This is a genomic window from Pseudomonas sp. A34-9 (assembly GCF_029543085.1).
GTDB lineage: Bacteria > Pseudomonadota > Gammaproteobacteria > Pseudomonadales > Pseudomonadaceae > Aquipseudomonas.
Genome location: NZ_CP119967.1, coordinates 1,004,881 through 1,119,000 on the forward strand (window position 1 = coordinate 1,004,881; position 114,120 = coordinate 1,119,000).

General features: G+C 59.3%; 107 protein-coding genes and 3 pseudogenes (1 of these 110 only partly in view). 65 read left to right on the forward strand and 45 right to left on the reverse strand.

From position 1 onward, the window contains the following. From P3G59_RS04230 to P3G59_RS04245, 4 genes are all read left to right on the forward strand, one after another. Positions 1-715 carry the 3' portion of an ATP-binding protein gene (locus P3G59_RS04230; RefSeq protein WP_277760573.1) on the forward strand. It extends 548 nt beyond the left edge of the window, so only the last 715 of its 1,263 coding nucleotides appear in the window; its start codon lies beyond the left edge, outside the window; the stop codon is at positions 713-715. Further along, entirely contained in the window at positions 708-1,268 is a 561-nt protein-coding gene (locus P3G59_RS04235; RefSeq protein WP_003221630.1) for a response regulator transcription factor, read from the forward strand. The genes P3G59_RS04230 and P3G59_RS04235 overlap by 8 nt, the downstream gene beginning before the upstream one ends. A gap of 96 nt (positions 1,269-1,364) precedes the next feature. After that, positions 1,365-3,092, forward strand: a complete 1,728-nt coding sequence (locus P3G59_RS04240) for an ABC transporter ATP-binding protein/permease (protein WP_277760574.1) — start codon at positions 1,365-1,367, stop codon at positions 3,090-3,092. A gap of 175 nt (positions 3,093-3,267) precedes the next feature. Then, positions 3,268-4,017, forward strand: a complete 750-nt coding sequence (locus tag P3G59_RS04245; protein ID WP_277760575.1) for a FadR/GntR family transcriptional regulator — start codon at positions 3,268-3,270, stop codon at positions 4,015-4,017. A gap of 4 nt (positions 4,018-4,021) precedes the next feature. Here the strand turns inward: P3G59_RS04245 and P3G59_RS04250 are convergent, their stop codons facing one another. Then, the gene (locus P3G59_RS04250; protein WP_277760576.1) at positions 4,022-4,402 is read right to left on the reverse strand and encodes a hypothetical protein; all 381 of its coding nucleotides are present in this window, start codon (positions 4,400-4,402) and stop codon (positions 4,022-4,024) included. Between the two features lie 295 nt (positions 4,403-4,697). Here P3G59_RS04250 and kdgD point away from each other — a divergent pair, with 295 nt between their 5' ends. The 5 genes and pseudogenes from kdgD (at position 4,698) to P3G59_RS04275 (ending at position 11,503) form a co-directional block, all read left to right on the forward strand. Next, positions 4,698-5,609, forward strand: coding sequence for a 5-dehydro-4-deoxyglucarate dehydratase (kdgD, locus tag P3G59_RS04255; protein ID WP_093435890.1), 912 nt, complete (start codon positions 4,698-4,700; stop codon positions 5,607-5,609). A gap of 75 nt (positions 5,610-5,684) precedes the next feature. Further along, positions 5,685-7,130 carry an aldehyde dehydrogenase family protein gene (locus tag P3G59_RS04260; RefSeq protein WP_277760577.1) on the forward strand — a complete coding sequence of 482 codons (1,446 nt, stop codon included), beginning with the start codon at positions 5,685-5,687 and terminating at the stop codon, positions 7,128-7,130. A 79-nt stretch (positions 7,131-7,209) separates the two neighbouring features. Then, a pseudogene (locus tag P3G59_RS04265) lies at positions 7,210-8,604 on the forward strand (MFS transporter); the annotation flags it as partial. An 11-nt stretch (positions 8,605-8,615) separates the two neighbouring features. Continuing rightward, positions 8,616-10,169: a galactarate dehydratase gene (garD, locus tag P3G59_RS04270; protein WP_277760578.1), complete on the forward strand. Its 1,554-nt coding sequence runs from the start codon at positions 8,616-8,618 to the stop codon at positions 10,167-10,169. A 392-nt stretch (positions 10,170-10,561) separates the two neighbouring features. Further along, positions 10,562-11,503 carry an AEC family transporter gene (locus P3G59_RS04275; protein ID WP_277760579.1) on the forward strand — a complete coding sequence of 314 codons (942 nt, stop codon included), beginning with the start codon at positions 10,562-10,564 and terminating at the stop codon, positions 11,501-11,503. 83 nt (positions 11,504-11,586) lie between these two features. Here the strand turns inward: P3G59_RS04275 and P3G59_RS04280 are convergent, their stop codons facing one another. From P3G59_RS04280 to gatC, 6 genes are all read right to left on the reverse strand, one after another. After that, complete coding sequence (locus P3G59_RS04280; RefSeq protein WP_277760580.1) at positions 11,587-11,964, reverse strand: carboxymuconolactone decarboxylase family protein; 378 nt, start codon at positions 11,962-11,964, stop codon at positions 11,587-11,589. Then, positions 11,961-13,022: a calcium/sodium antiporter gene (locus P3G59_RS04285; protein ID WP_277760581.1), complete on the reverse strand. Its 1,062-nt coding sequence runs from the start codon at positions 13,020-13,022 to the stop codon at positions 11,961-11,963. The genes P3G59_RS04280 and P3G59_RS04285 overlap by 4 nt, the downstream gene beginning before the upstream one ends. Positions 13,023-13,068: 46 nt before the next feature. Beyond that, on the reverse strand, positions 13,069-13,443 hold the full coding sequence (locus tag P3G59_RS04290; RefSeq protein WP_277760582.1) for a septal ring lytic transglycosylase RlpA family protein: 375 nt from the start codon (positions 13,441-13,443) through the stop codon (positions 13,069-13,071). Positions 13,444-13,587: 144 nt separating this feature from the next. Continuing rightward, positions 13,588-15,033 (reverse strand): Asp-tRNA(Asn)/Glu-tRNA(Gln) amidotransferase subunit GatB, encoded by a 1,446-nt coding sequence (gene gatB / locus P3G59_RS04295; protein ID WP_095125392.1) that lies wholly within the window; start codon positions 15,031-15,033, stop codon positions 13,588-13,590. A gap of 10 nt (positions 15,034-15,043) precedes the next feature. Further along, positions 15,044-16,495, reverse strand: coding sequence for an Asp-tRNA(Asn)/Glu-tRNA(Gln) amidotransferase subunit GatA (gatA, locus tag P3G59_RS04300; RefSeq protein ID WP_277760583.1), 1,452 nt, complete (start codon positions 16,493-16,495; stop codon positions 15,044-15,046). A 16-nt stretch (positions 16,496-16,511) separates the two neighbouring features. Beyond that, a complete protein-coding gene (gene gatC / locus P3G59_RS04305; RefSeq protein ID WP_007976465.1) occupies positions 16,512-16,799 on the reverse strand; it encodes an Asp-tRNA(Asn)/Glu-tRNA(Gln) amidotransferase subunit GatC in 288 nt (95 codons plus the stop codon). Between the two features lie 211 nt (positions 16,800-17,010). On the opposite strand from gatC, the gene mreB reads away from it, so the two are divergent. From mreB to tldD, 8 genes are all read left to right on the forward strand, one after another. Beyond that, positions 17,011-18,048, forward strand: coding sequence for a rod shape-determining protein MreB (gene mreB, locus P3G59_RS04310; protein ID WP_002555108.1), 1,038 nt, complete (start codon positions 17,011-17,013; stop codon positions 18,046-18,048). A gap of 141 nt (positions 18,049-18,189) precedes the next feature. Continuing rightward, positions 18,190-19,335 carry a rod shape-determining protein MreC gene (gene mreC, locus P3G59_RS04315; RefSeq protein ID WP_277762113.1) on the forward strand — a complete coding sequence of 382 codons (1,146 nt, stop codon included), beginning with the start codon at positions 18,190-18,192 and terminating at the stop codon, positions 19,333-19,335. Then, entirely contained in the window at positions 19,335-19,826 is a 492-nt protein-coding gene (mreD, locus tag P3G59_RS04320; protein ID WP_077571118.1) for a rod shape-determining protein MreD, read from the forward strand. Before mreC ends, mreD begins: the two co-directional genes overlap by 1 nt. Positions 19,827-19,863: 37 nt before the next feature. Beyond that, positions 19,864-20,460 (forward strand): Maf family protein, encoded by a 597-nt coding sequence (locus tag P3G59_RS04325; RefSeq protein ID WP_277760584.1) that lies wholly within the window; start codon positions 19,864-19,866, stop codon positions 20,458-20,460. 58 nt (positions 20,461-20,518) lie between these two features. After that, complete coding sequence (gene rng, locus P3G59_RS04330; protein ID WP_007915369.1) at positions 20,519-21,976, forward strand: ribonuclease G; 1,458 nt, start codon at positions 20,519-20,521, stop codon at positions 21,974-21,976. 75 nt (positions 21,977-22,051) lie between these two features. Beyond that, positions 22,052-25,858: a YhdP family protein gene (locus P3G59_RS04335; protein WP_277760585.1), complete on the forward strand. Its 3,807-nt coding sequence runs from the start codon at positions 22,052-22,054 to the stop codon at positions 25,856-25,858. 132 nt (positions 25,859-25,990) lie between these two features. After that, entirely contained in the window at positions 25,991-26,851 is an 861-nt protein-coding gene (locus P3G59_RS04340; protein ID WP_277760586.1) for a carbon-nitrogen hydrolase family protein, read from the forward strand. 4 nt (positions 26,852-26,855) lie between these two features. After that, entirely contained in the window at positions 26,856-28,298 is a 1,443-nt protein-coding gene (gene tldD / locus P3G59_RS04345) for a metalloprotease TldD (protein ID WP_007915374.1), read from the forward strand. A 102-nt stretch (positions 28,299-28,400) separates the two neighbouring features. Here the strand turns inward: tldD and yjgA are convergent, their stop codons facing one another. Beyond that, entirely contained in the window at positions 28,401-28,925 is a 525-nt protein-coding gene (gene yjgA, locus P3G59_RS04350; RefSeq protein WP_007915377.1) for a ribosome biogenesis factor YjgA, read from the reverse strand. Positions 28,926-29,027: 102 nt separating this feature from the next. Between yjgA and pmbA the strand changes: the two genes are divergently transcribed. From pmbA to P3G59_RS04380, 6 genes are all read left to right on the forward strand, one after another. Further along, entirely contained in the window at positions 29,028-30,380 is a 1,353-nt protein-coding gene (gene pmbA / locus P3G59_RS04355) for a metalloprotease PmbA (RefSeq protein ID WP_174244432.1), read from the forward strand. 219 nt (positions 30,381-30,599) lie between these two features. Next, the gene (locus P3G59_RS04360) at positions 30,600-31,007 is read left to right on the forward strand and encodes a FagA protein (RefSeq protein WP_277760587.1); all 408 of its coding nucleotides are present in this window, start codon (positions 30,600-30,602) and stop codon (positions 31,005-31,007) included. Next, on the forward strand, positions 30,988-32,364 hold the full coding sequence (locus tag P3G59_RS04365; RefSeq protein ID WP_277760588.1) for a class II fumarate hydratase: 1,377 nt from the start codon (positions 30,988-30,990) through the stop codon (positions 32,362-32,364). Before P3G59_RS04360 ends, P3G59_RS04365 begins: the two co-directional genes overlap by 20 nt. Before the next feature lie 27 nt (positions 32,365-32,391). Next, positions 32,392-32,832: a hypothetical protein gene (locus tag P3G59_RS04370; RefSeq protein WP_277760589.1), complete on the forward strand. Its 441-nt coding sequence runs from the start codon at positions 32,392-32,394 to the stop codon at positions 32,830-32,832. A gap of 1 nt (position 32,833) precedes the next feature. Next, a complete protein-coding gene (locus tag P3G59_RS04375; protein ID WP_277762114.1) occupies positions 32,834-33,445 on the forward strand; it encodes a superoxide dismutase in 612 nt (203 codons plus the stop codon). Between the two features lie 30 nt (positions 33,446-33,475). Beyond that, positions 33,476-34,369: a ZIP family metal transporter gene (locus P3G59_RS04380; RefSeq protein WP_277760590.1), complete on the forward strand. Its 894-nt coding sequence runs from the start codon at positions 33,476-33,478 to the stop codon at positions 34,367-34,369. Between the two features lie 106 nt (positions 34,370-34,475). On the opposite strand, the gene P3G59_RS04385 is transcribed toward P3G59_RS04380, so the two are convergent. The 10 genes from P3G59_RS04385 to P3G59_RS04430 form a co-directional block, all read right to left on the reverse strand. Continuing rightward, positions 34,476-34,751 (reverse strand): HPr family phosphocarrier protein, encoded by a 276-nt coding sequence (locus tag P3G59_RS04385; RefSeq protein WP_008085079.1) that lies wholly within the window; start codon positions 34,749-34,751, stop codon positions 34,476-34,478. A gap of 15 nt (positions 34,752-34,766) precedes the next feature. Next, positions 34,767-35,624, reverse strand: coding sequence for an RNase adapter RapZ (gene rapZ / locus P3G59_RS04390; RefSeq protein ID WP_242205280.1), 858 nt, complete (start codon positions 35,622-35,624; stop codon positions 34,767-34,769). A gap of 2 nt (positions 35,625-35,626) precedes the next feature. After that, entirely contained in the window at positions 35,627-36,091 is a 465-nt protein-coding gene (ptsN, locus tag P3G59_RS04395; RefSeq protein WP_122597938.1) for a PTS IIA-like nitrogen regulatory protein PtsN, read from the reverse strand. 12 nt (positions 36,092-36,103) lie between these two features. Next, entirely contained in the window at positions 36,104-36,412 is a 309-nt protein-coding gene (gene raiA / locus P3G59_RS04400; protein ID WP_007912419.1) for a ribosome-associated translation inhibitor RaiA, read from the reverse strand. Between the two features lie 73 nt (positions 36,413-36,485). After that, positions 36,486-37,979: an RNA polymerase factor sigma-54 gene (locus P3G59_RS04405; RefSeq protein WP_277760592.1), complete on the reverse strand. Its 1,494-nt coding sequence runs from the start codon at positions 37,977-37,979 to the stop codon at positions 36,486-36,488. Positions 37,980-38,166: 187 nt separating this feature from the next. Next, positions 38,167-38,892 carry an LPS export ABC transporter ATP-binding protein gene (gene lptB, locus P3G59_RS04410; RefSeq protein WP_201227965.1) on the reverse strand — a complete coding sequence of 242 codons (726 nt, stop codon included), beginning with the start codon at positions 38,890-38,892 and terminating at the stop codon, positions 38,167-38,169. Further along, positions 38,892-39,437, reverse strand: coding sequence for a lipopolysaccharide transport periplasmic protein LptA (gene lptA, locus P3G59_RS04415; protein ID WP_034154485.1), 546 nt, complete (start codon positions 39,435-39,437; stop codon positions 38,892-38,894). Before lptA ends, lptB begins: the two co-directional genes overlap by 1 nt. After that, positions 39,424-39,996 carry an LPS export ABC transporter periplasmic protein LptC gene (lptC, locus tag P3G59_RS04420; RefSeq protein ID WP_103303116.1) on the reverse strand — a complete coding sequence of 191 codons (573 nt, stop codon included), beginning with the start codon at positions 39,994-39,996 and terminating at the stop codon, positions 39,424-39,426. Before lptC ends, lptA begins: the two co-directional genes overlap by 14 nt. Positions 39,997-40,004: 8 nt before the next feature. Beyond that, complete coding sequence (locus P3G59_RS04425) at positions 40,005-40,529, reverse strand: HAD family hydrolase (protein WP_007912407.1); 525 nt, start codon at positions 40,527-40,529, stop codon at positions 40,005-40,007. Next, on the reverse strand, positions 40,529-41,503 hold the full coding sequence (locus P3G59_RS04430) for a KpsF/GutQ family sugar-phosphate isomerase (RefSeq protein WP_277760593.1): 975 nt from the start codon (positions 41,501-41,503) through the stop codon (positions 40,529-40,531). Before P3G59_RS04430 ends, P3G59_RS04425 begins: the two co-directional genes overlap by 1 nt. A 275-nt stretch (positions 41,504-41,778) precedes the next feature. On the opposite strand from P3G59_RS04430, the gene P3G59_RS04435 reads away from it, so the two are divergent. The 10 genes from P3G59_RS04435 to hisC all read left to right on the forward strand — a co-directional run bounded on the left by P3G59_RS04435 (position 41,779) and on the right by hisC (position 49,759). Next, entirely contained in the window at positions 41,779-42,588 is an 810-nt protein-coding gene (locus tag P3G59_RS04435) for an ATP-binding cassette domain-containing protein (RefSeq protein WP_277760594.1), read from the forward strand. Beyond that, positions 42,588-43,385 carry a lipid asymmetry maintenance ABC transporter permease subunit MlaE gene (mlaE, locus tag P3G59_RS04440; RefSeq protein ID WP_007912402.1) on the forward strand — a complete coding sequence of 266 codons (798 nt, stop codon included), beginning with the start codon at positions 42,588-42,590 and terminating at the stop codon, positions 43,383-43,385. Before P3G59_RS04435 ends, mlaE begins: the two co-directional genes overlap by 1 nt. Continuing rightward, entirely contained in the window at positions 43,385-43,852 is a 468-nt protein-coding gene (gene mlaD / locus P3G59_RS04445) for an outer membrane lipid asymmetry maintenance protein MlaD (protein WP_007912400.1), read from the forward strand. The genes mlaE and mlaD overlap by 1 nt, the downstream gene beginning before the upstream one ends. An 11-nt stretch (positions 43,853-43,863) precedes the next feature. Beyond that, positions 43,864-44,517 (forward strand): ABC transporter substrate-binding protein, encoded by a 654-nt coding sequence (locus tag P3G59_RS04450; RefSeq protein ID WP_277760595.1) that lies wholly within the window; start codon positions 43,864-43,866, stop codon positions 44,515-44,517. After that, a complete protein-coding gene (locus P3G59_RS04455; RefSeq protein WP_277760596.1) occupies positions 44,514-44,819 on the forward strand; it encodes an STAS domain-containing protein in 306 nt (101 codons plus the stop codon). The genes P3G59_RS04450 and P3G59_RS04455 overlap by 4 nt, the downstream gene beginning before the upstream one ends. Before the next feature lie 116 nt (positions 44,820-44,935). Next, the gene (locus P3G59_RS04460) at positions 44,936-45,175 is read left to right on the forward strand and encodes a BolA family protein (protein ID WP_007912386.1); all 240 of its coding nucleotides are present in this window, start codon (positions 44,936-44,938) and stop codon (positions 45,173-45,175) included. Between the two features lie 22 nt (positions 45,176-45,197). Beyond that, complete coding sequence (gene murA / locus P3G59_RS04465; protein WP_277760597.1) at positions 45,198-46,463, forward strand: UDP-N-acetylglucosamine 1-carboxyvinyltransferase; 1,266 nt, start codon at positions 45,198-45,200, stop codon at positions 46,461-46,463. A gap of 141 nt (positions 46,464-46,604) precedes the next feature. Beyond that, positions 46,605-47,240, forward strand: a complete 636-nt coding sequence (hisG, locus tag P3G59_RS04470; RefSeq protein WP_007912384.1) for an ATP phosphoribosyltransferase — start codon at positions 46,605-46,607, stop codon at positions 47,238-47,240. Positions 47,241-47,365: 125 nt separating this feature from the next. Beyond that, positions 47,366-48,703 (forward strand): histidinol dehydrogenase, encoded by a 1,338-nt coding sequence (gene hisD, locus P3G59_RS04475; RefSeq protein WP_277760598.1) that lies wholly within the window; start codon positions 47,366-47,368, stop codon positions 48,701-48,703. A 3-nt stretch (positions 48,704-48,706) separates the two neighbouring features. Then, positions 48,707-49,759, forward strand: coding sequence for a histidinol-phosphate transaminase (hisC, locus tag P3G59_RS04480; RefSeq protein ID WP_277760599.1), 1,053 nt, complete (start codon positions 48,707-48,709; stop codon positions 49,757-49,759). Between the two features lie 123 nt (positions 49,760-49,882). Here hisC and algW read toward each other — a convergent pair whose 3' ends face one another. After that, positions 49,883-51,040, reverse strand: coding sequence for a Do family serine endopeptidase AlgW (gene algW / locus P3G59_RS04485; RefSeq protein ID WP_277760600.1), 1,158 nt, complete (start codon positions 51,038-51,040; stop codon positions 49,883-49,885). A gap of 103 nt (positions 51,041-51,143) precedes the next feature. Here algW and P3G59_RS04490 point away from each other — a divergent pair, with 103 nt between their 5' ends. The 3 genes from P3G59_RS04490 (at position 51,144) to cysN (ending at position 54,974) form a co-directional block, all read left to right on the forward strand. Further along, on the forward strand, positions 51,144-51,902 hold the full coding sequence (locus tag P3G59_RS04490) for a Nif3-like dinuclear metal center hexameric protein (RefSeq protein ID WP_277760601.1): 759 nt from the start codon (positions 51,144-51,146) through the stop codon (positions 51,900-51,902). A gap of 246 nt (positions 51,903-52,148) precedes the next feature. Further along, positions 52,149-53,066, forward strand: a complete 918-nt coding sequence (cysD, locus tag P3G59_RS04495) for a sulfate adenylyltransferase subunit CysD (protein ID WP_007912374.1) — start codon at positions 52,149-52,151, stop codon at positions 53,064-53,066. Between the two features lie 9 nt (positions 53,067-53,075). Further along, positions 53,076-54,974, forward strand: a complete 1,899-nt coding sequence (cysN, locus tag P3G59_RS04500; RefSeq protein ID WP_277760602.1) for a sulfate adenylyltransferase subunit CysN — start codon at positions 53,076-53,078, stop codon at positions 54,972-54,974. A 250-nt stretch (positions 54,975-55,224) separates the two neighbouring features. Here cysN and P3G59_RS04505 read toward each other — a convergent pair whose 3' ends face one another. From P3G59_RS04505 to P3G59_RS04515, 3 genes are read right to left on the reverse strand one after another with little or no spacing between them, the layout of a single operon-like run. After that, positions 55,225-56,127 (reverse strand): acyltransferase, encoded by a 903-nt coding sequence (locus P3G59_RS04505; protein WP_277760603.1) that lies wholly within the window; start codon positions 56,125-56,127, stop codon positions 55,225-55,227. After that, positions 56,128-58,227, reverse strand: coding sequence for a phosphate acetyltransferase (gene pta, locus P3G59_RS04510; protein WP_277760604.1), 2,100 nt, complete (start codon positions 58,225-58,227; stop codon positions 56,128-56,130). 60 nt (positions 58,228-58,287) lie between these two features. Beyond that, entirely contained in the window at positions 58,288-58,614 is a 327-nt protein-coding gene (locus tag P3G59_RS04515; protein ID WP_277760605.1) for a DUF3565 domain-containing protein, read from the reverse strand. On the opposite strand from P3G59_RS04515, the gene P3G59_RS04520 reads away from it, so the two are divergent. From P3G59_RS04520 to P3G59_RS04530, 3 genes are all read left to right on the forward strand, one after another. Then, positions 58,583-59,068, forward strand: a complete 486-nt coding sequence (locus P3G59_RS04520; RefSeq protein WP_007912368.1) for a peptidylprolyl isomerase — start codon at positions 58,583-58,585, stop codon at positions 59,066-59,068. The genes P3G59_RS04515 and P3G59_RS04520 overlap by 32 nt on opposite strands. Before the next feature lie 123 nt (positions 59,069-59,191). Beyond that, positions 59,192-59,674 carry a glutathione peroxidase gene (locus P3G59_RS04525; RefSeq protein ID WP_277760606.1) on the forward strand — a complete coding sequence of 161 codons (483 nt, stop codon included), beginning with the start codon at positions 59,192-59,194 and terminating at the stop codon, positions 59,672-59,674. Between the two features lie 165 nt (positions 59,675-59,839). After that, positions 59,840-60,943, forward strand: a complete 1,104-nt coding sequence (locus P3G59_RS04530; RefSeq protein ID WP_277760607.1) for an NADH:flavin oxidoreductase — start codon at positions 59,840-59,842, stop codon at positions 60,941-60,943. Positions 60,944-61,070: 127 nt separating this feature from the next. On the opposite strand, the gene P3G59_RS04535 is transcribed toward P3G59_RS04530, so the two are convergent. Together P3G59_RS04535 and cysZ are read right to left on the reverse strand one after the other, a co-directional pair. Then, the gene (locus P3G59_RS04535; RefSeq protein WP_277760608.1) at positions 61,071-62,270 is read right to left on the reverse strand and encodes a glycosyltransferase family 1 protein; all 1,200 of its coding nucleotides are present in this window, start codon (positions 62,268-62,270) and stop codon (positions 61,071-61,073) included. A 40-nt stretch (positions 62,271-62,310) separates the two neighbouring features. Further along, the gene (cysZ, locus tag P3G59_RS04540) at positions 62,311-63,063 is read right to left on the reverse strand and encodes a sulfate transporter CysZ (RefSeq protein ID WP_277760609.1); all 753 of its coding nucleotides are present in this window, start codon (positions 63,061-63,063) and stop codon (positions 62,311-62,313) included. 311 nt (positions 63,064-63,374) lie between these two features. On the opposite strand from cysZ, the gene trxB reads away from it, so the two are divergent. Then, positions 63,375-64,337: a thioredoxin-disulfide reductase gene (gene trxB / locus P3G59_RS04545; protein ID WP_007912350.1), complete on the forward strand. Its 963-nt coding sequence runs from the start codon at positions 63,375-63,377 to the stop codon at positions 64,335-64,337. Positions 64,338-64,463: 126 nt separating this feature from the next. Here trxB and P3G59_RS04550 read toward each other — a convergent pair whose 3' ends face one another. From P3G59_RS04550 to P3G59_RS04575, 6 genes are all read right to left on the reverse strand, one after another. Beyond that, a complete protein-coding gene (locus P3G59_RS04550; RefSeq protein ID WP_277760610.1) occupies positions 64,464-64,802 on the reverse strand; it encodes a HopJ type III effector protein in 339 nt (112 codons plus the stop codon). Continuing rightward, positions 64,795-65,091: a DUF1244 domain-containing protein gene (locus P3G59_RS04555; RefSeq protein WP_016987026.1), complete on the reverse strand. Its 297-nt coding sequence runs from the start codon at positions 65,089-65,091 to the stop codon at positions 64,795-64,797. Before P3G59_RS04555 ends, P3G59_RS04550 begins: the two co-directional genes overlap by 8 nt. Before the next feature lie 127 nt (positions 65,092-65,218). After that, positions 65,219-65,590 carry a dihydroneopterin triphosphate 2'-epimerase gene (folX, locus tag P3G59_RS04560; protein ID WP_007914273.1) on the reverse strand — a complete coding sequence of 124 codons (372 nt, stop codon included), beginning with the start codon at positions 65,588-65,590 and terminating at the stop codon, positions 65,219-65,221. After that, on the reverse strand, positions 65,591-66,151 hold the full coding sequence (folE, locus tag P3G59_RS04565; RefSeq protein ID WP_277760611.1) for a GTP cyclohydrolase I FolE: 561 nt from the start codon (positions 66,149-66,151) through the stop codon (positions 65,591-65,593). A gap of 21 nt (positions 66,152-66,172) precedes the next feature. Continuing rightward, positions 66,173-66,883 (reverse strand): dihydromonapterin reductase, encoded by a 711-nt coding sequence (gene folM, locus P3G59_RS04570; RefSeq protein ID WP_277760612.1) that lies wholly within the window; start codon positions 66,881-66,883, stop codon positions 66,173-66,175. Positions 66,884-67,002: 119 nt separating this feature from the next. Then, entirely contained in the window at positions 67,003-67,569 is a 567-nt protein-coding gene (locus P3G59_RS04575) for an antibiotic biosynthesis monooxygenase (protein WP_277760613.1), read from the reverse strand. A gap of 213 nt (positions 67,570-67,782) precedes the next feature. On the opposite strand from P3G59_RS04575, the gene P3G59_RS04580 reads away from it, so the two are divergent. Next, positions 67,783-68,742, forward strand: coding sequence for a MerR family transcriptional regulator (locus P3G59_RS04580; RefSeq protein WP_277760614.1), 960 nt, complete (start codon positions 67,783-67,785; stop codon positions 68,740-68,742). A 3-nt stretch (positions 68,743-68,745) separates the two neighbouring features. Here the strand turns inward: P3G59_RS04580 and P3G59_RS04585 are convergent, their stop codons facing one another. Both P3G59_RS04585 and P3G59_RS04590 read right to left on the reverse strand, forming a co-directional pair. After that, entirely contained in the window at positions 68,746-69,351 is a 606-nt protein-coding gene (locus P3G59_RS04585) for a hypothetical protein (protein ID WP_277760615.1), read from the reverse strand. A 54-nt stretch (positions 69,352-69,405) separates the two neighbouring features. Further along, positions 69,406-69,882, reverse strand: coding sequence for a PAS domain-containing protein (locus tag P3G59_RS04590; protein ID WP_277760616.1), 477 nt, complete (start codon positions 69,880-69,882; stop codon positions 69,406-69,408). Positions 69,883-70,035: 153 nt separating this feature from the next. Here P3G59_RS04590 and P3G59_RS04595 point away from each other — a divergent pair, with 153 nt between their 5' ends. After that, positions 70,036-70,491, forward strand: coding sequence for a flavodoxin (locus tag P3G59_RS04595; protein WP_277760617.1), 456 nt, complete (start codon positions 70,036-70,038; stop codon positions 70,489-70,491). On the opposite strand, the gene P3G59_RS04600 is transcribed toward P3G59_RS04595, so the two are convergent. Then, positions 70,481-71,368, reverse strand: coding sequence for a LysR family transcriptional regulator (locus tag P3G59_RS04600; RefSeq protein ID WP_277760618.1), 888 nt, complete (start codon positions 71,366-71,368; stop codon positions 70,481-70,483). The two genes, P3G59_RS04595 and P3G59_RS04600, sit on opposite strands and share 11 nt — an antisense overlap. A 95-nt stretch (positions 71,369-71,463) precedes the next feature. Here P3G59_RS04600 and P3G59_RS04605 point away from each other — a divergent pair, with 95 nt between their 5' ends. From P3G59_RS04605 to P3G59_RS04625, 5 genes and pseudogenes are all read left to right on the forward strand, one after another. Next, a complete protein-coding gene (locus P3G59_RS04605) occupies positions 71,464-71,850 on the forward strand; it encodes a CidA/LrgA family protein (protein WP_277760619.1) in 387 nt (128 codons plus the stop codon). Continuing rightward, a pseudogene (locus tag P3G59_RS04610) lies at positions 71,840-72,491 on the forward strand (LrgB family protein). Before P3G59_RS04605 ends, P3G59_RS04610 begins: the two are co-directional and overlap by 11 nt. Positions 72,492-72,622: 131 nt before the next feature. Further along, entirely contained in the window at positions 72,623-73,405 is a 783-nt protein-coding gene (locus tag P3G59_RS04615) for a class II aldolase/adducin family protein (RefSeq protein WP_277760620.1), read from the forward strand. Continuing rightward, positions 73,405-74,307 carry an alpha/beta hydrolase gene (locus P3G59_RS04620; RefSeq protein ID WP_277760621.1) on the forward strand — a complete coding sequence of 301 codons (903 nt, stop codon included), beginning with the start codon at positions 73,405-73,407 and terminating at the stop codon, positions 74,305-74,307. The genes P3G59_RS04615 and P3G59_RS04620 overlap by 1 nt, the downstream gene beginning before the upstream one ends. Positions 74,308-74,508: 201 nt before the next feature. Continuing rightward, positions 74,509-75,420: an SDR family oxidoreductase gene (locus P3G59_RS04625; RefSeq protein WP_277760622.1), complete on the forward strand. Its 912-nt coding sequence runs from the start codon at positions 74,509-74,511 to the stop codon at positions 75,418-75,420. Between the two features lie 44 nt (positions 75,421-75,464). On the opposite strand, the gene P3G59_RS04630 is transcribed toward P3G59_RS04625, so the two are convergent. Both P3G59_RS04630 and P3G59_RS04635 read right to left on the reverse strand, forming a co-directional pair. Beyond that, positions 75,465-75,728, reverse strand: a complete 264-nt coding sequence (locus P3G59_RS04630; protein WP_277760623.1) for a bacteriocin immunity protein — start codon at positions 75,726-75,728, stop codon at positions 75,465-75,467. Between the two features lies 1 nt (position 75,729). Next, positions 75,730-77,895, reverse strand: coding sequence for an S-type pyocin domain-containing protein (locus tag P3G59_RS04635; RefSeq protein WP_277760624.1), 2,166 nt, complete (start codon positions 77,893-77,895; stop codon positions 75,730-75,732). Positions 77,896-78,616: 721 nt separating this feature from the next. Here P3G59_RS04635 and P3G59_RS04640 point away from each other — a divergent pair. From P3G59_RS04640 to P3G59_RS04655, 4 genes are all read left to right on the forward strand, one after another. Next, positions 78,617-80,410, forward strand: coding sequence for a DUF1302 domain-containing protein (locus P3G59_RS04640; RefSeq protein ID WP_277760625.1), 1,794 nt, complete (start codon positions 78,617-78,619; stop codon positions 80,408-80,410). 23 nt (positions 80,411-80,433) lie between these two features. After that, entirely contained in the window at positions 80,434-81,801 is a 1,368-nt protein-coding gene (locus tag P3G59_RS04645) for a DUF1329 domain-containing protein (RefSeq protein WP_277760626.1), read from the forward strand. A 140-nt stretch (positions 81,802-81,941) separates the two neighbouring features. Beyond that, on the forward strand, positions 81,942-84,485 hold the full coding sequence (locus P3G59_RS04650; RefSeq protein ID WP_277760627.1) for a LuxR C-terminal-related transcriptional regulator: 2,544 nt from the start codon (positions 81,942-81,944) through the stop codon (positions 84,483-84,485). A 174-nt stretch (positions 84,486-84,659) separates the two neighbouring features. After that, positions 84,660-88,094, forward strand: coding sequence for a DUF6543 domain-containing protein (locus P3G59_RS04655; protein ID WP_277760628.1), 3,435 nt, complete (start codon positions 84,660-84,662; stop codon positions 88,092-88,094). A 30-nt stretch (positions 88,095-88,124) separates the two neighbouring features. Here the strand turns inward: P3G59_RS04655 and P3G59_RS04660 are convergent, their stop codons facing one another. Then, a complete protein-coding gene (locus tag P3G59_RS04660) occupies positions 88,125-88,910 on the reverse strand; it encodes an IclR family transcriptional regulator (protein ID WP_277760629.1) in 786 nt (261 codons plus the stop codon). 164 nt (positions 88,911-89,074) lie between these two features. Here P3G59_RS04660 and hmgA point away from each other — a divergent pair, with 164 nt between their 5' ends. The 4 genes from hmgA (at position 89,075) to P3G59_RS04680 (ending at position 93,840) form a co-directional block, all read left to right on the forward strand. After that, entirely contained in the window at positions 89,075-90,379 is a 1,305-nt protein-coding gene (gene hmgA, locus P3G59_RS04665) for a homogentisate 1,2-dioxygenase (protein ID WP_277760630.1), read from the forward strand. 3 nt (positions 90,380-90,382) lie between these two features. Beyond that, positions 90,383-91,687, forward strand: a complete 1,305-nt coding sequence (gene fahA, locus P3G59_RS04670) for a fumarylacetoacetase (RefSeq protein ID WP_277760631.1) — start codon at positions 90,383-90,385, stop codon at positions 91,685-91,687. A gap of 12 nt (positions 91,688-91,699) precedes the next feature. Beyond that, positions 91,700-92,335, forward strand: coding sequence for a maleylacetoacetate isomerase (gene maiA / locus P3G59_RS04675; RefSeq protein ID WP_277760632.1), 636 nt, complete (start codon positions 91,700-91,702; stop codon positions 92,333-92,335). Between the two features lie 149 nt (positions 92,336-92,484). Beyond that, positions 92,485-93,840 carry an aromatic acid/H+ symport family MFS transporter gene (locus P3G59_RS04680; protein WP_277760633.1) on the forward strand — a complete coding sequence of 452 codons (1,356 nt, stop codon included), beginning with the start codon at positions 92,485-92,487 and terminating at the stop codon, positions 93,838-93,840. A gap of 29 nt (positions 93,841-93,869) precedes the next feature. Here the strand turns inward: P3G59_RS04680 and P3G59_RS04685 are convergent, their stop codons facing one another. Continuing rightward, on the reverse strand, positions 93,870-94,673 hold the full coding sequence (locus P3G59_RS04685; protein ID WP_277760634.1) for a transglutaminase family protein: 804 nt from the start codon (positions 94,671-94,673) through the stop codon (positions 93,870-93,872). Between the two features lie 185 nt (positions 94,674-94,858). Here P3G59_RS04685 and P3G59_RS04690 point away from each other — a divergent pair, with 185 nt between their 5' ends. Next, on the forward strand, positions 94,859-95,878 hold the full coding sequence (locus P3G59_RS04690; protein ID WP_277760635.1) for a Glu/Leu/Phe/Val dehydrogenase dimerization domain-containing protein: 1,020 nt from the start codon (positions 94,859-94,861) through the stop codon (positions 95,876-95,878). Between the two features lie 206 nt (positions 95,879-96,084). On the opposite strand, the pseudogene P3G59_RS04695 reads toward P3G59_RS04690, so the two are convergent. Continuing rightward, positions 96,085-96,324 (reverse strand): annotated as a pseudogene (locus P3G59_RS04695) (YebG family protein); the annotation flags it as partial. 339 nt (positions 96,325-96,663) lie between these two features. On the opposite strand from P3G59_RS04695, the gene P3G59_RS04700 reads away from it, so the two are divergent. Then, entirely contained in the window at positions 96,664-97,164 is a 501-nt protein-coding gene (locus P3G59_RS04700; protein ID WP_026000737.1) for a phosphate-starvation-inducible PsiE family protein, read from the forward strand. Here the strand turns inward: P3G59_RS04700 and P3G59_RS04705 are convergent. The 3 genes from P3G59_RS04705 to P3G59_RS04715 all read right to left on the reverse strand — a co-directional run bounded on the left by P3G59_RS04705 (position 97,161) and on the right by P3G59_RS04715 (position 100,547). Beyond that, on the reverse strand, positions 97,161-97,478 hold the full coding sequence (locus tag P3G59_RS04705; protein ID WP_277760636.1) for a DUF3509 domain-containing protein: 318 nt from the start codon (positions 97,476-97,478) through the stop codon (positions 97,161-97,163). The genes P3G59_RS04700 and P3G59_RS04705 overlap by 4 nt on opposite strands. 304 nt (positions 97,479-97,782) lie before the next feature. Further along, complete coding sequence (locus P3G59_RS04710) at positions 97,783-99,084, reverse strand: serine/threonine transporter (RefSeq protein WP_277760637.1); 1,302 nt, start codon at positions 99,082-99,084, stop codon at positions 97,783-97,785. 86 nt (positions 99,085-99,170) lie between these two features. Continuing rightward, entirely contained in the window at positions 99,171-100,547 is a 1,377-nt protein-coding gene (locus P3G59_RS04715) for an L-serine ammonia-lyase (protein ID WP_277760639.1), read from the reverse strand. Between the two features lie 135 nt (positions 100,548-100,682). Here P3G59_RS04715 and P3G59_RS04720 point away from each other — a divergent pair, with 135 nt between their 5' ends. Beyond that, on the forward strand, positions 100,683-101,630 hold the full coding sequence (locus tag P3G59_RS04720) for a LysR substrate-binding domain-containing protein (protein WP_122605967.1): 948 nt from the start codon (positions 100,683-100,685) through the stop codon (positions 101,628-101,630). A 200-nt stretch (positions 101,631-101,830) separates the two neighbouring features. Next, positions 101,831-102,235: an HPF/RaiA family ribosome-associated protein gene (locus P3G59_RS04725; protein ID WP_034154535.1), complete on the forward strand. Its 405-nt coding sequence runs from the start codon at positions 101,831-101,833 to the stop codon at positions 102,233-102,235. A 391-nt stretch (positions 102,236-102,626) separates the two neighbouring features. On the opposite strand, the gene P3G59_RS04730 is transcribed toward P3G59_RS04725, so the two are convergent. The 4 genes from P3G59_RS04730 to P3G59_RS04745 all read right to left on the reverse strand — a co-directional run bounded on the left by P3G59_RS04730 (position 102,627) and on the right by P3G59_RS04745 (position 107,341). Beyond that, positions 102,627-102,995 (reverse strand): endonuclease domain-containing protein, encoded by a 369-nt coding sequence (locus tag P3G59_RS04730; RefSeq protein WP_277760640.1) that lies wholly within the window; start codon positions 102,993-102,995, stop codon positions 102,627-102,629. 390 nt (positions 102,996-103,385) lie between these two features. Next, entirely contained in the window at positions 103,386-105,719 is a 2,334-nt protein-coding gene (gene fecA, locus P3G59_RS04735; RefSeq protein WP_277760641.1) for a TonB-dependent Fe(3+) dicitrate receptor FecA, read from the reverse strand. A gap of 204 nt (positions 105,720-105,923) precedes the next feature. Beyond that, positions 105,924-106,856 (reverse strand): DUF4880 domain-containing protein, encoded by a 933-nt coding sequence (locus tag P3G59_RS04740; RefSeq protein WP_277760642.1) that lies wholly within the window; start codon positions 106,854-106,856, stop codon positions 105,924-105,926. Continuing rightward, positions 106,853-107,341, reverse strand: a complete 489-nt coding sequence (locus P3G59_RS04745; RefSeq protein ID WP_277760643.1) for a sigma-70 family RNA polymerase sigma factor — start codon at positions 107,339-107,341, stop codon at positions 106,853-106,855. Before P3G59_RS04745 ends, P3G59_RS04740 begins: the two co-directional genes overlap by 4 nt. Before the next feature lie 190 nt (positions 107,342-107,531). On the opposite strand from P3G59_RS04745, the gene P3G59_RS04750 reads away from it, so the two are divergent. The 6 genes from P3G59_RS04750 (at position 107,532) to P3G59_RS04775 (ending at position 113,929) form a co-directional block, all read left to right on the forward strand. Next, complete coding sequence (locus P3G59_RS04750) at positions 107,532-107,837, forward strand: DUF3649 domain-containing protein (protein WP_016986986.1); 306 nt, start codon at positions 107,532-107,534, stop codon at positions 107,835-107,837. After that, the gene (locus tag P3G59_RS04755) at positions 107,834-109,420 is read left to right on the forward strand and encodes a PepSY-associated TM helix domain-containing protein (protein WP_277760644.1); all 1,587 of its coding nucleotides are present in this window, start codon (positions 107,834-107,836) and stop codon (positions 109,418-109,420) included. The genes P3G59_RS04750 and P3G59_RS04755 overlap by 4 nt, the downstream gene beginning before the upstream one ends. Beyond that, complete coding sequence (locus tag P3G59_RS04760; RefSeq protein ID WP_277760645.1) at positions 109,420-109,746, forward strand: DUF3325 domain-containing protein; 327 nt, start codon at positions 109,420-109,422, stop codon at positions 109,744-109,746. Before P3G59_RS04755 ends, P3G59_RS04760 begins: the two co-directional genes overlap by 1 nt. A 1-nt stretch (position 109,747) precedes the next feature. Then, entirely contained in the window at positions 109,748-110,314 is a 567-nt protein-coding gene (locus tag P3G59_RS04765) for an RNA polymerase sigma factor (RefSeq protein ID WP_277760646.1), read from the forward strand. Continuing rightward, positions 110,311-111,300, forward strand: coding sequence for a FecR family protein (locus tag P3G59_RS04770; RefSeq protein WP_277760647.1), 990 nt, complete (start codon positions 110,311-110,313; stop codon positions 111,298-111,300). The genes P3G59_RS04765 and P3G59_RS04770 overlap by 4 nt, the downstream gene beginning before the upstream one ends. A 199-nt stretch (positions 111,301-111,499) precedes the next feature. Then, on the forward strand, positions 111,500-113,929 hold the full coding sequence (locus P3G59_RS04775; RefSeq protein WP_277760648.1) for a TonB-dependent receptor: 2,430 nt from the start codon (positions 111,500-111,502) through the stop codon (positions 113,927-113,929). The last annotated feature ends 191 nt before the right edge of the window (positions 113,930-114,120 follow it).

Below are 114,120 nucleotides of genomic sequence, written 5' to 3' on the forward strand. Positions count from 1 at the left end.
CCAGGAAGAATTGCGCGCGATCCGTCGTGAGGAAGGCCTGCGCGATCAGCAATTGCTCGCCGTCGCCACCCAAGCCGCTGGCGCCGCTCATGAACTCGGCACGCCGCTGGCGACCATGAGTGTATTGCTCAAGGAAATGCAGCAGGATCATCCCGACCCGATGCTGCAGGACGATCTGAAAGTGCTGCAGGATCAGGTCAAACTGTGCAAAGAAACCTTGCAACAACTGGTTCGCGCCGCTGAAGCCAACCGGCGTCTGGCGGTCGAGATGCAGGACGTCACCGACTGGCTCGACGAAGCGCTGAACCGCTGGCACCTGATGCGTCCGGAAGCCAGTTATCGCTTCCACCGCCTCGGCCAAGGCGCCGTGCCGCGCATGGCGCCGCCACCGGATTTGACTCAGGCGCTGCTGAATCTGCTCAACAACGCCGCCGACGCCTGCCCGGAAAATCTCAAGGTGACGCTGGACTGGGACGCAGAAACCGTGACCATCAGCATTCGTGACCACGGCGCCGGTGTGCCGCTGGCCATCGCCGAGCAGATCGGCAAACCGTTTTTTACTACCAAGGGCAAAGGTTTCGGCCTGGGCCTGTTTTTGAGCAAGGCCAGCGTGACACGCGCCGGCGGCTCAGTGAAACTCTATAGTCATGAGGAAGGCGGCACGCTCACCGAGCTGCGCCTGCCCCACGGCGCCCGAGGAGACCAACATGAGTGACGAAATCCAAGTCGAAGGCGAAGAACTGCCGCATTTGCTGCTGGTCGACGACGACGCAACCTTCACCCGCGTCATGGCCCGTGCCATGGCTCGCCGTGGTTTTCGCGTCAGCACTGCAGGTTCCGCTGAAGAAGGCCTGACCATTGCCCAGGCCGATCTGCCTGATTACGCCGCGCTCGACCTGAAAATGGACGGCGACTCCGGTCTGGTGTTGCTGCCCAAACTGCTGGAGCTGGACCCGGAAATGCGCGTGGTGATCCTCACCGGTTATTCGAGCATTGCCACCGCGGTCGAGGCGATCAAACGCGGCGCCTGCAACTACCTGTGCAAACCGGCCGACGCCGACGATGTGCTGGCCGCGTTGCTGTCCGAGCACGCCGACCTCGACAGTCTGGTGCCGGAAAACCCGATGTCGGTGGACCGCTTGCAGTGGGAGCACATCCAGCGCGTGCTCACCGAGCACGAAGGCAACATCTCCGCCACTGCCCGCGCCCTGGGCATGCACCGCCGCACCCTGCAGCGCAAACTGCAGAAGCGCCCGGTTCGTCGCTGAACCTGCGCTGAACGACTATCGCCAGCCCTCGCGATAAAACGCACCGATCTACTATGATCGGTGCGTGTCTGTTCTTTTCTATATCGAGCCTTATCCATGAATCAGAACGCTGAATATTCCGCGGTCAACGATGCTGTGCGCGGGCAGTTTTTTCGTAAAGTGTGGGCGATGACCACGCCTTACTGGCGCAGCGAAGAGAAGGGCAAGGCCTGGACATTGCTGATTGCCGTGATCGCGCTGTCGCTGTTCAGCGTGGCGATTTCGGTGTGGATCAACAGTTGGTACAAGGATTTCTACAACGCCCTGCAAAAGAAGGACGAAGCGGCGTTCTGGCAGTTGATCCTGTATTTCTGCGGGATCGCCACGGTGGCGATTCTTGGCGCGGTGTATCGCCTGTACCTGACGCAGATGCTGACCATCCGCTGGCGGGCGTGGTTGACCGAAAACCACTTCAAGCGCTGGCTCGGTCACAAAAACTACTATCAGCTGGAGCAGGGCGGTTACACCGATAACCCCGACCAGCGGATTTCCGAAGACCTCAACACCTTTACTGCCAACACCCTGAGCCTGGGCCTCGGGCTGATTCGCACGGTGGTCAGTCTGGTGTCGTTCTCGATCATTTTGTGGGGCGTTTCGGGCAGCATCGAAGTGTTCGGCATCGAGATTCCCGGCTACATGTTCTGGTGTGCACTGATTTATGCCGCCGTCGGCAGTTGGCTGACGCACCTGATCGGTCGACGCTTGATCGGCCTGAACAACCAACAACAACGTTTCGAAGCTGATTTGCGTTTTTCCATGGTGCGCGTGCGCGAGAACGCCGAAAGCATCGCCTTGTACAACGGCGAGCCAAACGAAAATCGTCGTTTGAGCAGCCGTTTCGGGCTGGTCTGGCACAACTTCTGGGACATCATGCGCGTGTCCAAGCGCCTGACGTTCTTCACTTCCGGGTATGGCCAGATCGCAATCATCTTCCCGTTCATCGTGGCTGCCCCGCGTTACCTGGCGGGCAAGATCGAGCTGGGCGAACTGATGCAAATCAACTCGGCGTTCGGCAACGTGCAGGAGAATTTCAGCTGGTTCATCAGTGCGTATTCGGATCTGGCCGCGTGGCGCGCAACGTGTGATCGTCTGCTGAGTTTCCGCCAGGCCATGACCGACAACGAAGAACGCACCCCGGCCATCGATGTGCAGAATCAGGGCAGCGAATTGAAGGTGCACAACCTCGGTCTGGACCTGGCCGACGGTCGTCATCTGCTGACCAATGCCGACATGACCGTCGAACCGGGGGAGCGGGTGATGGTCAGCGGGCGTTCCGGCAGCGGCAAGTCGACGCTGCTGCGGGCGATGGGGCATTTGTGGCCGGCGGGCCACGGCAACATTCGCTTGCCGGCGGCGCGTTATCTGTTCCTGCCGCAGAAACCCTATCTGCCTATCGGCACCCTGCGCGAAGCGTTGAGTTATCCACAACCGGGCGACACCTACGCGCCGGAGCGTTATGCACAAGTGCTGGAAACCTGCCGCTTGCCGCATCTGGTCGCGCGGCTGGACGAGGCCAATCACTGGCAACGCATGCTTTCTCCGGGCGAACAACAACGTTTGGCTTTCGCCCGCGCAATGCTTTACGCGCCGCAATGGCTGTACATGGACGAAGCCACTTCGGCGATGGACGAGGAAGACGAAGCGACGCTGTATCAGGCGCTGATCGATCAATTGCCGGGGCTGAGCATTGTCAGCGTCGGCCATCGCAGCAGCTTGAAACGCTTCCATCCACGCCATGTGCGGATCGACAGCGGCCATTTGGTTGAACAAACCGTGACTGCCTGACTCCACCGATTCCTTGTAGGAGCTGCCGAAGGCTGCGATCTTTTGATCTTGATCTTTGAAATTAAAAGATCGCAGCCTTCGGCAGCTCCTACAGGGAGGTCGTGTTGACAGTGATCGTACAACCCGCTTGAGCTATGATGCCCACAAGCCGAATTTTCGAGACAAGATGCACACCATGGAAAACCTGATCGACACCCCGCGCCTCCCACGCAAGCGCCGCAGCCTGGCCCAGGAACTGGTGACGGTGCTGAGCGAGCAGATCCGCGATGGCCTGCTCAAACGCGGTGACAAATTGCCTACCGAGTCGGCGATCATGGAAGCTCATGGCGTCAGCCGCACCGTCGTGCGTGAGGCGATTTCCCGCTTGCAGGCTGCAGGGCAAGTGGAAACCCGCCACGGCATCGGTACCTTCGTGCTCGACACGCCGAGCCCGAGTGGTTTCCGTATCGATCCGGCCACCGTCGTCACCCTGCGTGATGTGCTGGCCATCCTCGAATTGCGCATCAGCCTCGAAGTGGAGTCTGCCGGCCTTGCCGCGCAACGCCGCAGCGCCGAGCAACTGGCGACCATGCGCGCGGCCCTCGATGCACTCAACGAGAGTGCCGCCCATGCCAGTGATGCGGTTGCGTCGGACTTTGCTTTCCACCTGGAAATCGCCCTGTCCACCGGCAACCGCTACTTCACCGACATCATGACCCACCTGGGCACCAGCATCATTCCGCGTACGCGGCTGAACTCAGCGCGACTGGCTCACGATGATCATCAGCATTACATGAGCCGCCTGAGTCGTGAACACGAAGAAATCTACGACGCGATTGCCCGTCAGGATTCCGATGCAGCGCGTGCGGCGATGCGTCTGCACCTGACCAACAGCCGCGAAAGACTGCGCCAGGCCCATGAAGAGGCACAGGCGCAGCGGGGTTAAGTCGTCAGGCCTCGATCCGCAACGTCAACGCCTGCGAAGACGGCTCCATGCTCGACTCATCGACAAACTTGTAACGCAACTCGACTTCTGTATCCAGGTACGGACGCAGTGCTTCCTTGGGGATCTGCAACTCGATCCCCGTCAGTTTTTCCATCTCGTCTTCGGCATCGTCCCAGGTGCCAGTGTCCACTTCTTCGCCTGCCCATTCCGGCTCTTCAGGGTCGTCTCCGAGAATCGGATAAACACTCCAGTTCGCTGGAAAATCACTTGAGTCCGGGACCTGTACGATCAATACATCGGGTAGCGCGGATAGCTGAAGGGTGAGGGTGTCAGGGGCGGAAGAGGCGATTTGCGCGAGGGTCGGTGCAGCATAATTCACGAACATTTCAGTTTCCTTCGAAGGTCCGCCACGATCCTTCGTGGCAGTCGTCGCACCTTACCCGGCGTTTCTCCAGCGCTCAGTAAACGAATCTTGACCAGACATTTCTACGATAAGACCCAGTAAACACGGGCCTCTTCAACGAAAACGCCGGCTGCATAAACAATCTTGTCCGACAAAAAAACACCCACAACGATGAAATGCAGTTGACGGTTATCTTTTAAGTTGTACGATGACCTACAACTTCGGCGAAGGCTGAACGATCCACTCACAAAAACGTTGCTACCAGGGTGTTCGAATAATGAATCCACAAGAACTGAAGTCCATCCTCTCTGCCGGCCTGCTGTCTTTCCCGGTGACCGATTTCAACGCGCAGGGCGATTTCAACCGCGCGGGCTATATCAAACGCCTGGAATGGCTGGCTCCGTATGGCGCTTCAGCCTTGTTCGCCGCGGGTGGCACTGGTGAGTTCTTCTCCCTCGCCGCCAGCGAATACTCGGAAATCATCAAGACTGCCGTCGACACCTGTGAAACCAGCGTGCCGATCCTCGCCGGTGTCGGTGGTTCGACCCGCCAGGCCATCGAATACGCTCAAGAAGCCGAGCGTCTGGGCGCCAAAGGTCTGTTGCTGCTGCCGCACTACCTGACCGAAGCGAGCCAGGACGGTGTCGCCGCTCATGTTGAAGCCGTGTGTAAATCGGTCAACATCGGCGTGGTTGTTTACAACCGCAACGTTTGCCGCCTCAACGCACCGCTGCTGGAACGTCTGGCCGAGCGCTGCCCGAACCTCATTGGTTACAAGGACGGTCTGGGTGATATCGAGTTGATGGTGTCGATCCGTCGCCGCCTCGGTGATCGCTTCAGCTACCTGGGTGGCCTGCCGACCGCCGAAGTCTACGCCGCGGCCTACAAGGCGCTGGGCGTGCCGGTTTACTCGTCGGCGGTCTTCAACTTCATCCCGAAAACCGCGATGGACTTCTACCACGCGATCGCTCGTGAAGATCACGCCACCGTTGGCAAGATCATCGACGACTTCTTCCTGCCGTACCTGGACATCCGCAACCGCAAGGCCGGTTACGCCGTGAGCATCGTCAAGGCAGGCGCAAAAATCGCCGGCTATGACGCAGGCCCGGTGCGGGCGCCGCTGACCGATCTGACGGGCGAGGAGTACGAAATGCTCGCCGCGCTGATCGACAAGCAAGGTGCGCAGTAACACCCGACAAAAGCGAGGCCGCTGAGCAATCAGCGGCTTTTTGCGTGAAGGCTTTGAGATGTGAGGGCTGCCCCTGTGACAACTGCAAAACGCTACGACAACTACATCAACGGCGAATGGGTTGCCGGTGCCGACTACTCGGCCAACATCAACCCGTCCGAACTGAGCGACACCATCGGCGATTACGCCAAGGCTGATCTGACTCAGGTTCACGCCGCCATCGACGCCGCTCGCGCGGCCTTCCCGGCGTGGTCGACTTCGGGCATTCAGGCCCGCCACGATTCGCTGGATAAAGTCGGCACGGAAATCCTCGCCCGCCGCGAAGAACTCGGCACCCTGCTGGCCCGGGAAGAGGGCAAGACCCTGCCTGAGGCCATCGGCGAAGTCACCCGCGCCGGCAACATTTTCAAGTTTTTCGCCGGTGAATGCCTGCGTCTGTCCGGCGACTACGTGCCGTCGGTGCGTCCGGGCGTTAACGTTGAAGTCACTCGCGAAGCGCTGGGTGTGGTCGGCCTGATCACCCCGTGGAACTTCCCGATCGCCATCCCCGCGTGGAAGATTGCTCCGGCGCTGGCCTACGGCAACTGCGTGGTGTTGAAACCGGCTGATCTGGTACCGGGCTGCGCGTGGGCACTGGCCGAAATCATCTCCCGCGCAGGCTTCCCAGCCGGCGTGTTCAACCTGGTGATGGGCAGTGGTCGCGTGGTCGGTGATGCCTTGGTGCAGAGCCCGAAAGTCGACGGCATCAGCTTCACCGGGTCGGTGGGCGTGGGTCGTCAGATCGCGGTCAACTGCGTGTCGCGCCAGGCCAAGGTGCAGCTGGAAATGGGCGGCAAGAACCCGCAGATCATTCTCGACGACGCCGACCTCAAACAAGCAGTCGAGCTGTCGGTGCAGAGCGCGTTCTACTCCACCGGCCAGCGTTGCACCGCATCGAGCCGCTTGATCGTCACGGCCGGGATTCACGACAAGTTCGTCGAGGCGATGGCCGAGCGCATGAAGTCGATCAAGGTCGGCCACGCGCTGAAATCCGGTACCGACATCGGTCCGGTGGTCTCGCAAGCGCAGCTTGAGCAGGACATGAAGTACATCGACATCGGTCAGTCCGAAGGTGCGCGTCTGGTCAGTGGCGGTGGCTTGGTGACGTGCGATACCGAAGGCTACTTCCTCGCGCCAACGCTGTTTGCCGACAGCGAAGCGTCGATGCGCATCAGCCGTGAAGAGATCTTCGGCCCGGTGGCCAACATCGTTCGTGTGGCCGATTACGAGGCTGCGCTGGCGATGGCCAACGACACCGAATTCGGCTTGTCGGCGGGTATCGCGACGACTTCGCTGAAGTACGCCAACCACTTCAAACGCCATTCGCAAGCCGGGATGGTGATGGTCAACCTGCCGACCGCCGGCGTCGATTATCACGTTCCGTTCGGTGGCCGTAAGGGTTCATCCTATGGCTCACGTGAGCAAGGCCGCTATGCGCAAGAGTTCTACACCGTGGTGAAAACCGCCTACATCGGTTCCTGATACACGCAATACCCCCTGTAGGAGCAGCCTTCGGCAGCTCCTACAGGGAGCAAGCGAATACACAACAGATTTACCCGCGCATAAAAATAATCAGTGGGAGTACCTCTACATGCAATCGTCAAAGCCGACTCACGTCCGCTATTTGATCCTGCTCATGCTGTTTCTGGTGACCACGATCAACTACGCCGACCGTGCCACGATCGCCATTGCCGGCTCCAGCCTGCAAAAAGATCTGGGCATCGACGCAGTCACCCTCGGCTACATCTTCTCCGCATTCGGTTGGGCCTATGTGGCCGGGCAAATCCCCGGTGGCTGGCTGCTCGATCGCTTCGGCTCGAAAAAAGTCTATGCCCTGAGCATCTTTACCTGGTCGCTGTTCACCGTGCTGCAAGGCTTTGTCGGTGAGTTCGGCATGTCCACCGCTATTGTTGCGCTGTTTATGCTGCGCTTTCTGGTTGGCCTGGCGGAAGCGCCGTCGTTCCCCGGCAACGCGCGCATCGTGGCGGCGTGGTTCCCGACCGCTGAACGTGGCACCGCGTCGGCGATCTTCAACTCGGCGCAATACTTTGCCACCGTGTTGTTTGCACCGCTGATGGGCTGGATCGTTTACTCCTTCGGTTGGGAACACGTGTTTATCGTTATGGGCCTGTTCGGCATCGTCTTCTCGGGCATCTGGCTGAAGGTTATCCACAGCCCGCGCCAACACCCGATGGCCAACGAAGCCGAAGTGCAGTTCATCGCCGACAACGGTGGCATGGTCGACATGGACGTGAAACAAGGCAAAAAGGCTGATGGCCCGAAATGGGATTACATCCGCCAGTTGCTGACCAACCGCATGATGCTCGGCGTGTATCTGGGTCAATACTGCATCAACGGCATCACCTATTTCTTCCTGACCTGGTTCCCGGTGTACCTGGTGCAAGAGCGTGGCATGACCATTCTCAAGGCCGGTTTCATTGCCTCGTTGCCGGCGATCTGCGGGTTCATCGGTGGCGTGCTTGGCGGGGTGATTTCCGATTACCTGCTGCGCAAGGGCCACTCGCTGACCTTCGCCCGTAAAGCACCGATCATTGCCGGCCTGCTGGTGTCCAGCAGCATCGTTGCCTGCAACTATGTCGATGTTGAATGGATGGTCGTCGGCTTCATGGCCTTGGCGTTCTTCGGCAAAGGCGTTGGCGCACTCGGCTGGGCGGTGGTCTCCGACACTTCGCCAAAACAGATCGCCGGCCTGAGCGGTGGCCTGTTCAACACCTTCGGCAACATCGCCTCGATTACCACGCCGATCGTGATTGGCTACATCATCAGCTCCACCGGTTCGTTCAAATGGGCACTGGTGTTCGTCGGTGCCAACGCACTGGTGGCGGTGTTCAGCTATCTGGTGATCGTTGGCCCGATCAAACGTGTGGTCCTCAAAGAGCCGCCAACCCATGGCGGTACCGAAGCCACCGGCAAATTGTCTCAAGCGCATTCCTGAGGAGCGGCGTCATGCAGTTGATTGAACATTCCGACTCGCCGCGCCACATTCGCCTGCACGCGCGGGACAATGTGGTGGTAGTGGTCAACGACCAGGGTGCACCGGCGGGCACTGAATTTTCCGATGGCCTGGTGACGGTGGAATTCGTGCCGCAGAGTCACAAGATCACTCTGGAAGATATTCCCGAGGGTGGCGAGGTGATTCGCTACGGTCAGGTGATTGGCTATGCGTTGCAGCCGATCCGCCGTGGCAGTTGGGTCAAGGAAGATCAACTGCGCATGCCGACCGCGCCGCCGCTGGACAGCCTGCCGCTGTCCACCGAGGTGCCGGACGCGCAGGCACCGCTGGAAGGCTTCACGTTCGAGGGTTATCGCAACGCTGACGGCACCGTCGGCACGCGCAATATTCTTGGCATTACCACCACGGTGCAGTGCGTCACCGGCGTGCTTGATCACGCGGTAAAACGCATCAAGGAAGAACTGCTGCCGAAGTACCCGCATGTCGATGACGTGGTGGCACTGACCCACAGTTATGGCTGCGGCGTGGCGATTACCGCCACCGACGCTTACATCCCGATTCGTACCGTGCGCAATCTGGCGCGTAATCCGAACCTCGGTGGCGAGGCGTTGGTGATCAGCCTCGGCTGCGAGAAATTGCAGGCCGGGCAGGTGATGCACGAAGACGATGCGTCGGTGGATCTCAGCGATCCGTGGCTGTATCGCTTGCAGGATTCCAGTCACGGTTTCACCGAAATGATCGAACAGATCATGGAACTGGCCGAGGTTCGCTTGAAAAAACTCGACCAGCGCCGCCGCGAAACCGTGCCGGCGTCTGAGCTGATCCTCGGCATGCAGTGCGGCGGCAGCGATGCGTTTTCCGGGATCACCGCCAACCCGGCGTTGGGTTATGCCTCGGACTTGTTGCTGCGTGCGGGGGCGACGGTGATGTTTTCCGAAGTCACCGAAGTGCGCGATGCGATTTACCTGCTGACTTCACGCGCTGAAACCAAAACCGTTGCCGAGGAACTGGTGCGAGAGATGGACTGGTACGACCGTTACCTGGCCAAGGGCGAAGCGGATCGCAGCGCCAACACCACGCCGGGCAACAAGAAGGGCGGGCTGTCGAACATTGTCGAGAAATCGCTGGGTTCGATCGTCAAATCCGGCAGCAGCGCAATCAACGGCGTGCTCGGCCCGGGCGAGCGTTTCAAGCAGAAGGGGTTGATTTTCTGTGCGACGCCAGCGAGTGATTTTGTCTGTGGCACGTTGCAGTTGGCGGCGGGGATGAACCTGCATGTGTTCACCACCGGGCGGGGTACGCCGTATGGTTTGGCGATGGCGCCGGTGGTGAAGGTGTCGACGCGTACGGAATTGGCCCAGCGCTGGCCTGATCTGATTGATATCGACGCCGGAAGGATAGCGACCGGGCGGGCGACGATCGAAGAGTTGGGTTGGGAGTTGTTCCACTACTACCTGGATGTGGCGAGCGGCAAGCAACAGACGTGGGCGGAGAAGCACAAGCTGCATAACGACATTACGTTGTTCAATCCGGCGCCGATTACTTGATGCGTGATCGGCTTGCCCCTCACCCCAGCCCTCTCCCGGAGGGAGAGGGGGCCGACCGAGTTGTCTTGCGCTATACATCGACCTGAAATACCGAGTTGATTGTGGATTCGACAAGCAGTTCTGGATTCAGCGATGTCATTTCAGGTCGGTGGATTTACTGAATATCCCGCGATCGCTCCCTTCTCCTGAGGGAGAGGGGGCCGACCGAGATGTCTTGCGCTATACATCGACCTGAAATACCCGGTCGATTATGGATTCAACGATGCAATTTCACGTCGGTGAACTTCTTGAATATCCCCCGATCGGTCCCCTCTCCCTCCGGGAGAGGGCTAGGGTGAGGGGCTTTTGCTTTATCATTGCCCCCTGACTACGCTCACCCAAGGCTCCCCGGCATGCTGGCAATCTTCCTCGAAACCCTGAACATCACCGCGCCGGTGTTTGCCATGCTGTTTCTCGGTGTGCTGCTCAAGCGCATCGACTGGATCAACGACAATTTCATCCACACCGCCTCGTCGCTGGTGTTCAACGTCACCATGCCGGCGCTGCTGTTCCTCGGCATTCTGCATGCCGATCTGCACGCCGCGCTGCAACCGTCCCTGCTGATCTATTTCTCTCTCGCCACGCTGGTGAGTTTTGCCCTGGCCTGGGGCTGGGCGATTTTCCGTTGCCCGCGCGAAGATCGCGGCATTTACACCCAAGGCGCGTTTCGCGGCAACAACGGCGTAATTGGTCTGGCACTGGCGGCGAGCATGTACGGCGATTACGGGATTTCCCTCGGGGCGATTCTCGCGGCGCTGGTGATCCTGTTTTACAACACCCTGTCGACCATCGTGCTGGCGGTGTACAGCCCGGTGATCAAGTCCGATCCGTGGAGCATCTGCAAAAGCGTGTTCAGCAATCCACTGATCATCAGCGTGATTGCAGCGGCGCCGTTTGCCTATTTCAAGATCGGTTTGCCGGGTTGGCTGGAGACCTCCGGTCAGTATCTGGCGCAGACCACCTTGCCACTGGCGTTGATCTGCATCGGTGGCACCCTGTCGCTGGCAGCGTTGCGCAAGAGCGGCAGCATGGCGCTGAGTTCCAGCCTGGTGAAGATGATCGGTTTGCCGGTGCTCGCGACGCTGGGGGCGTGGTTGTGGGGATTTCGTGGGGCGGAGCTGGGGATTTTGTTTCTGTATTTCGGCAGCCCGACGGCGGCGGCGAGTTTTGTCATGGCCCGGGCGGCGCAGGGCAACCATGAACTGGCGGCGGCGATTATCGTGATGACCACGTTGATGGCGGCGGTGACCACCAATATCGGGATTTTCGTTTTGCAGTGGGGTGGATGGATCTAAAGCAGATCAAAAGATCGCAGCCTGCGGCAGCTCCTACATAGGAATGCGTACTCCCTGTAGGCGCTGCCGAAGGCTGCGATCTTTTAGCTTTTCTCGTAGGGATCGATCACTTCCTGCGCCGCGCGAAACGCATCAATCGCCGCCGGCACGCCGGCATACACCGCACAATGCAGCAGCGCCTCGCGAATCTCGTCCACCGTGCAGCCGTTGTTCAGCGCGCCGCGCACGTGGCCTTTCAGCTCTTGTGGGCACTTCAGTGCAGTCAGCGCGGCGAGGGTGATGAGGCTACGGGTTTTCAACGGCAGGCCTTCGCGATTCCACACGCCACCCCAGGCATGTTCATTGACGAAATCCTGCAGCGGTTGAGTGAACTCGGTGGCGTTGCCCAACGCCCGATCAACAAACGCATCGCCCATTACCTGGCGGCGGACTTCAACCCCGGACTGCTTCGATTCGGTCATGGCATATCCCTCTTGTGGTGTTGGCGGCGCCAGGCGCGGATCGACGTGAACAGCAGGAACGTCAACAGCGTCGGCAAGACATAAAACAGCATCAGCCGCTCAAGCTTGCCGGCCAACGGCATGCCGGTGGTGAACGACACCACGTGCAGCCCGTAAGCCAGGTACAAACCGAGCAACAGCAAACCTTCTGCACGCGTCACGCGGTAGCCGGAATAGAACACCGGCAGGCACAGCGCGGCGACGCCGAGCATCACCGGCAAGTCGAAATCCAGCGCGTTCGGCGATACCGACAGCGGCGTCGGCGCGATCAAAGCCGTGAGGCCGAGCACTCCGAGCAGGTTGAACAGATTTGCGCCGATCACGTTGCCCACGGCGATATCGCGTTGTCCGCGCAACGCGGCGATCAGCGAGGTTGCCAGTTCAGGCAGCGAAGTGCCGACAGCCACGACAGTCAGTCCGATCACCCGCTCGGAGAACCCAAGGTCGGTGGCCACCACGACAGCGGCGCCCAGCAACAGATGCCCGGCAAACACCAACATCGCCAGACCGATAACGATCATCAGCAGGCTGCTGAACCAGGAGGCCTGTGCTGCTTCAGGTTGTTCCGAATGCGGCCGCGTCGAGTGCCGTGACTGGCGAAACAGCAAACCGAGATACAAGGCCAATGCGCCCAACAACAGGATGCCATCGAAGCGCCCTAACTCTTCATTCCATGCCAGCACGAACACCAGCAGACTGGCACCGATCATCAGCGGAATATCGAGGCGCACCAATTGCCGCGAGACACGCAAAGGAATGATCAGCGCCGACAGGCCGAGGGTGACGAGGATGTTGAAGATGCTGCTGCCGACTACGCTGCCAACGGCAATGTCCGGATTATGCGCCAGTGCCGCTTGCAGGCTGACGGCCATTTGCGGCGCGCTGCTGCCGAGGGCGACGATGGTCAGGCCGATGATCAACGGCCGCACATGCAGGCGCGCCGCCAGACGCACCGCTGCGCGCACCATCAGTTCTGCGCCGAAGATCAGCAGGCACAGGCCGGCGAGCAGTTCGATCACGCTGATCAGGGGTAAGTCGGCTAATCCGAAAATGGTCAGCGCTCCATCAGTCGTCGAGGGCTTGCACGCGAACCCGCGCGGTGCCGCTGCGCAGCATGCCGAGTTGTTCGGCGGCCTCGCGGGACACGTCGATCAGGCGTCCACGGGTATGCGGGCCACGGTCATTGATGCGGACCACGACGGATTCATCGTTTTTCAGGTTGGTGATCTTCACTCGCGTGCCGAAGGGTAGCTGGCGGTGGGCGGCGGTCAGAGAATTCTGGTTGAATGCTTCGCCACTGGCGGTGCGTTTACCGTGGTGTCTGGCACCGTAATAGGAGGCGACGCCGGTCTGGTCGTAACCGTGCGGGTCGATGATGTCGGTGCTGGCGCAACCGGCCAGTAGCGAGAGCAGGGCGCAGGCGCCCAGCAGACGTTTCATTCAAGTACTCCAAAGTGATCGTTCCCACGCTCCAGCGTGGGAACGCATCCCGTGACGCTCTGCGTCACACCGCAATGGACGCGGAGCGTCCGGGGCGGCATTCCCACGCAGAGCGTGGGAACGATCCCGGGCGCGGGGCTGGAATCAGCCTTCGAGCTTGCTTTTCAGCAGTTCGTTCACTTGCTGCGGGTTGGCTTTGCCTTTGGACGCTTTCATCGCCTGACCGACAAAGAAGCCGAACATCTTGCCGCGTTTGGCTTCATCCGCCGCACGATACTGCTCAACCTGCTCGGCGTTGGCCGCGAGCATTTCGTCCAGTACCGCCGAGATTGCGCCGCTATCGGTGACTTGCTTCAGACCGCGTTTTTCGATGATCTCGTCCGCGCTGCCTTCGCCATTGGCCATCGCTTCGAACACAACCTTGGCGATTTTGCCGGAGATGGTGTTGTCCTTGATGCGCAGCAGCATGCCACCCAGCAGTTCAGCGGAAACCGGCGACTCGTCGATGTCCAGGCCTTGCTTGTTGAGCAGGCTGCCCAACTCGACCATCACCCAGTTCGCCGCCAGCTTGGCGTCGCCGCCGATGGCTGCGACTTTCTCGAAGTAGTCCGCTTGCTCACGGCTGGTAGCCAGCACGTTGGCGTCGTAGGCCGACAGACCGAACTGGCTCTGGAAGCGCTCGCGTTTTTGCGGTGGCAGTTCCGGCAGGGTGGCGCGCACCTCGCCGAGGAACGATTCTTCGATTACCACCGGCAGCAGGTCCGGATCGGGGAAGTAACGGTAGTCGTTGGCTTCCTCTTTCGAACGCATCGGACGGGTCTCGTCCTTGTTCGGATCGTACAGACGGGTCTGCTGGATCACTTTGCCGCCGTCTTCGATCAGCTCGATCTGCCGCTGGATCTCGGAGTTGATCGCCTTCTCGATGAAGCGGAAGGAGTTGACGTTCTTGATCTCGCAGCGCGTGCCGAATTCAACCTGGCCTTTCGGACGGATCGACACGTTGCAGTCGCAACGCAGCGAGCCTTCGGCCATGTTGCCGTCGCAGATGCCCAGGTAACGAACCAGCGCGTGGATCGCCTTGACGTAAGCCACGGCTTCCTTGGCGCTGCGCATGTCAGGCTCGGAAACGATTTCCAGCAGTGGCGTGCCGGCACGGTTCAGGTCGATGCCGGTGGCACCGTTGAATTCTTCGTGCAGGCTCTTGCCGGCGTCTTCTTCCAAGTGCGCGCGGGTAATGCCGACACGTTTGACCGTGCCGTCTTCCAAAGCGATGTCCAGGTGGCCTTTACCGACAATCGGCAATTCCATCTGGCTGATCTGATAGCCCTTCGGCAGATCCGGGTAGAAGTAGTTTTTGCGCGCGAACACGTTGTGCTGACCGATCTCGGCGTCAATCGCCAGACCGAACATCACGGCCATGCGCACGGCTTCCTGGTTCAGCACTGGCAACACGCCAGGCATGCCCAGGTCGATCAGGCTGGCCTGGGTGTTCGGCTCGGAGCCGAATGTGGTGGAACTACCGGAAAAGATTTTCGACCGGGTGGTGAGCTGAGTGTGAATCTCCAGCCCGATCACGACTTCCCATTGCATGTGTGTCTCCTCAGAAGCCGGTTGGGGTGCGGGTGTGCCAGTCAGTTTTCAACTGATACTGGTGCGCAACATTGAGCAAACGGCCTTCCTGGAAATACGGCGCGAGCAACTGCACGCCAACCGGCAGACCGTCGACAAAACCGGCCGGCATCGACAGGCCCGGCAGGCCCGCGAGGTTGGCGGTGATGGTGTAGACGTCTTCCAGGTAGGCAGCGACCGGGTCGCTGTTCTTGGCGCCAAGCTTCCAGGCCGGGTTCGGCGTGGTTGGGCCGAGGATGATGTCGACTTCATTAAAGGCAGCCATGAAGTCGTTTTTTACCAGGCGACGGATCTTCTGCGCTTTCAGGTAGTAGGCGTCGTAGTAACCGGCGGACAGCGCGTAGGCACCGACCATGATCCGGCGCTGGACTTCCGCGCCGAAGCCTTCGCCACGGGAGCGCTTGTACAGGTCGATCAGATCTTTCGGTTGCTCGCAGCGATGGCCGAAACGCACGCCGTCGAAACGCGACAGGTTAGAGGAGGCTTCTGCCGGAGCGATCACGTAGTACGCCGGAATCGCGTGCTGCATGTTCGGCAGGCTGATTTCCTTGATCACGGCACCGAGCTTCTGCAGCTCTTTAATGCTGTTCTGGATCAGCTCGGCGATGCGCGGGTCGAGACCGGCGCTGAAGTATTCCTTCGGCACGCCGATGCGCAGGCCTTGCAGCGAATCGCCCAGGCTGGCGGAGTAATCCGGAACCGGCTCATCGATGCTGGTGGAGTCGTTCTGATCGAAGCCTGCCATACCTTGCAACAAAATCGCGCAGTCTTCGGCCGTGCGCGCCAACGGGCCGCCCTGATCGAGGCTCGAGGCGTAAGCGATCATGCCCCAGCGCGAAACACGACCGTAGGTCGGCTTCAGGCCAGTGAGGTTGGTGAACGCTGCTGGCTGACGAATCGAACCGCCAGTGTCGGTGGCCGTCGCCGCAGGCAACAGACGAGCGGCAACCGCCGCCGCCGAACCGCCGGACGAACCGCCCGGTACGTGTTCCAGGTTCCACGGATTTTTCACCGCGCCGTACCAGCTCGACTCGTTGGCCGAACCCATGGCGAATTCGTCCATGTTGGTCTTGCCCAGGGTTACGGCACCGGCAGCCGCCAGTTTCGCGACCACGGTGGCGTCGTACGGTGCTTTGAAGTTGTCGAGCATCTTCGAGCCGCAGCTGGTGCGAATGCCCTGAGTGCAGAACAAGTCTTTGTGAGCGATCGGCGCACCGAGCAGGGCGCCGCTCTCACCGTTGGCGCGGCGGGCATCGGCGGCTTTCGCCTGCTCGATGGCCTGCTCTTCGGTGAGGCTGATGAAACTGTTGAGCTGCGGGTCGAGCTGGGTAATACGCGCCAGCAGGACTTTGGTCAGCTCTTCGGAGGAAAACTTTTTATCGGCGAGACCGCGGGCGATCTCGGCCAGAGTCATTTGATGCATTGCAGGCTCTTTCCCTTTAGTCGATGACTTTCGGAACCAGATACAGGCCGTTTTCGACCGCTGGTGCGATGGACTGGTAGGCCTCGCGGTTATTCGTCTCGGTCACAACGTCGGCGCGCAGGCGCTGACTGGCTTCCAGCGGGTGGGCCAGAGGCTCGATTCCGTCGGTATTAACAGCCTGCATTTCGTCGACCAGACCGAGAATGCTGTTGAGGGCGGAAGTAATGTGTGGAAGATCGGCATCATTGAGGCCAAGGCAGGCCAGATGAGCGATTTTTTCCACGTCGGAGCGTTCTAGCGCCATCGGGATTCTCCTGTGGAAAACAGAACGGACGGCGTCCGTGTGTTAGATTGTCGGAACACTACCGCACTTCTACGGTCATAAGGCCGCGATTGTGGGGCTTGGTGCACAGAAAAGCGGCCAATTTAACATATTGGCGCCTTGCCCAAAATCCCTGTCGTTGTTAGAGTTTGCCGCACTTTTTTACCCACGCGTTGCCTAGGGTCCCTTTCCCATGTTCAAGAAACTGCGTGGCATGTTTTCCAGCGATCTTTCCATTGACCTGGGCACTGCCAACACCCTTATTTACGTGCGCGAGCGCGGTATCGTCCTGAATGAGCCATCGGTTGTGGCCATTCGGACACACGGTAATCAGAAAAGTGTCGTTGCTGTCGGCACCGAGGCCAAGCGCATGCTCGGCCGTACGCCGGGCAACATTGCTGCCATTCGTCCGATGAAGGACGGCGTGATCGCCGACTTCAGCGTCTGCGAAAAGATGCTGCAATACTTTATCAACAAGGTTCACGAAAACAGCTTTCTGCAGCCTAGCCCTCGTGTGCTGATCTGCGTTCCATGCAAATCCACTCAGGTTGAGCGTCGTGCCATCCGTGAATCGGCCCTTGGCGCCGGCGCGCGTGAAGTGTTCCTGATCGAAGAGCCAATGGCTGCTGCCATCGGTGCCGGCCTGCCGGTAGAAGAAGCGCGCGGTTCGATGGTCGTGGATATCGGTGGTGGTACTACCGAAATCGCGCTGATCTCCCTGAACGGTGTGGTCTATGCCGAATCCGTCCGCGTTGGCGGCGACCGCTTCGACGAAGCGATCATCACCTACGTGCGTCGTAACTACGGCAGCCTGATCGGTGAATCCACCGCTGAGCGCATCAAGCAGGAAATCGGCACGGCCTACCCGGGCGGCGAAGTTCGCGAAGTCGACGTTCGCGGTCGCAACCTGGCCGAAGGCGTTCCACGCGCATTCACCCTGAACTCCAACGAAGTGCTGGAAGCTCTGCAAGAGTCTCTGGCGACCATCGTTCAGGCCGTGAAAAGTGCGCTGGAGCAATCGCCGCCGGAACTGGCTTCCGACATCGCCGAGCGTGGCCTGGTGCTGACCGGTGGTGGCGCGCTGCTGCGTGACCTCGACAAGTTGCTGGCCCAGGAAACCGGTCTGCCAGTCATCGTTGCCGAAGATCCGCTGACCTGTGTTGCTCGCGGCGGTGGCCGTGCATTGGAAATGATGGATAAGCACACCATGGATCTGCTCTCGAGCGAATAAGTCGTCGAGTGCAATACGTGGGTGAGCGCGCAGGCAGCACTTTGCAGTGCTGCCTGTTGGCGTTTATCTTCTGTCAGTCTTCATCCAGGCCGGTTTGATGCCGTATGAATAAACAGAACATTTGCCTGGGAGGAGCGGCTTATTAAACCGCTTTTCGCCAAAGGCCCTTCGTTGGGTGTGCGCCTGTTGGTGCTGGCCGTGTTGTCGGTCGCGCTGATGGTGGTCGATGCCCGCTTCGACTTGCTCAAGCCCGCGCGCAAACAAGCGTCGCTGGTGTTGATGGACGCCTACTGGATTACCGACCTGCCGGGACGGCTGTGGGAAGGCATTGCCAGTCAGTTCGGCAGTCGCACCGAACTGGTCGCCGAAAACGAAAAACTCAAGACCGAAAACCTGCTGTATCAGGGTCGCATGCAGAAGCTTGCCGCCCTTACCGAGCAGAACGTTCGGCTGCGCGAGTTGCTCAATTCCTCTGCGCTGGTCAATGAAAAGGTCGAAGTGGCCGAGTTGATCGGCATGGACCCCAACCCCTTCACTCATCGCATCATCATCAATAAAGGTGAGCGCGATGGCGTGGTACTGGGGCAGCCGGTGCTCGATGCACGCGGCTTGATGGGTCAGGTGGTCGAGTTGATGCCTTACACCTCGCGTGTACTGCTGTTGACCGACACCACTCACAGCATTCCTGTACAGGTGAACCGCAATGGCCTGCGGGCGATTGCCAGCGGCACTGGCAACCCGGAGCGTCTGGAACTGCGTCACGTTGCCGACACGGCCGATATCAAAGAAGGCGATCTGTTGGTCAGCTCCGGCCTTGGCCAGCGCTTCCCGGCCGGTTACCCGGTCGCCACGGTGAAGGAAGTGATCCACGATTCCGGCCAGCCGTTCGCGATCGTCCGCGCCGTGCCGACTGCCGCCCTCAACCGCAGCCGTTACCTGCTGTTGGTCTTCAGCGATAACCGCACCGCCGAAGAGCGCGCCAACGATGCCGCGCAAGCGCAGGAAAATCTTGATGCCTTTGGCGGCGGCCCGATTGTTCCGGCCACTGTGCCGAAAACCGTGACCGCGCCGGCAGCCACGGCTGCTCCGACGCCTGCAACACCTGCCGCACCGACCACTGCCGCCAGCGCCACACCGGCCAAACCCGCTGCAAGTAAACCGCCAGCGGCGGCGAAACCACCGGCATCCACGCCGGCGGCAACCAAACCTCCAGCTGCCCAGCCCGCTGCGCGACCGGCAGCGAAACCGCCTGTCAGTGCGCCGGCGACAACCGGGAGACAAGAATAATGGTCGGGGCTACCGCATCGCGAAACGGCTGGATTGTCTGGCTGACGTTTCTCATCGGCATGTTGCTCAGTGTCTCGCCGTTGCCGCAATTCATGGAAATCCTGCGTCCGCTGTGGCTGGCGCTGCTCCTGACATTCTGGGCACTGTACATGCCGCAAACGGTCGGCATGGTCACCGCGTTTTGCCTCGGACTGGCTGAAGATGTGCTCTACGGCACGTTGCTTGGGCAGAACGCATTGATCCTGACCCTGATCACCTTCCTCGTGCTGTCATTGCAACAACGCCTGCGAATGTTCCCGATGTGGCAGCAATGCCTGGTAATTCTGGTGATTTTCGGCCTCGCGCAGCTGGTGCAATTGTGGCTCAGCGCGTTGACCGGTAATCGTCAGCCGACCCTGGCGCTGGTACTTCCGGCACTGGTCAGTGCCTTGCTCTGGCCTTGGGTCAGCTTTGCCCTACGCGGATTGCGCCGACGCTACAAAATCAATTGAGCCGGTGAAGCAGGGCACTGAACAGGGAGATGTTTTGATGAAGCCGCTTTACCTCGCCTCCGGATCGCCGCGTCGCCGTGAATTGCTCACGCAGATCGGCGTTCCGTTCTCCGCCATCAGCGCGGATATCGACGAAACCCCGTTACCCGAAGAGTCGCCAGCGACCTATGTCGAACGCCTCGCGCGCGGCAAGGCCGAGGCCGGGCGCCGCACGGTCGTGTCCGCTCAGCCATTCTGCGTCCTCGGCGCCGACACCGCCGTGGTGCTGGACGGCAAAATTCTTGGCAAACCGGTGGACGAAGCCGACGCATGCGCCATGCTGATGATGTTGTCCGGCAAGGAGCATGAAGTGCTGACCGCCATCGCCGTGCTCGAAGGCGAGCGCTGCGAGTCGCGGGTGGTGCGCAGTCTGGTGCGGTTCCGCCCGATCAGTGGTGAAGAAGCGGGCGCTTATTGGGCCAGTGGCGAGCCACGGGACAAGGCCGGCGGTTATGGCATTCAGGGGCTCGGCGCGGTGTTTGTCGCCGGCCTCAATGGCAGTTACTCGGCTGTGGTCGGGTTGCCTGTTTGCGAAACCGCAGAACTGTTAGGCCATTTCGGCATACCCTGTTGGCAAAACCTGAACGCGCAATGAGCGTCGTACGAATCCAGATGCGGCCATTATCGTGAACATGCCTGAACGAGATCCTGCCATGAGTGAAGAGATTCTGATCAACATCACGCCGATGGAATCGCGCGTGGCGGTGGTCGAAAACGGTGTGCTGCAAGAAGTCCACGTCGAGCGCACGCAAAAACGCGGGATCGTCGGCAACATCTATAAAGGCAAGATTGTTCGGGTATTGCCGGGCATGCAGGCCGCGTTCGTCGACATCGGTCTGGATCGCGCGGCGTTCATTCACGCGGCCGAAATCTCCCTGCGCGAAGGCCCTGCGGTGGAAAGCATCAGCGCGCTGGTGCACGAGGGCCAAAGTCTGGTGGTGCAGGTCACCAAGGACCCGATTGGCTCCAAAGGCGCGCGCTTGACCACACAACTGTCGATCCCCTCGCGCTATCTGGTGTACATGCCGCGTACTGCCCACGTCGGCATTTCCCTGAAAATCGAAGACGAAGCCGAGCGCGAACGCCTCAAACAGGTGGTCAGCGATTGCGTGGCCAAAGAGGGGATCAAGGAGGCGGGCGGTTTCATTCTGCGTACCGCCGCCGAAGGCGCTGGCGCCGATGAAATTCTCATGGACATCCGTTATCTGCGTCGCCTGTGGGACCAGATCAACGAACAGATCAAAACCATCGCGGCGCCGAGCGTGATTTACGAAGACCTCGGTCTGGCGCTGCGTACCCTGCGTGATCTGGTCAATCCGAAGATCGAGAAGATTCGCATCGATTCTCGGGAAACCTTCCAGAAAACCACGCAGTTCGTTGCCGAACTGATGCCGGAAATCGCCGATCGTCTAGAACATTACCCGGGTGAACGGCCGATTTTCGACCTGTACGGCGTCGAAGACGAAATCCAGAAAGCCCTCGAACGCAAGGTGCCGCTGAAATCCGGCGGCTATCTGGTGGTGGATCCGGCAGAAGCCATGACCACCATCGATGTAAACACTGGCGCTTTCGTCGGTCATCGCAACCTCGAAGAAACCATCTTCAAGACCAATCTCGAAGCGGCCACCGCGATTGCCCGGCAAATGCGTCTGCGCAATCTGGGCGGGATCATCATCATCGACTTCATCGACATGGAAGATGAGGAACACCAGCGCCAGGTGCTGCGCACCCTGGAAAAACAGCTGGAGCGTGACCACGCCAAGACCAACATCATCGGCATCACCGAGTTGGGCCTGGTGCAGATGACCCGCAAGCGTACCCGTGAAAGTCTCGAGCAAGTGCTGTGCGAACCGTGCAGCAGTTGTCAGGGTCGCGGCAAACTGAAAACCGCGGAAACCATCTGTTACGAGATTTTCCGCGAGATCCTCCGTGAAGCGCGGGCCTATCAGGCCGAGGGTTACCGGGTGCTGGCGAACCAGAAAGTCGTCGACCGCTTGCTCGACGAAGAATCCGGTAACGTCGCCGAGCTTGAAGGGTTTATCGGGCGCACCATACGCTTTCAGGTGGAAACCATGTATTCCCAGGAACAATATGACGTGGTGTTGCTCTGATCCCCTGCGTCACGTTTATTCCACCGCGGCTGGCCTCAGCTTTTCGCAGTATTTTTGCCATGGGAGCCATCTGACATGGAGCGTCTGACACGCATTCTGGCCGCACTCACCCGTTGGGGGCTGGGCCTGTGCGCGTTGGTTCTGGTGTTGATGGCGTTGTACGTCAGTCTCGGTCGTGAGCTGACCCCGCTGGTGGCCGAATATCGCGCCGACATCGAGGACAAGGCCAGCGCCGCCCTTGGCATGCCCTTGCAGATCGGCGAGCTGGAGGGCAACTGGAGCGGTTTTGCGCCGATCCTGCTGGCTCATGACGTTATGCTCGGCGACGGTGCCAATGCGCTTCGTCTGGACCGCGTGCGAGCGGTACCGGATCTCTGGGCCAGTCTGTTGGCTCGTGAGGTGCGTATTGCCCACCTTGAACTCAACGGTCTGAAAATCAGCCTCAAAGAGGCCGAAGACGGCACTTGGGCGCTGGAAGGTCTGCCGGTGCAGAACGATCAGCCGCTCGATCCGCAGCAGTTGTTCAATCGCTCGCAGATGATTCAGCAACTGTCGGTGCTCGACAGTCAGGTGACCTTGCAGCCGCAGGATCACGCGCCGCTGACGCTCACCTATGTAGGTCTCAATCTGAAAACCGGCGCCAGCCGTCAGCGGCTCGATGCGCGTTTGACCTTGCCGGATGGCCAACCGGTTGCACTGAGTTTGCGCACGCGGATCCGTCCTGATCAATGGCAGGACAGTGCGGTGGAGGGTTATGCCAGCCTGCCGCAAAGTGACTGGTCGAAGTGGCTGCCGGAGCGTCTTACCCAACAGTGGAATTTTTCCGAGATCAAGGCCGGCGGCGAGCTTTGGGTCAATTGGGCCAAGGGCACCCTGCAAAGTGCGGCGCTGCGCTTGAACGCGCCGCAACTGACCGGCGCTTACGCCGATCGCAAGCCGATCCAGATCAATAATCTGGCGCTTAATGCCTACTACGAGAACAGTGCCGAGGGCGCGACCGTTACCCTCGATTCGCTGGCGATGAGTTTCGGCGAAAACCGTTGGGAGTCGCATGTACAACTGAAGCAGACGCGCGCGACCGACAAGGTGGACGAGCTCTGGCACTTGCAGGCTGATCGTCTCGATCTGACCCCGATCACTCCACTGCTGAATGCGTTGGGGCCTTTACCGCAAGGTTTCGCCACGGCCGTTGATCATTTGAAAGTCACCGGTGGTCTGCGCAATGTGTTGCTGGATTTTCGCCCCAACGCTACCGACGGCAACAAATTAAGTTTCGCCACCAACCTGGAAAACGTCGGTTTCGACGCCTATCACGGCGCGCCGGCAGCACGAAACGTCAGCGGCAGCCTCAGCGGCAACCTCGACGGTGGCGAACTGCGCATGGACAGCAAGGATTTTGTCCTGCACCTCGACCCGATTTTCGCCAAACCATGGCAGTACCTTCAGGCCAACGCCCGCCTGACCTGGAAGCTCGACAAAGACGGCTTCACCCTGATCGCTCCGTATCTGAAGGTGCTCGGCGAAGAAGGCAAGATCGCCGGCGACTTCCTGATTCGTCTGCACTTCGACCATAGCCAGGAAGACTACATGGACCTGCGAGTCGGTCTGGTCGATGGCGATGGTCGCTACACGGCCAAATACTTGCCCGAAGTGCTCAGTCCGGCGCTCGATGAGTGGCTGCGTACGGCGATTCTCAAAGGTGCGGTCGACCAGGGTTTCTTCCAGTATCAGGGCTCGCTGAGCAAGAATGCCGGTGAGGCCGACCGCAGCATCAGCCTGTTCTTCAAAGTGCACGACGCTGAACTGGCCTTCCAGCCGGGCTGGCCGCATGTGAGCAAGGTCAGTGGTGACGTGTTCATCGAAGACAGCGGTGTGCGGATCGTGGCCGACAAGGGTCAGTTGCTCGACACCCAAGTCAGTGATGTGTTCGTCAATATTCCCCATGTGCCTGCCGGCCAACATACGCATATGTTTCTCGATGGCGCCTTTGCCGGCGGCTTGGGGGACGGCTTGAAGATTCTCCAGGACGCACCGATCGGCACCGGTGAAACCTTCGCCGGCTGGGAAGGTGCGGGTGACCTGCAGGGCAAGCTCAAACTGGACATCCCGCTGGACAAGGGCGGCGACCTGCCGAAGATTCTGGTCGATTTCAAAACCGCCAATGCACGCCTGAAACTGGCTGAGCCGAAGCTTGAGCTGACGCAACTCAAAGGTGATTTCCGCTTCGACAGCGCCAAGGGACTGAGCGGCCAGAACATCACGGCGCGGGCCTTCGACAAACCGGTGACCGCGCAAATTTTTGCCGATGGCAGCCCCAACAAACTGAAAACCCGAGTGGCCGCTTCGGGACAGGTCGAGGTCAAGAAACTCACCGACTGGCTGGGCGTGACGCAACCCTTACCGGTATCCGGGACTATCCCCTATCAATTGCAATTGAATCTGGACGGCGCCGACAGTCAGTTGATGGTCAGTTCCAATCTCAAAGGTGTTGCAGTGGATCTGCCGGCACCGTTCGGCATGGCGGCGGATGTCGGGCGCGATACCGTGTTCCGCATGACCTTGCAGGGGCAGGAACGGCGTTATTGGGTCAATTACGACCAATTGGCCAACTTCACCTTTGCGGCTCCGCCGAGCAATTTTGCCGAGGGCCGTGGCGAGCTGTTCCTCGGTGCTGGCGAAGCAGTGCTGCCGGGTGCCAAGGGCTTGCGGATTCGCGGGGTGCTTTCGGAGCTGGACGTCGCGCCGTGGCAGGACCTGGTCAACAAATACGCCGGGCAGGATCCGGGCGGCAGCGCCAAGCAATTGCTCAACAGCGCTGATTTCAAGGTCGGCAAGCTCACCGCATTCGGAACCACGCTGGATCAGGCGTCGGTTCAGGTCAATCGCAAGCCGGGCGCATGGAATCTGGCCCTCGACAGCCAGCAGACCAAAGGCTCGGCAAGTCTGCCAGACGCCAAGGGCGTGCCGATTGCGGTCAATCTGCAATACGTGAAATTGCCGGCGCCGGACCCGACGGTGCAGGCTGACGAAAATTCGCCGGACCCATTGGTATCAGTCGATCCAACGAAGATTCCGTCACTGGATATCACCATCAATCAGCTGTTTCTGGGGCCGGATCTGGTCGGCGGCTGGTCGCTCAAGGTGCGCCCGACCGCCAAAGGCATCGCCCTGAACAACCTCGACATGGGTCTCAAAGGCATCCTGTTGCAGGGCAATGGTGGCTGGGAAGGTGCGCCGAGTGCGACCAACAGTTGGTTCAAAGGTCGCATTGGTGGCAAGAACCTCGCCGACGTCCTCAAGGGCTGGGGCTTTGCTCCGAGCGTGACCAGCGAAGAATTCCACATGGACGTCGATGGCCGCTGGCCGGGCTCGCCGGCGTGGCTGGCGACCAAGCGTTTCTCCGGCACGCTCGATGCTTCACTGAACAAAGGCCAGTTCGTTGAAGTGGAGGGCGGCGCGCAGGCGTTGCGGGTGTTTGGTCTGCTCAACTTCAACTCCATTGGCCGCCGTTTGCGTCTGGATTTCTCCGACCTGTTCGGCAAAGGCTTGAGCTATGACCGGGTCAAAGGTTTGTTGGTCGCCACCAATGGCGTCTATGTCACCCGTGAGCCGATCCGCCTGACCGGCCCGTCGAGCAACCTTGAGCTGAACGGTACGCTGGATCTGGTCGGTGATCAGGTCGACGCCAAGTTGCTGGTGACGTTGCCGGTGACCAATAACCTGCCGATTGCCGCACTGATCGTCGGTGCACCGGCGGTGGGCGGCGCACTGTTCCTCATCGACAAGCTGATCGGTGACCGTGTGGCGCGCTTTGCCAGTGTGAAATACACCGTCAAAGGCCCTTGGAAAGAGCCGAAAATCACCTTCGACAAGCCTTTTTAACTAGCAGACACTACCCCTTGGCAGGAGCTGCCGAGGCCTGCGATCTTTTGATTTGGTTTTCAAGCGTCAGATCAACAGATCCCAGCCTCCGGCAGCGCCTACAAAGTTATGTGCAGATCCCGAGGAGCGGCGATGTCTTTAGCGGTGATTCAAATGGTCAGCCAGAGCGACGTGCTGACCAATCTGGCTCAAGCCCGGCGCCTGCTCGAACAGGCTGCAGCCGGCGGCGCGAAGCTGGCGGTGCTGCCGGAAAACTTCGCCGCCATGGGCCGTCGTGACATCGCCGATATCGGCCGTGCCGAAGCCTTGGGCGAAGGGCCGATCCTGCCATGGTTGAAACAGACCGCCCGCGACCTCAAGTTATGGATAGTGGCCGGCACTTTGCCGTTGCCGCCGGTGGATCAACCGATGGCCAAGGCCAATGCCTGTTCGCTGCTGGTCAATGATCAGGGCGAAACCGTTGCCCGCTATGACAAGTTGCATCTGTTCGATGTCGATGTGGCGGACAATCGCGGGCGTTATCGCGAATCCGATGACTATGCTTATGGCAGTGGCGTTGTGGTTGCCGACACGCCGGTGGGCAAACTCGGTCTGACCGTGTGTTACGACTTGCGCTTTCCGGAGCTGTACAGCGAGTTGCGCGCCGCCGGTGCCGAGTTGATTACCGCACCGTCGGCCTTTACTGCGGTGACCGGCGCAGCGCATTGGGATGTGTTGATTCGCGCGCGGGCCATCGAGACCCAGTGCTATGTGCTGGCCGCAGCGCAGGGCGGGACCCACCCAGGACCGCGAGAAACCTTCGGTCATGCGGCGATTATCGATCCGTGGGGGCGCGTGCTGGCGAGCCAGGATCAAGGCGAAGCGGTGTTGTTGGCCGAACGCGACAGTATTGAACAAGCGTCCATCAGGGCGCGAATGCCGGTGACCAGTCATCGGCGGTTTTTCTCGCAGGGCGCGCAGCGACCTGCTTCAGAACACGAATTTAAGGCGTAAACCTATGAGCGAGTTGTTGTCCTCAGTCAGTGATCACCTGTTGGCGCCCGGTGGCGTGACGATCGAGAGCCTGCAAGGCGTTCTCGGCGATCTGGCCGGCCCCGGCATCGATGCTGCCGACTTGTATTTCCAGGGCCAGATCTCCGAGTCGTGGGCGCTCGAAGACGGCATCGTCAAGGAAGGCAGCTTCAACCTCGACCAGGGTGTCGGCGTGCGGGCGCAGTCCGGTGAGAAAACCGGCTTTGCCTACAGCAACGCGATCACCCTCGAAGCCCTCGGTGCAGCGGCCCGTGCCGCGCGTTCGATTTCCCGAGCCGGGCAGAACGGCACGGTGCAGGCCTTCACCACGCAGGATGTCGCACAGTTATACGCGCCGGATAACCCGTTGGAAGTGCTGACTCGTGCCGAGAAAGTCGAGCTGCTCAAGCGCATCGATGTGGCGACCCGTGCACTCGACCCGCGTATCCAGCAAGTCAGCGTCAGCATGGCCGGTGTCTGGGAACGCATTCTGGTGGCGTCCACCGACGGCGGGCTGGCGGCGGATGTGCGACCTCTGGTGCGTTTCAACGTCAGCGTGATTGTTGAGCAAAATGGTCGTCGCGAGCGCGGCGGGCATGGCGGCGGCGGGCGCACCGATTACCGTTATTTCCTCGCCGAAGACCGTGCCATGGGCTACGCCCGTGAAGCGTTGCGTCAGGCGCTGGTGAATCTGGAAGCGATCCCTGCGCCGGCCGGTACGTTGCCGGTGGTGTTGGGTTCGGGCTGGTCTGGTGTGCTGTTGCACGAAGCGGTCGGCCACGGCCTGGAAGGCGATTTCAACCGCAAGGGCAGTTCGGCCTACAGCGGTCGCATGGGCGAAATGGTTGCGTCGAAGCTCTGCACCATCGTCGATGACGGCACCCTGAGTGGTCGTCGCGGCTCGCTGAGTGTCGACGACGAAGGCACGCCGACCGAGTGCACCACGCTGATTGAAAACGGCGTCCTCAAGGGTTACATGCAGGACAAGCTCAACGCGCGTCTGATGGGCGTGGCCCGTACCGGTAACGGTCGCCGTGAGTCCTACGCGCACCTGCCGATGCCACGCATGACCAACACTTACATGCTGGGTGGCGAAAGCGATCCGGCGGAAATCATCGCGTCGGTGAAGAAAGGCATCTACTGCGCCAACCTCGGCGGCGGTCAGGTCGACATCACCAGCGGCAAGTTCGTGTTCTCCACCAGCGAGGCGTACCTGATCGAAGACGGCAAGATCACCGCGCCGGTCAAAGGCGCGACGTTGATCGGCAACGGCCCCGAGGCGATGAGCCGGGTGTCGATGGTCGGTAACGATCTGGCGCTGGACAGCGGTGTGGGCACGTGTGGCAAGGATGGGCAGTCGGTGCCGGTAGGCGTGGGTCAGCCGACGCTGAAAATCGATGCGATCACCGTGGGTGGTACGGGCGCATAAACAAACGTGTGTAGGAGCTGCCGAAGGCTGCGATCTTTTGATCTTGTTATAACAATCAAAGTCAAAAGATCGCAGCCTGCGGCAGCTCCTACAGGGATGAGATCAACGCAGTCCGCGTTGAGTCTCGTCCAGCTCACGGATGTACTTGAAGATCTTGCGGCTGGAAGCAGGAGGTTTGTTTTGCGCAACCTCATGCTGAGCCTGACGGATCAGGGAACGCAGTTGCTGGCGATCGGCGTCCGGGTACTCGACGACGAATTTCTCCAGCACGGCATCGTCGCCTGCGATCAGGCGATCACGCCAGCGTTCGAGATTGTGGAAACGCTCGTTGTACTGACGAGTCGAGGCATCGAGTTGATCGAGCAGCGTGAGAATCGCGTCAGTGTCCTGATCGCGCATCAGTTTGCCGATGAACTGCAAGTGCCGTTTACGCGCGATGTTCGCGGTGTGCTTGGGCGCATCGGCCAGCGCCCGGCGCATAGCGTCGGTCAACGGCAGTTTTGCGATCAAGTCAGGCTTGAGTGTGGTCAGGCGCTCGCCGAGGTCAACCAGAGCATGCAGCTCGCGTTTGACCTGAGATTTGCTTTTTTCTCCCGTATCGAGGGAGTCGTCGTAAGAATCAACCATGGTGGCAGTCCGCAAAGAAACGCCGCCATGATAACCAGTCGGGGGCCGCTTGTCCGGCCCGGTCGCTCGATGACCCCAGCCGAAAGCAGAATTTGAGTGGAGATGAGCATGAGTGCAGTTGAAAGCGTCGGCCCGCAGGCATTGCCGGCACTGCAGGAACAAGTCGAGCAGATCATCGCCGAAGCCAAGCGTCAGGGCGCCAGTGCCTGTGAAGTCGCGGTGTCGCTGGAGCAGGGGCTGTCGACCTCGGTGCGCCAGCGCGAAGTCGAAACCGTTGAATTCAACCGCGATCAGGGATTTGGCATCACGCTGTACGTGGGCCAGCGCAAAGGCTCGGCCAGCACCTCGGCAACCGGCCCGGATGCGATTCGCGAGACCGTCGCAGCGGCACTGGCCATCGCCAAACACACGTCCGAAGACGAAGCCTCGGGTCTCGCAGATGCGGCGTTGATGGCCAAGGAGCAGCACGATTTCGATCTGTTCCACGAGTGGGACATCACGCCGGAGCAGGCCATCGAGAAGGCCCTGCTCTGTGAAGCCGCGGCCTTTGACGCCGATGCGCGGATCAAGAACGCTGACGGCACCACGCTGAGTACGCATCAGGGCTGTCGCGTGTACGGCAACAGCCACGGGTTCATTGGTGGCTACGCCTCGACCCGACACAGCTTGAGTTGCGTGATGATCGCCGAGGCTGATGGCCAGATGCAGCGCGATTACTGGTACGACGTGAGCCGTCAGGGCAGTCTGCTGGCGGATCCGGTGAGCATCGGCCAGCGTGCTGCGCAACGGGCTGCGAGCCGTTTGGGCGCGCGCCCGGTACCGACGTGCGAGGTGCCGGTGCTGTTTTCCGCAGAGTTGGCGGGCGGCTTGTTCGGCAGTTTCCTCTCGGCGGTGTCGGGCGGCAGTCTGTATCGCAAGTCGTCGTTCCTTGAAGGCACCCTAGGGCAGAAGTTGTTTCCGGAGTGGCTGACCATCGATGAGCGTCCGCACCTGATGCGCGCCATGGGCAGCGCCTCGTATGACGGGGATGGCCTGGCAACGTACGCCAAACCGTTCGTCGAAAAGGGCGAGTTGGTGTCGTACATCCTCGGCACGTACTCCGGGCGCAAACTCGGCATGCCAAGCACGGCCAACGCTGGTGGGGTGCATAACCTGTTCGTTACCCATGGTGATGAAGACCAGGCGGCGCTGTTGAAGCGTATGGGCCGTGGCTTGTTGGTCACCGAATTGATGGGCCATGGCCTGAACATGGTCACCGGCGATTATTCGCGTGGGGCGGCGGGTTTCTGGGTGGAAAACGGCGAAATCCAGTTCGCGGTGCAGGAAGTGACCATCGCCGGCAACATGCGCGACATGTTCAAGCAGATTGTTGCTGTGGGTAATGACCTGGAGCTGCGTAGCAACATCCGCACCGGCTCTGTGTTGATTGAACGAATGACCGTCGCGGGCAGCTAAGCCCCCGGTCGCTCTGCAAAAAGGCGCGCCATCGCATCAGATGGCGCGCCTTTTTTGTGTCTGCGGTGCAGGCGCTGCCGAAGGCTGCGATCCTTTGATCTGACCTTTAAAAAACAAAATCAAAAGATCGCAGCCTTCGGCAGCTCCTACAAAGGTGCTCTTGTTTTGGTTCTCATTATCATCTAATAATAAATCTCATTATCGGATGAGCCCCGGATCATGAGTTCTGTCTTGCACGAGCAGCCGTACCTCGAAAGCTGGCGCTGGATGAGTCGCCAGATCCGTTGCGCGATGGATCCTGACGAGCCGCGCGTGATTGAACATTACTTGGCCGAAGGCCGGTATCTGGCCTGTTGTACGGCCACTTCTCCCTGGACCATCGCTGAAACCTCCTTCCGTCTTCTGCTCGACACGGCCACCGACATCGCGTTGCCGTGGCACTGGCGCAGCGTCTGTCTCGATCAAGCCTGGCGCCCGTTGCGTGAAATGGAGCGCCTGTCCCTGTGCAACTGCCGGCTCCAGCGCTGGCAACGCTACACCTGGCAGCTCGCCACTTGCGAGTTGCTTCCCTCGATTTCTCTCATTGAATTAGTCCAAGGATCTACCGATGACCAAGACACGTATTGAGCGCGACAGCATGGGCGAACTTCAGGTGCCGGTGAACGCTCTCTACGGCGCGCAAACCCAGCGCGCAGTGGATAATTTCCCGATCAGCGGCAAGCCGATGCCGACGCAATTCATTCGCGCACTGATCCTCGCCAAAGCCGCTGCCGCCCGCGCCAACGTTGAACTCAAGCAGATCACAGCGGCTCAGGGCAAAGCCATCAGCGACGCCGCGCAAGGCCTGCTCGAAGGCGATTTCATGCAGCATTTTCCGGTGGATATCTTCCAGACCGGTTCCGGCACCAGTTCCAACATGAACGCCAATGAAGTGATCGCTACTTTGGCCAGTCGCCTGCTCGATGAGCCGGTGAATGCCAATGATCACGTCAACTGCGGCCAGAGCAGCAACGACATCATCCCGACCACCATCCACGTCAGCGCCGCGCTGGCCCTGCACGAACAATTGCTGCCGGCGCTGCTGCACCTGGTGCAAGTGATCGAGCACAAGGCCGGGCAAGTGCATCACCACGTCAAAACCGGCCGCACGCATTTGATGGACGCGATGCCGGTGCGCATGAGCCAGGTGCTTAACGGCTGGGCGCAGCAACTCAAAGCCAACATCGCTCACCTGCAGGATTTGCTGCCAAGCCTGCAATCCCTGGCGCAGGGTGGCACGGCGGTCGGCACCGGGATCAACGCACATCCTGAATTCGCCGCTCGTTTCAGTCGTCAACTGAGCCAACTGACTGACGTGCAATTCATCCCGGGCAAGGATCTGTTCGCGCTGATCGGCTCGCAGGACACCGCCGTCGCCGTCTCCGGTCAGCTAAAAGCCACCGCTGTGTCGTTGATGAAAATCGCCAACGACCTGCGCTGGATGAACTCCGGCCCGCTCGCTGGCCTCGGCGAAATCGAACTGGAAGCGTTGCAACCGGGCTCGTCGATCATGCCGGGCAAGGTCAATCCGGTGATCCCGGAAGCCACCGCCATGGTGGCCGCGCAAGTCATCGGTAACGATTCGGTGATCACTATCGCCGGCCAGTCGGGCAACTTCGAACTCAACGTGATGTTGCCGATCATCGCGCAAAACCTGTTGAGCAGCATCGAACTGCTGGCCAACTCCAGCCGTCTGCTCGGCGACAAAGCCATCGCCAGCTTCAAGGTCAACGAGTCGCGCTTGAAAGAGGCGCTATCGCGCAACCCGATTCTGGTCACCGCGCTCAACCCGATCATCGGTTACCAGAAAGCCGCCGAAATCGCCAAGCAGGCCTACAAGGAAGGCCGCGCCGTGATCGACGTCGCACTGGAACACACCGACCTGTCGCGCAGCCAACTGGAAGAGTTGCTCAACCCCGAGAAACTCACCGCCGGCGGCGTGTAAACCCTGCTACCGCTTTGGAGGCTCACCATGGAGCACTGGAAACGCACGATCGAACGGGCCAATCGCTGCTTCATGCTCGGCGAACTGATCGACGCCCGTGAGGCTTACCTGCAAGCCCTGGCTCTGGCGCAAGTGTTGTACGAGCGCTGGGCAGATGCCGATGAAGCGGTGGCGGCCTGCGTCATCTCCCACCACAACCTGGCCGACTTGCACTTGCGCCTGAATCAGCCGGAGGAGAGCGCCGAATACCTCTGCGCCATCCACCAACGGCTGTTGCAAACCATGCAGGACGAGCGCCTGCGCCCGGCGCTGCGTGAAGCGGCGCTGCGCCAGAGCAGCAAGACCTACGTTGAACTGCTGAATTTCATCAGCGAACACGGCGAATACCCGCGCACCCAGCGCCTGCTGCACCCGGATACCGGCAATGCGCGCCGCGCGCCTGCCTCACTTCACCATGGAGTTCATTGAAATGGCTTTTACCTTGCCTGCCTTGCCTTACGCCTATGACGCACTGGAACCGCACATCGATGCGCAGACCATGGAGATCCACTACACCAAGCATCACCAGACCTACATCAACAACCTCAACGCGGCGGTAGAAGGCACGGAATACGCCGAATGGCCGGTGGAAAAACTCGTCGCCAGCGTCAAGGAACTACCGGAAAAACTCCGTGCGGCGGTGATCAATCAGGGCGGCGGCCACGCTAACCATTCGTTGTTCTGGGAAGTGATGGTGCCAGGCGGTGGCGGCAAACCGGATGGCGCGCTGGCCAAGGCGATTGATGAGCAACTGGGCGGCCTCGACAGTTTCAAGGAAGCCTTCACCAAAGCCGCACTGACTCGCTTCGGTAGCGGCTGGGCCTGGCTCAGCGTCACCCCGGAGAAAAAACTGATCGTGGAAAGCAGCGGCAATCAGGACAGCCCGTTGATGAACGGCAACACGCCGATTCTCGGTCTCGACGTGTGGGAGCACGCCTATTACCTGCGTTATCAGAACCGTCGTCCGGAATATATCAGCGCGTTCTACAACGTGATCAATTGGCCTGAAGTTGCTGCGCGCTATCAGGCCGCACTGGTTTAAGTCTTCTATAAAAACAATCCAAGGCTGACTATGGGCACTGAAACACTGGCGATCGGAAGTGGGCGTATGTTTCGTTACGCAGTGGGATCGCTATTGCTGTTGGCGGGCATGACGTTGCTGGTTGCCCACGGACTGGAATGGCTGAATCTGGAACCGAGACTGTCGCGGGCGTTGCAGGGCGGCGCGATCTGCGCCCTCGGCACGGCGCTTGGCGCTGTCCCGGTGCTGGTGATTCGGCACATGCCCCAGGCACTCAGCGATACCTTGCTGGGTTTTGGTGCCGGGGTGATGCTGGCGGCGACGGCGTTTTCGCTGATCGTGCCGGGCATTGCTGCCGCCGAAAGCCTGGGCCTGACAGCGTGGTCATCCAGTGGCCTGATTTGCTTCGGCATCATGCTTGGAGCATTCGGGCTGTATCTGGTCGATCGTCAGTTGTCCGCAGCCACGCCGGAAACGCTGGTGGGCACGCCGGAGCATCCGGTAATTGCGCCGCGGATCTGGCTGTTCGTATTTGCCATCATTGCCCATAACATTCCTGAAGGCATGGCCGTTGGCGTTTCCGCCGGCGGCAGCATGCCGGATGCGGACAGCCTGGCCATGGGCATCGCCCTGCAGGATGTGCCGGAAGGTCTGGTGATTGCGCTGGTGTTGGCCGGGGCGGGGATGTCGCGGGTCAAAGCGTTTTTGATTGGCGCGGCATCAGGTCTGGTCGAGCCGGTGTTTGCGTTGCTGTGTGCGTGGCTGGTCAGTCTGGCGCAGGTATTGTTGCCATTGGGACTGGCACTGGCGGCGGGGGCGATGTTGCTGGTAGTGACTCACGAGGTCATCCCGGAATCACGACGTCATGGTCATGACAAACTGGCGAGTCTTGGCTTGTTGATCGGGTTTTGTCTGATGATGGTGATGGATACCGCGTTGGGTTGAAGATCAAAAGATCGCAGCCTGCGGCAGCTCCTACATTGGAATGCATTCCCTGTAGGAGCTGCCGAAGGCTCGGGCCGCGTTCGGACGATCTTTTGATGTTGGCCTGTCAGCCGCCTTCGTCGAAGTAGTTGTTGATCAACGCCACCAGCGCATCCAGCGCTTCCTGTTCCTGATGTCCTTCAGTGCTCAGATAGATTTTGGTGCCCTTGCCAGCCGCCAGCATCATCATCGCCATGATGCTTTTGCCATCAACCGTGGTCTCTGGTGTACGACCCACTCTGATCGTGCAATCCGGATACTGCCCAGCCACCCCGACAAACTTGGCCGACGCACGTGCATGCAACCCCAATTTATTGATGATTTCGATTTCCAGAGCAGGCATCGCGGTGTGAATCCTTTAAGTGAGGTCGCGGTGGCGAACCTGGACGTTCTTCAGGGTTTTCTGCAGGGCCTGACCCAGACGTTCGGTCAGGTAGACGGAGCGGTGATGCCCGCCGGTGCAGCCAATGGCAATGGTGACGTAGGCGCGGTTGCTCGCAGCGAAGCGTGGCAGCCACTTGTGCAGGTAGGTGAAGATGTCCTGAAACATTTCTTCGACCTCTGGCTGTGCGGCCAGGTATTCAGCCACCGGGGCATCCAGACCTGATTGCGCGCGCAGTTCCGGCTTCCAGTACGGATTGGGCAGGCAGCGCACATCGAAGACCAGATCCGCGTCTACCGGCATGCCGCGCTTGAAGCCGAATGACTCGACCAGAAACGCCGTGCCCGGCTCCGGCTGATTCAGCAAGCGCAGCTTGATGGTGTCGCGCAACTGGTACAGGTTCAGATTGGTGGTGTTGATTTTCAGGTCGGCGAGGTCGGCGATCGGGCCGAGCAGGGCGGTTTCGTCCTGGATCGCCTCGGCCAGCGAGCGGTTGGCGTTGCTCAGCGGATGGCGACGGCGAGTCTCGGAAAAGCGCTTGAGCAGGGTTTCTTCGTCGGCGTCCAGATACAGGACATCGCACTGGATGTGCTTGGCCCGGACATCTTCAAGCAGCTCGGGAAAGCGCGTCAGGTGACTCGGCAGGTTGCGCGCATCGATCGATACGGCCACCAGCGGTTGCGCCAGCTCAGTGTGAATCAGCGCGCGTTCGGCCAGTTCCGGCAGCAAGCCTGCCGGCAGGTTGTCGATGCAGTAATAGCCGTTGTCCTCAAGGACATCCAGAGCGGTACTTTTACCCGAGCCGGAACGGCCGCTGACGATGATCAAGCGCATGATTAATGCCCGTTCTGCTCGCTCAGGACGACCTGATACAAGGCTTCGCTACTCGGTGCGCTGCGCAGTTTTTCGCGCACTTCCTTACGATCCAGCATGCTGGCGATCTGGCGCAGTAACTCCAGGTGTGCATCGGTGGCAGCTTCCGGGACCAGCAAAACAAACAGCAGGTCAACCGGAGCGCCGTCAATGGCGTCGAAATCGATCGGAGCATCAAGGTGCATCAGCGCACTGATCGGCGCTTCGCAACCCTTGAGGCGGCAATGGGGGATGGCGATGCCGTTACCAAAACCGGTGGAACCGAGTTTTTCACGGGCAATCAACGCCTCGAAGACATCCTGCATGGCCAGATCCGGCACTTCGCGGGCGATCAGGTTGGCAATTTGTTCGAGGGCTTTCTTTTTACTGCCGCCCGGCACGTTCACGAGGGAACGGCCGGGGGTCAGGATACTTTCAAGTCGGATCATGGGTTAGGGATGTTAACGACCGGTCGCGCCCTGGAGGAGGCTCTGGGTCTTTTCCTTATGCTTTTTGAGTTGGCGATCCAGCTTGTCGGTGAGTGAGTCGATCGCAGCGTACATGTCAGTATCTTCTGCGTTGGCGACCACTTCGCTGCCGGGTATATGCAAGGTGGCTTCGATTTTCTGCTTCAGCTTTTCGACGCACATCGTGACTTGCACGTTGGTGATTTTGTCGAAATGTCGCTCCAGTCGTTGGAGTTTTTCCTCGATGTAGGAACGCAGAGGTTGGGTCACTTCCAGTTGGTGTCCACTGATGTTGACTTGCATACAGCTTCTCCTTCGTTGCCAGTGCATAAAGCGGCAGGCTGGATAGCCTGCCACTGGAACGCTGTAACGTGGCTTACATCAACCGCTTGCGTTCGCTCGAAGGCGCGATCCCGAGGGATTCGCGGTACTTGGCGACGGTGCGGCGAGCCACCTGAATGCCTTGTGCCTCCAGTAAACCAGCGATCTTGCTGTCACTCAACGGCTTTTTCTGATTTTCCGCGGCAACCAGTTTCTTGATGATCGCGCGGATCGCCGTGGACGAGCATTCGCCGCCTTCGGAGGTGCTGACGTGGCTGGAGAAAAAGTATTTCAGTTCATAAATACCGCGCGGGGTATGCATGAATTTCTGCGTGGTCACCCGGGAAATCGTTGATTCATGCATGCCGACCGCTTCGGCGATGTCATGCAGGACCAACGGCTTCATGGCTTCGTCGCCGTACTCCAGAAAACCGCGCTGATGCTCGACGATCTGGGTGGCAACTTTCATCAGGGTTTCGTTGCGGCTCTGCAGGCTCTTGATGAACCAGCGGGCTTCCTGCAACTGATTGCGCATGAAGGTGTTGTCGGCGCTGGTGTCGGCACGACGGACGAAACCGGCGTACTGGGCGTTGACGCGCAAGCGTGGCACCGATTCCTGATTGAGTTCGACCAGCCAGCGCTCGTTGTCCTTGCGCACGATGACGTCAGGGACGACGTATTCGGCTTCGGTTGACTCGATCTGCGAACCCGGGCGCGGATTCAGGCTCTGCACCAGTTCGATGACCTGGCGCAGTTCGTCTTCCTTGAGCTTCATCCGGCGCATCAACTGGCTGTAGTCGCGGCTGCCGAGCAGGTCGATATAGTCGGTGACCAGACGTTTGGCTTCCGCCAGCCATGGGGTCTTGGCAGGCAACTGGCGCAACTGCAGCAGCAAGCACTCGCCGAGGTTGCGGGCGCCGATACCGGCTGGTTCAAATTGTTGAATGCGGTGCAGGACGGCTTCGATTTCGTCCAGTTCGATGTCCAGTTCCGGATCGAACGCTTCGAGGATTTCCTCGAGGGTTTCATCCAGGTAGCCCTGATTGTTGATGCAATCAATCAGGGTCACGGCGATCAGGCGATCGGTGTCGGACATCGGTGCAAGGTTCAGTTGCCAAAGCAGGTGGCTTTGCAGGCTCTCGCCGGCGGAGGTGCGGGTGGTGAAGTCCCACTCGTCATCATCGCTGCTTGGCAGGCTGCTGGCACTGGTCTGGTAGACGTCTTCCCAGGCGGTGTCGACCGGAAGCTCGTTGGGGATGCGCTCGTTCCATTCGCCCTCCTCGAGGTTATCCACCGTCGGGGCAGTTTCCTGATAGGACGGTTCCTGGATCTCGGTATTGGGCTTCTGCTCGGCGTTGTCAGCCAAGGGGTCGGAATTGTCGAAGTCGTCGCCTTCTTCCTGGCGTTCGAGCATCGGATTGGATTCCAGAGCCTCCTGGATTTCCTGTTGCAGATCCAGGGTCGACAATTGGAGCAGACGGATGGCCTGTTGCAGCTGCGGTGTCATCGTCAGCTGCTGGCCCATTCTCAAGACTAGCGATGGTTTCATGGCAGGGGCTTAACACCTTATTCGCCGGCGCTATGCGCCATCCACTACAGGGCGCCGAAGCGCCAAACTTAAGCAAATTATATGCCTGAAACTGAAGTGTTTGCCTAGAGCGCTGTAACAATTAAAGCGTATTAAATCCTGCTTGAATCGATACAGCGCCCGGGCGGCGCACCGGGCACTGTTGCGCTTACAGGCGGAACTCGTGGCCCAGATACACTTCCTTGACCAGATCGTTGGCCAGGATGGTCTCTGCATCGCCCTCGGCAATCAACTGACCGTCGTTGACGATGTAAGCGGTTTCGCAGATATCCAGCGTCTCACGGACGTTGTGGTCGGTGATCAGTACACCAATGCCCTTGGCCTTGAGGTGGTGGATGATCTGCTTGATGTCGCCGACGGAAATCGGGTCGACACCGGCGAACGGTTCGTCGAGCAGGATGAATTTCGGTGCCGTTGCCAGCGCGCGAGCGATCTCCACACGGCGGCGCTCACCACCGGACAGGCTCATGCCGAGGTTGTCGCGGATGTGGGTGATGTGGAATTCCTGCAGCAGGCTTTCCAGCTCCTTGCGACGGCCGGCCTTGTCGAGCTCCTGGCGGGTCTCGAGGATGGCCATGATGTTGTCGGCCACCGACAGTTTGCGGAAGATCGACGCTTCTTGCGGCAGGTAGCCGATCCCGGCCTTTGCACGACCGTGCATCGGCTGGTGGCTGACGTCCAGATCATCGATCAGCACGCGGCCCTGATCGGCCTGTACCAGGCCGACGATCATGTAGAAGCAGGTCGTCTTGCCGGCGCCGTTCGGGCCGAGCAGGCCGACGATCTGGCCGCTGTCGATCGACAGGCTGACATCACGCACGACCTGGCGGCTTTTATAGGCCTTGGCCAGGTGCTGAGCTTTCAGAGTTGCCATTACTGGGTTTTCTCGTCGGTTTTCTTCTTCGGCTGGATCACCATATCGATGCGCGGACGCGCTTCGGTGACCTTGCTGCCGGTAGCGCGACCGGCGCTGGCCAGTTTCTTCACGGTGTCATAGACGATTTTCTCGCCCTGAGTCGTGTTGTTGTCCTTGTCGACCACCTTGGCCTTGTCGATCAGCACAACGCGGTTCTGCGCGGCGTGGTACTGGATCGTCACGCCCCAGCCCTGAACCGGCTTGGTGTCGCCAGCGGTCTGCAGTTGTTCGAAGTAGGCGAGGTTGCCCACCGACGTCACGACATCGATATCGCCAGCCGGGGTGCGGGTGATGGTCACGGTATTACCGGTCACCTTCATCGAGCCCTGGGTGATGATCACGTCACCCTTGTAGGTGGCGATGCCGTTCTTGTCGTCCAGTTGGGCGTCGTCGGCCTGAATGCGGATAGGTTGCTGCTGATCGTTCGGCAGAGCCCAGGCGCTCACGCTTCCCAGTGCTGCGCCCAGACTGAGCAAAATAGGGAGGGTTTTAACGAGCCTCATACTGTCCTCTTACGTTCGATAGCAGGTGTATCCTGCTTTCCTTCAGGTACGCTTTCATTCCAACGCCAGTCGATACACCGCCAGCGCCGTCGATTCTAACGGGTTGCTCGGTCTGCGCATATTGCTCCTGAGGGAACACGGTCATGCGCGTGGAGGTAACCAACAGATCGCGGTTCTGCTCATCGGTGCGCTTGATGCGTACCGAATCGATCAATTCGACTTGGGTGCCGCCCGAATTCACTTCGCCACGCTCGCTGGTCACGTGCCACGGAAACTCCGTTCCGCGGTACATGTTCAGGTCGGGCTTGGTGACCAGAGTGATATCGGTTGCCTTGACGTGCTCGGCCTTGTCGGAGGTCATTTCATACTGCACTTTGCCGTCCGGCAGATATTGCAGGGTATGCGTGTTGGTTGCATACCAGTCGATAGGCGTTTCGACCGACGTCACCGGTGGCTTGTCGAGGAAGCGTTCCGGACTGATGTTCCAGTAGCCCACCGCGGCGAATATCGCCGCGATACAGCCGAACAGCAGGAAGTTGCGAAATTTTTTGCTAAACATGGTTTGGCTCACAGGTACGCGGCGTTGGCCGCATCGAGGCGGCCCTGGGCGCGCAGGATCAATTCGCAGAATTCGCGGGCGGCCCCTTCGCCACCACGGGCGCGGGTTACGCCATGGGCGTGCTCGCGGACGAAATCGGCGGCGTTGGCGACGGCCATGCCCAGGCCAACACGGCGAATCACCGGCAGGTCAGGCAGATCGTCACCGAGGTAGGCGACTTCTTCATAGCTTAGGCCCAGTTGCTCAAGCAGGCCGTCGAGAACGACCAATTTGTCTTCGCGGCCCTGAAACAGGTGGGGAATTCCCAGGTTTTTCGCTCGACGTTCAACGACGGGTGTCTTGCGGCCGCTGATGATAGCGGTCTGCACGCCGGCGTTCATCAGCATTTTGATGCCTTGACCGTCGAGGGTGTTGAAGGTCTTGAACTCGCTACCGTCTTCAAGGAAGTACAGGCGACCGTCGGTGAGGACGCCGTCGACGTCGAAAACCGCCAGTTTGATCGCTTTGCCGCGTTGCAGCAGATCGTTGCTCATTACATGACTCCTGCACGCAGCAGATCGGAGAGGTTGAAGGCGCCGACCGGGCGGTCTTCCTCGTCTACGACTACCAATGCGTTGATTCGGTGGTCTTCCATGATTTTCAGGGCTTCGGCGGCCAGCATTTCCGGGCGGGCAGTCTTGCCGTGAGCGGTCATGACCTGGTCGATGGTGGCGCTGCGGATGTCAATGCTGCGGTCCAGCGTGCGGCGCAAGTCGCCGTCAGTGAAAATCCCGGCGAGTGTACCGTCAGTTTCAAGGATAACGGTCATGCCCAGACCTTTACGGGTCATTTCCATCAGTGCGTCCTTGAGCAGCGTGCCGCGCTGTACTTGCGGCAACTCCTGCCCGGCGTGCATGACGTTTTCCACTTTCAGCAACAGGCGACGACCGAGCGCGCCGCCCGGGTGGGAGAAGGCGAAGTCTTCGGCGGTGAAACCGCGTGCTTCCAGGAGCGCGACGGCCAGCGCATCGCCCATGACCAGTGCCGCTGTCGTCGACGAGGTCGGGGCCAGGTTCAGCGGGCAGGCTTCGTGTTCGACGTGAACGTTGAGATTGACTTCGGCCGCCTTGGCCAGTGGCGATTGCGGGTTGCCGGTGACGCTGATCAGCTGGATGCCCAGACGTTTGATCAGCGGCAGCAAGGTCACGATTTCATTGGTCGAGCCGGAGTTCGACAGGGCCAGGATCACGTCATCGCGAGTGATCATGCCCATGTCGCCATGGCTGGCTTCGGCCGGGTGGACAAAAAAGGCCGGGGTGCCGGTGCTGGCCAGGGTCGCGGCAATCTTGTTGCCGATGTGCCCGGATTTGCCCATGCCAACCACGACCACACGGCCTTTGCTGGCCAGAATCATCTCGCAAGCGCGTACGAAATCGGCGTCGATATGGGGCAGCAAGCCTTGTACGGCTTCCACTTCGAGTTGGATGGTGCGTTGTGCCGATTGAATCAGGTCGCTGGATTGGCTCATGTCAGAAATCGTATAGCCCGATGAAAAGGCGGCGATTATAGCGGTTATGTTGCAAAGGCTCACGCAAGTTCGTCGTGCTTTGTCATTCCTCGTTACCAAAACCCGGCAAAACAGCCTGCGCACCTGTCATATCGCCGAACACAGGCTGGTACAAGCCTTGGGCGCTTAGCCTTTGCAGTGATATAGTTCGCCGCCAGTTCGGCCTGCCCGGGATGTACGTGCTTTTTAAGTAAAGCCAGGCGTCCGAGTGAGAGGCTGCATCGCAAGGAGTTTAGATGAGTGCCGATAACGCCTACGCGGTCGAGCTGAAGGGAGTCTCCTTCAAGCGCGGTGCGCGCAGCATTTTCAATAACGTCGATATTCGCATCCCGCGCGGCAAGGTCACCGGCATCATGGGACCTTCCGGGTGTGGCAAGACCACGCTGCTGCGATTGATGGGCGCACAATTGCGCCCTGCCAGCGGCGAAGTCTGGGTCAATGGCCAGAACCTGCCTGCGCTTTCGCGCAGCGATCTGTTCGATGCGCGAAAGCACATGGGTGTGCTGTTTCAAAGCGGCGCGCTGTTCACCGATCTCGATGTATTCGAGAACGTGGCTTTCCCTCTGCGTGTTCATACCGATTTGCCGGAAGAAATGATCCGCGACATCGTCCTGCTCAAATTGCAGGCGGTCGGTCTGCGCGGTGCCATCGAATTGATGCCGGATGAGCTGTCCGGTGGCATGAAGCGTCGTGTCGCACTGGCGCGGGCGATTGCGCTCGATCCGCAGATCCTTATGTACGATGAACCTTTCGTCGGGCAGGATCCGATCGCCATGGGCGTGCTGGTCCGTCTGATCCGTCTGCTCAACGATGCGCTGGGGATCACCAGTATCGTGGTGTCCCACGATCTGGCGGAAACCGCGAGCATTGCCGACTACATCTATGTCGTCGGTGATGGTCAGGTGCTGGGGCAGGGGACGCCGGACGAGTTGATGAACTCGGACGAGCCGCGTATCCGTCAGTTCATGACCGGCAATCCCGATGGCCCGGTGCCGTACCATTTTCCAGCGACGGATTACCGCGCAGATCTTCTGGGGAAGCGCTGATGCGCAGAATTTCATTAATAGAACGCGTGCGCCGGTTCGGCGAGGCGGCGATCGACGCCGTCGCGGTGTTCGGTCGCGCGACGCTGTTCCTGTTTCATGCCTTGCTGGGTCGTGGCGGCATCAGCGGCGGTTTCAGCCTGCTGGTCAAGCAGCTGCATTCGGTTGGCGTGATGTCGCTGGTGATCATCGTCGTTTCCGGGATCTTCATCGGCATGGTGCTGGCGCTACAGGGCTTCAGTATTCTGTCGAGCTACGGTTCGGAACAGGCCGTGGGGCAGATGGTTGCGCTGACCCTGTTGCGTGAGCTCGGCCCGGTGGTGACAGCGCTGTTGTTCGCCGGTCGTGCCGGTTCGGCGTTGACCGCAGAGATCGGCAACATGAAGTCCACCGAACAGCTTTCCAGTCTGGAAATGATCGGCGTCGATCCGCTCAAGTACATCATTGCTCCGCGCCTGTGGGCCGGCTTCATTTCCCTGCCGGTGCTGGCGATGATTTTCAGCGTGGTGGGCATCTGGGGCGGTTCGTGGGTGGCTGTCGACTGGCTGGGTGTGTATGAAGGCTCGTATTGGGCGAACATGCAGAACAGCGTGAATTTCACCAGTGACGTGCTCAATGGCGTGATCAAAAGTATTGTTTTTGCCTTTGTAGTGACCTGGATCGCCGTATTCCAAGGCTACGACTGTGAGCCCACTTCCGAGGGGATCAGCCGTGCCACTACCAAGACCGTGGTGTTTGCCTCGCTGGCAGTCCTCGGCCTGGACTTTATTCTGACCGCTTTGATGTTTGGAGATTTCTGATGCAAAACCGCACCCTGGAAATCGGTGTCGGCCTGTTCCTGCTGGCAGGGATCCTGGCTTTGTTGCTGCTTGCTTTGCGGGTCAGTGGTCTGTCTCCGACATCGACCACCGACACCTATAAACTGTATGCCTACTTTGACAATATCGCCGGTTTGACGGTCAGAGCCAAAGTGACCATGGCCGGTGTGACTATCGGCAAGGTCACGGCGATCGACCTGGATCGCGACAGCTTCACCGGTCGGGTCACCCTGCAAGTGGATAAAAAGGTCGACAACCTGCCGACCGATTCCACAGCGTCTATCCTGACCGCTGGTCTGCTGGGCGAGAAGTACATCGGTATCAGCGTCGGCGGTGAAGACAAACCGCTGAAGGATGGTGGAACCATTCACGACACGCAGTCGTCACTGGTACTGGAAGACCTGATCGGTAAATTCCTGCTCAATACCGTTAGCAAAGACGCCAAATGAGGAGCTTTTGAATGATCTCTACCTTGCGACGTGGCCTGTTGGTGTTGCTCGCGGCATTGCCACTGATGGCTAACGCTGCGCCTGGGCAATCCGCGCATGATCTGGTTCAGGACACCACGAACCGGATGCTTGCCGACCTGTCGGCCAACAAAGAGAAGTACAAGCAGGATCCGCAGGATTTCTACACGGCGTTGAATACCATCGTCGGTCCGGTGGTGGATGCCGAAGGCATTTCCAAGAGCATCATGACGGTCAAGTATTCGCGCAAGGCCACGCCGGCGCAGATGAAGACTTTCGAAGAAAACTTCAAGAAAGGCCTGTTCCAGTTCTACGGTAACGCCTTGCTCGAATACAACAACCAGGGCATCACCGTTGATCCGGCCAAGGACGAGTCGGGCGATCGCACCAGCGTCGGCATGACCGTAAAAGGCACCAACGGCGCGATCTATCCTGTGCAGTACACGCTTGAGAAGATCAACGGCGAGTGGAAACTGCGCAACGTGATCATCAATGGCATCAACATCGGCAAGCTGTTCCGTGATCAGTTCGCCGACGCCATGCAGCGCAATGGCAATGATCTGGACAAGACCATCAACAATTGGGCTGGTGAAGTCGCCAAGGCCAAGGAAACCACGGATAAAGCTGCCGAGAAGCCAGCACAATGAGTGAGGCCGCAGTTCGTATGAGTGATGTCGACGAGCTTCTGCTCAGTGGCGTGCTGGACTATCGCACCGGTGCGGACCTGCGCAAGGAAGGCCAGGCGCTGATCAAGTCGAGCAAGGCTGCTTCGCTGGTGATCGATTGCTCGGCGGTGCAGAAATCCAGCAGCGTCGGTTTGTCGTTGCTGTTGTGCTTCATGCGCGATGCGAATGCAGCCGGCAAGGCTGTCAGCATCCGCGCGATGCCCGAAGACATGCGCGAAATTGCTCAGGTCAGTGAACTGACCGAACTGTTGGCGCAACCCTGAACCCGCATCAATAAAGAAGCCCCCCGTCAGAGTCCTGCCAATGCGGGGTTCGCAGGCGCGGGGCTTTTTTGTATGATGTCCGACCCGTGCGCACAGGGCGCCGATTGAGGTTGAGCATGCAGGCCGTAGAAGTGAAGAGCTTCCTTGAAGGAAAGCTGCCCGGAACGTTGGTAGAAGTTGAGGGCGAAGGCTGCAATTTCCAGCTGAACGTGATTAGCGATGAACTGGCGGCGTTGAGCCCGGTGAAGCGTCAGCAGCAGATCTATGCCCATTTGAACCCATGGATCACCGATGGCAGCATCCATGCGGTCACTATGAAATTTTTCAGCAGCGCGGCCTGGGCCGAGCGCACCTGAGCCTAAGGGCGTTGAGATTCTTATGGATAAATTGATTATTACTGGTGGCGCTCGTCTTGATGGCGAGATCCGCATTTCCGGGGCAAAGAACTCTGCCCTGCCGATCCTGGCTGCCACCCTGCTGTGCGATGGCCCGGTGACCGTTGGCAACCTGCCGCACCTGCATGACATCACCACCATGATCGAGCTGTTCGGTCGCATGGGCATTGAGCCGGTGATCGACGAGAAACTCAGCGTCGAAATCGACCCGCGCACCATCAAGACCCTGATCGCGCCGTACGAACTGGTGAAAACCATGCGTGCGTCGATTCTGGTACTGGGCCCGATGGTTGCCCGTTTCGGTGAAGCCGAAGTCGCACTGCCTGGCGGTTGCGCCATCGGTTCGCGTCCGGTTGACTTGCACATCCGTGGCCTCGAAGCCATGGGCGCGATCATCGACGTCGAAGGCGGCTACATCAAGGCCAAGGCGCCTGAAGGTGGCCTGCGTGGTGCGAGCTTCTTCTTCGATACCGTCAGCGTGACCGGTACCGAGAACATCATGATGGCTGCTGCTCTGGCCAAGGGCCGTAGCGTGTTGCAGAACGCCGCCCGCGAGCCTGAAGTGGTTGACCTGGCGAACTTCCTCAACGCCATGGGCGCCAAGGTTTCCGGCGCCGGCACCGACACCATCACCATCGATGGCGTCGAGCGTCTGGGTTCGGCTTTCTATAAGGTCATGCCTGACCGTATCGAAACCGGCACCTACCTGGTCGCGGCCGCCGTGACCGGTGGCCGCGTCAAGGTCAAGGACACCGATCCGACCATTCTCGAAGCCGTTCTGGAAAAGCTCCGTGAAGCCGGCGCAGAAATCACCTGCGGTGAAGACTGGATCGAGCTGAACATGCACGGCAAACGTCCGAAAGCAGTCAACGTGCGCACCGCGCCGTACCCGGCATTCCCGACTGACATGCAAGCGCAGTTCATCTCGCTCAACGCCATTGCCGAAGGCACCGGTGCGGTGATCGAGACAATCTTCGAAAACCGTTTCATGCACGTGTACGAGCTGCACCGCATGGGCGCCAAGATCCAGGTCGAAGGCAACACCGCCATCGTCACCGGCACTGAAGTCCTCAAGGGCGCGCCAGTGATGGCGACCGACCTGCGTGCTTCGGCCAGTCTGGTGATCTCGGCACTGGTTGCCGAAGGCGATACGCTGATCGATCGCATCTACCACATAGACCGTGGTTACGAGTGCATCGAAGAAAAACTGCAGATGCTGGGCGCCAAGATCCGTCGCGTTCCGGGCTGATTGCTGGATTGGGACACAGGGACGTGTCCAACGAATTGTTTCGAATCGAGGGTGGTCTTTTCATTGGTAAAGACGCCTCGATGTGTGCCCGGCGCCGATTGCGACCGGGCATGAGTACCTTGATAAGGACTGACGTTTCCCATGTTGACCATCGCACTGTCCAAGGGCCGCATCCTTGACGACACCCTGCCGCTTCTTGCTGAAGCGGGCATCGTGCCGACCGAGAATCCGGACAAGAGCCGCAAGCTGATCATTCCCACGACGCAGGACGACGTTCGTCTGCTGATCGTGCGCGCCACCGATGTGCCGACTTACGTCGAGCATGGCGCGGCCGACCTCGGCGTGGCCGGTAAAGACGTGTTGATGGAATACACCGGCCAGGGCCTCTACGAGCCACTGGACCTGCAGATCGCCCAGTGCAAGCTGATGACCGCCGGCAAGATCGGCGCGCCAGAGCCCAAGGGCCGTCTGCGCGTGGCGACCAAATTCGTCAACGTTGCCAAGCGTTACTACGCCGAGCAGGGCCGTCAGGTCGACATCATCAAGCTCTACGGCTCGATGGAACTGGCGCCGCTGATCGGTCTCGCCGACAAGATCATCGATGTGGTCGACACCGGCAACACCCTGCGCGCCAACGGCCTGGAACCTCAGGAACTGATCGCCACGATCAGCTCGCGCCTGGTGGTCAACAAGGCTTCGATGAAAATGCAACACGCCCGTATCCAGGCGTTGATCGATACCCTGCGCAACGCAGTGGAATCGCGACACCGCGGCTGATTTACCTGCGCGACCCCAGGTCGCGCCGTCTATCCGCCTCATAGCCAGAATTCTCAGGTGCCCAAGCGGATCGAATGATAGTTTCGGGCGCCTGAGTTTTTTGCCATTCCTATGAGGCTCTCGCTATGACCGCACCGACTGCAATTCGCCGACTCAACGCTGCTGACCCGGATTTCGCGCATCATCTGGATCATCTGCTGAGCTGGGAAAGTGTGTCTGACGACTCGGTCAATCAGCGGGTGCTGGATATCATCAAGGCTGTGCGCGAACGCGGTGACGCGGCGCTGGTCGAGTTCACCCAGAAGTTCGACGGCCTCGAAGTCGCTTCGATGGCCGACCTGATCCTGCCGCGCGAACGCCTGGAGCTGGCTCTGACGCGGATCACCGTGGCACAGCGCGAAGCACTGGAAAAAGCCGCCGCCCGTGTGCGCAGCTACCACGAGAAACAGAAACAGGATTCGTGGAGCTACACCGAAGCTGACGGCACGGTGCTGGGCCAGAAGGTCACGCCGCTGGATCGTGCCGGTCTGTACGTGCCGGGTGGCAAGGCGTCGTACCCGTCGTCGGTGTTGATGAACGCGATTCCGGCCAAGGTCGCCGGCGTGACCGAAGTGGTCATGGTCGTGCCGACCCCGCGCGGTGAAATCAACGAACTGGTGCTGGCGGCTGCGTGCATCGCCGGCGTTGACCGCGTGTTCACCATCGGCGGTGCGCAAGCCGTCGCGGCTCTGGCCTACGGCACCGAAAGCGTGCCGAAAGTCGATAAGGTGGTTGGTCCGGGCAACATTTATGTCGCCACGGCCAAGCGCCACGTATTCGGTCAGGTCGGCATCGACATGATCGCCGGCCCTTCGGAAATTCTCGTGGTGTGCGACGGCCAGACCGATCCGGACTGGATCGCCATGGACCTGTTCTCGCAAGCCGAGCACGACGAAGACGCCCAGGCGATTCTGGTCAGTCCGGACGCCGAGTTCCTCGACAAGGTCGCCGCGAGCATCGACAAACTGCTGCCGACCATGGATCGCGCGACCATCATCGAAACCTCGATCAATGGCCGTGGTGCGTTGATTCACGTGAAGGACATGGCGCAAGCCATCGAAGTCGCCAACCGCATTGCCCCGGAACACTTGGAACTGTCGGTCGCTGACCCGCAAGCCTGGCTGCCGCAGATCCGCCACGCTGGCGCTATTTTCATGGGCCGTCACACCTCGGAAGCACTGGGCGACTATTGCGCAGGCCCGAACCACGTATTGCCGACGTCCGGCACCGCGCGATTCTCGTCGCCGCTGGGTGTGTATGACTTCCAGAAGCGTTCGTCGATCATTTTCTGCTCCGAGGCCGGTGCTTCCGAGCTGGGCAAGACTGCATCGGTGCTGGCCCGTGGCGAATCGCTGAGCGCTCACGCGCGCAGCGCCGAATACCGCATCAAAGACGAAGACTTTCAACAAGGGCAGGGGAACTGAGCGATGAGCAAATTCTGGAGCCCGTTCGTCAAGGATCTGGTGCCATACGTGCCGGGCGAACAACCGAAGCTGACCAAACTGGTCAAGCTCAATACCAACGAAAACCCCTATGGCCCATCGCCAAAAGCCTTGGCGGCGATGCAGGTCGAGCTCAACGATAACCTGCGTCTGTACCCGGACCCGAACAGCGATCTGCTGAAAACCGCCGTCGCTCATTACTATGGCGTGCAGAGCAATCAGGTGTTCCTCGGCAACGGCTCGGATGAAGTGCTGGCGCATATCTTCCACGGTTTGCTGCAACACGATCAGCCGCTGCTGTTCCCGGACATCAGTTACAGCTTCTATCCGGTGTATTGCGGTTTGTACGGTATCCAGTACGATGCGGTGCCGCTGGACGCGCAGTTCCAGATCAACCCGGCGGACTATGCCAAGCCGAATGGCGGAATCATTTTCCCTAATCCGAACGCACCCACCGGTTGCCTGTTGGCACTCGACGCGGTTGAGCAGATCCTCAAGGCCAGCCCGGATTCGGTGGTCGTGGTGGACGAGGCTTACATCGACTTCGGCGGCGAAACCGCGATCAGTCTGGTGGACCGTTATCCGAACCTGCTGGTGACGCAGACCCTGTCCAAGTCGCGTTCGCTGGCCGGCCTACGCGTGGGTCTGGCGGTCGGGCATCCTGATCTGATCGAGGCGCTGGAGCGGATCAAGAACAGCTTCAACTCTTATCCGCTGGATCGTCTGGCCATTGTCGGCGCGGCAGCGGCGTTCGAAGATCACGAGCATTTCGACAAGACCTGCCGCCTGGTGATCGAGAGCCGCGAGTGGGTGATTGCGCAGTTGCAGGCCAAGGGTTTTGAAGTGTTGCCGTCGGCGGCGAACTTCATCTTCGCCCGGCATCCGCAGCATGATGCGGCAGGGCTGGCGGCCAAGCTGCGTGAGCAGGGCGTGATCGTGCGGCACTTCAAGCAGGAGCGGATTGCGCAGTTCCTGCGGATTTCGATTGGCACGCCGGAGCAGAATCAGGCGCTGATCGACGGCCTCGGCGACCTTTGATACAACGCTGAACCCTGTAGGAGCGAGCCTGCTCGCGATAGCGCAAGGACATTCAACATTTATGCTGACTGACCTGGCGCAATCGCGAGCAAGCTCGCTCCCCCATTGTTTTTGCTTGGCGGCTTACTCTTCTTTTTCCTGTACCGGCGCCGGTGGCGGACGCAGGCCGATTTCAGCGGTGAGCTTCAGCTCTTTGCCATTGCGCATCACCTGAATCGTCACTTTGTCGGTCGGTTTGATCCGCGCGACCTGGTTCATTGAACGACGGCCATCACCGGCCGGTTCGCCGTCAATGCTCAGAATCACATCACCCAATTGCAGGCCGGCTTTCTGCGCCGGGCCATCGCGGAAGATCCCTGCGACGACAATCCCCGGACGCCCGGACAAACCAAACGACTCGGCCAGTTCCTGGGTCAGCGGCTGCACTTCAATGCCCAGCCAGCCACGAATCACCTGACCGTGCTCGATGATCGACTTCATCACCTCCATCGCCAGTTTCACCGGAATGGCAAAACCGATGCCCTGCGAGCCGCCGGACTTGGAGAAGATCGCCGTGTTGATACCGGTCAGGTTGCCGTTGGCGTCGACCAGTGCGCCGCCGGAGTTGCCCGGGTTGATCGCCGCGTCAGTCTGGATGAAGTCTTCGTAGTTGTTCAGGCCCAACTGATTACGCCCGGTGGCGCTGATGATGCCCATGGTCACGGTCTGCCCCACACCGAACGGGTTACCGATGGCCAGCGCGACGTCGCCGATACGAATATTGTCGGAACGGCCGACAGTGATCGCCGGCAGGGTTTTCAGGTCGATCTTCAACACCGCGAGGTCGGTTTCCGGATCGCTGCCGATCACTCGGGCGAGAGTTTCACGGCCGTCCTTCAGGGCGACCACAATCTGATCGGCACCGCTGGTCACGTGGTTGTTGGTGAGGATGTAGCCCTCCGGGCTCATGATCACGCCGGAGCCGAGGCTCGATTCCATGCGCTTCTGCTTCCGCGAGTTATCACCAAAGAAGCGGCGGAACTGCGGATCTTCAAACAGCGGATGCGCCGGTTTGTTGATGACTTTGGTGGTGTACAGATTGACCACTGAAGGCGCGGCAATGGTCACGGCATCCGCATAGGACACCGGCCCCTGCTGCACGCTGGTGGTCTGCGGGGCCTGTTGCAGGTTGACGTCGAGGCTCGGCAGCCCGACCCACTGCGGGTAACGCTGAATAATCAACAGAGCGATAAGCACGCCGGCCAACAGCGGCCAGCCCATAAAACGCAGCGCCTTGAACATTAAGCACGTCCTGGAAGAGTTGCAGGCGGGGTCAGACCGCCCATAATGTCGCGCATTATACGAGGCCGCGCGTGCCTCTGAACGGGATATTTAGGAGTCTTTCATGGCCGTTGCCCTCAGCACCCTCGTCGAAGAAGCCGACCGTTACCTTGGCAGTGCGAAAATTGCCGATTATTGCCCGAATGGATTGCAGGTCGAGGGCCGCCCGCAAGTGATGCGCATCGTTAGCGGCGTCACGGCCAGTCAGGCCTTGCTCGATGCCGCCGTCGAGGCCGGGGCCGATCTGGTGCTGGTGCACCACGGATACTTCTGGAAGGGCGAGAACCCGTGCGTCACCGGCATGAAGCAGCGCCGACTGAAGACCTTGCTCAAGCACGACATCAGTCTGCTCGCTTACCACTTGCCGCTGGATTTGCATCCTGATGTCGGCAACAACGTGCAACTGGCGCGTCAACTGGACATCACTGTTGAAGGCCCGCTGGACCCGGATAATCTTAAAATCGTGGGTCTGGTCGGGTCTTTGAAAGAGCCGATGACGGCACGCGATTTCGCCCGCAAGGTGCAAGAAGTCATGGGCCGCGAACCGTTGCTGATTGAAGGCAGCCCGATGATTCGCCGGGTTGGCTGGTGCACAGGCGGTGGCCAAGGCTATATCGATCAGGCCGTCGCCGCAGGCGTCGATCTGTATCTCAGCGGTGAAGCTTCCGAACAGACCTTCCACAGCGCCCGCGAAAACGACATCAGCTTTATTGCCGCCGGCCACCACGCCACCGAGCGCTACGGCGTGCAGGCGCTGGGCGACTACCTGGCAAAACGCTTCGCCGTCGAACACATCTTCATCGACTGCCCGAATCCAATCTGACAACCACCACTCCCCTGTGTAGGAGCTGCCGAAGGCTGCGATCTCTTGATCTGGCCTTTTAAAAACAAGATCAAAAGATCGCAGCCTTCGGCAGCTCCTACAGGACAGTCATCGCCCAAACGAGTGGGCATATTCATATACCCTTTCGATCTAGTCGGCGTCCTGATTAGAAGAGGCCGCTGTGCTAGGATTTCCCGCTCGAACACGGCCCGCTGGCCGTTCATAAGAAAGTTTTCGTGAGTAGCCATGGTCGACAAACTGACGCATCTGAAACAGCTGGAGGCGGAAAGCATCCACATCATCCGCGAGGTGGCCGCCGAGTTCGATAACCCGGTGATGCTGTACTCCATCGGTAAAGACTCCGCCGTGATGCTGCATCTGGCACGCAAGGCGTTCTTCCCGGGCAAGCTGCCGTTTCCGGTGATGCACGTCGACACCCGCTGGAAATTCCAGGAGATGTACAAGTTCCGCGACAAGATGGTCGAAGAACTGGGCCTGGACCTGATCACCCACATCAACCCCGATGGCGTGGCGCAGAACATCAACCCGTTCACCCACGGCAGTGCCAAGCACACCGACATCATGAAAACCGAAGGCCTGAAACAGGCACTCGACAAGCATGGTTTCGACGCAGCGTTCGGCGGCGCCCGTCGCGATGAAGAGAAATCCCGCGCCAAAGAGCGCGTGTACTCGTTCCGTGACAGCAAGCACCGCTGGGACCCGAAAAACCAGCGCCCGGAGCTGTGGAACGTCTACAACGGCAAGGTCAACAAGGGCGAATCCATTCGTGTGTTCCCGTTGTCGAACTGGACCGAACTGGACATCTGGCAATACATCTACCTCGAAGGCATCCCGATCGTGCCGCTGTACTTCGCCGCCGAGCGCGAAGTGATCGAGAAGAACGGCACGCTGATCATGATCGACGACGAGCGCATCCTCGAGCACCTGTCCGACGAAGACAAAGCGCGCATCGTCAAAAAGAAAGTGCGTTTCCGCACCCTTGGCTGCTACCCGTTGACGGGCGCCGTGGAGTCCGAGGCCGAAAGCCTCACCGACATCATTCAAGAAATGCTCCTGACGCGAACTTCCGAGCGCCAGGGCCGAGTCATCGACCACGATGGCGCCGGCTCGATGGAAGATAAAAAACGTCAAGGCTATTTCTAAGGGGCTGTCATGTCGCACGTATCTGATTTGATCAGCGAGGACATCCTCGCCTACCTGGGCCAGCACGAACGTAAAGAGCTGCTGCGCTTTTTGACTTGCGGTAACGTCGATGACGGCAAGAGCACCCTGATCGGGCGCCTGCTGCACGACTCGAAGATGATCTACGAAGATCACCTCGAAGCCATCACCCGCGACTCGAAGAAAGTCGGCACCACCGGTGACGATATCGACCTGGCGTTGCTGGTCGACGGTCTGCAGGCCGAGCGTGAGCAGGGCATCACCATCGATGTCGCTTACCGTTATTTCTCCACCGCCAAACGCAAATTCATCATCGCCGATACGCCTGGCCATGAGCAGTACACCCGCAACATGGCCACCGGTGCGTCCACCTGTGACCTGGCGATCATCCTCGTCGACGCGCGGTACGGCGTGCAGACCCAGACCCGTCGCCACAGCTTCATCGCCTCCCTGCTGGGGATCAAACACATCGTCGTCGCCATCAACAAGATGGACTTGAAGGGCTTCGATGAAGGCGTGTTCGAGTCGATCAAGGCTGACTACCTGAAGTTCGCCGAAGGCTTGAAGATGAAGCCGACCAGCATGCACTTCGTGCCGATGTCTGCCCTCAAGGGCGACAACGTGGTGAACAAGTCCGAGCGTTCGCCTTGGTACAAGGGCCAGTCGCTGATGGAAATCCTTGAGACCGTGGAAGTGGCGGGCGATCGCAACTTCACCGATCTGCGTTTCCCGGTGCAGTACGTCAACCGTCCGAACCTGAACTTCCGTGGTTTCGCCGGCACGCTGGCCAGCGGCATCGTCAAGAAGGGCGACGAAGTCGTGGTGCTGCCGTCGGGCAAGAGCAGCCGGGTGAAATCCATCGTCACTTTCGAAGGTGAGCTGGAACATGCCGGTCCTGGTCAGGCCGTAACGCTGACCATGGAAGACGAAATCGACATCTCCCGTGGCGACCTGCTGGTGCATGCCGACAACGTGCCGCCGGTCACCGACAGCTTCGAAGCGATGCTGGTGTGGATGGCTGAAGAGCCGATGCTGCCGGGCAAGAAATACGACATCAAACGCGCCACCAGTTACGTGCCGGGCTCGATTGCCAGCATCGTCAACAAGGTCGACGTCAACACCCTTGAAGAAGGCCCGGCGAGCGCGTTGCAGCTCAACGAAATCGGCAAGGTGAAGATCGCGCTCGACGCGCCGATCGCCCTCGACGGTTACGAGAGCAACCGCACCACCGGCGCGTTCATCATCATCGACCGTTTGACCAACGGCACCGTTGGCGCCGGCATGATCGTTGCGCAACCGGTGACGCATGGCACTGCCACGCACCACGGCAAGCTGGCCCACGTTGCCACAGAAGAGCGCGCCCAGCGTTTCGGCCAGCAACCGGCTACCGTGCTGTTCAGCGGCCTGTCGGGCGCAGGCAAAAGCACGCTGGCTTATGCGGTCGAGCGCAAGCTGTTCGACATGGGCCGTGCGGTGTTTGTGCTCGATGGCCAGAACCTGCGTCACGACCTCAATAAAGGTCTGCCGCAGGATCGTACCGGTCGCACTGAAAATTGGCGCCGGGCCGCGCACGTCGCGCGTCAGTTCAACGAAGCCGGCCTGCTGACCCTGGCCGCGTTCGTTGCGCCGAGTGCCGAAGGACGCGAGCAGGCCAAGGAGCTGATCGGCAAGGATCGTCTGCTGACGGTCTACGTACAGGCCTCGCCGGCCGTGTGCGCCGAGCGTGATCCGCAAGGCCTGTACGCGGCTGGCGGCGACAACATCCCGGGCGAGTCCTTCCCGTACGACGTGCCGCTGAATGCCGATCTGGTGATCGACACGCAGACACTGAGTCTGGAAGAGAGCGTCAAGCAAGTGCTGGATCTGCTGCGCAAGCGTGGCGCGATCTAAGCGTTAGCGACCAATGAAAAGCCCGTCGATGAGTGATCATCGGCGGGCTTTTTTTTCGCTTTGAGATGTCAAAAGATCGCAGCCTTCGGCAGCTCCTACATTGGATCGGCGTACACCCTGTAGGAGCTTGCGATCTTTTCGTGATCGTTCCCACGCTCTGCGTGGGAACGCAGCCCGGGACGCTCCGCGTCCCACCTAAAGCGGACGCAGAGCGTCCAGTGAGGCATTCCCACGCGGAGCATGGGAACGATCATACGGAAGGATATTCGCGGTGCATCTGTTCCAGTAACGCGTCTTTATCCAGCCACAGCTGGTTGATCCAGCCCTGAAACTGCAAGCGATACTCACCATCCTGGTCGTAATTCTTGCCAATGAATTGCTGCGGAATTTTCAGCTCTTCAAAGTGCACCACCACATCGCGCACATTGCCGCACAGCAGATCCCAGAACCCCGGACGCCCGGCCGGGTAGTGAATCGTCACATTGACGATCGACTCCAGCTGTTCGCCCATCGCATCCAGCACAAAGGCAATCCCGCCAGCCTTCGGTTTGAGCAAGTATTTGAACGGCGATTGCTGCTGCGCATGCTTGCCTTCGGTGAAGCGCGTGCCTTCAACGAAGTTGAAAATCCCCACCGGGTTATTGCGAAACTTCGCGCAAGTCTTACGGGTAGTTTCCAGGTCTTTGCCTTTCTTCTCCGGGTGCTTGGCCAGGTATGCCTTGGAGTAGCGCTTCATGAACGGAAAGCCCAGCGCCCACCAGGCCAGACCGATCACCGGCACCCAGATCAGCTCCTGCTTGAGGAAGAACTTCAGCGGCTGAATCCTGCGGTTGAGCACGTATTGCAACACCAGAATATCGACCCAGCTCTGATGGTTACTGGTGATCAGATACGAGTGCTGATAGTCGAGGCCTTGCAGCCCGCTGACGTGCCAGCGCGTACGCCGGACCAGGTTCATCCAGCCCTTGTTGTTACTGATCCATGCCTCGTGGGTATGGCTCATCAACCAGAGCGAAGCCCGCCGGGCGAGGTCGAACGGCAGCACTTTGATCAGCGCCACGCAGAACAGAAACGAGCACAGCAGAATCGTATTGAGTGCCAACAGCAGCGCGGCGATCACGCCGCGCAACGGTGCAGGTAGAAAATCCAGCATTTACACATCCATAGGTCGGTTGGCGGCTTGAATCGCCGTGAGGGCGATGGTGTAGACGATGTCATCGACCTGCGCGCCGCGCGGCAAGTCGTTCACCGGTTTGCGCAGGCCTTGCAGCATCGGCCCGAGGCTGACGCAATCGGCGCTGCGTTGTACGGCTTTGTGGGTGGTGTTGCCGGTGTTCAGATCCGGGAACACGAACACGGTGGCGCGACCGGCGACCTGACTGTTCGGCGCCAGTTGCCGGGCGACTTCTGCGTTGGCGGCGGCGTCGTATTGCAGCGGGCCGTCGATCAGCAGCGAGTGCTGTTGCTCGTGGGCGAGCAGGGTGGCCTCGCGGACTTTCTCGACCTCTTCACCCGTGGCCGATTCGCCGCTGGAGTAACTGATCATCGCCACGCGCGGGGTGATGCCGAATGCCGCCGCCGAATCAGCGCTTTGCAGGGCAATCTCGGCCAGTTCCGTCGCGCTCGGGTGCGGGTTCATCACGCAGTCGCCATACACCAGCACTTCTTCCGGGAACAGCATGAAGAACACCGACGACACCAGCGTGCAACCCGGTGCCGTCTTGATCAACTGAAGGGCCGGGCGAATGGTGTTGGCGGTGGTGTTGATCACACCCGAGACCAGACCGTCGACTTCATCCAGCGCGAGCATCATGGTGCCGATCACCACGGTGTCTTCCAGTTGCTGCTCGGCCATCGGCGCATTGAGGCTCTTGGTTTTGCGCAGGGCGACCATCGGCTCGACGTAGCGCTCGCGGATCAGGTCCGGATCGAGAATCTCCAGCCCCGGTGGCAAGACGATACCCTGGGCGCGGGCCACGGCTTCGACGTCTGCAGGTTTGGCCAGCAGCACGCAACGGGCGATCCCGCGTTCCTGACAGATGGCCGCCGCTTGTACGGTGAACGGCTCGCTGCCTTCGGGCAGGACGATGCGCTTGTTCGCCGCCTGCGCGCGCTGAATCAACTGATAGCGGAACACGGCGGGCGACAGGCGCATTTCCCGTGGCGTACCGCAGCGCTGGTGCAGCCATTTGGCGTCGAGATGGCTGGCGACGAAATCGGTGATGATCTCCGCGCGCTCGCGGTCATCGATCGGAATTTCCTTGTTCAAACCGTTGAGCAGGTTGGCGGTGTCGTAGGAGCCGGTGCTCACCGACAACACCGGCAAGCCTGCCTGCAACGCGCCGCGGCACAAGTCCATGATGCGTGGATCGGGCAAGGTGTCGCTGGTCAGCAGCAGGCCGGCCAGTGGCACGCCGTTGATCGCCGCCAGGCTGACGGCGAGGATGATGTCGTCGCGATCCCCCGGCGTCACCACCAAAACGCCGGGCTTGAGCAGCTCGACGGTGTTGCGCATGGTGCGTGCGCAAATGATGATCTTGGTCATCCGTCGGGTTTCGTAGTCACCGGCATTGAGCACTTGCGCGCCCATCAGGTCGGCGACGTCGCGGGTGCGTGGTGCGTTGAGTTCGGGTTGGAACGGGATGCAGCCGAGCAAGCGGAAATCACCGCTGCGCAGCAACGGCGAATGCTCTTTCAGACGGGTGGCGAAGGCGTCCATGCTCTCCTCGGTCTTGACCTTGTTGAGGATCACGCCGAGGACTTTCGGGTCTTTCGGCCCGCCGAACAATTGCGCCTGCAACTCGACGCGGCCAGACAGTTCGGCGAGCACTTCGTTTTCCGGCGCCGAGACCAGAATCACCTCGGCATCGAGGCTCTTGGCCAAGTGCAGGTTGACGCGCGCGGCGTAGCTGGCGCTGCGGGTCGGCACCATGCCTTCAACGACCAGCACGTCTTTGCCGATGGCCGCTTGCTGATACAGGGTGATGATTTCTTCGAGCAACTCATCGAGCTGACCGTCGCCGAGCATCCGCTCGACGTGGGCCAGGCCCAGCGGCTGCGGTGGTTTCAGGCCGTGAGTGCGCGCCACCAGTTCGGTGGAGCGTTCAGGGCCGGTGTCGCCCGGGTGCGGCTGCGCAATCGGTTTGAAGAAGCCGACTTTCAGGCCCGCTCGCTCCAGCGTACGCACCAGCCCGAGGCTGATGGAGGTCAGACCCACGCCAAAATCGGTGGGTGCGATAAAAAAAGTTTGCATGCGAATTCTCTAAAGTTGCATGGCAATGGCGATCATCTATCTCTGACAATCTGCCGAAATTCAGTCGCCAAGGTTATCGTTAACCGAGCCTTGTGCGCACCAACCGCAGGCAAAGGGTTGGCCTATTTTTTCAATACGTTGCGCCGGGTCGAGCACCCAGGCACGTGATTGCCAGGGCGGCTGATGGCGCAGGTGTTGGGTGTGCCCACAGGAAAGCTCGGCCACCCAATGGCCTTCTTCGTCTTGATGGAAGCCTGCGATCGTCGAAACCCGTTTGTCCGGGTTGTGTTCGCTTTCGCGCGTTTGCTTCGCTAAACTTGGCCTTTCTATATTCTTATGCAAAAGGTCTCGCCCCATGCTGATCGCCGCCAATAAGGCTGTCTCCATCGACTATACCCTGACCAACGACGCTGGTGAGGTCATCGACAGCTCCGCCGGCGGCGCTCCGCTGGTCTACCTGCAAGGCGCAGGCAACATCATTCCAGGCCTGGAAAAAGCTCTGGAAGGCAAAGCTGTTGGTGACGAGCTGGAAGTTTCCGTTGAACCGGAAGACGCTTACGGCGAATACGCCGCTGAGCTGGTCAGCACCCTGAGCCGCAGCATGTTCGAAGGCGTTGACGAGCTGGAAGTCGGCATGCAGTTCCACGCTTCGGCGCCGGACGGCCAAATGCAAATCGTCACCATCCGTGACCTCGACGGCGACGACGTGACTGTCGACGGTAACCACCCACTGGCTGGTCAGCGCCTGAACTTCAAAGTGAAGATCGTTGACATTCGTGATGCCAGCCAGGAAGAAATCGCTCATGGCCACGTCCATGGCGAAGGTGGCCATCACCACTGATTTTCTGCGCTAAGCTTCGAGTACTGGAGAGGCGCCTGCGGGCGCCTTTTTAGTCCGCGGCTGTCCTTGGTGGTCTCGCCAAGTGGCTGTTTCGAGTAGAACATCGGAATCCTGGAGTTCGTCATGAGTGCTTTTCACGACCTTAAGTTGACAGCCCTGGATGGTCAGGAGCTACCGCTGGCGCCGTTCAAGGGCCAAGTCGTGCTGGTGGTCAACGTCGCCTCCAAGTGCGGCTTGACGCCTCAGTACGCGGCGCTGGAAAACCTCTATCAGCAATTCAAAGGCAAAGGTTTCAGTGTACTGGGCCTGCCGTGTAACCAGTTCGCCGGTCAGGAACCGGGTACTGAAAAGGAAATTCAGGACTTCTGCAGCCTTAACTATGGTGTGACGTTTCCGTTGTCGAGCAAGCTTGAAGTCAACGGCCACGAGCGTCATCAGCTCTATCGTCTGCTGGCGGGCGAGGGTGCCGAGTTCCCCGGTGACATCACCTGGAATTTCGAGAAATTCCTGCTCGGCAAGGATGGCCGGGTGCTGGCGCGGTTCTCGCCGCGCACGGCGCCGGATGATCCGACCATTGTTCATGCGATTGAAAAAGCGCTGAGCTGAAAAGCAGGATCAAAAGATCGCAGCCTTCGGCAGCTCCTACGGGGGACTGGCGATGCTGCGATCTTTTCGTTTCTGATCCTTGATCACCGAAATCAATAATGCTGTTCAAAGGTTTCGACTCTCCATATTATCGCCGTCATAAAGCTATCTCTGTGGAGCCTCCCGATGCCTGTCCAAGCCTTGTTCAAACCGTTCCACCTCGGTGCCCTCGAACTGCCGACCCGTGTGGTCATGGCACCGATGACTCGCTCTTTCTCACCGGGTGGCGTGCCTAATTCGAAAGTCATCGAGTACTACCGTCGTCGCGCGGCGGCCGGTGTTGGCCTGATCATCACCGAAGGCACCACCGTCGGCCACATTGCCTCCAACGGTTACCCGAACGTGCCGCAATTCTTTGGTGAGGCGCCATTGGCCGGCTGGAAAAAAGTCGTCGACGCCGTTCACGCTGAAGGCGGCAAGATTGTTCCGCAGCTGTGGCATGTGGGCAGCGTGCGTCGCATCGGCACCGAGCCGGACGCCAGCGTGCCGGGTTATGGCCCGTCGGAAAAACTCAAGGATGGTCAGGTCGTGGTGCACGGCATGAGCAAACAAGACATCCAGGACGTGATCGCAGCCTTCGCCCAAGCGGCCAAAGACGCCCAAAGCATCGGCATGGACGGCGTGGAAATCCACGGTGCCCACGGTTACCTGATCGACCAGTTCTTCTGGGAAGGCAGCAACCAGCGCAGCGACGAATACGGCGGCAGCCTGGCCAACCGTTCGCGTTTCGCCATCGAACTGATTCAAGCCGTACGTGCAGCGGTCGGCGAAGGTTTCCCGATCATCTTCCGTTTCTCGCAATGGAAGCAGCAGGATTACACCGCGCGTCTGGTGCAAACCCCCGAAGCACTGGGCGAATTCCTCAAGCCGTTGTCTGACGCCGGCGTGGATATTTTCCACTGCTCGACGCGGCGTTTCTGGGAGCCAGAGTTTGACGGCTCCGATCTGAACCTGGCCGGCTGGACACGCCAACTGACCGGCAAACCTACGATTACTGTCGGTAGCGTGGGTCTGGACGGCGAGTTCCTGCAGTTCATGGTCAACACCGACAAGGTCGCGCAACCGGCCAGTCTGGAGAACCTGCTGGAGCGTTTGAACAAGGAGGAGTTCGATCTGGTGGCGGTAGGCCGTGCGCTACTGGTCGATCCGGATTGGGCGCAGAAAGTCCGCGAAGGGCGCGAACAGGATATTTTGCCGTTCAGCCGTGAGGCGTTGATGACGCTGGTTTAAGTAGAGCACTCAGTGACGCAATCGCGAGCCGGCTCACGCCTACAATTGACCGCGTTTCTTCTGCTGAAATGCGCTCGACTGCAGGAGTGAGCCTGCTGGCGATGACGATCTCACTGTCAGCAAAGAATCAAGGCAATGTCTGCGCATTCGGGACAACCTGCTCCCCCACACACGCCCCACGCAAATGCTTTTCAAACTGTTCGATAACCGCCGGCCAACCCTGGCGACTCGCATGTTGCCGCGCATTCAAACGCACGCAACGCAACGCCTCATCCTCCTCCAGCAACCACGCAGCAGCATCGCAAAACGCCTCTTCATCACCGGGCATCGCCAGCACGCCGTTGTAACCATGGCGGATATGCTGCGCCGCCGCAGCCTGGTCGTAAGCCACCACACCCAGTCCCGACGCCAGCGCTTCCAGCACGACATTGCCAAAGGTTTCGGTAAGGCTCGGAAACAGAAAGACATCCCCGGATGCATAGTGCGCCGCCAACGCTTCACCCCGCTGTGAGCCGCAGAAAATCGCCCCGGGCAAATCCTTTTCCAGGGCTAGCCGTTGCGGCCCGTCGCCGACGACGATCAGTTTCAGATTGCGCTGTGGGTAAGTGTCCCGCAGTTTTTCGAAGCAGCGTTTGAGCAGGCCAAGGTTTTTCTCCGGTGCGAGTCGTCCTACGTGAATCACCGCAATGTCCTGCTCGGACAGGCCCCATTGCTCACGCAAGGCATTCAGCCGTTTACTCGGATGAAACAACTGGCTGTCGACACCGCGCGACAACAGCGCCAAGCGCTCGAAATGGCGCCGCTCCAGTTCCAGTCGTTGGCTGACGCTCGGCACCAGAGTCATGGCCGAGCGATTGTGGAACCAGCGCAGGTAATGCGTGAGCATCCGCGTCAGCAGACCGAGCCCATACTGGCTGGTGTACTGCTGGAAGTTGGTGTGAAACCCGCTGACCACGGATATCCCCAAACGCCGCGCCGCACGCAGCGCCGACAGCCCGAGCGGGCCTTCCGTGGCGATGTACAAGACGTCAGGACGCTGGCGCTTCCAGCGCCGCAGCAGTTTGTGCATCGACGACTGTCCCCATTGCAGCCCCGGGTACCCCGGCAGCGGCCAGCCCCGACACAGCAGCAGCGCATCATCCTCACTGCGCTGCGGATCGCCGGCCTGACGCGGTCGCACCAGTTCCACTTGGTGGCCACGCGCGCGCAGTCCATCGCACAAGCGGCCAAGGGTATTGGCCACCCCGTTGATTTCCGGTGGGAAGGTTTCGCTGATCAGAGTGATATGTAGAGCTGTCGTCATGACCTCAGTGTCGGCTGAGGCCATGTCGACGTTGTGACGTTCGGATGATGGATTTGTGACGTGCCTAGCGCTGGGCCACCAGATTTTCCGCACCCCGCTCACGCACCCAGAACAACGTCGCCCCGGCCACTGCCGCCGGCATCATCAGGATGTTGACCACCGGAATCAGCAGCACCAGATAGACAATGCCGCCGAAACTCATGCTCTGCCAGCGCTTCTGCCGCAGCCAGGCGAGCATTTCGTTCCAGCCCAGTTTGTGGTTGTCCGCCGGGTAGTCGATGTACTGGATCGCCATCATCCACACGCCGAACAACAGCCACAGCGGCGCGGCGATGATGTTCACCACCGGAATGAACGAGAGGATGAACAGACCGATCGCGCGCGGCAGGAAATAGCCGAGTTTGCGCATTTCCCGGGCGAGGGTGCGCGGGATCATGGCGATCAGTTCGCCCCAGCTGAAGGCCGGGAAGTCATCGGTGCCGCGCACCACCACTTCTACTTTTTCGGCGAGAAAGCCGTTGAACGGCGCGGCGATCACGTTGGCCAGCATGGTGAAGGTAAAAAACACCATCAGCGCCACCAGCACTACAAACAGTGGCCAGAGGATGTAACTGAGGAAACTCAGCCATTGCGGCAGCGACGGCATCAGCGTGTCGACCCACAGACTGAACTGGTGGCCGGCCAGATAAATCAATCCGACGAACAGCACCAGGTTGATCGCCAGCGGCAACAACACGAACAGACGCAGACCTGGGCTGAGGACCAGTTTGAGGCCTTCGCGCAGGTATTGCGGGCCGGACAGAACAGGGGCGGGCATAAGGTGCTCCGAGCAAGGGAAAACGCGCCGACCTTACCGGCTTTGCAACGGCTGTGAAAGCGCGGCAGAGCGATCGACATTCACTGTAACGCTGACGTCCATCTCGTCAGTGCGACCGCATAGAGACCACCTATGAGCTGGATTGTTAAACCGTATTTCCTTAATCTTGCCCCCCTCGATACGCTGCACCCAACTTTTTACAGGACTGTCGAGCCCAAGCCTTCCCCAAGGTTTTCCACGGTCCTTTTTTATTCCCGCCGGCAGTCCGGCGATCCGTGCCCGTTTTTCGGCCCGGTCAACAGGAGCAGGTCATGTCTGAAGTCCGTCATTCGCGAGTGATTATTCTCGGTTCCGGCCCTGCCGGTTACAGCGCTGCGGTATACGCGGCCCGTGCCAACCTCAAGCCACTGCTGATCACCGGCATGCAGGCTGGCGGTCAACTGACCACCACTACCGAAGTCGACAACTGGCCGGGCGACGTCCACGGTCTGACCGGTCCGGCACTGATGGAACGGATGCGCGAGCACGCCGAGCGTTTTGAAACCGAGATCGTTTTCGATCACATCAACGCCGTCGACTTCGCTGCCAAGCCTTACACCCTGACCGGCGACAGCGCGACTTACACCTGCGATGCGCTGATCATCGCCACTGGCGCCAGCGCTCGTTACCTGGGCCTGCCTTCGGAAGAAGCGTTTATGGGCAAAGGCGTTTCGGCCTGCGCGACCTGTGACGGTTTCTTCTACCGCAACAAGCCTGTTGCAGTAGTCGGCGGTGGCAACACCGCAGTTGAAGAAGCACTGTACCTGGCCAATATCGCCAGCACCGTGACCCTGATCCACCGTCGCGAAACCTTCCGCGCCGAGAAGATCCTGATCGACAAGCTCAACGCTCGCGTCGCCGAAGGCAAGATCATCCTCAAGTTGAACGCCAACCTCGACGAAGTCCTGGGCGACAACATGGGCGTGACGGGTGCGCGTCTGAAGAACAACGACGGCAGCTTCGATGAAATCACCGTTGACGGCGTGTTCATCGCCATCGGCCACACCCCGAACACTTCGCTGTTCGAAGGCCAGTTGACCCTGAAAGACGGTTATCTGGTGGTGCACGGCGGCCGTGAAGGCAATGCGACTGCGACCAGCGTCGAAGGCATCTTCGCCGCCGGTGACGTAGCTGACCACGTTTACCGTCAGGCGATCACCTCGGCCGGCGCCGGTTGCATGGCGGCACTGGACACCGAGCGTTACCTGGACGGTCTGCAGAACGCTTCGTTCTAAGATCGCAGACATAAAAAAACCGGCTTCGGCCGGTTTTTTTATGAGAGTCAAAAGATCGCAGCCTTCGGCAGCTCCTACAGGGATCGGTGTAGGAGCTGCCGAAGGCTGCGATCTTTTGATCTTTAATCAGCGGCGGGTCAGGGGTTGGCCGGTGAATTTCACGCCGGCCAGACCGTGCTTGATCAGCGCGCGGATATTGCCGTGATCGCTGCCCTCAGGGGTCGCGACCACCGAGCGGTAATGCTCACCAAACGCCAACAGCGCTTCTTCATCACTCAAACCTTCCAGCAATGCCAGACCCAAGGTCTTGCACGAGCCTTCGTTCTGCCCGGCGGCGCTTTCCACGCCACCGTTGTTGAAGGCTTGCGGCTGGTAGTCGTAACCCGCAGCAATGAAAGCCAGGGTGTCGGCGAAAGCGTGTTCGCTGCTTTTGAGGCTGGTGCGCAGGGTGTTCAGGTCACTCATGGGTTTTTCCTTTGGCGAACGCCGCTTGCTGGTCGGCGTTGGCTTCTTGCTGATATTGGGCTTTCCACTCGGCGTACGGCATGCCGTAAACCACTTCGCGGGCATCATCTAGGCTGACCTCGATCTGGCGCTCGTCGGCTTCGGCCTTGTACCACTTCGACAGGCAGTTGCGGCAGAACCCGGCGAGGTTCATCAGGTCGATGTTCTGCACGTCCTTGCGGCTGTCCAGGTGGGCGACCAGCCGGCGGAAGGCGGCGGCTTCGAGTTCGAGGCGTTGTTGATCAGTCATGGGGGTCTCTGCGAGACAGCTTTGAGCGGCAGGCTTCAAGCTGCAAGATTGGATCGGGGTCGGCCGTTAGCTTACCGCTTGAAGCTTGAAGCTTGAAGCTTGAAGCTTGAAGCTTGAAGCTTGAAGCTCAGCGGCTCGCCGCGAGCGTTATCGATACCGATTCGGCAAACCGCAGCGCATGCGGCTTGTCGACTTCGACCTCGGCGTAAAGCACCGAGCCGTTGCTCATTACCAGATCGAGCAATTCCTGAGTCAGGCGTTCGAGCAGGGCAAAACGGTTGCCCTCGACGTGGGCGATGATCGCTTTGGTGATCGTGCGGTAATTGAGTGCATGATCGATGTCGTTGTCACGCACCGCTTCCTGCGCGGCATACAGAATGGTCAGGTTGATCAGCACATCCTGCTTGTTGAGGATTTCGTCCTCGTTGATCCCGATAAAGGTGCGCAAGCGCAGATCCTTGACCCGGATGCGCGCCATTCCCGGCTGAAGTTGTGGCATTTACTTGCTCCGTCCAATCAATTGCAGGAACTCCTGGCGGGTGTTGCTCGACTCGCGGAACGCGCCGAGCATGACCGAGGTGTTCATGGTCGAATTCTGTTTTTCGACACCGCGCATCATCATGCACATGTGTCTGGCCTCGATGACGACGGCGACGCCGGCAGCATCGGTGACCTGTTGCACCGCATCGGCAATTTGCCGGGTGAGGTTTTCCTGAATCTGCAGGCGCCGGGCGAACATGTCCACCAGTCGCGCGATTTTCGACAGGCCCAGTACCTTGCCTGTCGGAATATAAGCCACATGGGCCTTGCCGATGAAGGGCAGCAGGTGATGTTCGCACAATGAGTACAGTTCGATGTCGGCGACGATGATCATCTCGTCACTGTCCGAGGCAAACAGCGCGCCATTGACGATCTCGTCGACGCTCTGCTCATAGCCATGACACAGGTATTGCATGGCCTTGGCGGCGCGCAGCGGGGTGTCGAGCAATCCTTCACGGTCGGGATCTTCACCGAGGCCGATGAGGATTTCGCGGTAGTTCTCGGGCAGTGAGCGGCTCATGGGCAGCCTCGCAGGCAGGTGTTATTTGACGTGCCTTCCGCCGTTGACGGTCAGGGTCGTGCCGGTGACATAAGGGTTGTCGAGCAGATAGCGCAGGCTCTGATAAATCACTTCGCTGCCGGGCTCCAAGCCCAGCGCGGATTTGGCCAGGGCCTTGACGCGGTACGCTGCGTCGTCATCGGGATTGAACAATAGCAGGGCCGGGGCTATGCCGTTGACCTTGATGGCCGGCGCATAGCGGGCGGCGAAGGACAGGGTCAGGCTGTCGAGCCCGGCCTTGGTCGCGCAATAGCCGATGTGCTTGCTGCTGCCCTTGCGGGTGACATCGTCGCTGATGTGGATGATGTCGGCGGGCGTCGAGCGTTGCAGCAATTGGCCGCAGTGCAGGTTGATCAGGTACGGCGCGAGCATGTGCAGATTGAACATGCGCGTGAAGGCTTCAGCCTCGCTTTGCGGGGTTTCGGCCAGCCATTCGGAGGCGTTGTGCACGATGGCGCGCAGGCTGTCGGTGTGGGTTTTCAGTTCGCTGATGAAGGCGAGAATCCCGGCCTCGCTGGAGAAATCGGCGAACAGGCCGATGGCGCCCAGATCTCGTAGCGTCTGCACGCCGGGTCGCTCGCTGCGGTAAGTGAAGATGACGCGATGGCCTTCTTCGAGTAACCGCTGCGCGCAATGCAGACCGACGCGCTGGCCGGCACCGGTGATGAGGATCGGGGCTGAGGAATCAGGCATGAACGGCTCGCATCGCGGTTGGAGCAAAAACTATAACAGCGACGAGCCGGAAAAGATCGCCGCCTGCGGCAGCTCCTGCCGTCCTGCAGGAGCTGTCGAGTGCAACGCGGCTGCGATCTTTAATGTTTCTGAGGCGTCGCCGAAACAGGCAGCCGCACGGGCGTGCTGTTCAGCCAGTTCGCCAGCAATCGGGTCGACAATGGAATAAAGAAGTAAACCATCAGCGGCGTCAGGCACGCCGTGCTGATCAACACGCGCGGCAACAAAGTCAACTCAGCGAGCAACGGGCCGAGAACAAAGTTGAACAGCACTGATACCGGAAAAAACGCCAGCCAGATCGCGACGGCCTGCTTCCAGCGCGGTGGACGCTGACCGGCAGCGCCGAACCAGCCTTCGATACCGCTGACCCGGTGCTCTTTCGGGTGGGCGAACAGATCGCTGCCACGGCTCAACCACGCGGTGCGTGATGCCGAATGTTCCCACGCATACAGAGTGTGTTCGTCGACAAAGCGGAAAATGATCTGAAACTCGTTATCGCCGGGCGGCGGGGCGAGTACGCCAGATCCGAGATAACCGGGAAAGTCAGTGGCCAGTTGCTCGCCTTCGCGCAGCCAGGCGATCAGATCCTGATAGCGGCCATCAGCGACGCGACGGGCAACCATCAGCGTGACGGGGGAAGTAGACATTGTGTATCTCCGTATTTCGAGTGCGTCATTCCGGGTAGGAATTTCGCCTGACGCAGGGCCGGGGTAGAGGCCTGCGTTTTTCAACAAGCAAGGATTATTCCGGTTTTTCACGATTAAACCAGAGACTTTCGTCGCATTTGATCACTTGAACCTCATCGGGGCATAAGCGTTAGAATGGGATCCAATTGAACCGACATGGAAGTTGAGCGCCATATGCCTGTCATCACGGACGCAAGCCCTGCTTTGGACGCATCTGTTGCGCTTCAGCGCGTCGATCTGTTCCCGATCCGTGAGGTCGCACGCCTGACAGGTGTCAACCCGGTGACCTTGCGCGCTTGGGAGCGGCGCTATGGTTTGATTCAGCCGACACGCACCGAAAGCGGGCATCGGCTGTATTCGATGACCGAAATCGAGCGCGTGCGCAGCATCGTTGACTGGATTGATCGTGGTGTTGCCGTGAGCAAAGTCGGCAAGATTCTGGCCAAGACCGACCCGATGAAAGTACTGGCGCACATTATCCCGGATGATCTGGTGCAAGCGGATTACCTGCAGTGGCAGGAACAGATCCAGCAAGCGGTCAGCGCATTCGATGATCAGCAACTGGACCGCGTATATGGTCAGATTTTCTCTTCTTACTCATTGCCGGTGGTGTTTCAGGACATCCTGATGCCGCTGTGGCTGCAATTGTTGCAGCGCCAGGAAGCTTTCGGGCAAACCAGCGAGTGGCTGTTCTTCGATGGATTCCTGCGGGCGCGGGTGTTGCAAAGGATCGTCATGCTGCGTGGCACCCAACCGCGTCGTGTGATCGTCAGCGCGCTGGCCGGGCAATGTCGAGAGCTGGAATTGCTGGTGGCGGCGCTGTTTCTCAGCGAAAGCAACGCCGGTGTCAGGGTGTTGACCACGGGGCAGCCGTTCGATGAACTGACGCTGGTCTGCGAAAAGATCAAACCCGAAGCGCTGGTTCTGTTTTCCAATCACGCGCCCGGCGCCGATTTACCTCGGCGATTGAACCGGTTGGCGTTAAGCCTCGATTGTCAGTTGATGCTGGCGGGCGATGCGTCAGATCTGGCGCAAGACAGTCTGGCCGGATCCTCTGTTGCCTGTCTGGGCAATGAAGGAGCGAACATGCGTCAGCGCATGTTGCAGTTTCTGGCCGGCAAGCTGGATACCTGAAACTCAGGTGTGAAGGGCAGGATGCGTCAAGCGATGTTGCTGCAGGATGAACTGACGCAGACGTTCGGTTTCGTCGGTATCGGTCTGGCTCAGTTCGTAGGCGAAGAACCCGTTCTCGGTTTCCCGTTCGAAATTACCGCGCAATGAAATCCGCTCGTAACCCGAAGGGCTGAACCACAAAGCGAAATGCTTGGGAGGTTTGGTCTTGTTGCGCACTTCCAGCAGCACACCTTTGTGCGAAACCTCGTGGACCCACAACGTGCCTGGCTGACCCTTGGCGTTTTCCAGGGCTACCGGCTCTTCGAGGGCCAACCGCCATGGCCGTACCATCGGGCCGTCTTCATAAATGCTTGGTACGCCGAGGCGCAGATGCAACGCGTGAAACTCGTCTTCCACCAGATGCAACGGGAAGGTCATCTGCTGATTTTCGAAGTTGGCCTGAATGGTCACTTGCTCGTGAGCAGCCAGGCGCGTGAGCAAATCACGAATCTGCGAACCGCCGTTAACCAGCAGACTCGACGTCGCATCCCGCACGTTCAGTTGCGGGTTGTGCTGCATGGTCTGGATGAAATCCAGCTCATCCTGAGTGAGGAGGGCGTCGCGCTGCATGGCTAACTCGAAAGATATAGTTACAAAGTCATTGGTGATTGTAGTTAATGACACTTAGTTCGCGATTTTGTTTTGACCGTTTGTCGCTTTCAATGTGGCCAGTTCGGATTCGAGGGCTGCGACCTGCGCTTCCAACTGCACCACACGCTGCTGAGCCTTGACCTGAACGGTGACGTCCTTCTGCACGCCAATGAAATAGGTCTGCCCGTCATCGGTGTTTTTCACCGTTGAAAGCGACAGTTCATTCCAGAATGGCGTGCCGTCCTTGCGATAATTGCGCAGGATTTCGCGGCACGATCCATTGTTGCGCAAGACATCGCGAATCAGCTCCAGACTCTCCTGATCACGGTCCCCGGCCTGCAGAAAGCGGCAGTCCTGATAAAGAATTTCTTCGCTGGTGTAACCGGTCAGACGTTCAAACGCCGGGTTTACATAAATCAGGATATTGTCGTGGTCACCCTCCTTTTCGGCGACTACGATGCCGTCGTTCGACGCGTTGATCACCATTTGCAGCAGACTTGCATTGATCATCTTTGAATCCTTTCAGAGTTGTCAGTGGCACGCATTCTAGAAGAACCGCAGGCGCTGTCTACTGGCCATTACCGCTTATTGAGATCCAATCGCAGCTTTGCGCTGGAGGCTGTTACTATCGCCGCTCTTTTTTTCAGTTTCAGGATCAGATTGATGAAAGTCGCCATCCTCTCCGGTTCGGTCTACGGCACCGCCGAAGAAGTCGCCCGTCACGCCCAGAACCTGTTGAAAGCCGCCGGGTTTGAAACCTTCTACAACTCGCGCGCCAGCCTGGCGGACATTCAAGCGTTCGGTCCTGAAGCGTTTCTGGCGGTGACCTCGACCACCGGCATGGGCGAGTTACCCGATAACTTGCAGCCGCTGTATTCGACCATTCGCGACCAGTTGCCAGCCGCGTGGCGCGGTTTGCCGGGCGCGGTAATTGCCTTGGGCGACGCCAGTTACGGCGACACCTTCTGCGGTGGTGGCGAGCAGATGCGTGAGCTGTTCGGCGAACTCGGTGTGCGCGAAGTACAAGACATGCTGCGCATCGACGCCAGCGAAAGCGTCACTCCGGAAACCGACGCCGAGCCTTGGCTGGCACAGTTGATCGACACGCTCAAGGGTTGATCGCCCGCTCGCGCAGCAAGCTCAACCACGCCTGCGCTGCTTTCGACAGATAGGCGCCCCGGCGCCAGATGAACGCGATATCCCAGCGCAGATAATCCGGCGCGCGCAAGGTCAGGCGCACCACGCCTGGCCGCACCAGACCACGTGCGACCACGCTGGGCAACAGCACCACGCCTTGCCCGGCAGCCACCAGCGCCGCGAGAAAATCGGCTTGCCCGCTGCGGCCACCTTCCTTCGGTGTAAAGCCCAGTTGCTGGCACGCCTGCAGCAAGCGGTCGTTGAGCACGAAACTGCGCTGATAGAGCAGAAAGGGCGTCTCGGCCAATTCCTCTAGTCCAATCTCGCCCCGATCGGCCAGTGGATGATCCACTGGTAGCAGGGCGTCGAGTTGCTCATCGCAAAACGGCTGGCAGTCGAATTGCGCATCCTTTGGCAACAGACTGCCACCCAACTCCAGTTCGCCGCTCAGCACAGCCTGCTCGATGTTGCGGCTGCCACCCTCAAGCAACTGGATGCTGATATTCGGATAGCGCCGCCGGTATTCGGCAAACAGCTCGGCGAATAGCGCGTCGCTGCCCAGCAGCGGCAGGCCGAGGCGCAGTTCTCCACGCGCCAGATGACTGAGGTCGTCCAGTTCAATCAACAACTCGTTGCGCAAGCGCAGCATCGCTTCAGCGCGTTGCAGCACCACGCCGCCAGCGGCGGTCAGGCGCAACTGCGAACCGAGTCGTTCGAGCAATGGCGTGCCGAGGCTCTGCTCCAGCTGGGCGATCTGTTTGCTGACCGCCGATTGACTGATGTGCAGGGTTTTTGCGGCTTGGGTGAAACCGCCCTGATGCATGACTTCGACAAAACTGCGCAGCTGTTTGAATTCCATGGCCTGATTCCAATCTGGAATTGTATTGAGTCTAACAATTCGCTTCAGGGATGGCAGACCGCTTCGTAAAATAAGCCCCTGTCAGGAGCCAAATCATGAACGCCGTCACCCTCAAACATCTGTCCCGTCTTCTCACCGAACTCGCCGTGCTGCTTGGCCTCTATTTGCTCGGCTGCCAATTGGCGGTCTGGCTGGCGTGGCCGATACCCGGTGGCGTGATCGGCATGGCGCTGTTGCTGCTGGCCTTTGCCTTTGGCTGGGTCAAACCGGCGGCGCTGCAATTGGGGGCGGGGCTGCTGATGGCCGAGATGCTGCTGTTCTTCATTCCGGCGCTGATGAGTCTGCTCGACTACGGCGCGCTGCTGCGCAATGACGGCTGGCGGATCCTGTTGGTGATTGCCGCCAGCACATTAACGGTGATGCTGGTCACGGCATTCACCGTGGAGCTTGCCGTGCGCATGAGGCGGTCCCATGAAGCTTGAATGGATGCCGATGTTCTGGCTGGCCTTCACCCTGTTGGCGTACCTGTTCAGTCGCTGGTTGTATCGGCGCACCGGCCGCTACGTGTTGTCGCCGCTGATTCTGGTGCCGGCGTTACTGCTGGCGCTCGCCGTGCCACTGCACACCGCTTACGCGGAGTACGCCAGCAACACCCATTGGCTGATGCTGGTGCTCGGCCCGGTGACCGTCGCCTTCGCCGTGCCGATCTGGCAGCAACGCCGTGTGTTGATACGGCATTGGTCGGCACTGCTGCTGGGTATGGTTGCCGGCAGTGCGGCATCGATCGGCACCTCGTTCGGACTGGCCAAGGCGCTGGCGCTCGATCACCACGCCATTCGCCATGCCGCTGGCACAGAACCTGGGTGGCGTGCCGGAGTTGACGGCGGTCTTTGTAATGTTCACCGGTGTGTTTGGTGCGATGCTCGGCGGCGTGTTGTTGAAGTGGTTGCCGTTGCGCAGTGCTTTGGCGCGCGGTGCGTTGTTCGGGGTTGGCGCGCACGGTGCCGGGGTCAGCCGGGCCCATGAAGTCGGCGGCGAAGAAGGCTCTGTCGCCGGGCTGGTGATGGTGCTGACCGGGTTGCTCAATCTGTTTGCCGCGCCTTTGTTGGCGTCGTTGCTTTGATATGGATCCAAGGTGTTTGCGTTGCTGACTCGATCAGTCATCAAGCTGGCTGCCAATGCAACTACGCGATTCTCTGCGCCTGACTAGACTGCTGACACGTGCAGAACAATAAGAACGCAGAGGTGCATACAGTGAGCGTAGCCCCCGTCCAATCGTCCCTTAATGTCAAAGACCAGGTCAGCGCTGCGGAATGGCAGACCCGAGTCGATCTCGCCGCTTGTTATCGTCTGGTCGCCGCCCATGGCTGGGACGATCTGATCTTCACGCACATTTCCGCCAAGGTGCCGGGCACCGAAGATTTCCTGATCAACCCGTTCGGTTTGATGTTTCACGAGATCACCGCGTCGAGCCTGGTGAAAGTCGATCAGGCCGGCAACAAACTCATGGACAGTCCTTACGAAATCAACCCCGCCGGCTACACGATCCACAGCGCCGTGCACGAAGTGCGGCACGATGTGGTTTGCGTGCTGCATACGCACACCGCCTCCGGTGTCGCGGTGTCGGCGCAAAAGCAGGGCGTGTTGCCAATCAGCCAGCAGTCGCTGTTCGTGCTGTCGAGCCTGGCCTATCACGCCTATGAAGGCGTGGCGCTGAACCACGAAGAGAAGGCGCGCCTTCAGACTGATTTGGCCGAGAACAATTTCCTGATGCTGCACAACCACGGTCTGCTGACCTGTGGCGGCACCATCGCCGATACCTTCCTGATGATGTTCACCTTCCAGCGCGCCTGCGACATTCAGGTCATGGCGCAAACCGGTGGTGCCGAGCTCATCGCCATCGAACCGCAAATTCTGGCAGGCGCCAAAGCGATGATCGCCGGCGTCACCAAAAGTGCTCAAGGCATGGGTGGCGCGCTGGCCTGGCCGGCGTTGCTGCGCAAACTCGATAAACAAGACCCCGGATATAAACTCTAATGCCTCTTGCCGAGATTCCTCTGTGTGTCTGGCGCAAACGCAGCCAGACGTTTGTCTTTCGTGGCCAGCCGATTCGCTACTGGACGGCGGGGCAGGGTGAGCCGCTGTTGCTGATCCACGGTTTTCCGACCGCCAGTTGGGATTGGCATTACCTGTGGCAGCCACTGGCCCAGCGTTATCGGGTGATCGCCTGCGACATGCTTGGCTTTGGCGATTCGGCGAAACCGCTCAATCACACTTACAGCCTGCTGGCACAGGCTGACCTGCAACAGGCTTTGCTCGCGCATCTGCAGGTCGAACAACCGGTGCATGTGCTGGCGCATGATTACGGTGACAGCGTTGCGCAGGAGCTGCTTGCCCGACACTACGAAGACAAGATCGCATTGGCCAGTTGCGTGTTTCTCAACGGCGGATTGTTCCCGGAAACCCATCGCCCGGTGCTGATGCAAAAACTGCTGCTCAGTCCACTGGGCTGGATGATTGGCCGCGCGTTTACACGCGATGCTCTGGTGAAAAGCTTCCGGCAGATCTTCGGCCCGCACACCCGGCCGAGCGAAAGTGAGCTGGACGATTTCTGGAGTCTGGTCGACAGCAATCGCGGGCCACGGATCATGCACAAACTGATCAGTTACATTCCCGAGCGCCGGGTGCAGCGTGATCGCTGGGTGAGCGCGATGCAGCGTGGCGAAATCCCGCTGCGGGTGATCGATGGCGAGGTCGATCCGATTTCCGGGGCGCACATGGTCGAGCGTTACCGTGAATTGATCCCTGACGCCGACACGGTGCTGTTGCCGGGTATTGGCCACTATCCCCAGACCGAAGCGCCGGTGCAGGTGCTCAAGCATTACCTGGAATTTCGTGACAGGTTTGTGCTGCCACCGCGCAAAGTCGCCTGCTCCTGAAAGATCAAAAGATCGCAGCCTGCGGCAGCTCCTACACAAATCTAATGTAGGAGCTGCCGCAGGCTGCGATCTTTTGATCTTTTGACGCCCTTATCATCCCCCAACCTTATCGCACACCATTCAGCCTCAGCCGTATTCATTGTGACCAAAAGCCAGTTGCCTGACACTCGGACTCAATACTGGCCTGCTGGAGTTGCTGCGATGAATGAGTCTGTGCGTTTCGAAGATAAAGTCGTCATCGTCACCGGAGCCGGTGGCGGCCTCGGACGCGCCCACGCATTGTTGTTTGCCAAACAGGGCGCCAAGGTATTGGTCAATGATCTCGGCGGCTCGACCCAGGGTGAAGGCGCCAATGCCTCCGCCGCCGACCGCGTAGTGGCAGAGATTCGCGAGGCTGGTGGTACCGCTGAAGCCAACCACGACTCGGTTACCGACGGCGACAAACTGGTGCAAAACGCCCTCGATGCCTTCGGCCGGGTCGACGTCGTGGTCAACAACGCCGGGATCCTGCGCGACAAGACCTTCCACAAAATGGACGACGCCGACTGGGACCTGGTTTACCGCGTCCACGTCGAAGGCGCCTACAAAGTCACCCGTGCTGCGTGGCCGCACCTGCGCGAGCAAAACTATGGCCGGGTGATCTTCACCGCCTCGACCTCGGGCATCTATGGCAACTTCGGCCAGTCCAACTACGGCATGGCCAAACTGGGCCTGTACGGATTGACCCGTACGCTGGCCATCGAAGGTCGCAAGAACAACATCCTCGTCAACGCGATAGCGCCGACTGGCGGCACGCGCATGACCGAGGGCTTGATTCCGCCGCAAGTGTTCGAGCAATTGAAGCCGGAACTGGTCAGCCCGTTGGTGGTGTATCTGGCCAGCGAACAGTGCCAAGAGACTTCCGGGCTGTTCGAGGTCGGGGGTGGCTGGATGGGCAAGGTGCGCTGGGAACGCAGCCTCGGTGCCGGTTTTGATCCGCGGGTGGGTTTCTCGCCGGAAGATGTCGCGGCGCACTGGCAGCAGATCTGTGATTTCGAAGGGGCGGCGCATCCGAAGGACAATATTGAGGCGCTGAAGGAAATGATGGCGAATTTGCAGAAGTATTCGCTCTAACTGGAGAGGAAGCGAGCAGGCAAAGATGCCTGCTCGCTTATTTTTTATTCTTCAGGTTTGAAGCCGGGTTTTCCGTTGGCTGCGCGCCAAGCCTTGATGGTTGCTAATACGCCTGCCGGGCTGTCTTCGGCGCCTTCTTCCGGGTAATACAAAACACCTGTGCCGTTTGGATGCTCCGACGTTACAACGATGTTTTCTACGAACTCATCGTGTTGTCTTTCTGACGGGAACCGCCCTTCGAATAGCCGTTCTATGACTGCCAGGTATTCGGACTCTGTGTAGTCTTCCAGTTTGTTTTTCAGTTTCAACTTACATTCCTCCTTTCGAGTGCAGTTCAATGTGTTGTTTCGGTGTTAGCACCGTTAGATTGGTTACGTCATAAACTGCGCCTCCCTCGCTGATTGGCTTGATATGGTGAATCTCAAATTTTTTGCGCTTACCTGCTTGCTCCGAAGGTGTTGCACTTGGAGCCAAGCCGTCTCTCAAGTCAGTTTTGTTGAGTCGTGAGAACTGATCAAACAACGCCTTTTCATTCCCTACAGCCTTCCAAAATGCTCTGCGAAATGCCCTGAAACTCGAAAACTCCCGTCCTCTGAGCTTATCCGCGATCTGCATCGGAATAGGTGCGCCTTGCGGTGTCGCAGCGGCTCCCAACCAATTGCCCGAAACCGGTTGTCCGATGCCGCTGGCAAAACCGGGATCCTGCCGCCGATCCCTGAACATCGTGAAAATCGGCGGGATTCCGGATTCGACCGGAAAGACCGTGATCCATCCACCAAAACCATACAGATCCATTTCGGGAAATGGATCGATCCGTCCGCTGTCGGGTGTGACATTCGCGCCTTCATAGATTGGCAAGTCTGGATCGGCGAGAGGTAATTGCGTCGAAGGATTTGGCGGTTCCAGCAACGGCGTCCAAGTGATTACAGGGCCTTTGGCGTCGGTTGCAGAGGCGGAGGAAACGTAAACGTTTTTAAGTGCGTCAAAGCGCGCTGATACAACCGGCACTTTACTGGGCACAGTCACTCCATCGGTGCTGACGACGACCACTTCGACTTTGTTGCCTATCGTCCTTGAGCCAAGCCTGACCGGCAGATCGACGTCTGCGCCTATCCTTGCCAGTTCGTACAGATCGTCCTCCAGATCAGGAGCAAGGTCGGACAGTGGCACGCTTGCAGCAAACAGATCGCCGTTGCCCAGCTCGGAGGGCACGAACAAAGCGGCAAATCCCACCAGCACCGGGACTGCGCTGGTCGAAATCGCTGCAGTCGCGATGGTGACGGCCGAGCGCAGTGACGTTCTGAGTGCTTGTTTGGTTAACGGGTTGTGGCTTATCGCGCCGAGTGTTCCCGAGAACGCGGGGCCGAACGCCGCGAGGGAACCGAAATAAGCGAATTCAGGATTGTTCCAGCGTGCTTGTGTCTGTGTGTGCCAATGGGCGTCCACGCGTGCTTGCTCAGCACGCTGCCGGGCCTCTGCCTTGGCTTGCTTGCGCGCTAGCCGCTGGCGTTTACTTTTTGTCGCTCTTGCGGCTTTTTGCTGTTGTTCAAGGCGAGCCTTTTCAATCTCCAGCTGCTTTTCCTGTTCTATGCGCAACCTTTGCACTTTAGCTTGGCGTTCTGCCAATGCCGTCAATTTTGCCTGTTCAGAGGCTAATTGCCGTGCAGCAGCTTCGGCAGCGATTCGCGCTTGCTCGGCTGCCTGCCGCTGAGTCTGCGCGAGCGCAGCGAGCCGTGCTTGTTCGCGAGCCCGAACCTGCTCCTGTTCTCGGCGTGCAGCTTCGGCGAGTTCTCTTTGACGTTGCTGTTCTGCGGCAATCCGTGCACGTTCTGCTGCCAATCGCTGAGCTTCTGCCGCCGCCGATTGCGCCTGATCATTGGCTTTTACCAAATCCAGCCACTTGTGAACTTCGACCTGTTGTTGGTTAAGTATGTGAATTGATTGCGCAAGCAGCTGGGTGTCATGGGCCGCTCTATACGATGCGGTCCAGGCCTGTATCGCAATACCTCCAGGCATGACAGGGTTTTGCAGGGTCACCGCTTTTTGATAGAACTCAATCAGGTTTTTGCTTCGCGGATCACTGCCATAGAACTGATTGGCCAACGCCATTTTTTGCTGAAGCTCAGCGGTTTTTCTCTGCAATAGCGTGGCGCGCACGCCTAGTTCACGAATGACTGTTTCAGCAGGCGGAAGCGGATGCGTTGTACCTTCCAGCCTCGTTGCAGCCAGTTCGTGCTCCAAGGTCTGCGGCAGTTGCTGGGTACGGTTCTGATACTCCTGTGCAAGTGCTGCCTTGGTGGCGTCTATCGATCTTGAGTTAATGATGACCAGATTGTGCGGGCCGAAATTGTGCGGGCCAAACATGCCGCTATTGGGAATCGTCGTTGAAGTCCCAGAGGCGACCGGAATATGGATGGGGGCAACGGCTGTCGTATGAACAGCTTCGGTCAACTCCCATGTTGGAGGCTTTTGCATATTCATGTCCTTTGAATGTGCGTGATAAATCGCTGGCAAGTCAGAACGGCCGGTGGTGACGTCCGTGTCACCAGCGAAGGGTTGAGGTGTTTCAAGTTACATCAGACTTGCGGTTACAAAATCTGAGAAGCCTGTCAGTAACAGGGCGTTGTTCTGGGAGGGTTTTCGCGGATCAAGAACAATACGAGGAGAATTCTCCTGCGCGATGGGAAAAGTCCGACGTTGTTCTCGGAAAGTGTTTGCAGGTCGTGAAGATGACTTTTTCAACAGCCATAAAAAAGGCCGCTGCAAACGCAGCGGCCAAGGTAAGACGTTGGATCAAGGAGCTACAAATCAACGTCAGTGAACACCAGGGCGATAAACCGAAGTCTTCGATTCATCTGAAATCTGTCAGCAATGGCCTGAGTTGCTCGAAGGCCAGTGCTTCGTGCTTTGCGGTATGTCCCGTGAAAGTGCGTTCAGGATAAGGTCTTGAGCGTGTAGGAAAAATACCGATTCCGGACATGCACTGTTGCGGGGCATGCAACAGTCCGATGATCCGAGGTGCACCATGCGCTGCACTGATGATCCTCCATCCAGCCAATCCATGAATGGCGCAAAGCCCCGCCGCGCAAGGCCATTCATCCTTTCGAGCGACAACACGAATACCTCCTTGGTGCGCTTATCGACGCGGTTGCCCGGCAGTAGGGTGGGGCCTTCTGTCACTCACCGGGGAAGACGCATGACAAAAACAACAATGCGCGCCATCTTCACACCGCAGGCGCTGGCAACCGCGGTGGCTTTGGGTTGCTGCGCCCAGGCGCAAGCGGTTGCGTTCAACATTGGCGAGATTGAAGGCACCTTCGACTCGTCGTTGTCGATCGGTGCGAGTTGGGGCCTGCGCGATGCCGACAAGGCGCTGGTCGGCACGGTCAATGGGGGGACCGGGCAATCCTCGACCGGTGATGACGGGCGTCTGAATTTCAAGAAGGGCGAGACCTTCTCGAAAATCTTCAAAGGTATTCACGACCTTGAACTCAAGTACGGCGACACCGGTGTCTTCGTACGTGGCAAGTACTGGTACGACTTCGAACTGAAGGACGAAGACCGCGAGTTCAAACCGATCAGCGATAGCGGTCGAAAAGAAGGCGCGAAGTCTTCCGGCGCACAAATTCTTGATGCCTTCGTCTATCACAACTACTCCATCGCCGACCTGCCGGGCACCGTGCGTGCCGGCAAACAAGTGGTGAGCTGGGGCGAAAGCACCTTCATCGGCAACTCGATCAACAGCATCAACCCGATTGACGTCTCGGCGTTTCGTCGCCCCGGTGCGGAGATCAAGGAAGGCCTGATTCCGGTCAACATGTTGTTTGGCTCGCAGGGCCTGACCGATCAACTGACCGTTGAAGGCTTCTATCAACTGGAATGGGACCAGACCGTTCTCGACAACTGCGGCACCTTCTTCGGTGTCGATGTGGCGGCGGACGGTTGCAACAACGGCTACACCGTCGGCAACCCGGCGATCGCACCGTTTGTTCCGCTGACCCAGGCCTTTGGACAAGGCATTCAGGTGACTCGCGAAGGCGTGGTGATTCCTCGTGGCGGTGACCGCGATGCGCGCGATTCCGGGCAGTGGGGGACGGCGTTGCGCTGGCTCGGTGACGACACTGAATACGGTCTCTACTTCATGAACTACCACAGCCGTACGCCGACGGTAGGCACGACCACGGCCGGTCTTTCGACGTTGGCGGCATTGCCGGGCATGGTCGGGATCGCCAATGGCCTGGCCCCCGGCAGCGGTTCCGGTCTGGCGCAAAGCGTGATGCTCGGACGCGGTGGGTATTACCTTGAATACCCGGAAGACATTCGCCTCTACGGCGCAAGTTTCTCCACCACATTGCCCACCGGTACCGCGTGGACCGGCGAGATCAGCTACCGGCCCAACGCGCCGGTGCAGGTCAACACCAACGACCTGACGCTGGCACTGCTCAACCCGATAGCCGGTGGCGCGGCTTCGCCGATCGCCACCACTGCGGGAGCGGATAACAAGGGCTATCGGCGTAAAGAAGTCACGCAGATCCAGAGCACCCTCACGCACTTCTTCGATCAGGTCTGGGGCGCTCAGCGCTTGACCCTGGTCGGTGAAGCCGCAGTGGTGCGGGTCGGCGGACTGGAGTCGCGCGACAAGCTGCGTTATGGCCGCGACTCGGTGTATGGCCAATACGGTTTCGGTGGTGATACCGACGGTTTTGTCACCTCGACTTCGTGGGGCTACCGCGCCCGGGCGATCCTCGATTACGCCAACGTGATCGGCGGGATCAACCTCAAACCCAACCTGTCGTGGTCGCACGACGTCGCCGGTTACGGCCCCAACGGCCTGTTCAACGAAGGCGCGAAAGCCATCAGCGTCGGCGTCGATGCCGACTACCGCAACACCTACACCGCGAGCCTCAGTTACACCGACTTTTTCGGTGGTGATTACAACGTCCTCGAAGACCGTGACTTCGTGGCTCTGAGCTTCGGCGTGAACTTCTGATCTGCCCGAGAAGGATGACTGCAATGCGCAAAATGATTCTGCAATGTGGTGTGCTGGCCCTGAGTCTGCTGGCGGCCAACGTGATGGCGGCGGTGTCGCCGGATGAGGCCAACAAGCTCGGCACCAGCTTGACCCCGCTCGGTGCGGAGAAGGCCGGCAACGCCGACGGTTCGATTCCGGCATGGACTGGCGGCATCCCGAAAAACGCCGGCGCGGTGGACAGCAAAGGCTTCCTCGCCGACCCGTTCGCCAACGAGAAACCGCTGTTCACCATCACCGCGGCCAACGTCGACCAGTACAAGAGCAAGCTCTCCGACGGTCAGGTGGCGATGTTCAAACGTTATCCCGAAACCTACAAGATTCCGGTGTACCCGACCCACCGTACGGTTGCCGCGCCGGCGGAAATTTACGAATCGGCCAAGCGCAGCGCGCTCAATGTCACCACCATCAACGACGGTAACGGCCTGGCCAATTTCACCGGCAATCGCTACTACGCGTTCCCGATTCCGAAGAACGGCGTCGAGGTGTTGTGGAACCACATCACCCGTTATCACGGCGGTAACGTCAAACGCATCATCACTCAGGTCACTCCGCAAACCAACGGCAGCTACACGCCGATCCGCTTCGAAGAAGAGATCGCCGTGCCGCAACTGATGAAGGATCTCGACCCGGAAAAAGCCGCCAACGTGCTGACCTTTTTCAAACAGTCGGTGACGGCGCCGGCGCGGCTGGCCGGTAACGTGCTGTTGGTGCACGAAACCCTCGATCAGGTGAAGGAACCGCGGCTGGCGTGGATCTACAACGCCGGCCAGCGCCGCGTACGTCGGGCGCCCCAAGTGGCCTATGACGGCCCGGGCACCGCCGCCGATGGCCTGCGCACCTCGGACAACTTCGACATGTTCTCCGGCGCTCCGGATCGCTACGACTGGAAACTGGTCGGCAAAAAGGAAATGTACATCCCGTACAACAGCTACAAACTCGATTCGCCGAGCCTCAAGTACGACGACATCGTCAAGGCCGGGCATATCAACCAGGACCTGACCCGCTATGAACTGCACCGCGTCTGGGAAGTGATCGGCACGGTGAAACCGAGCGAGCGCCACATCTACGCCAAGCGCCACATGTACATCGACGAGGACAGCTGGCAGGTCGCCCTCGCCGATCACTATGACGGTCGCGGCCAACTGTGGCGTGTCGCCGAAGGTCACGCGCAGTACTACTACGATCATCAGGCGCAGGCCTATACCCTCGAAGCGCTCTACGACATCATTGCCGGGCGCTACATTGCGCTGGGGATGAAGAACGAAGAGAAGCACAGCTTCGAATTCGGCTTCGAAGCCAAGGCTGCCGACTACACGCCATCGGCCCTGCGTGCAGAAGGCGTGCGGTAACGGTTTTGATACAAGGGCAAGGCAAAAGGCGACCGTCCGGTCGCCTTTTTTATGGGCGTCAATCAGCGCGCTGAATACTCGTCAACAAGTGCAGGGGAGAGGGCTAGGGTGAGGGCACAACGATAAAAAAGGCTCACTCGATGACCGCCATGACACCGTGTCTGGATCGCTCCGGATTCTTGCCCAGACTGTCTGCCCACCACCAGCCACGCCAGCGTTTGAGCGGGCCATTGCTTGAGTCGATGGCGCGGGTCAGGCTGATCTGTGCGCCTGCGGGGAGCGGCAAGAGCGCGCTGCTCGCCGAATGTCTCTTGCAGGCGCCCGCCGAGTATCAGGTGTTGTGGTTGCCGTTGGCCGGCGCACAACTGAGCGTCAGCGAACTGTGCCGGCGACTGGCGCAGGTGCTGGGGCTGGCCGTTGCGGATGAAGCCGGATTGCTGGCGGCGCTGTCGTGCTGGACGGCTCCGACCTGGCTGTTTATCGACGACTATTGCCGACTGTCTGACCCAGCGCTGGATACCTTGCTCGACCGCTTGCTGACGGGCAGCAACCCGGCATTGATTTGGTGGCTCGGTACGCGTCGGCGCCCGCAATGCAACTGGCCCCGGTTGCTGCTTGACGACGAATTGTACGAATGCGAAAGCGCAACGCTCGCACTTACCCAAGACGAAATCGCTCAGGCGTTGCGCCACTTGGCGCCGGAGCAGGCCGCCAGTGTTGCCGCCCGCATCGTTCAGCGGACCGGCGGCTGGTGCGCCGGCGTGCGCATGGCGCTGCTGCAGAAATGCGACTGGTCGCAAAGCAGCCAGCCGCAGCAACGGGTGGACACCCTCCTTGATTATCTGCAGCACGAACTCTTCAGCAGCCTTGCACCGGAACTGGCCGAGGCCTGGCGAGTGCTGGCGCATTTGCCGCGTTTCAATGCCGAACTCTGTGAGCACTTGTTCGGTGCCGGGGAGGGCGCACAACACCTGCGCGCGCTGCAAGTGCTCGGCTGTTTTGTCGAGCCGTGGAACGACTCTGTCTGCTGGTTGCAGATATTCCCGCCACTGGCGCGGGTAATCCGCGACGAACAATGGCCCGCAGGACGCTCCTGGCACCGACGGGCTTGCCAGTGGTTTTCGTTGCGACAGGATTGGCGCTCGGCCTTCGAACAGGCCTTGCTTGCTGGAGAATATGAAGTCGCCGTCAGTCTCCTGCAGCATTTCAGCTTCGAGCATCTGTTCGAGGAACAGACCGTGGTGCTGTTATTGCGATTGCATGAGTTGCACGGTGAGGATTTGACCTTGTCGACGCCGCAACTGGTCGGGTTGATTACCGCTGCGTTGCTGTTTGCCGGGCGTTTTGAACAAGCGGCGCAGTGCATCGCGCATTTGGGGCGGTTCATGCCACAACCGTCGGCAATGCTTGAGCAGCAATTGATTGCGCGTTGGCAGGCACAGCAAGGCTGGCTTTTGCATTTACAGGGGCGCATGGAACCGGCGCGGGAGCATTTTCAGCAAGCACTGGCCGATCTCGCCAGCGAAGCCTGGCCGACCCGTTTGTTGTGTTTTTCGGGGCAAACCCAGCAAGCGCTGTTATGCGGCGAGCTTGAGCAGGCCCATGCGATCAATCGGGAGGCCTTGCGTCTGGCGCGAGCGCAGGGGGCGCTGCTGTTTGAAGGTTTGCTGGAACTCGATCATGCGCAGTTGCTTGAACAGCGTGGCGCACCGGCCCGGGCCGAGCGCCTGCTCGCCGGCATACAAGGTCTGCTTTGCCAACGAGCGGAACGTCCCACCCCTTTGCTTGGGCGTATCGCCTTGCGTCGGGGGCGCCTGGCTTTGTGCATGGGGCATGAAGAACAGGCTGACGGTTTTTTTCAGCAGGGGCTCGACGACTGCCTGCGTAACTACGATAAACGTGTGCTGTACGGCTATATCGGTCAAGCGCAGTTGGCGGCCAATCGTGTCGATTACGCGTATGCCTTCGAGCGATTGCGTGAGGCCGAGAGAGTAATGCAGCAGCGGCAGATTCCGGACACGGTGTATCGTGCAGTACTGTTGCAAGTCAGTAGCCAGTTCTGGCTGCAACAGGGTCGACCGCAGTTGGCCCATGAAGCCTTGAGCCGAGTGTTGCGTCATTACCGTGGACCGCAAGCGCTCCAGGCGCCTCCCGCAACCTTCGAATTGATCGGCCGCATCGAATACTTGCTGGCTTGTGCCTGCGTGAGGCTGGACCCGCCCCATCAGTGGTTTTCACAGGTGCAGCAATCGTTGGTGCAAGCGCAAGCCAAGGGCATGGTGAATCTGCAAACCGAATTGCACCTGGTCATGGCACAACTCGCCGCGTCGAGCGGTGATGGCTTACTGGCGCAACGGGCGTTGCAACAAGCGCGAATCCTGGTGGAACGGTGCAATTTGCAGCAGGCCATGCGTGAGTGGCAGTTACGTCAGGGGCAGGTCGGCACTCTGACTTCAGGTGATGTTGTGAAACTTGATGGCGGCGTTAATAACTTTGCTCTCAGTCGTCGTGAACTTGAAGTACTGCAATTAATTGCGCAAGGGGCGTCGAATAAACAAATCGCAGAACAGCTTTATATTTCGTTGCATACCGTAAAAACCCATGCCCGAAGAATAAATGGAAAGTTGGGTGTAGAGCGCAGGACTCAGGCAGTGGCGAAGGCCAAGCTCATGGGGTCTTTATAACTGTACAGATCAAGCAACTTTCTTAAAAGTCAGGCTGGTTAATGGTATAAGAATTTGTAATGTATATTTATTGAAATGAAGTTGAGCTTCTGGTTTTTCCAAGATGAATCTATCTTGCGCTTACTCGACGTGGCGGCATGTCGCTGTCATGAAAGAAGTAACCAGGATTAGATGATGACTAATATTTATAAAAGCTTGATGCGTGGTTCGGAAGGTGAGGAATTTACTTGGCTTGTGGAGTGGGAGAAAGCTGCCAGGATTCAGGACGAATTGTTCTCCATTATCAACGCAATGCCGACAGTTCGTACCATAGCCCGACAATTGCTGAAGGACGAATTTAAACGGCAGAGCAAGTCGATCGATATTGATAAGGCTTATATCAATATAAAAGATAAAACGTATGAGAGTGCCACGCGGCCGTCGGGACAACTTGTCGACGTGCTGTTTTATTGCCTTGATCAGAATGTGCTGCCCAATTATCTGGCGGGAGGAGGCGATGGGCTTTTTTATCTGCCGGATACCTTTAGTGATCAATTCAAGGTTGCCGGATGTACGATCTTTGATGTCGAAGATGCCATTACCAATACGTTGCTTAAAATTGAAACAAAGCTTGGTTCGGAAGTATCCAGATATTGGGCGGCTCCGGCCAAGTCATCGATGGCTGATCAACCCTCGCTGACGAATAGACAAGCCCTTCAGCACGCTGTTCTCGCCTTGCTGACGGCAGAGCTTTCTCTGGGTTACATGGCGGGCTATTTTGATAACCGTCTGGGCGCTCGATTTGTTTCTCTGTTGAATGTTGAAAGTGGACGAGGCGCTTATACAGTCTTGTTGAATCCAGTGCCTGATTATCTGACTTTGCTCGGCCCTGGTTTCGTGCTGGATAACGCCGAGCAAAATAGCCCGGAAATGAAGCTGGTCAAGGATTCCACCGGCTATATCATGCATACGCCAGAAAATGGCTTTGAGTATTTTGAAAATAATATTGGTCTGGATGAAAAGCTGCGCGTCAGGCTGTCCTTGCCCGGCAGCAAAATCTCCTACCCCAAAGCACCAAGAAACATCGTATCTCACTATGTTGAGACTCACCTGCAAGGCCAGCTTGAAACTGTTTCGACTCTATTTCGCGTGCGGAACAATCTTGATCAACCGTTGAGTTCCCTGCTCCAGGAAAACCAGGGCTTGCATATATTGCGTCGTGGCGTCAGTACTCGATTCGGTCGACTGCACGCAGCGCTGAAACGTACCGAATGGCCGCGTTGGTTGCGTGAGTCCAGTAGTACCGTGCAGGCGCGTTATACAGAACTGGAAGACACGAAGGATCAATATGACGCCGAGTATCGGAAAGTTTTCGATACAACGTTTTCTTTCAAGGATTACGTCAATCGGACTTTTTCCCGATGGTCGATGGACACGTTGGGCGAGGATCTCGATCCAGAAACAATCGAGGTGCATACGCTTTACACAATGAAGGTTGGCGGCCGTACCATCGAACAGGAGGATACTCGTAGCTTGACCGAATTCATCGTGGTCGGACTGCACGACGCGGGCCACAACGCCCGTATCACGATCAAGGGCACCCCCACAGGTAGCAGGCTCAGCGCCGAAAAGCTTGAACAGTGGCTGAACTCACGCAACATGCGTACTCAGTTTGTTTCGGATATTCCTCCTTATCCATCAGGCGCATTTCAGCAAGCCTATCGCGATCAGTTGTATAGCAAGATCGAGTTGTCACTGTTTATGGTTCGGCAGAGCGGATATTTCAATGAAGGCGACGCGAAGATTGTTGAAAGGGCCCTGGCAGGTGACCCGTCGGTATTTATTCGTGGTGTGAAATTGCGCAATCAGCCGCCCGCACTGAAGGATGTACTGGTATTCACGGTTCGTGAAAATCATGGCTATTTTGTTTTCGCAAAAGTACCTGAAGGTGGCTTCGAACTTCTGAAATTTGCACATGTTTATGAACTGAATGAGCGTTTCGAAGGGGCTCTGGCCAGTGATCGAAGTTACGCTGCGTCGTTGATCCATCCCGATTATCTGTGGGCAGCGGGGCGGTCCAGGTATGAAATGGATACGCGGCACGCTGACCTTTTCCTCAGCGCCAAAGAGCCTTTGGTTGACTATGCGAATGTTGCTTATCGGAATGAGGTTGCGTTGCATGCGACAATTGCGCCCATCGGCTACAAATCACTGGGGGTCGAAGGGCGCAAGCGACTCGCTCGATTGAACACGGAACTCAAGGCGCTTTCGACCGTCGACGCCAGGGAAAATGGTTTTCCCTCGTTTGAACAGTTCACTTACGATGAAGTGAAAAAAACACTCGAACGTATACTTCTGGCTCGCGGGCGAAAGGTGGAAGTTGATCCGGATCTGATTTTTGTAAAGGCAGATAGTTTTCGCAAGAGCATAACGGATCTTTTGATCGAAGGTGTTGTGTTTGAAGCGGGCCATCCAGCGTATGCGCAGAAAAACGATCCAACGTACGAAGTAATCGGCAAACATCCCGTAATCGATGAGCTGGATATCCGGGATCTATCTTCACTATCGAAGACATTCCGTCCGGGTGACAGGTATACCGCGTTGCTGGAAAAGGAATATCTGGATAAAAAACATCCTGACTATGAATTCAAACGCGCCGTGCACGCCAAAAAAGTTCGCTGCGAAATGCATTGCAATGCGTTGGCTGACTTTGTTGATGGCCGGCTTTCCTATGAATTTTTCACGGGGGTGCGACGAGTCATTGATAGTTTGAAAGAGGGTGAAAGACACCAAGTTGTTTCCGATAGCCCGTTCGAAGGTAATGAAGGTTTATTCAAGTTCAATCTGCTGAACGGTTTGACCGAAGCGAACAGTCGCACGGTGGGCGGGGTTTATATTTTCCGGTTGCTGATTGGCTCGGTGTTTCATGATTTGCTTTATACCCCCGATGCACCTGATCGGCTTTCGTTTCGGCCGATTCAGGATTTCATCGGCGACATACGTTATCGTCAAGGGGCATTCAGAGAATATTATATTAATCGGGTCTTGCTCGTTGATAACAAAGCCGTCAATGACTATTTTGATCGTCTTGTGGCAACTACCGATACGCGTGCTCCAATCCAGACCCAGCGCCGTTCGCAGTTGTTTGATCTCTATGTTTTTCATGATGTCAGCGTTCGTCGGGTACTCAGCGATATTGACGAAAAAACCACCAGCCTGAAAGAGGTTATCAGAGGCCTGATTTACGATAATTTAATTAAGGCAGCGAATATCATCAGTCTGGTGGTACCTCCTCTAGGGACGGTTGTCACTGCCGTTGAGCTGATGAAAAGCATCTACGATGGATCGCAATCACACCGCAGAGGCGACTACTCGGCGGCCCGGGGCCATATAAAGGAAGCGGTGGTCGGCCTGTTCACACTGGGTAAAGCCGCCGCCGCCGGCCCCGCTGCCAAGAACCTTACAAGCGTTCAGCGATCCTTTCTCAGTCTTTTCAAGGATGCGAGAACAGTGGCGCAATTTGTTGCCAAGATGGCCGGTCAGACATCGGCGGATGAAGCGCTGGTCGATTTCTTCAAGGACTTGATGAAGGAACTGCCGTCGACTCTCAGCAACACCACCGTGCGTTAATACTGGTGTTCGCGGGTGGGCGCGCGTGAATCAATCCGCGTGTTCATACCCCATCCGCCAACTCACGGCCCGCGTCGCCGCCAGCAATCGCTGCGCCGCCGGGCCGTTTTCGTCGGCGTGGAACAGTGAGGTCGGGCCGACGATGGTCAGCACGGCGGCGACCTGGCCGACAGCGTTGAACACCGGTGCGGACAACGCATCCACACCCGGCATCAGCAAACCATGCACATGATGCAGACCGCGTTCGCGGATCTGTTCGCACAGGGTTGCGTAGGTTTTTTCGTCCTTCAATGGATGATCCACAGCGGCAATTTCCTGCTCGCGCAACTCATCGGTTTCCCGATGGGGCAAGTAGGCGCTGAACACCAGTCCAGTCGATGAACTGAGCAGTGGCAACACTGAACCCAGTTGCGTCACCACCGTCACCGCGCGCACCGCCGGTTCGATATGCACCACGGTCGCGCCCTGATTGCCCCACACCGCCAGAAAGCAGGTTTCGTTGAGTTCGTCGCGCAGTTCGGCGAGTGGCAGGGCGGCGACCTTCAGCACGTCCATACTATTGAGTGCGGCAAGGCCAACGCGCAACGCTTCACGGCCGAGACCGTAATGGTTGGTGGCGGCGTTCTGCTCGGCAAATCCCGAGGCGATCAACGCCTGCAGATAGCGATGCACCTTGCTCGCCGGCATCTGCACGTGTTCGGCCAGGCGCGACAGCGAAGTGGAGGGCGACAACTCGGCCAAGGCCTTGAGGATGTCGGTGCCGACTTCGGCGGAGCGGACTTTCTGTTTGCCGTTGCTGTCGCTGGTTTTTTCCATGGTGCGGCCGGGTTCCGAAACGAATGGGCGTCTTTATAGCTTGACGCTGGATAGCGAGCAAATTACGTTATGCGTAATCTAATTACGATAATAACAACCCCGGCGTGCCGAAACCTCTGAGCCAGAGCGATGGGCCACTGCCGACTCCCTGTTCAGGAGGCTCCATGAACCTCGATTCAACCGCGCAGGCGTTGACCTATCAGTCCGGTTTCGGCAACGAATTCAGCTCTGAAGCGTTGCCCGGCGCGCTACCCGTCGGCCAGAACTCCCCGCAAAAAGCGCCGTACGGCCTGTACACCGAATTGTTTTCCGGCACCGCGTTCACCATGACCCGCAGTGAAGCGCGGCGCACCTGGATGTACCGGATTCAGCCGTCGGCCAATCACCCGGCCTTCGCCAAACTGGAACGGCAACTGGCGGGCGGCCCATTGGGTGAAGTAACGCCCAATCGCCTGCGCTGGAACCCGCTGGAGATCCCGGACGAACCTACCGACTTCATTGATGGACTGGTAAGCATGGCGGCCAACGCCGGCGCCGAAAAACCGGCCGGCATCAGCATCTACAACTACGCCGCCAATCGTTCGATGGAACGCGTGTTTTTCAACGCCGACGGCGAACTGCTGCTGGTGCCGCAACTCGGCCGCCTGCGCATCGCCACCGAACTGGGTGTGCTGGAAGTGGCGCCGCTGGAAATCGCCGTGCTGCCGCGTGGCCTGAACTTCCGCGTGGAATTGCTCGAGCCGCAGGCGCGTGGCTACGTCGCCGAGAACCACGGCGCGCCACTGCGCCTGCCGGATCTGGGGCCGATCGGCAGCAACGGTCTGGCCAATCCGCGCGACTTCCTGACGCCGGTCGCCGCCTACGAAAACCTCCAGCAGCCGACCACGCTGGTGCAGAAATTCCTCGGCCAGCTATGGGCCACCGAACTCAATCACTCGCCGCTGAACGTAGTGGCCTGGCACGGTAACAACGTGCCGTATAAATACGATTTGCGCCGTTTCAACACCATCGGCACCGTCAGCTTCGATCACCCGGACCCGTCGATCTTCACCGTCCTGACTTCGCCCACCAGCGTGCATGGTCTGGCCAACCTCGACTTCGTGATCTTCCCGCCACGCTGGATGGTCGCCGAGAACACCTTCCGTCCGCCGTGGTTCCACCGCAACCTGATGAACGAATTCATGGGCCTGATCCAGGGCGAATACGACGCCAAGGCCGAAGGCTTTGTGCCCGGCGGTGCGTCGCTGCACAGCTGCATGAGCGCCCACGGCCCGGATGGCGAGACCTGCACCAAAGCAATCAATGCCGAGCTTGCACCGGCGAAGATCGACAACACCATGGCCTTCATGTTCGAGACCAGTCAGGTGCTGCGCCCAAGCCGTTTCGCCCTCGACTGCCCACAACTGCAAACCAGTTACGACGCCTGCTGGGCCACGTTGCCCGCCACGTTCGACCCGACCCGGAGATAACCCATGACTCAGACTTCCATCACCCGCAGTTGGGTTGCCTCGGCCAACGGCCACGCTGATTTCCCGCTGCAGAACCTGCCGCTCGGTGTGTTCAGTACCAACGGTTCGGCGCCGCGCGCTGGCGTGGCGATTGGCGAGCATATCTTCGATCTGCAAGTGGCGCTGGAGGCCGGGCTGTTTGACGGCGTCGCACGCAGCGCGGTCGAAGCCATGCACGGCGGCCAGTTGAACGCGTTCTTCGACCTCGGTCGCGAAGCGCGTGTGGCGCTGCGCGCACGTCTGCTGGAACTGTTCAGTGAAGGCAGCACCCTGCGCGGCAACATCGAAGCCCAAGGCGCGAAACTGCTGCCACTGGCCGCCGATTGCCAGCTGCATCTGCCAGCACGTATCAGCGATTACACCGACTTCTACGTCGGCATCGAGCACGCGCAGAACGTCGGCAAACTGTTCCGTCCGGATAACCCGCTGCTGCCGAACTACAAGCACGTGCCGATCGGCTATCACGGTCGCGCCTCCACCGTGCGCGCGTCCGGCACTGACGTACGGCGTCCGAAAGGCCAGACCTTGCCGGCCGGTGCGAGCGAGCCGACCTTCGGCCCGTGCGCACGCCTGGACTATGAGCTGGAACTGGGTATCTGGATCGGTCAAGGCAACGAGATGGGTGACTCGATCGCCATCGGTGACGCGGCGGATCACATTGCCGGTTTCTGCCTGCTCAACGATTGGTCGGCACGCGATATCCAGGCCTGGGAATACCAGCCGCTGGGTCCGTTCTTGTCGAAGAGTTTCATCACCAGCGTCTCGCCGTGGGTGGTCACCGCCGAAGCGCTGGAGCCATTCCGAACCGCGCAACCGCAGCGTCCTGAAGGTGATCCGCAGCCGCTGCCGTACCTGTTCGACCAGCGTGATCAGGACGGCGGTGCCTTCGACATCGAACTGGAAGTGCTGCTGCTCACTGAAGGCATGCGTGAGCAAAACCTGCCGGCCCATCGCCTGACCTTGAGCAACACGCGCTACATGTACTGGACCGTCGCGCAAATGGTTGCGCACCACAGTGTCAACGGCTGCCAGTTGCAGGCGGGTGACCTGTTCGGTTCCGGCACGCTGTCCGGCCCGGAAAACGGTCAGTTCGGCAGCCTGCTGGAAATCACCGAGGGCGGCAAAAAGCCGATTGAGCTGGCGTCTGGCGAGGTGCGTAAATTCCTCGAGGACGGTGACGAAATCATTCTGCGCGCACGGTGCGCTCGCGATGGTTTTGCTTCGATCGGCTTCGGCGAATGCCGTGGCAAAGTGCTGGCGGCGCGCTGACAGGAGCGGGTGATGGATCTTTATACCTATTACCGTTCGACCTCGTCGTACCGGGTGCGAATTGCGCTGGCGCTCAAAGGGCTGGACTACCGGGCGCTGCCGGTCAACCTGATTGCACCGCCGGGTGGCGAGCATCGGCAAGCGGCGTATCTGGCGATCAATCCACAGGGCCGGGTGCCGGCCTTGCGCACTGACGAAGGCGGTTTGCTGATTCAATCGCCGGCCATCATCGAGTACCTCGAAGAACGTTATCCGCAGGTGCCGTTGCTGCCTGAAGATCTGCTTGCCCGTGCGCAGGTGCGGGGTGTGGCGGCGGTGATCGGTTGCGATGTGCATCCGCTGCACAACGTCAGCGTGCTCAATCGCCTGCGTCAGTCGGGGCAGGACGAGCCGCAGGTGGTCGAGTGGATCAGTCACTGGATCAGCCAAGGGCTGGCGACCGTGGAGCAGTTGATTGGCGATGAGGACTTCTGTTTTGGTGAGTGGCCGTGCGTGGCCGATGTTTACCTGATTCCGCAGTTGTATGCGGCCGAGCGGTTTAACGTCAGTCTCGAGGCGTATGCGAAAATTCGTCGCGTGGCGGCGCTGGCGGCGGAACATCCAGCGTTCATCAAGGCCCATCCTGCCAACCAGCCAGACACCCCATAATCCCCCCTGTGGGAGCGAGCCTGCTCGCGAAGGCTGAGTGTCAGCCACCGTTCATTTAGCTGACACAGCGCATTCGCGAGCAGGCTCGCTCCCACAAGGTTCTGCGTTGAGCCCCCTAAAAATCATAAAAACAAAACAGGTACCTTGCGATGCATAACCAGATTGCCAGCTTTCGGGCGGCACTCGACGCCCGTCCGGTGTCCCGCTATCAGTGGTTGCTCTTGATCCTGCTCGCGTTGCTGCTGGTCACTGACGGCTATGACGCCCAGGTGCTCGGTTACGTGGTGCCCGCGCTGGCGCAGGACTGGGGCCTGGAAAAGTCCGCGTTCGGCCCGGTTTTCAGCGCCAACCTGCTCGGCCTCACGCTCGGTTCGCTCGCCGTCACACCGCTGGCTGACCGCTTTGGCGTGCGACGGATTCTGCTCGCCTGTGTACTGATTTACGCCACGCTGACCGTGCTGATGGTCTTCGCCGATTCACTGAACACGCTGATGATTGCACGCTTTATCTGCGGCATCGGCATGGGCGGGGCGATGCCCAGTGCCATGGCGTTGATGTCGGAATACTCACCACCGCGTTTGCGCACCTTGATGGTAACGCTGGCGGCGTGTGGCTTCTCGTTCGGTGGCGCGGCGGGTGGTTTCGTCGCCGCCGGTTTTATCGACCGGTTCGGCTGGCAAGCAGTGTTTCTCGCCGGTGGCGTCACGCCGTTGCTGCTGTTTCCGTTTCTCTGGTGGATGCTGCCGGAGTCGTTGCCACGTCTGCTTCGTGATGCGCCGCCGTACGCGCGGCTGCGCAAAGTGACTGCGCGCATGCTGCCGGACTGGCAACCGCCGGTGGCGACTGTCGAGCAGAACGAGCGGGAGCAGGGCAGCAAACTGACGGTGGTCGAGTTGTTCCGCAATGGCTACGCGCGGCCCACCGTGCTGATCTGGGCGACTTTTTTCGTCAGCCTGATCCTGTTGTATTTCATGATCAGTTGGTTGCCGACGCTGCTGCTGGAAAGCGGTCTGAAACTCAACGAAGCCAATCTGGTGACGTCGATGTTCCTGTTCGCCGGCACCTTGGGTGCGATCTGCATGGCCTGGTTTGCCGACCGGTTGAAACGCAAGGTGCGTTTGTTGTCCGCAGTGTTGGCCGGTGCGGCGCTGTGCACGATTCTGCTCGGGCTCAATCACGACAATCCGCGTTATCTGGTGGCCTGCGTCTTCGCCGCCGGGTTCTGCATCATCGGCGGGCAACTGACGCTGAATGCGTTTGCCAGTAATTTCTACCCGGCGCAGGTGCGTGCTACGGGCACCGGTTGGGCGTTGGGTGTGGGGCGTTTTGGTTCGATTCTCGGGCCGCTGTTCGGCAGCCTGTTGCTGGCGATGCACATTCCGGTGGCGCAGATTTTCTTCTTCTGTGCGATTCCGGCGGTGATTGCTGCGCTGCTGATCATTCAGGTGCGCTCACCCTCCGAAGGACGTTCGTCAGTTGGAATGGGGATATCTGTCAAATCCTGAAGAGCAAAAGATCGTCCGATCTTTTGTTTTTAATGGACGACGGAATTGGGCGGCAGGTGGCTGAGGCGTTCGGTCAGGCGCAGGCGCTGAATCGGGTCGTCACTCAGCAACAACGCACGCTCCAGATCGAAGCGTTCAGCGTTCGGGCAGTCGAGGCGTTGGTACAGGCTGGCGCGGGCCAGGTAATCAGCGGCAGCGCCGTCACCCAGTTCGAGCACGCGTTCGGCGTCGATCAGTGCAGCGATGTAATCATCGTGTGTCAGGTGCAGTTGCCGCAGGTTGCGTGACAGGCGCTGGAGCATCTGCTGGGGCGAGGCGGTCAGCAGGTGCTCGGCGTTGAGTTTCATCTGCGGCCCGTACTGGCGCTGCAACAGTTCGCGACAATCGTTGGGATACAGACGTCGACCACCGCACGGATCGAGCAAGTGATCAGCGCCGGGCACGCGCAGCAGGAAATGTCCGGGGAAGTTGACCCCGACCAGAGGAATCTCCAGGCCACGCGCCAGCTCCAGGGCAATCAGCGCCAATGCCAACGGCTGGCCGCGACGGGTCTGCAACACTTTGTGCAACAGCGCCGCCTGCGGGCGCAGCGGCAGGAAGTCGTCCTGGGCAAAGCCCAGATCAGTCATGCGCCGCAACAGGGGCTGCGCCAGTTCACTGACCGGCAGCATCGGCAAGCCGTAACTGACCCGCTGTTGGAGGTCCTTGAACTCTTGCAGCAACGCTTCGGGGTCGACCGCTTTTTCGTGCTCGGCCGCCATCCACAGCGCGGCTTCGAACAGCGCGGGCGGTGAACGGTGCAAGCATTCGAAAAAACGTTGACGCGCACTCATCGAAATCTCCGGGGAATGCCTCGTTTTAGCCCGGTCCGTGTCATTCGTCCAGTGCCTCGCAGCGCCGGTATCGGGTTATGCCGCAAAGCCGTTGTCGACGCGGGCGCTTATTCCTGTGTGCTCCAGCAATTTTCAGGCGCAGGCCTATACTGGCGTTCTACAAGAAGTGATTCGGGAGCCCAACGATGTTTGCGCTCATGCAAAGCACTCGCCTGGAATCGCTGCACCTTAGCGTTGACCCGGTCTCCGGGTTGAAGGCGGTCATTGCCATCCATAACAGTCGCCTCGGGCCAGCCTTGGGTGGATGTCGTTATCTTGCCTATCCCAATGACGAATCGGCTGTCGAAGACGCCATCCGTCTCGCTCAGGGCATGAGCTACAAGGCCGCTTTGGCGGGACTGGAGCAGGGCGGCGGAGTTGCGGTGATCGTGCGCCCGGCGCATGTGGAAAACCGCGGAGCGCTCTTTGAAGCCTTTGGCCGCTGCATCGATCAGCTCGACGGCCGCTACATCACCGCCATCGACAGCGGTACCTCGGTGGCGGACATGGACTGCATCGCTCAGCAGACCCAGCATGTCACCAGCACCACGTCGGCCGGTGACCCCGCACCACACGCAGCGATGGGCGTGTTTGCCGGAATTCGGGCAACCGCCATGGCACGGTTGGGCAGCGACAATCTTGAAGGTTTGCGCATCGCTATCCAGGGCTTGGGCAATGTCGGTTACGCATTGGCCGAGCAACTCCACGCCGCCGGGGCGGAACTGCTGGTCAGCGACATTGACCACGGCAAAGTGCAACTGGCGATGGAACAACTCAACGCTCACCCCATCGCCAACGATGCGTTGCTCAGTACGCCATGTGACATCCTCGCGCCGTGTGGTTTGGGCGGGGTTTTGAACAGCCACACGGTGACGCAACTGCGTTGCTCGGCCGTGGCGGGTTCGGCGAACAATCAACTGACGCACCTGGACGTCGCCGATCAACTGGAACGGCGCGGGATTCTGTATGCGCCGGATTATGTGATCAATGCGGGTGGGCTGATTTACGTGTCGCTGAAACATCGTGGCGAGGAATTGCCAACGATTACTGCGCATCTGTCGAAGATCAGTTCACGGCTGACAGAGGTATTTGCCCATGCGCAGGCGGAAAAACGCTCGCCGGCACGAGTGGCGGATGAGTTGGCAGAGAAAGTTTTGTATCGCTGAAACGCAAAAGATCGCAGCCTTTGGCAGCTCCCACAGGAAATACACATTCCAAATGTAGGAGCTGCCGAAGGCTCGGGCCGCGATCGGACGATCTTTCAAGGACGCGCTGATTACTTCGCGGCTTTTGCCGCTTTGGCTGGCTTGGCCGGTGCTTCAGCAGTTTCCGCCGCCTCAGCGTGTTCAACCGGTTCGGCCGGTGCGTTGAGCAGCTCGGACAAAGCATCCGGCTGGCTCTTGAACGCCCGGGCGAACACATCGCGATTCTTCGCCATATAGATCCCGGCTTCTTCCACTTGCTGTTCAGTCAGCGACGGAACGGCTTTTTGCAGCACATCGGCCAGATATTCGGCCAGTTCGAGCATTTTGTCATGACGGTCAGCTTCGGCTTTATCCATGAACAAGCGCTCCAGATCTCGGCTGCTGCGGTATACCACTTCGACGGCCATTCACCACCTCACATGCCTTCACATTAAGTTGTCTTGACGACTACTGTATCCATATACAGCGAAAAGGATAAGCGAATCCCTGCGCCATGGGTAGTGGCTTTTCAATGTAGACCGGATTTCGGGTTTGTCAGTTGGACCTTATCGTCTGCATTCGCGAGCAAGCACGCTCCCACTGGGATTGTGCAAAACCCGGTGCCTGCGACCAAACGCCACGGCGCGGGTTTGGCGGCGGCTCGCCATGATGGCGTGGCCTCTTTTCTGCATGAAAACCGTTACGTGCAGAAAACCGTCACGTCCAACACGCATCATCCGCTCGCATTCGAGCTAAGGAACATCATCGTGAAAATAAACTGGGCCGAGAAACTGCGGCAAAACGTGCATCAACTGGCCGAGTCCCTGGGCAACCTGTTCGTCGAAACCTTCCACTATCTGGCGCTGTTTGCCATTGGTGCGGTGACGGCGTGGGCGGCGGTGATGGAGTTTCTCGGGATGCTCGAGGAAGGCCACATCAAGATCGATGACATTCTGTTGCTGTTCATCTATCTCGAACTGGGCGCAATGGTCGGGATTTACTTCAAGACCAACCACATGCCGGTGCGCTTTCTGATCTACGTGGCGATCACCGCGCTGACCCGTCTGCTGATTTCCAATGTCTCGCACCACAACCCGCCGGACATGGGCATCATCTACCTGTGCGGCGGGATTCTGCTGCTGGCGTTCTCGATTCTGGTGGTGCGTTACGCCTCGTCACAATTTCCTTCGGTGAAGATCGAGAAACCGCAGCGCAAACTTGGCGCCGGTTCCAGCGAGCATCCCGAAGTCGAGAAAGGCGAGCTTTAAAGCCCGGCCGCTTGTCCGGGCTGGCCGATCAGGCGTGGCGGTGGCGGTGTCAGTCCGTCGCCGCTGGTCATCGCTTCGAGAATCGCCATGGCGCTGTGGCCCTGTTCAATTGCGATGCCGAATTGAATGCTTTGCACCAGGCGCTTGAGGCGCGCAGGGTCATTGCGCTGTTCGGCGCTGATCATGCGTTTGGCCACGATGTGGCCGCTGTTGGACAGGGTCAGCATGATGCTGCCGTCCAGGCCCTGAATGCTCAGGTTGATCTGATAGTCCGGCGCGAAGGCATCGGTAATGATCTGAAAAGGATTGTCCATGATGTGTCACCGCCTGATTGAACGTGCAGTTGTTGACCGGCCGTGATCGGGTTGGTTCGCCAAACCGGATCACCGGCGATTCCGTGGCCTGTATTTGTTGCTTCATGTAGGCGCTGTCGAGTGAAGCGAGGCTGCGATCTTTTGATCTCCGGTGTTTTGATTTCGATCATGAAGATCAAAAGATCGCAGCCTGCGACAGCTCCCACAGGGGAGTAGCAAGGGCTGTGCCGGGAAAATTGTCGAACAATGAACACGGGCATAAAAAAGGCGAACCACGTGGCTCGCCTTTTTTAATGGCCCGTTTTCAGGGCAGAACCGAGTAGATGATCGCTGACAGTGCAATCAGACCGATCAGCACCACAAACACGTTGGACACCTGGCCCGAATACTGGCGCAAAGCTGGCACGCGACGGATGGCGTACATCGGCATCAGGAACAACAGGCACGCAATCACAGGCCCGCCGAGGGTTTCGATCATGCCGAGGATGCTCGGGTTGAAGGTCGCCACGGCCCAGCAACTGAGGATCATGAACACGGCGGTTGCACGGTTCAGCCAGCTCGCCGACATTACCCGGCCACGGCTGCGCAGGCTTTTTACGATCATGCCCTGAAAGCCTTCGCTGGCGCCGATGTAGTGGCCGAGGAAGGATTTGGTAATTGCCACCAGCGCAATCAGCGGCGCGGCGTAAGCGATCACTGGCGTCTGGAAGTGGTTGGCCAGGTACGACAGGATTGAAATGTTCTGCGCCTTGGCTGCCGCGAGATCCGCCGGGGAAAGCGCCAGCACACAGCTGAAGCAAAAGAACATCACCGTCACCACCATCATGCCGTGGGCCATGGCGAGGATGCCGCTGCTTTTGCGTTCGGCCTGCTCGCCGTAGCGTTGTTTCTGATCAACCGCGAACGCGGAGATGATCGGCGAATGGTTGAACGAGAACACCATCACCGGGATCGCCAGCCACATCGTCTTGAAGAAAACCGACATCGGCATGGCTTCTTGAGCACTGGCGAAAAACGCGCCGTTCCAGTTCGGGATCAGGCTGAGCGCAAGCAGCAGCAATGCCGCAACAAAGGGATAAACCAGCACGCTCATGGCTTTGACGATGACCGACTGGCCGCAACGAACGATGGTCATCAAGCCGAGGATCAGCGCCAGCGAAAGGATCGCCCGTGGCGGCGGGGCGATGTGCAATTGGTGTTCGAGAAAGCTGCTCAGCGTGTTGGTCAGCGCCACGCTGTATACCAGCAGAATCGGGAAGATCGCAAAGAAGTACAGCAGCGTGATCAGCTTGCCGGCACCGATGCCGAAGTGTTCTTCGACCACCTCGGTGATGTCCCCGGAGCGCCCGGACAACACAAAACGGGTCAGGCCACGGTGAGCAAAAAACGTCATCGGGAAGGCAAGTACAGCCAGAATCAGCAACGGCCAGAAACCACCGACGCCAGCGTTGATCGGCAGGAACAAGGTGCCGGCACCAATTGCGGTGCCGTACAGGCCGAGCATCCAGGTGGTGTCGAACTTGCTCCAGCCCTTGTGGGCCGTTTCTGCATTGCGTGTGCGGTCTACAGCGGGATTTTCGGCAGCAGGTGTACGTACATCGGTCATCGGTATCGCCTCGTTATTATTTTTGCTCGGGCTCACGGTTGGCAGACCGTCGGGTGCGGTCTGCCGGGGCGGTCAGGGCAAGCGCCTCAGCATTCCACCCAGCTCACGGCCAGGCCGCCCCGTGAAGTTTCTTTGTATTTGTCGTGCATGTCGGCGCCGGTGTCGCGCATGGTGCGGATCACCCGGTCGAGAGAAATGAAGTGGTTGCCGTCGCCGCGCAGGGCCATTTGCGTGGCGTTGATCGCTTTCACGGCTGCGATGGCGTTGCGCTCGATGCATGGCACTTGCACGAGGCCGCCGACGGGGTCGCAGGTCAGGCCGAGGTTGTGTTCCAGGCCGATTTCGGCAGCGTTTTCCAATTGTTCCGGGGTGGCTCCGAGTACATCGGCAAGGCCGGCGGCAGCCATCGCACAGGCCGAACCGACTTCGCCCTGACAGCCGACTTCGGCGCCGGAGATCGAAGCATTTTTCTTACACAGAATGCCGACGGCGGCCGCGCCCAGGAAGAACGCGACGACATCATCGTCAGACGCGTCCGGGTTGAATTTCATGTAGTAGTGCAGAACCGCCGGAATGATCCCCGCAGCACCATTGGTCGGAGCAGTGACCATGCGCCCGCCAGCCGCGTTTTCTTCGTTGACGGCGAGGGCGAACAGGTTGACCCATTCCATGGCCGACAGCGTCGAACTGATCACGTTCGGCTTGCCGATCTCCAACAGGCTGCGATGCAGTTTCGCTGCACGACGCGGCACATTCAGACCTCCGGGCAGGATGCCTTCGTGGCGCAAGCCTTGTTCAACGCATTCACGCATCACCGACCAGATGTGCAGCAGGCCCTGACGGATTTCTGCGTCGCTGCGCCACGCGCGCTCGTTGGCCATCATCAGTTCGGACACACGCAGGTTGTGTTGTTTGCACAGTGCCAGCAGTTCGGCAGCGCTGGAAAAGTCGTACGGCAACACCACATCGCCGGCCGGGGCCACACCGGATTCGGCTTCTGCCGCTTCGATGATGAAACCGCCACCGACCGAGTAGTACGTTTGCTCGAACAGCTCGGCCGTTTCGCCAAAGGCTGTCAGGGACATGGCGTTGGGGTGGTAGGGCAGGCTCTCGTCGAGCAGCAGGAGATCACGCTGCCAGTCGAAGGCAATGTCTGTCTGACCGGCGAGGCACAGTTGGCCTGTCTCGCGCACTTGCTGGATGCGGGGATCGATGGTCGACGGATCGATGCTGTCCGGCCATTCACCCATCAGGCCCATCACCGTGGCGCGGTCGGTGGCGTGACCGACGCCGGTGGCAGACAGCGAGCCGTATAAACGGATTTCCACACGGCGTACATCGTTCAACAGATGTTGATCGATCAGCGCCTGAGCGAAGGTCGCTGCCGCCCGCATCGGGCCGACAGTGTGGGAACTGGACGGGCCGATACCGACTTTGAATAGATCGAAAACACTGATAGCCATGCTAAACCCTTACAAGCAATGGAGTATAAATCGCTGCCATTTTTTGTAGGACAAGCGCAATGTCGGCGATACTGCCTACCTCGGTCCTACGTGACTAACGAAACTTCCTAAGTAAGCCTTTAGCAGGACTAAACGATGAGTCGTCAATTGCATGCCCAGACCTATGTCTGGCTGCAGGTGTTTTCCTGTGCCGCGCGGCACCTGTCGTTCACCCGGTGTGCCGAGGAACTGCACATCACCCCGGGGGCGGTCAGTCAGCAGATTCGCCAGTTGGAAGAACGTCTCGGTTTTCGCCTGTTTCATCGGCGTGCGCGCGGTGTAGAGCTAAGCGCAGAGGGGCAACGGCTGGCGATTACCGTCAATGAGGCGTATGGCAGCATCGATGCGGAATTGCGTCGGCTCGACGCCGGAATGATCAGCGGGATTTTACGTGTGCGCTCGATTCCGTCATTCCTCAGCAAGTGGCTGACGCCGCGATTGCCGCGTCTGCAACAGCGTTACCCGGACATTCAGCTACGGCTGGTCGCCGAGGACAGCAGCGTGCCGTTGCACGAAGGTGACTTTGATCTGGCGATCGATCTGAACGACGGCAGTTACCCGGGATTGTTATCCACAGCCTTGCTCGACGAGCAGATTTTTCCGGTGTGTGCACCGAGCCTGTTGCGTGGGCGTCCGCCGCTGCACGGACCGGCGGATCTGATGCATTTCCCGTTGTTGCATGACATCACTGCGTGGCGTGGCAGTTATGAATACGCAGAGTGGGAATTCTATTTGAACGCGATCGGTTTTGAGGGTGCCGACGTGCGGCGCGGGCACACGTTCAATCGCAATCACTTGACGATCGAAGCGGCGATTGCCGGCATGGGCGTGGCCATTGCCCGCCGCACCTTGCTCAACGATGAGCTGGAGCGGGGCACTTTGATCGTGCCGTTCGGCCTGTCGGTGCCCAACCATAAACGTTATGTGTTGCTGTACGCGCCAGGGGCGTTGAGCCATCCGGGCGTGCGCGCGGTGCATGATTGGCTGGTCGAAGAGGCGGGGATTTTTCGCAGTCTGCACCCGTTGAACGACGGGCAATTGTGAGCAAATTTTGCAGGATGACGGGGCGACCCAACTCCCGACCTTACCAGTGCTTTGCTTGGTTGTCCGGCTTTTTTTGCGAATGAATATTTATCTTTTTTCAGGGGTTGAAATGTTCGCCAGTCGGGCCGATTGTTGTAACCAGGAGGTCAGGAAATTCAACTCAAGGCCTCTCACGAGCTAGCTGAAATAAGGGATGAACTATGCAAATCCAAGTCAACAGCGATAACCATATTCAAAGTAGTCAACGACTGGAGGAGTGGGTACGTACAACCATTGAGAGCACGCTCGAACGTTATGAAGAAGACCTGACCCGTGTCGAAGTCCACCTGAGCGACGAGAACGGTGACAAACCAGGTCCCCATGACTTGCGCTGCCAGCTGGAAGCGCGGCCAAAAGGCCATCAACCGATTTCCGTGACCCATAAAGCCGATTCGCTGGAACAGGCGATCGACGGTGCAGCCGAAAAACTGGAGCACGCGCTGGAGCACCTGTTTGGCAAATTGCGCGGCAAACCACGTGCTGCAGTGGTGCCATTCAGCAAGGCGAATGACGCACTGCTGGAGGAAGAATTTCTTGAGAACGAACAGGCAGCGATCAACAGTTGATACGCTGATTTAATAAGCCAGCCAATGGGAACGGGCCTGCGAAAGCAGGCCCGTTTTTGTTTGTGGAGGTTTTTGCGCAGCGCATAAGAGAGCGGCCCCTCACCCCAGCCCTCTCCCTCCGGGAGAGGGGGCCGACCGAGGTGTCTGAAGAGGTACGTCGACCTGAAAGACCGAGTCGATTATGGATTCGGGCGATGTGCTTTGAGGTTGATGAGTTTCTGAAACATCCCCGGTCAGCCCGTCTTCTTCTGGAAGAGGGAGGCCGACCTGGTTGTATTGGGTGATGCATCGCCCTGAAAGACCGAGTTGATTATGGATTCGGCAAAATACTTTCAGGTCGATGCATTTCTAAAGCATCCCCCGGTCAGTTCCCTCTCCCTCTGGGAGAGGGTTAGGGTGAGGGCATTTTTCGATTCGCCGCAATTCTTATGATCTGCTCCAGCACATTGTCCATCTGCTGGATCACCTCGAGATTACTGAAACGCGCGACTTCAATGCCCTTTTGATTCAGATAGCGTGTCCGACGCTGATCATGAATCACTCCCGGCGTTCCATAATGCTGACCGCCGTCCAGCTCGATCGCCAACTTCAGCTCAGCGCAATAAAAATCCAGCACGTAAGGCTGGCAGGGAAACTGCCGACGAAATTTCAGATTGGCGATCTGGCGTGCGCGTAGCTTTTGCCAGAGCAGGTGTTCGCAGTCGGTTTGATTGATGCGTAACTGGCGGGAGAATTGGACGAGGGTGGGGCGTGTTTGCATGCTTCACTATCCTTGTGAAGTTGGTTTGAAGTTTTACTGTAGACCATGACCCGCTGACCCTCACCCCAGCCCTCTCCCGGAGGGAGAGGGAGCCGACCGAGTCGTGTTACGTAATACATCGACCTGAAAGACCGAGACGATTATGGATTCGGCAAAGCAGAATCAGGTTGGCGTACCTCGCAAGTATCCCCCAATCAGTTCCCTCTCCCGGAGGGAGAGGGAGCCGACCGAGTTGTGTTACGTAATACATCGACCTGAAAGACCGAGTCGATTATGGATTCGGAAAAGCAGAATCAGGTCGGCGTACTTCGCAAGCATCCCCCGATCAGTCCCCTCTCCCTACGGGCGGTCCGACGTTTCGGGAGGGCTAGGGTGAGGGGCTCTTAAGCCTTAAAACGCAACAGACGTCTGCACATAAACCGTGCGCGGCTCACCCACATACTTGCCCTTGTTGTTGTCATCAAACGAACGCGTGAAGTACTGCGTGTTGAAGATGTTCTTCACCCCCACCGCTACGTTCAGATCCGACAACTGCGGGCCGAAGTCATAGCCCGCGCGGCTGCTGAACAGCATGTAGCCCGGGATCTTGCCGGTGCTGCCGTCGGCGCTTTCTTTCGAGGTATTGGCGTTGTCGGCGAACTGGTCGCTCTGGAAGCTGCTATCCAGATTCAGCTTCCACGGGCCTTCGGTGTAGCCGACGCCAATCGTGCCTTTGTGTTTCGACGAGAACGGTACGCGATTGCCCTTGTTCGGCCCGTCTTCGCGGATGGTCGCGTCAACATAGGCGTAGGTGGCGTAGACATCGAAACCCGCGAGCGCCGGGCTCAAGTCATCCAGCGCGTAGTTGACGCTGGTCTCGATACCTTGGTGGCGGGTTTCGCCTCGGGCAATCACCGAATCGTTGGTCTGGTTGCTTTCGTACTGGTTGTCGAAGTTGATCAGGAACGCGCCGATCTCCGCGCGCAACGCGCCGTTGTCATAGCGCGTGCCGAGTTCCCAGGTGCGCGCCTTTTCCGGTTTCACTTCGCCGCTGGTTACGCGGTTGGGCATCTGGCTGTATTGCACACTGCCGAACGAGCCTTCGGTGTTGGCGTAGAGGTTCCAGCTGTCAGTCAGGTGATAGAGCACGTTCAATGCTGGCAGTGCGGTGTTGTAGTCGCCCTTGTATTTGACGTTGGTCAGGTTGTTGGTCTGCTGCGATTCGATCATTTCGTAGCGCACGCCCGGGGTGATCGTCCATTTGCCGATGTCGATGCGGTCGTCAACGAAGAAGGCATTGGCCTCGGTGCCGCCACGGGTGTCACGGTCATTGCGGCTGCTGGTGGTCGGGTATTCGTTGCTGCTGATTGGCGTGCGATAGCGCAGCTCGTGGCCAGCCTCGTTGATGTAGCGGTAGCCGACGCCGACTTCATGGCTGGTCGGGCCGAGGTCGAAACCTTGGGCGAAACGGGTTTCCAGACCCCGTACCCAATACTCGCGCGGCGACAGCGAGAGGAATGTGCCCTGATCGAGATAGCCGCTGCGCAAGGTCTTGGTGAAGAAGGTGTTGGCGGTGAATTCGCGGCGATCTTCCTGATAGCGATAGCCGAAATTGAACATTGTGCGTCGGCCCCAGAACTGGTCTTTCGGCCGTGTCGACTGGTACGGATCGGCGTCGTAATCGGCAACGTTCAGACCGCCGGGCATGTCGGCTTTACCTTCGTAATACTGCGCCATGGCGTTGAAGCTGTTGGCCTCGTCGAGCTGGTATTTGCCCTTGAGGATCAGGTCGTCGATCTCGGTGTCGCTGTGCTCGCGCCAGTCACCACCACGGGTGCCGGAGTAGAGCAACGCGCCGCCGAGGCCATTGGCATGGGTGCCACCGGCCAGCAGATTGGCGCTGGTCTTGAAGCCGTCATGGCTCGAGGATGGGCTGGTTTCCGTCTGGAAGCCGCCCTTGACCGTTGGCTCGTCGGGAATCGCCCGGGTCACGAAGTTGACCACGCCACCGACGTTCTGCGGGCCGTAACGCACGGCGCCACCGCCGCGCACCACGTCCACGGCATCCATGTTGCCCATGCTGATTGGCGCGAACGATAGCTGCGGTTGGCCATAAGGCGCGAACGGCACCGGAATGCCATCCATCAACACCGTCGAGCGCGCGGCCAGGCGTGGATTCAAGCCACGAATACCGAAATTAAGCGCCATGTCGTGGCTGCCGGTGCCGTTGTTTTCCGGGGCATTGACGCCGGGAATGCGGTTGAGCACATCGCGCGCCTGAGTGGCGCCCTGGCGTTCAAATTCTTCACGGCGGATCACATCACGGGCGCCGGGATGTTCGAACACATTGATTTGCGCAGCGTCGCCGAGCCAGTCGCCGACGACTTTCGAGGTGTCCAGTTCCAGCGCGGCGTCCGCCACCGGTTGCAGGCTGAACGCATTGTTGCCCTCGGCGCGCGCCTGCAGGCCGGTGCCTTCAAGCAATGCATTCAAACCTTGCTCTGGGGTGTAACGGCCTTCCAGGCCACGGCTTTGCACACCGCTGGTGATTTGCGAACCAAACGAGATCAAGACCCCGGCTTCACGGCCAAACTGGTTGAGGGCGTTTTCCAGCGACGACGGCGCGATGTGATAAGCCTTGGCTTCAGCAGCCATCGCAGCGGGCAGGGCACTGAAACTCAGGCTGGCGCCGAGAACGAGATTGCGCAGGCTGCGAGCCAGTGGCGTGAGGCGGGTGGGGTGCATGTTGATGATCCTGAGAAGGTTGAATCAAGGGGGCTTTCCTTCTCTGTCACGCCAGATCTGAAAAACGGCTCATTTATTTTTAAGATCAAAAGGTCGGTCGATCGCGGCCCGAGCCTTCGGCAGCTCCTACAGAAGATATGCATTCCACATGTAGGAGCTGCCGAAGGCTCGGGCCGTGATCGGACGATCTTTTGATCTTGCTCCTTAAACCCGCGCTTCGACGGTCACCCAGTAGCGGGTAAAACGCTTCACCTTCACCGGCAAACTGATTTCCAGCAGATCGAGAATCCGCTCGCTGTCGTCCAGCGGGTAAGTCCCGGAGATCAGCAGGTCGGCGACGCTCCTGTCACAGTTGAGCTGGCCGCGACGGTAGCGGTTGAGTTCATTGAGGAAGTCGCCCAAACGCATATGCGCGGCCACCAGCATGCCGTCAGCCCAGGCGCCGCTGTTGGCATCCAGCGGTTCGGTGGCGCTGACGGACGTCGAGGTAAAACTCAACTGACGCGCGAGCGGCAGCGACATTGACGCGCGCCCATTACCGCTCAGTTCGACACGGCCTTCAAACAGCGCAACCTGCGTGCGATCGGCAAATTGACGCACATTGAGACGTGCTCCATAAGTTTTAAGAATGCCCTGAGCGGTGCGCACTTCGAATGATTGCGCGGCAGTCAGAAGGATTTCGCCTTCGAGCAAGCGGATCAGTCGCGCCGAGGTATCGACATCGGCGGCACTGGCTGTATTGAGTTGCAACTGATCGCCGGCACCAAGCGCCACCCTGCGCCGTTGCCCGATCGGGCTGCGGTAATCAGCGAGCAGCGACGGCAGGGGATTGTGCTCGCGCATGCCCCAGGTGACGGCTGAGCCCGCGCCAAGAATCAGCAGCAGTTTCAGTGCCTGACGACGACTGCCGGGCTTCGCTCCGTTCAACGCCGCGTGTGCCAGCGGCGAAGACACGCCGCGCAGACGCTGATTGACTCGTTGAATATGCTCCCACGCCCGACGATGTTCACTGTGCGCATCCAACCATTGTTGCCAGGCGTGTTGCTGGCGCGGGGAGAGCGCGCCTTGCTGCATTTCCATCAGCCAGTGCACGGCCTGTTCTGCCACCTGAGAGGAGAAATCCGCTGCGCGGTTCATAGGGCGAAATAGCAGCGCATCGCCGCTTTGTTCAGATGACGTTTGACCGTGGCCACGGAAATGCCGAGTTCGGTGGCAATCTGTGGATACGTCAGACCATCGACCTGCGCCAGCAAAAAGGCGCGTTTGACCTGGCGCGGCAGACCGTCGAGCAACTCATCCAGCTCTATCAGGGTTTGCAGGATGATCGCCTTGTCTTCTTCCGACGGCGCGACCATGTCCGGCATCTGCGCCAGGGTGTCAAGGTAGGCGCGTTCCAGATCCTGACGGCGGTAATGATTGAACAGAACACGTTTGGCCAGCGTCGTCAGAAAGGCGCGCGGCTCGATGATCACCGGCGGTTCACGCGCGGTCAGCACCTTGATGAAGGTGTCCTGGGCCAGATCCGCCGCGCTGTCCGGGCAGCCGAGTTTGCGCCGCAGCCAGCCGGTCAGCCAGCTGTGGTGGGCCTGATAGAGCGATTCGACGGGATGGGCGGACGGCAACGGTATTACCCCGGGCGCCTGATGACGCGGTAGAGAGTATGCGTTAGAGAACAAGAACTGTTCGCATTGTAGTGGGCTACATGCTCGGCCGGCAATCAGATGCTTTTGCGTATGAGAATATTTATCATTAATATTGCTCGCCTGTAGGTTCGGCTCATCGGTCGGACGTTTTTCGTTTCAGGGTCGAAACATGAAAGGCAAACTCGCCACACTTCCCATGTCCTATCGTCTGGCCGTCACCTCACGGGTGTTGGCCGCGGTGTTTGGCGGCTATCTCGTTGCAGCCCTGGCCAGTGTCACGCTGACGTTGTGGCTGCCATTGAGCCGTGCCGAAGCGGTGGTGACCGGCATGACCATTTCCTTTCTGGTCTATCTGGTGGCGGTGTTGTGGTGTTTTGCCTGTCGCACGGCGTGGTCCGCGTGGGTCGGCTTGCTGGTGCCGAGTGTGATTCTGGCAACCATTTCCGGCGCGGCGCGCGGCTTGGGTCTGGCATGAAAGAGGGTTTTCGTCAGGCGATGGCCTGGCTGCACACCTGGGCCGGGCTGCTGTTCGGCTGGTTGCTGTTCGCGATTTTTCTGACCGGGACGCTGGCGTATTTCAAGGGTGAAATCAGCCACTGGATGCAGCCGGAAATCCCCGCACGATCGGTGAGTGCCGAGACGAGCCTGACGGTGGCCCAGGACTATCTGCAACAACACGCGGCGGGCGCCTCACGCTGGCTGATCGATTTGCCTGATGCCCGTGATCCCGGCCTGACCGTACGCTGGCAGCCAGCGCCGGCGAAGCCCGGCGAGCGCGGGCGTTTCGAATCGAAAACCCTCGATGCGCAAACCGGCGCCGAAGTGCAGGGCCGCGAAAGCATGGGCGGGGAGTTCTTCTACCGTTTCCACTTCCAGTTGCAAATGCCTTATCCGTGGGGCCGCTGGCTGGCGACCATTGCCGCGATGGTGATGTTCGTTGCGCTGATTACCGGGATCATCACCCACAAAAAAATCTTCAAGGACTTCTTCACCTTCCGCCCGCGCAAGGGCCAGCGTTCCTGGCTCGACGGGCATAACGCGGTGGGTGTGCTGGTGTTGCCGTTTCACCTGATGATCACTTACAGCAGCCTGGTGATTTTCATGTCGATGGTCATGCCGGCGAGCATCGTTGCGTCTTACGGCAGTGACGTGCGCACGTTTTATGACGAGGTGTTCCCGGCCTCGAAAACACCGGAGCGCGCCGATATCGCTGCACCGTTGGCGGCCATGGCGCCGCTGTTGAGCAAGGCCCGCGAGCAATGGTCGGGCGGCCACACGGCGCGCCTTTCCGTGAGCAATCCGGGGGATGCCAACGCCACGGTGGTGCTGTCCCGAGCCGGCGACAGTGTCGTGCATGATTTCGGCCGCGCCGTGACCTTCAACGGTGTGACCGGACAGGTGCTCGGCAGCACACCGGACCAGCCGGTGGCGATGGCGGTGGGGGGAGCGTTCTATGGTTTGCACATGGGCCACTTCGCCGGGCCGCTCTTGCGCTGGCTGTACTTCATCTGCGGGCTGGCCGGCACGGCAATGATCGGCACCGGGCTGGTGATCTGGCTCGGCAAGCGTCAGCTCAAACATGCCAAGAGCGGTGTGATGCCGTTCGAATTGCGGCTGGTGGAAGTGCTGAATATCGCCAGCATGGCCGGGCTGGTGTCGGCGGTAGCGGTGTTCTTCCTTGCCAATCGTTTGTTGCCGGTGAATCTCGTCGGGCGCGCAGATTGGGAAGTGAACGCGTTCTTCATGGCCTGGGGATTGAGCGTGCTACACGCGGTGTTCAGACCGGGGCGCAAAGCCTGGATTGAACAGCTTGTGCTGGGGGCGGCGCTGTTTGTCGCGGTGCCGCTGATCAATGCGCTGACCACCCCTTGGAATCTCGGCGTCGCGTTGCTGCAGGGTGACTGGGCGTTGGCCGGGTTTGATTTGACCTGCCTCGCAACAGGTCTGTTTCTGGCCTGGGCCGTGTGGAAAATGCAGCGCGCCGGCAGCCCGGTCAGCGTGAAAAAAACATCACGCGAAAAGGCCCGGCCGATCATCCTTGAGCAAGGGACACCCTGATGCTGCTGGCCCTGTTGCTCACCTACGCCGGATTCACCGCGTTGTGCCTGTCGATGCCTCGACACCACGATGAACTGCTCGGCCGAAAACCTTCCACCCGTCGTCGTCAGGGCCTGATGTTGGCCGGATGGCTGATGCTGAGTCTGTCACTGTGGGCGGCCGTCTCGGCGAACGGCTGGAGCTTCGGCCTGGTTGACTGGTTCGCCGTGCTGATGCTCAGCGCCCTGGCGTTGGTCTTGTTGCTGCCGTATCGCCCGCGTCTGGCCTTGGCGCTGGCCGGGGTCAGTTTGCTGGCCAGTCCGGTCGCGGCATGGGCGCAGTGCTGACGTGCTGATCGGGCTGCCGCCGGAATCCCGCGACGACGAGCCGCGCGGGGCGCGTGCGCATTTTCTTCAGGTATTCCTGTCCCAGCGTTCGCAAATGGAAGCGCTGGTGAGCCGACGCGTCGGTTGCCGGGCGACGGCGGCGGATCTGGTGCAGGACCTGTTTCTGCGTTTCTGGCGGCGGCCGCTGGTGCAGGTCGAAGAACTCAGCACCTATCTTTTGCGCTGCGCCGGCAACATTGCTATCGACCATCTGCGCAGCGAAGGCACGCGTACGCGGGTCAACGAAGGCTGGCAACCGGAAGCGCCGGACAGCCACGGCAGCGAACCGCAAGCGGCGCTGGAAGCGGGCAATGATCTGCGCCATGTCGAAGCGGCGTTGCGCGCCTTGCCCGAACGCACCCGGCAAATCTTTTTGCTCAATCGCATCCACGGCCGCAAGTACGCGGACATCGCCAAAGCCATGGGCCTGTCCCAAAGTGCCGTGGAAAAACATATGATGCGCGCCCTCGAGGCCTGCAAGGCCAGCCTGCGCGAACCCGCGCCACGCCTGCCAGGGAAAGCACCGTGAAGCCATCCGATTGCCCCACCCCGACGCCCGCTCAAGAGCAGGCCGCGTTTGCCTGGCTGAGCCTGTTGCACGATCGGCCCAGCGCCGGTGATCAACTGACCTTCAGCCAATGGCTGCGCGCCGATCCGGCGCATGCCGAGGCTTACGCGCAGGCGCAGGTCGTCTGGGAACTGAGCGAAAGCCCGGCGCGAACGCTGGCCGATGAAGAGGCTTTGGCGTTGCAGGGCTTTCTCGAGTCGATGGATCGCCCGCGCCGTCCGGCGCTGTTGCGCTGGTCGGGCGCGCTGGCGATGGCGGCGTGTCTGGTGCTGATGGTCAGCGTCGGCACCGGGTGGCAACCGCAACGCTGGATCGACGATCTGGGCGCTGATTATGTCTCGGCACCCGGCGAGATCCGCACGGTGACGCTGGCCGATCAGTCGCAAGTGACGCTGGATGGCGACAGTGCGATTGCCGTGGACTTCAGTCAGGGTGAGCGGCATGTTCAGTTGCGTCGTGGTGCCGGTTTCTTCAGCGTCACCCACACCGGTGATCCGTTCGTAGTTGCGGCGCAGAAGGGCGAGGCGCGGGTGCTTGGCACGCAATTCGAAGTGCGACTGCAGCCTCACGGTGCGCAGGTTACGGTGTTGTCCGGGCGCGTTGGCGTGACGGCGGATCGCGATGGCGAACAACAGATCCTCACCGCCGGTCAGCAGGTGGCTTACGGCGAAGGCACGTCGCAAAAGCTTCATGCGGTGGACAGCGAAGCACAGCTGGCCTGGCGTCAGGGCTGGCTGACGTATTACAAGTCGACGCTGGCCGATGTGGTCGAGGATCTGCGCCGTTATTACCCGGGGCGGATTGTGTTGCTCAACGATGAGCTGGCGGCGCGCAAGGTCAGTGGCAGTTTTCCGAGCAAGGATCCGCAGGCGGTGCTCAGTTCCCTGCAAGGGGTGATGGGGTTTGAGCAGCATCAGGTGTTGGGGCATCTGATTATTTTGCGTTGAAGTAAAAGTCAAAAAATCGCAGCCTTCGGCAGCTCCTACAGGGGTCGCATTCCAATGTAGGAGCTGCCGAAGGCGGCGATCTTTTGCTCTTGAAAAATATTTTCAAATTTGTGGTGAGGTAAACCCGAGCCCCATCCGTGTAGTGACTGAAACTGCGAGTCATTCGCATCCGTTGCGGTTCTACACAGGTCATTGAGTCATGAAGTCCAGGGCAAAGTCGGGTTCGGTCAAACAGTGGTTAAGCGTGTCGGCAATGAGTTTTTCGGCACTGGCGTTGTTGCCGATAAACATGGTGCTCGCCGCTGAAAGCGTCAGCAGCCAGACGCAAAAGCAGTTCAGTTTCGCCTTGGCCGCCAAGCCGCTGCCGCAAGCCTTGAGCGACTTCAGCCGCGTCACCGGGCAGAGCGTGGTCTACACCGACGAAGCGCCGTACGGCCTCACGGCGCCGGCAGTCAATGGCCAGATGAGTGCCGAACAGGCGCTGCAACGTCTGCTTAGCGGTTCCGGCCTCAGTTTCCGCCGCACCGATAGCCACACGCTGGCGCTGGAGCCCAAGCCTACCGAAGGCGCGTTGAACCTCGGTGCCACCACCATCACCTCGATGCGCGACGAGGCGATGAGCTATCAACCGCCGCAAACCAGTTCGGTGATGCGCTCTTCGGCGTCGTTGCAGGAAGTCCCGCAGACCGTCAACGTCATCCCGGCGCAAGTCATCCGCGATCAGGCGCCGCGCAATCTGGATGACGCACTGGCCAACGTCAGCGGTATCACCCAGGGCAACACCTTGGGCAGCACTCAGGATTCGGTGATGACGCGCGGCTTCGGTGACAACCGCAACGGCTCGATCATGCGCGACGGCATGCCGATCGTGCAGGGCCGCGGCATGAACGCCACGGTTGATCGCGTCGAAGTGCTCAAGGGCCCGGCCTCGCTGTTGTACGGTATCCAAGACCCGGGTGGCGTGGTCAACATGGTCAGCAAGAAGCCTGAACTGACGCCATACAACGCCCTGACCTTGCGCGGCTCGACCTACGGCGACGGCAAAAACGGCAGCGGCGGTACCCTCGACAGCACCGGCCCGTTGGGCGATTCCGGGCTGGCTTATCGCATGGTGCTCGACCACGAAGATGAAGATTACTGGCGCAATTTCGGCACCCACCGCGAAACCCTGATCGCCCCGTCGCTGGCCTGGTTCGGCGAGAGCACCAAACTGTTGTTCGCCTACGAGCACCGTGAATTTCTCACGCCGTTCGACCGTGGCACGCTGATCGATCCGCGCACCAATCACCCGTTGGACATCTCGCGTAAAGAACGCCTCGACGAGCCGTTCAACAACATGGAAGGCCGTTCGGATCTGTATCACTTTGAAGCCGACCACGACCTCAACGACGACTGGAAAGCGCACTTCGGCTACAGCTGGAACCGTGAAACCTACGACGCCAGCCAGGTGCGCGTGACCGCCATCGACACCAAAAAGGGCACGCTGACCCGCAGCATGGACGGCACCCAGAATGCGATCAGCACCGACCGTTTCACCACCGCCAGCCTCGAAGGCAAGGTCAACGTGCTGGGCATGCAGCATGACCTGGTGTTCGGCGTCGATGACGAGTACCGCAAAATCTACCGCGAGGACTTGATCCGGCAAAAAAGCCTGACCACGTTCAGCTACCTCAATCCGGTGTATGGCCGTGAAGTTGCCGGCACGACTGTCAGCGCTCCCGACAGCGCGCAGACCGATGAACTGCGCAGCGATTCGGTGTTCATGCAGGACTCGATTCACCTCAACGACCAGTGGATTCTGGTCGCCGGCGGACGCTTTCAGGAATACGACCAGTACGCCGGCAAAGGCGTGCCGTTCAAGGCCAACACCGACAGCAACGGCCAGAAGTTCGTACCGCGCGCAGGTCTGGTGTATCGCTACACCGACGCCTTGTCGTTCTACGGCAGCTACACCGAATCGTTCAAACCCAACTCGACCATCGCCCCGCTGAGCGGAAGCAGCACCGTGCTCGACGGCAGCATCGCGCCGGAAGAAGCCAAGTCGTGGGAACTGGGCGCGCGTCTGGACCTGCCGGGGCGCGTGACCGGCAACATCGCGTTGTTTGACATCAAGAAACGCAACGTGCTGGTGGCCAATTCCGAAGGCCCGACGACGATTTACAGCGCCGCCGGCGAGGTGCGTTCGCGCGGTCTGGAAATGGACCTGACCGGTCAACTGACGGACCACTGGAGCATGATCGGCAGCTACGCCTACACCGATGCCGAAGTGACCGAAGACCCGGACTACAAAGGCAAGCGCCTGCAGAACGTAGCGAAGAATTCCGGCTCGTTGTCGGCGGTGTATGACTTTGGCAGTGTGATCGGTGGCGACCAATTGCGCGTCGGCGCGGGCGCTCGTTACGTCGGTGAGCGTGCGGGTAATGCGGTCAACGATTTCGATTTGCCGAGTTACACCGTGGCCGATGCGTTCGCCACTTACGAGACCAAGGTCGAAGGGCAGAAGGTCAAGTTTCAGCTCAATGTGAAGAACCTGTTTGATCGCACGTATTACACCTCGGCGGCGAGCCGGTTCTTTGTGTCGATGGGGGATGCGCGGCAGGTTTCGTTGTCCAGCACCCTGGAGTTTTAAGGCAAGATCAAAAGCCCCTCACCCTAACCCTCTCCCGGAGGGAGAGGGGACTGACCGTGGGATATTTCAGAGGTACACCGACTTGAACGTGATGCTTTGAATCCATAATCGATTCGGTGTTTCAGGTCGACGTAGAGCGCCAGACACCTCGGTCGGCCCCCTCTCCCTCCGGGAGAGGGCTGGGGTGAGGG

Coding starts and splice junctions, on each gene's coding strand:
- P3G59_RS04235 (WP_003221630.1), top strand. CDS start 708: ATGAGTGACGAAATCCAAGTCGAAGGCGAAGAACTGCCGCATTTGCTG.
- P3G59_RS04240 (WP_277760574.1), top strand. CDS start 1,365: ATGAATCAGAACGCTGAATATTCCGCGGTCAACGATGCTGTGCGCGGG.
- P3G59_RS04245 (WP_277760575.1), top strand. CDS start 3,268: ATGGAAAACCTGATCGACACCCCGCGCCTCCCACGCAAGCGCCGCAGC.
- P3G59_RS04250 (WP_277760576.1), bottom strand. CDS start 4,402: ATGTTCGTGAATTATGCTGCACCGACCCTCGCGCAAATCGCCTCTTCC.
- kdgD (WP_093435890.1), top strand. CDS start 4,698: ATGAATCCACAAGAACTGAAGTCCATCCTCTCTGCCGGCCTGCTGTCT.
- garD (WP_277760578.1), top strand. CDS start 8,616: ATGCAGTTGATTGAACATTCCGACTCGCCGCGCCACATTCGCCTGCAC.
- P3G59_RS04275 (WP_277760579.1), top strand. CDS start 10,562: ATGCTGGCAATCTTCCTCGAAACCCTGAACATCACCGCGCCGGTGTTT.
- P3G59_RS04280 (WP_277760580.1), bottom strand. CDS start 11,964: ATGACCGAATCGAAGCAGTCCGGGGTTGAAGTCCGCCGCCAGGTAATG.
- P3G59_RS04290 (WP_277760582.1), bottom strand. CDS start 13,443: ATGAAACGTCTGCTGGGCGCCTGCGCCCTGCTCTCGCTACTGGCCGGT.
- gatB (WP_095125392.1), bottom strand. CDS start 15,033: ATGCAATGGGAAGTCGTGATCGGGCTGGAGATTCACACTCAGCTCACC.
- gatA (WP_277760583.1), bottom strand. CDS start 16,495: ATGCATCAAATGACTCTGGCCGAGATCGCCCGCGGTCTCGCCGATAAA.
- gatC (WP_007976465.1), bottom strand. CDS start 16,799: ATGGCGCTAGAACGCTCCGACGTGGAAAAAATCGCTCATCTGGCCTGC.
- mreB (WP_002555108.1), top strand. CDS start 17,011: ATGTTCAAGAAACTGCGTGGCATGTTTTCCAGCGATCTTTCCATTGAC.
- mreD (WP_077571118.1), top strand. CDS start 19,335: ATGGTCGGGGCTACCGCATCGCGAAACGGCTGGATTGTCTGGCTGACG.
- P3G59_RS04325 (WP_277760584.1), top strand. CDS start 19,864: ATGAAGCCGCTTTACCTCGCCTCCGGATCGCCGCGTCGCCGTGAATTG.
- rng (WP_007915369.1), top strand. CDS start 20,519: ATGAGTGAAGAGATTCTGATCAACATCACGCCGATGGAATCGCGCGTG.
- P3G59_RS04335 (WP_277760585.1), top strand. CDS start 22,052: ATGGAGCGTCTGACACGCATTCTGGCCGCACTCACCCGTTGGGGGCTG.
- P3G59_RS04340 (WP_277760586.1), top strand. CDS start 25,991: ATGTCTTTAGCGGTGATTCAAATGGTCAGCCAGAGCGACGTGCTGACC.
- tldD (WP_007915374.1), top strand. CDS start 26,856: ATGAGCGAGTTGTTGTCCTCAGTCAGTGATCACCTGTTGGCGCCCGGT.
- yjgA (WP_007915377.1), bottom strand. CDS start 28,925: ATGGTTGATTCTTACGACGACTCCCTCGATACGGGAGAAAAAAGCAAA.
- pmbA (WP_174244432.1), top strand. CDS start 29,028: ATGAGCATGAGTGCAGTTGAAAGCGTCGGCCCGCAGGCATTGCCGGCA.
- P3G59_RS04360 (WP_277760587.1), top strand. CDS start 30,600: ATGAGTTCTGTCTTGCACGAGCAGCCGTACCTCGAAAGCTGGCGCTGG.
- P3G59_RS04365 (WP_277760588.1), top strand. CDS start 30,988: ATGACCAAGACACGTATTGAGCGCGACAGCATGGGCGAACTTCAGGTG.
- P3G59_RS04370 (WP_277760589.1), top strand. CDS start 32,392: ATGGAGCACTGGAAACGCACGATCGAACGGGCCAATCGCTGCTTCATG.
- P3G59_RS04375 (WP_277762114.1), top strand. CDS start 32,834: ATGGCTTTTACCTTGCCTGCCTTGCCTTACGCCTATGACGCACTGGAA.
- P3G59_RS04380 (WP_277760590.1), top strand. CDS start 33,476: ATGGGCACTGAAACACTGGCGATCGGAAGTGGGCGTATGTTTCGTTAC.
- P3G59_RS04385 (WP_008085079.1), bottom strand. CDS start 34,751: ATGCCTGCTCTGGAAATCGAAATCATCAATAAATTGGGGTTGCATGCA.
- rapZ (WP_242205280.1), bottom strand. CDS start 35,624: ATGCGCTTGATCATCGTCAGCGGCCGTTCCGGCTCGGGTAAAAGTACC.
- ptsN (WP_122597938.1), bottom strand. CDS start 36,091: ATGATCCGACTTGAAAGTATCCTGACCCCCGGCCGTTCCCTCGTGAAC.
- raiA (WP_007912419.1), bottom strand. CDS start 36,412: ATGCAAGTCAACATCAGTGGACACCAACTGGAAGTGACCCAACCTCTG.
- P3G59_RS04405 (WP_277760592.1), bottom strand. CDS start 37,979: ATGAAACCATCGCTAGTCTTGAGAATGGGCCAGCAGCTGACGATGACA.
- lptB (WP_201227965.1), bottom strand. CDS start 38,892: ATGGCAACTCTGAAAGCTCAGCACCTGGCCAAGGCCTATAAAAGCCGC.
- lptA (WP_034154485.1), bottom strand. CDS start 39,437: ATGAGGCTCGTTAAAACCCTCCCTATTTTGCTCAGTCTGGGCGCAGCA.
- lptC (WP_103303116.1), bottom strand. CDS start 39,996: ATGTTTAGCAAAAAATTTCGCAACTTCCTGCTGTTCGGCTGTATCGCG.
- P3G59_RS04425 (WP_007912407.1), bottom strand. CDS start 40,529: ATGAGCAACGATCTGCTGCAACGCGGCAAAGCGATCAAACTGGCGGTT.
- P3G59_RS04430 (WP_277760593.1), bottom strand. CDS start 41,503: ATGAGCCAATCCAGCGACCTGATTCAATCGGCACAACGCACCATCCAA.
- P3G59_RS04435 (WP_277760594.1), top strand. CDS start 41,779: ATGAGTGCCGATAACGCCTACGCGGTCGAGCTGAAGGGAGTCTCCTTC.
- mlaE (WP_007912402.1), top strand. CDS start 42,588: ATGCGCAGAATTTCATTAATAGAACGCGTGCGCCGGTTCGGCGAGGCG.
- mlaD (WP_007912400.1), top strand. CDS start 43,385: ATGCAAAACCGCACCCTGGAAATCGGTGTCGGCCTGTTCCTGCTGGCA.
- P3G59_RS04450 (WP_277760595.1), top strand. CDS start 43,864: ATGATCTCTACCTTGCGACGTGGCCTGTTGGTGTTGCTCGCGGCATTG.
- P3G59_RS04455 (WP_277760596.1), top strand. CDS start 44,514: ATGAGTGAGGCCGCAGTTCGTATGAGTGATGTCGACGAGCTTCTGCTC.
- P3G59_RS04460 (WP_007912386.1), top strand. CDS start 44,936: ATGCAGGCCGTAGAAGTGAAGAGCTTCCTTGAAGGAAAGCTGCCCGGA.
- murA (WP_277760597.1), top strand. CDS start 45,198: ATGGATAAATTGATTATTACTGGTGGCGCTCGTCTTGATGGCGAGATC.
- hisG (WP_007912384.1), top strand. CDS start 46,605: ATGTTGACCATCGCACTGTCCAAGGGCCGCATCCTTGACGACACCCTG.
- hisD (WP_277760598.1), top strand. CDS start 47,366: ATGACCGCACCGACTGCAATTCGCCGACTCAACGCTGCTGACCCGGAT.
- hisC (WP_277760599.1), top strand. CDS start 48,707: ATGAGCAAATTCTGGAGCCCGTTCGTCAAGGATCTGGTGCCATACGTG.
- algW (WP_277760600.1), bottom strand. CDS start 51,040: ATGTTCAAGGCGCTGCGTTTTATGGGCTGGCCGCTGTTGGCCGGCGTG.
- P3G59_RS04490 (WP_277760601.1), top strand. CDS start 51,144: ATGGCCGTTGCCCTCAGCACCCTCGTCGAAGAAGCCGACCGTTACCTT.
- cysD (WP_007912374.1), top strand. CDS start 52,149: ATGGTCGACAAACTGACGCATCTGAAACAGCTGGAGGCGGAAAGCATC.
- cysN (WP_277760602.1), top strand. CDS start 53,076: ATGTCGCACGTATCTGATTTGATCAGCGAGGACATCCTCGCCTACCTG.
- P3G59_RS04505 (WP_277760603.1), bottom strand. CDS start 56,127: ATGCTGGATTTTCTACCTGCACCGTTGCGCGGCGTGATCGCCGCGCTG.
- pta (WP_277760604.1), bottom strand. CDS start 58,227: ATGCAAACTTTTTTTATCGCACCCACCGATTTTGGCGTGGGTCTGACC.
- P3G59_RS04520 (WP_007912368.1), top strand. CDS start 58,583: ATGCTGATCGCCGCCAATAAGGCTGTCTCCATCGACTATACCCTGACC.
- P3G59_RS04515 (WP_277760605.1), bottom strand. CDS start 58,614: ATGGAGACAGCCTTATTGGCGGCGATCAGCATGGGGCGAGACCTTTTG.
- P3G59_RS04525 (WP_277760606.1), top strand. CDS start 59,192: ATGAGTGCTTTTCACGACCTTAAGTTGACAGCCCTGGATGGTCAGGAG.
- P3G59_RS04530 (WP_277760607.1), top strand. CDS start 59,840: ATGCCTGTCCAAGCCTTGTTCAAACCGTTCCACCTCGGTGCCCTCGAA.
- P3G59_RS04535 (WP_277760608.1), bottom strand. CDS start 62,270: ATGGCCTCAGCCGACACTGAGGTCATGACGACAGCTCTACATATCACT.
- cysZ (WP_277760609.1), bottom strand. CDS start 63,063: ATGCCCGCCCCTGTTCTGTCCGGCCCGCAATACCTGCGCGAAGGCCTC.
- trxB (WP_007912350.1), top strand. CDS start 63,375: ATGTCTGAAGTCCGTCATTCGCGAGTGATTATTCTCGGTTCCGGCCCT.
- P3G59_RS04550 (WP_277760610.1), bottom strand. CDS start 64,802: ATGAGTGACCTGAACACCCTGCGCACCAGCCTCAAAAGCAGCGAACAC.
- P3G59_RS04555 (WP_016987026.1), bottom strand. CDS start 65,091: ATGACTGATCAACAACGCCTCGAACTCGAAGCCGCCGCCTTCCGCCGG.
- folX (WP_007914273.1), bottom strand. CDS start 65,590: ATGCCACAACTTCAGCCGGGAATGGCGCGCATCCGGGTCAAGGATCTG.
- folE (WP_277760611.1), bottom strand. CDS start 66,151: ATGAGCCGCTCACTGCCCGAGAACTACCGCGAAATCCTCATCGGCCTC.
- folM (WP_277760612.1), bottom strand. CDS start 66,883: ATGCCTGATTCCTCAGCCCCGATCCTCATCACCGGTGCCGGCCAGCGC.
- P3G59_RS04575 (WP_277760613.1), bottom strand. CDS start 67,569: ATGTCTACTTCCCCCGTCACGCTGATGGTTGCCCGTCGCGTCGCTGAT.
- P3G59_RS04580 (WP_277760614.1), top strand. CDS start 67,783: ATGCCTGTCATCACGGACGCAAGCCCTGCTTTGGACGCATCTGTTGCG.
- P3G59_RS04585 (WP_277760615.1), bottom strand. CDS start 69,351: ATGCAGCGCGACGCCCTCCTCACTCAGGATGAGCTGGATTTCATCCAG.
- P3G59_RS04590 (WP_277760616.1), bottom strand. CDS start 69,882: ATGATCAATGCAAGTCTGCTGCAAATGGTGATCAACGCGTCGAACGAC.
- P3G59_RS04595 (WP_277760617.1), top strand. CDS start 70,036: ATGAAAGTCGCCATCCTCTCCGGTTCGGTCTACGGCACCGCCGAAGAA.
- P3G59_RS04600 (WP_277760618.1), bottom strand. CDS start 71,368: ATGGAATTCAAACAGCTGCGCAGTTTTGTCGAAGTCATGCATCAGGGC.
- P3G59_RS04605 (WP_277760619.1), top strand. CDS start 71,464: ATGAACGCCGTCACCCTCAAACATCTGTCCCGTCTTCTCACCGAACTC.
- P3G59_RS04620 (WP_277760621.1), top strand. CDS start 73,405: ATGCCTCTTGCCGAGATTCCTCTGTGTGTCTGGCGCAAACGCAGCCAG.
- P3G59_RS04625 (WP_277760622.1), top strand. CDS start 74,509: ATGAATGAGTCTGTGCGTTTCGAAGATAAAGTCGTCATCGTCACCGGA.
- P3G59_RS04635 (WP_277760624.1), bottom strand. CDS start 77,895: ATGCAAAAGCCTCCAACATGGGAGTTGACCGAAGCTGTTCATACGACA.
- P3G59_RS04640 (WP_277760625.1), top strand. CDS start 78,617: ATGACAAAAACAACAATGCGCGCCATCTTCACACCGCAGGCGCTGGCA.
- P3G59_RS04645 (WP_277760626.1), top strand. CDS start 80,434: ATGCGCAAAATGATTCTGCAATGTGGTGTGCTGGCCCTGAGTCTGCTG.
- P3G59_RS04650 (WP_277760627.1), top strand. CDS start 81,942: ATGACCGCCATGACACCGTGTCTGGATCGCTCCGGATTCTTGCCCAGA.
- P3G59_RS04655 (WP_277760628.1), top strand. CDS start 84,660: ATGACTAATATTTATAAAAGCTTGATGCGTGGTTCGGAAGGTGAGGAA.
- P3G59_RS04660 (WP_277760629.1), bottom strand. CDS start 88,910: ATGGAAAAAACCAGCGACAGCAACGGCAAACAGAAAGTCCGCTCCGCC.
- hmgA (WP_277760630.1), top strand. CDS start 89,075: ATGAACCTCGATTCAACCGCGCAGGCGTTGACCTATCAGTCCGGTTTC.
- fahA (WP_277760631.1), top strand. CDS start 90,383: ATGACTCAGACTTCCATCACCCGCAGTTGGGTTGCCTCGGCCAACGGC.
- maiA (WP_277760632.1), top strand. CDS start 91,700: ATGGATCTTTATACCTATTACCGTTCGACCTCGTCGTACCGGGTGCGA.
- P3G59_RS04680 (WP_277760633.1), top strand. CDS start 92,485: ATGCATAACCAGATTGCCAGCTTTCGGGCGGCACTCGACGCCCGTCCG.
- P3G59_RS04685 (WP_277760634.1), bottom strand. CDS start 94,673: ATGAGTGCGCGTCAACGTTTTTTCGAATGCTTGCACCGTTCACCGCCC.
- P3G59_RS04690 (WP_277760635.1), top strand. CDS start 94,859: ATGTTTGCGCTCATGCAAAGCACTCGCCTGGAATCGCTGCACCTTAGC.
- P3G59_RS04705 (WP_277760636.1), bottom strand. CDS start 97,478: ATGGACAATCCTTTTCAGATCATTACCGATGCCTTCGCGCCGGACTAT.
- P3G59_RS04710 (WP_277760637.1), bottom strand. CDS start 99,084: ATGACCGATGTACGTACACCTGCTGCCGAAAATCCCGCTGTAGACCGC.
- P3G59_RS04715 (WP_277760639.1), bottom strand. CDS start 100,547: ATGGCTATCAGTGTTTTCGATCTATTCAAAGTCGGTATCGGCCCGTCC.
- P3G59_RS04720 (WP_122605967.1), top strand. CDS start 100,683: ATGAGTCGTCAATTGCATGCCCAGACCTATGTCTGGCTGCAGGTGTTT.
- P3G59_RS04725 (WP_034154535.1), top strand. CDS start 101,831: ATGCAAATCCAAGTCAACAGCGATAACCATATTCAAAGTAGTCAACGA.
- P3G59_RS04730 (WP_277760640.1), bottom strand. CDS start 102,995: ATGCAAACACGCCCCACCCTCGTCCAATTCTCCCGCCAGTTACGCATC.
- fecA (WP_277760641.1), bottom strand. CDS start 105,719: ATGCACCCCACCCGCCTCACGCCACTGGCTCGCAGCCTGCGCAATCTC.
- P3G59_RS04740 (WP_277760642.1), bottom strand. CDS start 106,856: ATGAACCGCGCAGCGGATTTCTCCTCTCAGGTGGCAGAACAGGCCGTG.
- P3G59_RS04750 (WP_016986986.1), top strand. CDS start 107,532: ATGAAAGGCAAACTCGCCACACTTCCCATGTCCTATCGTCTGGCCGTC.
- P3G59_RS04755 (WP_277760644.1), top strand. CDS start 107,834: ATGAAAGAGGGTTTTCGTCAGGCGATGGCCTGGCTGCACACCTGGGCC.
- P3G59_RS04760 (WP_277760645.1), top strand. CDS start 109,420: ATGCTGCTGGCCCTGTTGCTCACCTACGCCGGATTCACCGCGTTGTGC.
- P3G59_RS04775 (WP_277760648.1), top strand. CDS start 111,500: ATGAAGTCCAGGGCAAAGTCGGGTTCGGTCAAACAGTGGTTAAGCGTG.